Annotated in this window: 107 protein-coding genes and 1 pseudogene (2 of these 108 running past the window's edge); 59 read left to right on the forward strand and 49 right to left on the reverse strand. The window is 72.3% G+C overall.

Features of this window, described 5'->3' with window-relative positions:
* Positions 1–621: the 3' portion of a copper homeostasis protein CutC gene (locus ACZ607_RS22100; protein WP_469737038.1), read on the forward strand. The gene continues 69 nt to the left of window position 1, outside the view; the window shows 621 of its 690 coding nt (coding positions 70–690); its start codon lies beyond the left edge, outside the window; it ends in the stop codon at positions 619–621.
* A gap of 117 nt (positions 622–738) precedes the next feature.
* Positions 739–2,979, forward strand: coding sequence for an MMPL family transporter (locus ACZ607_RS22105; protein ID WP_469737040.1), 2,241 nt, complete (start codon positions 739–741; stop codon positions 2,977–2,979).
* A 34-nt stretch (positions 2,980–3,013) separates the two neighbouring features.
* On the opposite strand, the gene ACZ607_RS22110 is transcribed toward ACZ607_RS22105, so the two are convergent.
* Both ACZ607_RS22110 and ACZ607_RS22115 read right to left on the reverse strand, forming a co-directional pair.
* Entirely contained in the window at positions 3,014–4,003 is a 990-nt protein-coding gene (locus tag ACZ607_RS22110) for a lytic polysaccharide monooxygenase auxiliary activity family 9 protein (RefSeq protein WP_469737042.1), read from the reverse strand.
* 173 nt (positions 4,004–4,176) lie between these two features.
* The gene (locus ACZ607_RS22115) at positions 4,177–6,234 is read right to left on the reverse strand and encodes a HelD family protein (protein ID WP_469737044.1); all 2,058 of its coding nucleotides are present in this window, start codon (positions 6,232–6,234) and stop codon (positions 4,177–4,179) included.
* A gap of 432 nt (positions 6,235–6,666) precedes the next feature.
* Here ACZ607_RS22115 and ACZ607_RS22120 point away from each other — a divergent pair, with 432 nt between their 5' ends.
* Positions 6,667–6,858 (forward strand): hypothetical protein, encoded by a 192-nt coding sequence (locus ACZ607_RS22120; protein WP_469737046.1) that lies wholly within the window; start codon positions 6,667–6,669, stop codon positions 6,856–6,858.
* A 23-nt stretch (positions 6,859–6,881) separates the two neighbouring features.
* Here the strand turns inward: ACZ607_RS22120 and ACZ607_RS22125 are convergent, their stop codons facing one another.
* Entirely contained in the window at positions 6,882–8,522 is a 1,641-nt protein-coding gene (locus ACZ607_RS22125; RefSeq protein WP_469737048.1) for a DNA repair helicase XPB, read from the reverse strand.
* A gap of 108 nt (positions 8,523–8,630) precedes the next feature.
* Between ACZ607_RS22125 and ACZ607_RS22130 the strand changes: the two genes are divergently transcribed.
* Positions 8,631–10,184, forward strand: a complete 1,554-nt coding sequence (locus tag ACZ607_RS22130; protein WP_469737729.1) for a recombinase family protein — start codon at positions 8,631–8,633, stop codon at positions 10,182–10,184.
* Between the two features lie 858 nt (positions 10,185–11,042).
* The gene (locus tag ACZ607_RS22135) at positions 11,043–11,261 is read left to right on the forward strand and encodes an HNH endonuclease (RefSeq protein ID WP_469737730.1); all 219 of its coding nucleotides are present in this window, start codon (positions 11,043–11,045) and stop codon (positions 11,259–11,261) included.
* A gap of 402 nt (positions 11,262–11,663) precedes the next feature.
* Here ACZ607_RS22135 and ACZ607_RS22140 read toward each other — a convergent pair whose 3' ends face one another.
* On the reverse strand, positions 11,664–12,344 hold the full coding sequence (locus ACZ607_RS22140; RefSeq protein ID WP_469737050.1) for a hypothetical protein: 681 nt from the start codon (positions 12,342–12,344) through the stop codon (positions 11,664–11,666).
* 311 nt (positions 12,345–12,655) lie between these two features.
* On the opposite strand from ACZ607_RS22140, the gene ACZ607_RS22145 reads away from it, so the two are divergent.
* On the forward strand, positions 12,656–13,210 hold the full coding sequence (locus tag ACZ607_RS22145) for a recombinase family protein (protein WP_469737732.1): 555 nt from the start codon (positions 12,656–12,658) through the stop codon (positions 13,208–13,210).
* Between the two features lie 476 nt (positions 13,211–13,686).
* Here ACZ607_RS22145 and ACZ607_RS22150 read toward each other — a convergent pair whose 3' ends face one another.
* The 3 genes from ACZ607_RS22150 to ACZ607_RS22160 are packed head-to-tail and all read right to left on the reverse strand — an operon-like array spanning position 13,687 to position 15,291.
* Positions 13,687–14,535, reverse strand: coding sequence for a helix-turn-helix domain-containing protein (locus ACZ607_RS22150; protein ID WP_469737052.1), 849 nt, complete (start codon positions 14,533–14,535; stop codon positions 13,687–13,689).
* 14 nt (positions 14,536–14,549) lie between these two features.
* Positions 14,550–15,065, reverse strand: a complete 516-nt coding sequence (locus ACZ607_RS22155) for a DUF6879 family protein (protein WP_469737054.1) — start codon at positions 15,063–15,065, stop codon at positions 14,550–14,552.
* Entirely contained in the window at positions 15,037–15,291 is a 255-nt protein-coding gene (locus tag ACZ607_RS22160; RefSeq protein WP_469737056.1) for a hypothetical protein, read from the reverse strand. The genes ACZ607_RS22155 and ACZ607_RS22160 overlap by 29 nt, the downstream gene beginning before the upstream one ends.
* 179 nt (positions 15,292–15,470) lie before the next feature.
* On the opposite strand from ACZ607_RS22160, the gene ACZ607_RS22165 reads away from it, so the two are divergent.
* Positions 15,471–15,908 (forward strand): ATP-binding protein, encoded by a 438-nt coding sequence (locus tag ACZ607_RS22165; RefSeq protein ID WP_469737058.1) that lies wholly within the window; start codon positions 15,471–15,473, stop codon positions 15,906–15,908.
* Positions 15,905–16,096 carry a DUF7848 domain-containing protein gene (locus ACZ607_RS22170; RefSeq protein ID WP_469737060.1) on the forward strand — a complete coding sequence of 64 codons (192 nt, stop codon included), beginning with the start codon at positions 15,905–15,907 and terminating at the stop codon, positions 16,094–16,096. The genes ACZ607_RS22165 and ACZ607_RS22170 overlap by 4 nt, the downstream gene beginning before the upstream one ends.
* A 287-nt stretch (positions 16,097–16,383) precedes the next feature.
* Here ACZ607_RS22170 and ACZ607_RS22175 read toward each other — a convergent pair whose 3' ends face one another.
* Complete coding sequence (locus ACZ607_RS22175; RefSeq protein WP_469737062.1) at positions 16,384–17,406, reverse strand: endonuclease/exonuclease/phosphatase family protein; 1,023 nt, start codon at positions 17,404–17,406, stop codon at positions 16,384–16,386.
* A gap of 328 nt (positions 17,407–17,734) precedes the next feature.
* Between ACZ607_RS22175 and ACZ607_RS22180 the strand changes: the two genes are divergently transcribed.
* Genes ACZ607_RS22180 through ACZ607_RS22190 form a run of 3 tightly spaced genes read left to right on the forward strand, consistent with a single transcriptional unit; the run spans position 17,735 to position 20,999 of the window.
* On the forward strand, positions 17,735–19,951 hold the full coding sequence (locus ACZ607_RS22180; protein WP_469737064.1) for a glycoside hydrolase domain-containing protein: 2,217 nt from the start codon (positions 17,735–17,737) through the stop codon (positions 19,949–19,951).
* A 26-nt stretch (positions 19,952–19,977) separates the two neighbouring features.
* Entirely contained in the window at positions 19,978–20,283 is a 306-nt protein-coding gene (locus tag ACZ607_RS22185) for a hypothetical protein (RefSeq protein ID WP_469737066.1), read from the forward strand.
* Entirely contained in the window at positions 20,280–20,999 is a 720-nt protein-coding gene (locus ACZ607_RS22190) for a hypothetical protein (protein WP_469737068.1), read from the forward strand. The genes ACZ607_RS22185 and ACZ607_RS22190 overlap by 4 nt, the downstream gene beginning before the upstream one ends.
* Before the next feature lie 26 nt (positions 21,000–21,025).
* Here ACZ607_RS22190 and ACZ607_RS22195 read toward each other — a convergent pair whose 3' ends face one another.
* Positions 21,026–21,916: a helix-turn-helix transcriptional regulator gene (locus ACZ607_RS22195; RefSeq protein ID WP_469737070.1), complete on the reverse strand. Its 891-nt coding sequence runs from the start codon at positions 21,914–21,916 to the stop codon at positions 21,026–21,028.
* A gap of 102 nt (positions 21,917–22,018) precedes the next feature.
* Here ACZ607_RS22195 and ACZ607_RS22200 point away from each other — a divergent pair, with 102 nt between their 5' ends.
* The 5 genes from ACZ607_RS22200 to ACZ607_RS22220 all read left to right on the forward strand — a co-directional run bounded on the left by ACZ607_RS22200 (position 22,019) and on the right by ACZ607_RS22220 (position 28,162).
* A complete protein-coding gene (locus tag ACZ607_RS22200; protein ID WP_469737071.1) occupies positions 22,019–23,509 on the forward strand; it encodes an MFS transporter in 1,491 nt (496 codons plus the stop codon).
* Positions 23,510–23,533: 24 nt separating this feature from the next.
* Entirely contained in the window at positions 23,534–24,319 is a 786-nt protein-coding gene (locus tag ACZ607_RS22205) for a uracil-DNA glycosylase (RefSeq protein WP_469737073.1), read from the forward strand.
* Positions 24,320–24,386: 67 nt separating this feature from the next.
* Positions 24,387–25,634 carry a LacI family DNA-binding transcriptional regulator gene (locus ACZ607_RS22210; RefSeq protein WP_469737075.1) on the forward strand — a complete coding sequence of 416 codons (1,248 nt, stop codon included), beginning with the start codon at positions 24,387–24,389 and terminating at the stop codon, positions 25,632–25,634.
* Positions 25,635–25,760: 126 nt separating this feature from the next.
* Entirely contained in the window at positions 25,761–26,771 is a 1,011-nt protein-coding gene (locus ACZ607_RS22215) for a phosphotransferase family protein (RefSeq protein WP_469737076.1), read from the forward strand.
* Positions 26,768–28,162 (forward strand): MATE family efflux transporter, encoded by a 1,395-nt coding sequence (locus ACZ607_RS22220; RefSeq protein WP_469737078.1) that lies wholly within the window; start codon positions 26,768–26,770, stop codon positions 28,160–28,162. The genes ACZ607_RS22215 and ACZ607_RS22220 overlap by 4 nt, the downstream gene beginning before the upstream one ends.
* Before the next feature lies 1 nt (position 28,163).
* Here ACZ607_RS22220 and ACZ607_RS22225 read toward each other — a convergent pair whose 3' ends face one another.
* Complete coding sequence (locus tag ACZ607_RS22225) at positions 28,164–30,635, reverse strand: helicase-associated domain-containing protein (RefSeq protein ID WP_469737080.1); 2,472 nt, start codon at positions 30,633–30,635, stop codon at positions 28,164–28,166.
* A 63-nt stretch (positions 30,636–30,698) separates the two neighbouring features.
* Between ACZ607_RS22225 and ACZ607_RS22230 the strand changes: the two genes are divergently transcribed.
* The 3 genes from ACZ607_RS22230 to ACZ607_RS22240 all read left to right on the forward strand — a co-directional run bounded on the left by ACZ607_RS22230 (position 30,699) and on the right by ACZ607_RS22240 (position 33,148).
* Positions 30,699–31,925, forward strand: coding sequence for a hypothetical protein (locus tag ACZ607_RS22230; RefSeq protein ID WP_469737082.1), 1,227 nt, complete (start codon positions 30,699–30,701; stop codon positions 31,923–31,925).
* A gap of 83 nt (positions 31,926–32,008) precedes the next feature.
* Positions 32,009–32,590 carry a sugar O-acetyltransferase gene (locus ACZ607_RS22235; RefSeq protein WP_469737084.1) on the forward strand — a complete coding sequence of 194 codons (582 nt, stop codon included), beginning with the start codon at positions 32,009–32,011 and terminating at the stop codon, positions 32,588–32,590.
* A 12-nt stretch (positions 32,591–32,602) separates the two neighbouring features.
* Positions 32,603–33,148, forward strand: a complete 546-nt coding sequence (locus ACZ607_RS22240; protein WP_469737086.1) for a TetR/AcrR family transcriptional regulator — start codon at positions 32,603–32,605, stop codon at positions 33,146–33,148.
* 106 nt (positions 33,149–33,254) lie between these two features.
* On the opposite strand, the gene ACZ607_RS22245 is transcribed toward ACZ607_RS22240, so the two are convergent.
* The 5 genes from ACZ607_RS22245 to ACZ607_RS22265 form a co-directional block, all read right to left on the reverse strand.
* Positions 33,255–34,235 (reverse strand): ABC transporter substrate-binding protein, encoded by a 981-nt coding sequence (locus ACZ607_RS22245; protein WP_469737087.1) that lies wholly within the window; start codon positions 34,233–34,235, stop codon positions 33,255–33,257.
* 1 nt (position 34,236) lies between these two features.
* Positions 34,237–35,121 carry an ABC transporter ATP-binding protein gene (locus tag ACZ607_RS22250; protein WP_469737089.1) on the reverse strand — a complete coding sequence of 295 codons (885 nt, stop codon included), beginning with the start codon at positions 35,119–35,121 and terminating at the stop codon, positions 34,237–34,239.
* Positions 35,118–36,203 (reverse strand): FecCD family ABC transporter permease, encoded by a 1,086-nt coding sequence (locus tag ACZ607_RS22255; protein WP_469737091.1) that lies wholly within the window; start codon positions 36,201–36,203, stop codon positions 35,118–35,120. The genes ACZ607_RS22250 and ACZ607_RS22255 overlap by 4 nt, the downstream gene beginning before the upstream one ends.
* Entirely contained in the window at positions 36,200–37,210 is a 1,011-nt protein-coding gene (locus tag ACZ607_RS22260; protein ID WP_469737093.1) for a FecCD family ABC transporter permease, read from the reverse strand. Before ACZ607_RS22260 ends, ACZ607_RS22255 begins: the two co-directional genes overlap by 4 nt.
* A gap of 78 nt (positions 37,211–37,288) precedes the next feature.
* Positions 37,289–37,864, reverse strand: coding sequence for a hypothetical protein (locus tag ACZ607_RS22265; RefSeq protein WP_469737095.1), 576 nt, complete (start codon positions 37,862–37,864; stop codon positions 37,289–37,291).
* 57 nt (positions 37,865–37,921) lie between these two features.
* Between ACZ607_RS22265 and ACZ607_RS22270 the strand changes: the two genes are divergently transcribed.
* On the forward strand, positions 37,922–38,539 hold the full coding sequence (locus ACZ607_RS22270) for an HAD family hydrolase (protein ID WP_469737097.1): 618 nt from the start codon (positions 37,922–37,924) through the stop codon (positions 38,537–38,539).
* A 39-nt stretch (positions 38,540–38,578) separates the two neighbouring features.
* On the opposite strand, the gene ACZ607_RS22275 is transcribed toward ACZ607_RS22270, so the two are convergent.
* The gene (locus tag ACZ607_RS22275; protein ID WP_469737099.1) at positions 38,579–38,815 is read right to left on the reverse strand and encodes a hypothetical protein; all 237 of its coding nucleotides are present in this window, start codon (positions 38,813–38,815) and stop codon (positions 38,579–38,581) included.
* Positions 38,816–38,981: 166 nt separating this feature from the next.
* On the opposite strand from ACZ607_RS22275, the gene ACZ607_RS22280 reads away from it, so the two are divergent.
* Positions 38,982–39,365, forward strand: coding sequence for a cold-shock protein (locus tag ACZ607_RS22280; protein ID WP_014154805.1), 384 nt, complete (start codon positions 38,982–38,984; stop codon positions 39,363–39,365).
* A gap of 34 nt (positions 39,366–39,399) precedes the next feature.
* Here ACZ607_RS22280 and ACZ607_RS22285 read toward each other — a convergent pair whose 3' ends face one another.
* The 4 genes from ACZ607_RS22285 to ACZ607_RS22300 are packed head-to-tail and all read right to left on the reverse strand — an operon-like array spanning position 39,400 to position 42,980.
* Entirely contained in the window at positions 39,400–40,299 is a 900-nt protein-coding gene (locus ACZ607_RS22285) for a 1,4-dihydroxy-6-naphthoate synthase (RefSeq protein WP_469737101.1), read from the reverse strand.
* Entirely contained in the window at positions 40,271–40,984 is a 714-nt protein-coding gene (locus ACZ607_RS22290) for a futalosine hydrolase (RefSeq protein WP_469737103.1), read from the reverse strand. The genes ACZ607_RS22285 and ACZ607_RS22290 overlap by 29 nt, the downstream gene beginning before the upstream one ends.
* A 37-nt stretch (positions 40,985–41,021) precedes the next feature.
* Positions 41,022–41,504, reverse strand: a complete 483-nt coding sequence (locus tag ACZ607_RS22295) for a DUF2771 domain-containing protein (protein WP_403988286.1) — start codon at positions 41,502–41,504, stop codon at positions 41,022–41,024.
* A gap of 27 nt (positions 41,505–41,531) precedes the next feature.
* Positions 41,532–42,980, reverse strand: a complete 1,449-nt coding sequence (locus tag ACZ607_RS22300; protein WP_469737105.1) for an MFS transporter — start codon at positions 42,978–42,980, stop codon at positions 41,532–41,534.
* 443 nt (positions 42,981–43,423) lie between these two features.
* On the opposite strand from ACZ607_RS22300, the gene ACZ607_RS22305 reads away from it, so the two are divergent.
* Together ACZ607_RS22305 and ACZ607_RS22310 are read left to right on the forward strand one after the other, a co-directional pair.
* On the forward strand, positions 43,424–44,356 hold the full coding sequence (locus ACZ607_RS22305; RefSeq protein WP_469737107.1) for a DUF3027 domain-containing protein: 933 nt from the start codon (positions 43,424–43,426) through the stop codon (positions 44,354–44,356).
* Positions 44,357–44,506: 150 nt separating this feature from the next.
* Positions 44,507–47,683: a sacsin N-terminal ATP-binding-like domain-containing protein gene (locus ACZ607_RS22310; RefSeq protein WP_469737109.1), complete on the forward strand. Its 3,177-nt coding sequence runs from the start codon at positions 44,507–44,509 to the stop codon at positions 47,681–47,683.
* Positions 47,684–47,711: 28 nt separating this feature from the next.
* Here ACZ607_RS22310 and ACZ607_RS22315 read toward each other — a convergent pair whose 3' ends face one another.
* Positions 47,712–47,972 (reverse strand): hypothetical protein, encoded by a 261-nt coding sequence (locus ACZ607_RS22315; protein ID WP_469737111.1) that lies wholly within the window; start codon positions 47,970–47,972, stop codon positions 47,712–47,714.
* Positions 47,973–48,211: 239 nt separating this feature from the next.
* On the opposite strand from ACZ607_RS22315, the gene ACZ607_RS22320 reads away from it, so the two are divergent.
* Positions 48,212–49,075, forward strand: coding sequence for a calcium-binding protein (locus ACZ607_RS22320; protein WP_469737113.1), 864 nt, complete (start codon positions 48,212–48,214; stop codon positions 49,073–49,075).
* A 12-nt stretch (positions 49,076–49,087) separates the two neighbouring features.
* Here the strand turns inward: ACZ607_RS22320 and ACZ607_RS22325 are convergent, their stop codons facing one another.
* Together ACZ607_RS22325 and ACZ607_RS22330 are read right to left on the reverse strand one after the other, a co-directional pair.
* Positions 49,088–51,496 carry an HAD-IC family P-type ATPase gene (locus ACZ607_RS22325; RefSeq protein ID WP_469737115.1) on the reverse strand — a complete coding sequence of 803 codons (2,409 nt, stop codon included), beginning with the start codon at positions 51,494–51,496 and terminating at the stop codon, positions 49,088–49,090.
* 118 nt (positions 51,497–51,614) lie between these two features.
* Positions 51,615–51,902, reverse strand: a complete 288-nt coding sequence (locus ACZ607_RS22330; RefSeq protein WP_469737117.1) for a DUF2530 domain-containing protein — start codon at positions 51,900–51,902, stop codon at positions 51,615–51,617.
* Between the two features lie 175 nt (positions 51,903–52,077).
* Between ACZ607_RS22330 and ACZ607_RS22335 the strand changes: the two genes are divergently transcribed.
* Positions 52,078–53,529 (forward strand): NCS2 family permease, encoded by a 1,452-nt coding sequence (locus tag ACZ607_RS22335; RefSeq protein WP_469737119.1) that lies wholly within the window; start codon positions 52,078–52,080, stop codon positions 53,527–53,529.
* Positions 53,530–53,572: 43 nt separating this feature from the next.
* On the opposite strand, the gene ACZ607_RS22340 is transcribed toward ACZ607_RS22335, so the two are convergent.
* The gene (locus ACZ607_RS22340) at positions 53,573–53,788 is read right to left on the reverse strand and encodes a hypothetical protein (RefSeq protein WP_187327166.1); all 216 of its coding nucleotides are present in this window, start codon (positions 53,786–53,788) and stop codon (positions 53,573–53,575) included.
* A gap of 134 nt (positions 53,789–53,922) precedes the next feature.
* On the opposite strand from ACZ607_RS22340, the gene ACZ607_RS22345 reads away from it, so the two are divergent.
* The 3 genes from ACZ607_RS22345 (at position 53,923) to thpR (ending at position 56,535) form a co-directional block, all read left to right on the forward strand.
* A complete protein-coding gene (locus ACZ607_RS22345; protein WP_469737121.1) occupies positions 53,923–54,363 on the forward strand; it encodes a MarR family winged helix-turn-helix transcriptional regulator in 441 nt (146 codons plus the stop codon).
* A gap of 99 nt (positions 54,364–54,462) precedes the next feature.
* Positions 54,463–55,797, forward strand: coding sequence for an MFS transporter (locus ACZ607_RS22350; RefSeq protein ID WP_469737123.1), 1,335 nt, complete (start codon positions 54,463–54,465; stop codon positions 55,795–55,797).
* An 84-nt stretch (positions 55,798–55,881) separates the two neighbouring features.
* Positions 55,882–56,535 carry an RNA 2',3'-cyclic phosphodiesterase gene (gene thpR / locus ACZ607_RS22355; protein ID WP_469737125.1) on the forward strand — a complete coding sequence of 218 codons (654 nt, stop codon included), beginning with the start codon at positions 55,882–55,884 and terminating at the stop codon, positions 56,533–56,535.
* 71 nt (positions 56,536–56,606) lie between these two features.
* Here the strand turns inward: thpR and ACZ607_RS22360 are convergent, their stop codons facing one another.
* From ACZ607_RS22360 to ACZ607_RS22380, 5 genes are all read right to left on the reverse strand, one after another.
* Positions 56,607–57,602, reverse strand: coding sequence for an aldo/keto reductase (locus ACZ607_RS22360; protein WP_469737127.1), 996 nt, complete (start codon positions 57,600–57,602; stop codon positions 56,607–56,609).
* A gap of 46 nt (positions 57,603–57,648) precedes the next feature.
* Positions 57,649–58,623 carry a prolyl aminopeptidase gene (gene pip / locus ACZ607_RS22365; RefSeq protein ID WP_469737129.1) on the reverse strand — a complete coding sequence of 325 codons (975 nt, stop codon included), beginning with the start codon at positions 58,621–58,623 and terminating at the stop codon, positions 57,649–57,651.
* A 20-nt stretch (positions 58,624–58,643) separates the two neighbouring features.
* Positions 58,644–59,171: a hypothetical protein gene (locus tag ACZ607_RS22370; RefSeq protein ID WP_469737131.1), complete on the reverse strand. Its 528-nt coding sequence runs from the start codon at positions 59,169–59,171 to the stop codon at positions 58,644–58,646.
* 206 nt (positions 59,172–59,377) lie between these two features.
* A complete protein-coding gene (gene nadE / locus ACZ607_RS22375) occupies positions 59,378–60,208 on the reverse strand; it encodes an ammonia-dependent NAD(+) synthetase (protein WP_469737133.1) in 831 nt (276 codons plus the stop codon).
* Positions 60,205–60,693, reverse strand: a complete 489-nt coding sequence (locus ACZ607_RS22380; RefSeq protein WP_469737135.1) for a hypothetical protein — start codon at positions 60,691–60,693, stop codon at positions 60,205–60,207. The genes nadE and ACZ607_RS22380 overlap by 4 nt, the downstream gene beginning before the upstream one ends.
* A 93-nt stretch (positions 60,694–60,786) precedes the next feature.
* Here ACZ607_RS22380 and ACZ607_RS22385 point away from each other — a divergent pair, with 93 nt between their 5' ends.
* The gene (locus ACZ607_RS22385; protein ID WP_469737137.1) at positions 60,787–61,155 is read left to right on the forward strand and encodes a MerR family transcriptional regulator; all 369 of its coding nucleotides are present in this window, start codon (positions 60,787–60,789) and stop codon (positions 61,153–61,155) included.
* On the opposite strand, the gene ACZ607_RS22390 is transcribed toward ACZ607_RS22385, so the two are convergent.
* Positions 61,145–61,726, reverse strand: coding sequence for a hypothetical protein (locus ACZ607_RS22390; RefSeq protein WP_469737139.1), 582 nt, complete (start codon positions 61,724–61,726; stop codon positions 61,145–61,147). The genes ACZ607_RS22385 and ACZ607_RS22390 overlap by 11 nt on opposite strands.
* A 113-nt stretch (positions 61,727–61,839) precedes the next feature.
* Positions 61,840–62,733: an NADP-dependent oxidoreductase gene (locus ACZ607_RS22395; protein ID WP_469737141.1), complete on the reverse strand. Its 894-nt coding sequence runs from the start codon at positions 62,731–62,733 to the stop codon at positions 61,840–61,842.
* 138 nt (positions 62,734–62,871) lie between these two features.
* Here ACZ607_RS22395 and ACZ607_RS22400 point away from each other — a divergent pair, with 138 nt between their 5' ends.
* Positions 62,872–63,276, forward strand: a complete 405-nt coding sequence (locus tag ACZ607_RS22400; protein ID WP_469737142.1) for a winged helix-turn-helix transcriptional regulator — start codon at positions 62,872–62,874, stop codon at positions 63,274–63,276.
* Positions 63,273–63,767, forward strand: coding sequence for a hypothetical protein (locus ACZ607_RS22405; RefSeq protein ID WP_469737144.1), 495 nt, complete (start codon positions 63,273–63,275; stop codon positions 63,765–63,767). Before ACZ607_RS22400 ends, ACZ607_RS22405 begins: the two co-directional genes overlap by 4 nt.
* Positions 63,768–63,875: 108 nt before the next feature.
* Here ACZ607_RS22405 and ACZ607_RS22410 read toward each other — a convergent pair whose 3' ends face one another.
* Positions 63,876–64,154, reverse strand: coding sequence for a metal-sensitive transcriptional regulator (locus tag ACZ607_RS22410; RefSeq protein WP_469737146.1), 279 nt, complete (start codon positions 64,152–64,154; stop codon positions 63,876–63,878).
* Positions 64,155–64,348: 194 nt separating this feature from the next.
* On the opposite strand from ACZ607_RS22410, the gene ACZ607_RS22415 reads away from it, so the two are divergent.
* The 5 genes from ACZ607_RS22415 (at position 64,349) to ACZ607_RS22435 (ending at position 69,252) form a co-directional block, all read left to right on the forward strand.
* The gene (locus ACZ607_RS22415) at positions 64,349–65,158 is read left to right on the forward strand and encodes an ABC transporter ATP-binding protein (protein WP_469737148.1); all 810 of its coding nucleotides are present in this window, start codon (positions 64,349–64,351) and stop codon (positions 65,156–65,158) included.
* Positions 65,159–65,161: 3 nt separating this feature from the next.
* Entirely contained in the window at positions 65,162–66,502 is a 1,341-nt protein-coding gene (locus tag ACZ607_RS22420; RefSeq protein WP_469737150.1) for an FtsX-like permease family protein, read from the forward strand.
* 86 nt (positions 66,503–66,588) lie between these two features.
* Positions 66,589–67,446, forward strand: a complete 858-nt coding sequence (locus ACZ607_RS22425) for an oxidoreductase (RefSeq protein ID WP_469737152.1) — start codon at positions 66,589–66,591, stop codon at positions 67,444–67,446.
* Between the two features lie 52 nt (positions 67,447–67,498).
* Positions 67,499–68,383: a DUF4429 domain-containing protein gene (locus tag ACZ607_RS22430; protein ID WP_469737153.1), complete on the forward strand. Its 885-nt coding sequence runs from the start codon at positions 67,499–67,501 to the stop codon at positions 68,381–68,383.
* A 227-nt stretch (positions 68,384–68,610) separates the two neighbouring features.
* On the forward strand, positions 68,611–69,252 hold the full coding sequence (locus ACZ607_RS22435; protein ID WP_469737155.1) for a TetR/AcrR family transcriptional regulator: 642 nt from the start codon (positions 68,611–68,613) through the stop codon (positions 69,250–69,252).
* A gap of 14 nt (positions 69,253–69,266) precedes the next feature.
* On the opposite strand, the gene ACZ607_RS22440 is transcribed toward ACZ607_RS22435, so the two are convergent.
* Both ACZ607_RS22440 and ACZ607_RS22445 read right to left on the reverse strand, forming a co-directional pair.
* On the reverse strand, positions 69,267–70,226 hold the full coding sequence (locus ACZ607_RS22440) for an endonuclease/exonuclease/phosphatase family protein (RefSeq protein WP_469737157.1): 960 nt from the start codon (positions 70,224–70,226) through the stop codon (positions 69,267–69,269).
* A gap of 61 nt (positions 70,227–70,287) precedes the next feature.
* On the reverse strand, positions 70,288–71,046 hold the full coding sequence (locus ACZ607_RS22445) for a GDSL-type esterase/lipase family protein (protein WP_469737159.1): 759 nt from the start codon (positions 71,044–71,046) through the stop codon (positions 70,288–70,290).
* Here ACZ607_RS22445 and ACZ607_RS22450 point away from each other — a divergent pair.
* Positions 71,045–72,028 (forward strand): WD40 repeat domain-containing protein, encoded by a 984-nt coding sequence (locus ACZ607_RS22450; protein WP_469737160.1) that lies wholly within the window; start codon positions 71,045–71,047, stop codon positions 72,026–72,028. The two genes, ACZ607_RS22445 and ACZ607_RS22450, sit on opposite strands and share 2 nt — an antisense overlap.
* 56 nt (positions 72,029–72,084) lie before the next feature.
* Here ACZ607_RS22450 and ACZ607_RS22455 read toward each other — a convergent pair whose 3' ends face one another.
* Complete coding sequence (locus ACZ607_RS22455; protein WP_469737161.1) at positions 72,085–72,486, reverse strand: PPOX class F420-dependent oxidoreductase; 402 nt, start codon at positions 72,484–72,486, stop codon at positions 72,085–72,087.
* A gap of 87 nt (positions 72,487–72,573) precedes the next feature.
* On the opposite strand from ACZ607_RS22455, the gene ACZ607_RS22460 reads away from it, so the two are divergent.
* The gene (locus tag ACZ607_RS22460; RefSeq protein ID WP_469737162.1) at positions 72,574–73,116 is read left to right on the forward strand and encodes a GNAT family N-acetyltransferase; all 543 of its coding nucleotides are present in this window, start codon (positions 72,574–72,576) and stop codon (positions 73,114–73,116) included.
* A 180-nt stretch (positions 73,117–73,296) separates the two neighbouring features.
* Positions 73,297–75,048 carry a GAF domain-containing SpoIIE family protein phosphatase gene (locus ACZ607_RS22465; RefSeq protein ID WP_469737163.1) on the forward strand — a complete coding sequence of 584 codons (1,752 nt, stop codon included), beginning with the start codon at positions 73,297–73,299 and terminating at the stop codon, positions 75,046–75,048.
* Here the strand turns inward: ACZ607_RS22465 and ACZ607_RS22470 are convergent.
* Positions 75,033–75,548 carry a DinB family protein gene (locus ACZ607_RS22470; RefSeq protein WP_469737165.1) on the reverse strand — a complete coding sequence of 172 codons (516 nt, stop codon included), beginning with the start codon at positions 75,546–75,548 and terminating at the stop codon, positions 75,033–75,035. The genes ACZ607_RS22465 and ACZ607_RS22470 overlap by 16 nt on opposite strands.
* A gap of 48 nt (positions 75,549–75,596) precedes the next feature.
* Positions 75,597–76,160 (reverse strand): TetR/AcrR family transcriptional regulator, encoded by a 564-nt coding sequence (locus tag ACZ607_RS22475; RefSeq protein ID WP_469737167.1) that lies wholly within the window; start codon positions 76,158–76,160, stop codon positions 75,597–75,599.
* Positions 76,161–76,281: 121 nt separating this feature from the next.
* Between ACZ607_RS22475 and ACZ607_RS22480 the strand changes: the two genes are divergently transcribed.
* The gene (locus tag ACZ607_RS22480; RefSeq protein ID WP_469737169.1) at positions 76,282–77,292 is read left to right on the forward strand and encodes an NADP-dependent oxidoreductase; all 1,011 of its coding nucleotides are present in this window, start codon (positions 76,282–76,284) and stop codon (positions 77,290–77,292) included.
* 90 nt (positions 77,293–77,382) lie between these two features.
* Here ACZ607_RS22480 and serC read toward each other — a convergent pair whose 3' ends face one another.
* From serC to ACZ607_RS22515, 7 genes are all read right to left on the reverse strand, one after another.
* Complete coding sequence (gene serC / locus ACZ607_RS22485; protein WP_469737171.1) at positions 77,383–78,501, reverse strand: phosphoserine transaminase; 1,119 nt, start codon at positions 78,499–78,501, stop codon at positions 77,383–77,385.
* A gap of 118 nt (positions 78,502–78,619) precedes the next feature.
* Positions 78,620–79,828, reverse strand: a complete 1,209-nt coding sequence (locus ACZ607_RS22490; RefSeq protein WP_469737173.1) for a cytochrome P450 family protein — start codon at positions 79,826–79,828, stop codon at positions 78,620–78,622.
* A complete protein-coding gene (locus ACZ607_RS22495; RefSeq protein ID WP_469737175.1) occupies positions 79,825–81,060 on the reverse strand; it encodes a cytochrome P450 in 1,236 nt (411 codons plus the stop codon). The genes ACZ607_RS22490 and ACZ607_RS22495 overlap by 4 nt, the downstream gene beginning before the upstream one ends.
* Positions 81,057–81,713 carry a GTP-binding protein gene (locus ACZ607_RS22500; RefSeq protein WP_469737177.1) on the reverse strand — a complete coding sequence of 219 codons (657 nt, stop codon included), beginning with the start codon at positions 81,711–81,713 and terminating at the stop codon, positions 81,057–81,059. Before ACZ607_RS22500 ends, ACZ607_RS22495 begins: the two co-directional genes overlap by 4 nt.
* A complete protein-coding gene (locus ACZ607_RS22505) occupies positions 81,694–82,065 on the reverse strand; it encodes a DUF742 domain-containing protein (RefSeq protein ID WP_403988212.1) in 372 nt (123 codons plus the stop codon). Before ACZ607_RS22505 ends, ACZ607_RS22500 begins: the two co-directional genes overlap by 20 nt.
* Positions 82,062–82,487, reverse strand: a complete 426-nt coding sequence (locus ACZ607_RS22510) for a roadblock/LC7 domain-containing protein (RefSeq protein WP_469737179.1) — start codon at positions 82,485–82,487, stop codon at positions 82,062–82,064. Before ACZ607_RS22510 ends, ACZ607_RS22505 begins: the two co-directional genes overlap by 4 nt.
* A complete protein-coding gene (locus ACZ607_RS22515) occupies positions 82,484–83,986 on the reverse strand; it encodes a sensor histidine kinase (RefSeq protein WP_469737181.1) in 1,503 nt (500 codons plus the stop codon). Before ACZ607_RS22515 ends, ACZ607_RS22510 begins: the two co-directional genes overlap by 4 nt.
* A gap of 447 nt (positions 83,987–84,433) precedes the next feature.
* Here ACZ607_RS22515 and ACZ607_RS22520 point away from each other — a divergent pair, with 447 nt between their 5' ends.
* Both ACZ607_RS22520 and ACZ607_RS22525 read left to right on the forward strand, forming a co-directional pair.
* Complete coding sequence (locus tag ACZ607_RS22520) at positions 84,434–86,200, forward strand: LCP family protein (RefSeq protein WP_469737734.1); 1,767 nt, start codon at positions 84,434–84,436, stop codon at positions 86,198–86,200.
* A gap of 136 nt (positions 86,201–86,336) precedes the next feature.
* Entirely contained in the window at positions 86,337–89,108 is a 2,772-nt protein-coding gene (locus ACZ607_RS22525; protein ID WP_469737183.1) for an FAD-binding and (Fe-S)-binding domain-containing protein, read from the forward strand.
* Between the two features lie 63 nt (positions 89,109–89,171).
* Here ACZ607_RS22525 and ACZ607_RS22530 read toward each other — a convergent pair whose 3' ends face one another.
* A complete protein-coding gene (locus ACZ607_RS22530) occupies positions 89,172–90,338 on the reverse strand; it encodes a serine hydrolase domain-containing protein (RefSeq protein WP_469737185.1) in 1,167 nt (388 codons plus the stop codon).
* A 66-nt stretch (positions 90,339–90,404) separates the two neighbouring features.
* Positions 90,405–91,334, reverse strand: a complete 930-nt coding sequence (locus ACZ607_RS22535; RefSeq protein WP_469737187.1) for a LysR family transcriptional regulator — start codon at positions 91,332–91,334, stop codon at positions 90,405–90,407.
* Positions 91,335–91,475: 141 nt separating this feature from the next.
* Here ACZ607_RS22535 and ACZ607_RS22540 point away from each other — a divergent pair, with 141 nt between their 5' ends.
* The 13 genes and pseudogenes from ACZ607_RS22540 to ACZ607_RS22600 form a co-directional block, all read left to right on the forward strand.
* A complete protein-coding gene (locus tag ACZ607_RS22540; protein WP_469737189.1) occupies positions 91,476–92,435 on the forward strand; it encodes an EamA family transporter in 960 nt (319 codons plus the stop codon).
* 91 nt (positions 92,436–92,526) lie between these two features.
* Positions 92,527–93,045 (forward strand): DinB family protein, encoded by a 519-nt coding sequence (locus ACZ607_RS22545; protein WP_469737191.1) that lies wholly within the window; start codon positions 92,527–92,529, stop codon positions 93,043–93,045.
* A 48-nt stretch (positions 93,046–93,093) separates the two neighbouring features.
* Positions 93,094–93,261 carry a hypothetical protein gene (locus ACZ607_RS22550; RefSeq protein ID WP_469737192.1) on the forward strand — a complete coding sequence of 56 codons (168 nt, stop codon included), beginning with the start codon at positions 93,094–93,096 and terminating at the stop codon, positions 93,259–93,261.
* 48 nt (positions 93,262–93,309) lie between these two features.
* Entirely contained in the window at positions 93,310–93,675 is a 366-nt protein-coding gene (locus ACZ607_RS22555; protein WP_469737194.1) for a cupin domain-containing protein, read from the forward strand.
* A 119-nt stretch (positions 93,676–93,794) separates the two neighbouring features.
* Positions 93,795–94,601, forward strand: coding sequence for a TIGR03084 family metal-binding protein (locus tag ACZ607_RS22560; RefSeq protein ID WP_469737196.1), 807 nt, complete (start codon positions 93,795–93,797; stop codon positions 94,599–94,601).
* On the forward strand, positions 94,598–96,301 hold the full coding sequence (locus ACZ607_RS22565) for an acyclic terpene utilization AtuA family protein (RefSeq protein WP_469737198.1): 1,704 nt from the start codon (positions 94,598–94,600) through the stop codon (positions 96,299–96,301). Before ACZ607_RS22560 ends, ACZ607_RS22565 begins: the two co-directional genes overlap by 4 nt.
* Positions 96,298–97,893: an acyl-CoA carboxylase subunit beta gene (locus ACZ607_RS22570; protein WP_469737200.1), complete on the forward strand. Its 1,596-nt coding sequence runs from the start codon at positions 96,298–96,300 to the stop codon at positions 97,891–97,893. The genes ACZ607_RS22565 and ACZ607_RS22570 overlap by 4 nt, the downstream gene beginning before the upstream one ends.
* A gap of 8 nt (positions 97,894–97,901) precedes the next feature.
* Positions 97,902–99,905, forward strand: coding sequence for an acetyl/propionyl/methylcrotonyl-CoA carboxylase subunit alpha (locus tag ACZ607_RS22575; RefSeq protein ID WP_469737202.1), 2,004 nt, complete (start codon positions 97,902–97,904; stop codon positions 99,903–99,905).
* Positions 99,902–101,068 carry an acyl-CoA dehydrogenase family protein gene (locus tag ACZ607_RS22580; protein ID WP_469737204.1) on the forward strand — a complete coding sequence of 389 codons (1,167 nt, stop codon included), beginning with the start codon at positions 99,902–99,904 and terminating at the stop codon, positions 101,066–101,068. Before ACZ607_RS22575 ends, ACZ607_RS22580 begins: the two co-directional genes overlap by 4 nt.
* Before the next feature lie 82 nt (positions 101,069–101,150).
* Entirely contained in the window at positions 101,151–102,728 is a 1,578-nt protein-coding gene (locus tag ACZ607_RS22585) for a 4-coumarate--CoA ligase family protein (protein WP_469737206.1), read from the forward strand.
* A complete protein-coding gene (locus ACZ607_RS22590) occupies positions 102,725–103,465 on the forward strand; it encodes an enoyl-CoA hydratase family protein (protein WP_469737208.1) in 741 nt (246 codons plus the stop codon). Before ACZ607_RS22585 ends, ACZ607_RS22590 begins: the two co-directional genes overlap by 4 nt.
* Positions 103,453–104,124 (forward strand): TetR/AcrR family transcriptional regulator, encoded by a 672-nt coding sequence (locus ACZ607_RS22595; protein ID WP_469737210.1) that lies wholly within the window; start codon positions 103,453–103,455, stop codon positions 104,122–104,124. Before ACZ607_RS22590 ends, ACZ607_RS22595 begins: the two co-directional genes overlap by 13 nt.
* 9 nt (positions 104,125–104,133) lie before the next feature.
* Positions 104,134–104,720 (forward strand): annotated as a pseudogene (locus tag ACZ607_RS22600) (YdcF family protein); the annotation flags it as partial.
* Between the two features lie 129 nt (positions 104,721–104,849).
* Here ACZ607_RS22600 and ACZ607_RS22605 read toward each other — a convergent pair.
* The gene (locus ACZ607_RS22605; protein WP_469737212.1) at positions 104,850–105,959 is read right to left on the reverse strand and encodes a citrate synthase 2; all 1,110 of its coding nucleotides are present in this window, start codon (positions 105,957–105,959) and stop codon (positions 104,850–104,852) included.
* 257 nt (positions 105,960–106,216) lie between these two features.
* Here ACZ607_RS22605 and pdxH point away from each other — a divergent pair, with 257 nt between their 5' ends.
* Complete coding sequence (gene pdxH / locus ACZ607_RS22610) at positions 106,217–106,849, forward strand: pyridoxamine 5'-phosphate oxidase (RefSeq protein WP_469737214.1); 633 nt, start codon at positions 106,217–106,219, stop codon at positions 106,847–106,849.
* A 392-nt stretch (positions 106,850–107,241) separates the two neighbouring features.
* Positions 107,242–108,666, forward strand: a complete 1,425-nt coding sequence (locus ACZ607_RS22615) for a PAS domain-containing protein (RefSeq protein WP_469737215.1) — start codon at positions 107,242–107,244, stop codon at positions 108,664–108,666.
* 77 nt (positions 108,667–108,743) lie between these two features.
* On the opposite strand, the gene ACZ607_RS22620 is transcribed toward ACZ607_RS22615, so the two are convergent.
* On the reverse strand, positions 108,744–109,499 hold the full coding sequence (locus ACZ607_RS22620) for an SIS domain-containing protein (RefSeq protein WP_360361121.1): 756 nt from the start codon (positions 109,497–109,499) through the stop codon (positions 108,744–108,746).
* A gap of 221 nt (positions 109,500–109,720) precedes the next feature.
* Here ACZ607_RS22620 and ACZ607_RS22625 point away from each other — a divergent pair, with 221 nt between their 5' ends.
* Together ACZ607_RS22625 and ACZ607_RS22630 are read left to right on the forward strand one after the other, a co-directional pair.
* Positions 109,721–110,413: a metal-dependent transcriptional regulator gene (locus ACZ607_RS22625; RefSeq protein WP_469737217.1), complete on the forward strand. Its 693-nt coding sequence runs from the start codon at positions 109,721–109,723 to the stop codon at positions 110,411–110,413.
* Positions 110,414–111,088: 675 nt separating this feature from the next.
* Positions 111,089–111,982 (forward strand): alpha/beta fold hydrolase, encoded by an 894-nt coding sequence (locus ACZ607_RS22630; RefSeq protein WP_469737735.1) that lies wholly within the window; start codon positions 111,089–111,091, stop codon positions 111,980–111,982.
* A 17-nt stretch (positions 111,983–111,999) separates the two neighbouring features.
* Here ACZ607_RS22630 and ACZ607_RS22635 read toward each other — a convergent pair whose 3' ends face one another.
* Positions 112,000–112,749: the end of a transporter gene (locus ACZ607_RS22635; RefSeq protein ID WP_469737219.1), read on the reverse strand. It continues 900 nt past the right edge of the window; 750 of the gene's 1,650 nt are visible here — the last part of the coding sequence; its start codon lies beyond the right edge, outside the window; its stop codon occupies positions 112,000–112,002.

Raw genomic sequence — 112,749 nt, forward strand, 5'->3', positions numbered from 1 at the left:
GGTGCGGACCGCCTCGAACTGGTCACCGACATGGCGGCCGACGGCCTGACGCCCCCGCTCGCCACCTTCGAGGAGATCCGGGACGCCGTACGGATCCCGCTGCGGGTCATGATCAGGATCGCGGACGGATTCGCCGCCGGTGACATCGGTGTCCTCGTCGAGAAGACCCGCGCGCTGCGCGGCGCGGGGGCCGAGGAGTTCGTCCTGGGCTTCCTCGACGAGGACGGCCACGCCGACCTGGTGGCCGTCGAACGGATCGTCGCCGAGCTGAACGGCTGCCCGTGGACCTTCCACCGCGCCATCGACCGCGCCGTCGACCGCGACGTCCTGCGCAAGCACCTCGCCGACCTGCCCGGCCTCGACACCTACCTCACGGCCGGCTCGCCGGACGGCGTCGACGCGGGCATGGAGACCCTGCTCGACGAAGCGGCACGCGCGGAACTGCCCGGCTACGAACCGCGGATCATGGTGGGCGGCGGCCTGCGCCTGGACCACCTGCCGCGGCTGCGCGCCGCGGGCATCGAGGCCTTCCACATCGGAGGGGCGGCCCGGCCGAACGGCTGGAGCGGTCCCGTGGACGCCGCAGCGGTACGGGAATGGCGCACGGTGCTCGACAGCTGACGGCCCCGGACCCCGCCCCGGCGGGGTCACCCGTTCCCCCACTCCGGGGTGCCGTGGCGCCGGGACCGGCTTTGAATGCTGAGTGTCCCAGGTGCCCGGCCCAGAACCGGAGTTCCCATGCCACTGCACCAGTCCACCCGTGGCTCCGGCGCCAGGCCGGCCCGGGGTGGCGTCCTGCGCGTGACCGGTGAGTGGTGCGCCCGGCACTTCGTGACCGTCCTCGTCCTGTGGCTGGCCGCGCTCGTCGCCCTCCAGGTCGCCCAGCACGCGTTCGGCGGTGACTACTCGGACGACTTCTCCGTCCCGGGGACCCAGTCGCAGAAGGGCCTCGACGTCCTGGAGGCGCACGCCCCCTCGGCCGGCGGATACAGCAGTCAGGTGGTGGTGCACGACGCGGACGCGTCCCTCAGCGGTCTGAGCAGTCAGATGTCGACGACCGTCGGCAGCCTCCAGAAGCTCCCCGACGTGCTGTCCGTCCAGAACCCGCTGACCGCGCAGAGCAGCGGCGGCGGCCCCGACGTGGGGCCGCTCTCCAGCGACGGGAGGACGGCGTACATCACCGTCCACTTCAGCGCCCAGCCCTCCACCCTGGGGTCCGGCTACCTCCACGGGGTGGACTCCGCCGTCCAGCCGCTGCGGGCGGCGGGCGCGGAGGTCGAGTACGGCGGCTCGCTCGGCGAACTCGCCCGGCCCGAGGCGAACGACCGCACCAGCGAGGCCATCGGCTTCGGGGTGGCCGTCCTCGTGCTGCTGATCGGCTTCGGCAGTCTGGCGGCCGCCCTGCTGCCCCTGGTCACGGCCCTGGCCTGCGTCGTCTGCGGGCTGGCCCTGCTGGGACTCCTCGCCGCCGCGACGACCTTCGCCACCGTGTCACCGACCCTGGCCACGATGATCGGGCTCGGCGTCGGCATCGACTACGCCCTGTTCCTGGTCACCCGGCACCGCCAGAACCTCATGGACGGCCGGGACCCGGTGGCCGCCGCCGGCTCCGCCACCGCCACCAGCGGACGGGCCGTGCTGCTCTCCGGCTGCACCGTGATCATCGCCCTCTGCGGACTGTGGGTCTCCGGCATCGGCTTCATCGGCAAGCTGGGCGTGGCCGCGGCCGTCACCGTCGTCACGGCCGTGCTGGGCGCCCTCACCCTCGTACCGGCCGTGCTGGGGCTCATCGGGCGGTACATCGACCGGATCCACGTCCGTGCGCCGGTCGCCGAGACGGACGCCGGACCCGGGCAGGAGGCGCAGGGCCCCTGGCACCGCTACGCGCGACGGGTGGAGCGCCGCCCCTGGTGGTTCCTGGCCGGCGGGGTGGTCGCCCTGGCCGTCCTCTCCTTCCCGGCCTTCTTCATCCAGCTCGGCCACATCGGGGACGGCGCCGACCCGCGGTCCTTCACCGACCGGCGCGCGTACGACCTGATGTCCTCGGCGTTCGGGCCCGGATCGAACGGTCCGCTGACGCTCGTCATCGACCAGAGCGCGGTCCCGGGGAGCGACCGGTCCGCGCTGCTGACGCAGGCCCGGCAGTCCCTGACGAAGGTGCCGGACGCCTCCTCCATCACCCCGCTCACCGCCACCCCGGACGGGGACGTCCTCACGGCCACCGCGTACTCCGTCGCCGCGCCGCAGGACGGGAGGACGACGAGCCTGGTCAACCACCTGAAGGACGACGTGCTGCCCGCCGCGGTCTCCGGCACCGACGCCCACGGCTACGTCACCGGCACGACCGCCGCCCAGGTCGACTTCCTCGACATCGTCTCCAGCAGGCTGCCCCTGATCATCGCCGTCGTCGTCGGCCTCGCCCTGCTCGTGATCCTGGCCGTGTTCCGGGGCGTGCTCGTCGCCGTCAAGGCGGCCGTCCTCAACGTGCTGTCGATCGCCGCCTCGTACGGGGTCGTCGTGGCGGTCTTCCAGTGGGGCTGGGGCGGGCCCGCACTGGGCGTCTCCGGCGACGTGCCGATCGAGAGCTATGTGCCGATGATGATGTTCGCCATCGTCTTCGGCCTCAGCATGGACTACGAGATCTTCCTGCTGTCCCGGATCCACGAGGCGTGGCTGCGCACCCAGGACCCCAGGGCGAGCGTCGCGCACGCCCTGGAGATCACCGCACGGGTCATCACCTGCGCGGCGCTGATCATGGTCAGCGTCTTCGCGGCCTTCCTCATCAGCGACAACATCGTCGTCAAGATGCTCGGGCTCGGCCTCGCCGCGAGCGTGCTCATCGACGCCACCGTCGTCCGGCTGCTGCTGGTGCCCGCCGTGATGACCCTGCTCGGCCGCGCCGCCTGGTGGACCCCGCGGTGGCTGGACCGGATCCTTCCGCACCTCGACGCGGAGGGGGACGCCAGGCCCGGGGGATGAATCCCGGCCCCGGCGCCCCTCCGTTCAACCGCCGTCAGCCGTTCCGCCCGGCCTCGCGGCGACGGCGCCGGCTCTGCGCCACCGCACCCGCCGCGAACACCAGGGCGGCGCCCGTCAGGGAGACCGCCGTCGCGGCCGGCAGGTAGCCGGTCGAGGACTCCTCGGCGGAGGCCACCAGACCGGCCTCACCGGCCGCCGCCGCGTGCCCGGCGTGGTCCGCGTGCACCGGGTCCGCCTTGACCCCGGCCTCCTCCGCCTTCGCCGCCAGCTCGTCCGCCGAGAGCCCGCTGCCCTTCATACCGGTGACCTCGCCGTTGCCGCCGTCGAAGGCGACGTCGGAGCAGGAGTAGAAGTTCTCCTGGCTGTCCGAGCGGATCCAGTGGATGAACAGCATGTGCTTGCCGGTCCTGCCCTGCGGGAGCTGGAGATTCCAGTAGTAGTTGCCCCCGTCCGAGCCCGCGCCACCCGACTGCGGCGGGTTGTCCACGGTCTGGGTGAGCGTCAGGTCGTCCCACGCCAGCGGCTGGTCGGGCGTCCAGCCGTCCTTGGTGAGGTAGACGTCGAACTTCCCCGGGTGGGCTGCCCAGTTGCTGTACTTCACCTGGATCGTGGAGCCCGCCGTCAGATGCGTCGTCGGCCAGTCGCTGCGGGCCGCGTTGTACGAGGAGAAGTTGTACGGGCCGTTGTGGCCACCGCTGCACAGCTCGCCGTCCGGGATGTAACCCTTGGTCCGGCCACCGCCGTTGGAGTCCAGGACGCCGAACCAGTTGTACAGCGGGGTGGTGCCGGTCTGCGCGACCGCGGCGGCACAGGCCGGGTTGGACGGGGTCTGGTTCCCGCTCGCGATCATGTCCTTGTAGCACAGATAGCTGCGTGAGCCCGGCTCCATCGCGACGCCGTGGGCGGACGCGGGGGTGGGCAGGCCGGCCAGGGTGAGGCCCAGGAGGCCGGCGCCCAGGAGGCTCAGCACGCGGGGTGCGCGTCGCGTGGTCGTCCTGCTCCGGAGGATGGTTCGCATGGCCATGAGGTGGATCTCCTCTGGGGGGTGAAGGAGAGTGCGAAGGTGTGTGGGAGCGCTCCCAAAAACGTAGCGCGCGTCGGGAGGTCTGTAAACGCTCCGGGCGACGGGAACCGCAACTTCCCCCGGAATCAAGGGAGTCGGCTGTGATTCCGAGGGAGTCGCGGGGGCCCGCGGTCCTACGCGAGCTGCTCCGGAAGCTCCGCCGCGTGCAGCACGATCAGACCCGACACCGCACGGGTCAGGGCCACGTACAGACGGCGCAGACCCGTGCGCTCGTCGGGCTCGCCGTCGACCACGGCCGCCGGTTCGTCCAGCACCACGTAGTCGTACTCCAGACCCTTGGCCAGCGAGGCCGGGACCAGGGTCAGCCTCGACGCGGCGGTCGTCTCCTCGCCCGGGGAGAGGTACGCGTGGCCCGCCGCCCCGAGCGCCGCCGCCAGCGCCGGGATCCGGGCGTCGGCGGCGATCAGGCCGATCGAGCCCTCGTGGCGCAGCGACTCCTCGCACGCCGCGACCACCGCAGCGTCCAGGCCCTCCGCCGCCACCGCGCGCACCGCGAGGGAACCGGGCGCCTCACGAACCGACTCCACCGGGGTGAGACCGGGAGAGATCGCGGGGAGCAGCCGGGAGGCGTACGCGATCACCTCGCGCGGCACACGGAAACCGGCCGTGAGCTCCTCCACCAGCGCGTCCGCCTTGCCCAGATGGAACAGCGCCTGCTCCCAGCTGCCCGTCGACCACGGCGTCGTCCCCTGCGCGAGGTCGCCGAGGACCGTCGCCGAACCGGTCGAGCAGCGACGGCCCACCGCGCGGTACTGCATCGGCGACAGGTCCTGGGCCTCGTCGATGACGACATGGCCCAGCGAGTGCGTCCGGGCCACCAGGTCGGCCGCCTCGTCGATCAGGACCGCGTCCGCCGCCGTCCACCTCGCCGCCTTCACGCTGCGGGCGGGCTTCACCATCAGGATCTGCTTCTGCTCGTCGTCGCCGAGGATCCCCTCCGCGTGCGCGGCCAGGAAATCCGCGTCCGTCAGCAGCCGCAGCACCAGCTTCGCCGGGTCCACCGCCGGCCAGACCGCCTTCACGGCCGCCTTCACCGCGGGGTTACGGGCCACCGCGTTCTGCACCCGGTCGTCGGGGGCCTCGCCCGCCTCCTCCATCCGTACGAGAACGGCGTGGGCGATGCGCTGCGGAAGGGCCTCATGGGCGGCCCCGTACCGCATGTCACGGGCCAGGAGCTCGGTGGTCATCTCCTCGATCTCGTACGCCGGGACCCGCCAGCGGCGGGAGCCGCGCACCACCACGACCGGCTCCACCGGCGGCGTCACATGCGAACGGACGGCCCGGCGCAGGACCTGTGCCATCCGTGCGTCGCCCTTGATCACCGCGGCGGCGGACTCGTCCGTACCGCGCACCTCGACCCGCGCCGCCACCAGGTCCTCCACGGTGGCCTGCTGCACCTCCAGCTCGCCGAGCGCGGGCAGGACCTGCTCGATGTAGTGGAGGAACGACCGGTTCGGGCCGACGACGAGCGTCCCGGTGCGGGCCAGCCGCTCCCGGTGCGCGTACAGGAGGTACGCGACACGGTGCAGGCCGACGGCCGTCTTCCCGGTGCCCGGTCCGCCCTGGACGCAGACCGTGCCGCCCAGGTCGCTGCGGACGATCTCGTCCTGCTCCGGCTGGATCGTCGCCACGATGTCGCGCATGGGGCCCACGCGGGGCCGCTCGATCTCGGCCTGGAGGAGCTTGCTGGTCTGCTCGGTCTCCGCCGGGTCGGTGAGGTACTCGTCCTCGTACGCGGTCAGTTCGCCGCCGGTGTAGCCGAAGCGGCGGCGGTGGTCGACGTCCAGCGGGTTGTTCCTGGACGCCTGGTAGAAGGGCTGCGAGACCGGCGCGCGCCAGTCGATGACCATCGGGTCGCCGTGGGCGTCGTGGACGTGGCGGCGCCCGATGTAGAAGCGCTCTCCCTCGGTGCCCTCCGCCTTCTCGGCCCCGACCACGTGCAGATAGTCGAGGCGGCCGAAGAACAGCGGGGTGTGGGTGAGGTCGGCGAGCGCCTTGATGCGGTCGTCGATCTGCGACTGCAGGACCGCGGCGTTGACCCAGTTCGCGGTGACGTCGCGGATGTCGAGCGCCTGCACGTCCTCGCGCATGGCGCGCAGCGCGGCACGGGACGCGGCGAGGTGCGCCCGCTCCCTGACCAGTGGATTGCTTGACTCTTCGTGCGCGGGCACGGTGTTGCCTCCGGCTTTTCGACGCAGGACGGCGGACCGGGCTCACCGCCCGGCCCGCTCGGGGACGTTCACACACACAGATGCGCACGCGGGGTGGGCGCGTGCGGCTGTTGTCGGCCGGTTTCCGTCCGGTCGGCGGCGCTCCCCCGGCTGCCGGCCGCTCGGAGGGCTGGCCGGTACCACGGTGCGGGAGGCGGGCAGACCGGCGATTGTATAGACCGCCGCCGCCGGGGGCGAACGAATAAAACGCGGCGGCTCCGGGCCGGCAGATCGTCGTCACCGTCCGACCGGGAGCGGGGCGGCGGCGAGGAGGCATCCGTCCCGTAGGGGACCCGTAGGGGAGGGGTCCCCCTTTCGGCCGACCCGTGGGCGCGCACACTTAGGCCGGTCGGCCGATGTCAGGGCCCGGGCGGGCGGAGCACCATGGAATACATGAGCAGCGTTTACCTGAACCCCCGCAGGACCGGCCCCGCGCACGGCGCGACCGCGGCCACCGGTCACCCCCGCAGCCACCGCGTGGGAAACGCGGTACGCGCCGTGTCCGTCTTCGCGCGCACCGCGTTCGGGGTGGCCGTCCTCGGCGAGTACGCGGAGGAGGCGGGCGTCGTCCGCCGCCACCGCTGAACCCGCCGGGCCGCCCGCCCCTGTCAGCTCTCCGTCAGCAGCTCGTCCGCGTCGACGATCCGGTACGCGTACCCCTGCTCGGCCAGGAACCGCTGGCGGTGCGCCGCGAAGTCCTGGTCGATCGTGTCGCGCGCGACCACCGAGTAGAACCGCGCCTCGTGCCCGTCCGCCTTCGGCCGCAGCACCCGGCCCAGCCGCTGCGCCTCCTCCTGGCGTGAGCCGAACGTCCCCGACACCTGGATGGCGACCGTCGCCTCCGGGAGGTCGATCGAGAAGTTCGCGACCTTCGACACGACCAGCACGCTGATCTCGCCCTGGCGGAACGCCTCGAACAGCTTCTCGCGCTGCGCGTTGCTCGTCTCGCCCTTGATCACCGGGGCGCCCAGGTGCTCGCCGAGCTCGTCCAGCTGGTCGATGTACTGCCCGATGACGAGGGTCTGCTCGCCCTGGTGCTTGCGTACGAGCGCCTCGGTGACCTTCCGCTTCGTGTCGGTCGTCGCGCAGAACCGGTACTTCTCCTCGGCCTCGGCCGTCGCGTAGGCCAGGCGCTCCGAGTCCGTGAGGTTCACGCGGACCTCGACGCAGTCGGCGGGCGCGATGTAGCCCTGCGCCTCGATCTCCTTCCACGGGGCGTCGAACCGCTTGGGCCCGATGAGCGAGAACACGTCCGACTCACGGCCGTCCTCGCGCACCAGCGTCGCCGTGAGCCCGAGGCGTCGGCGGGCCTGGAGATCGGCGGTGAACTTGAAGACGGGCGCGGGCAGCAGGTGCACCTCGTCGTAGATCACGAGCCCCCAGTCCCGGGAGTCGAACAGCTCCAGGTGCGGGTAGATCCCCTTACGGCGGGTGGTCAGCACCTGGTACGTGGCGATGGTGACCGGCCGGATCTCCTTGCGCGTACCGCTGTACTCGCCGATCTCGTCCTCGGTCAGCGACGTCCGCTTCACCAGCTCGTGCTTCCACTGCCGGGCGGAGACGGTGTTGGTGACCAGGATCAGCGTGGTCGCCTTGGCCTCGGCCATGGCACCCGCCCCGACCAGCGTCTTGCCCGCGCCGCAGGGCAGGACGACGACGCCCGAGCCACCGTGCCAGAACCCCTCGACGGCCTGCTTCTGGTACGGGCGGAGCGCCCAGCCGTCCTGTGCGAGGTCGATCGGGTGCGCCTCGCCGTCGACGTAACCGGCGAGGTCCTCGGCCGGCCAGCCCAGCTTCAGCAGCGTCTGCTTGATCTGGCCGCGCTCGGAGGGGTGCACGGCCACGGTGTCCGGGTCGAGGCGCGCCCCGACCAGCGGCTGGACCTTCTTGGAGCGGAGGATCTCCTCCAGCACCGGCCGGTCGTTGGACGTCAGCACCAGCCCGTGGACGGGGTGCTTGGACAGGGTGAGGCGGCCGTACCGCGCCATCGTCTCGGCGATGTCGACGAGGAGCGCGTGCGGCACCGGGTAGCGCGAGTACTCCACGAGCGCGTCGACGACCTGCTCGGCGTCGTGTCCCGCGGCACGGGCGTTCCACAGGCCCAGCGGGGTCACCCGGTAGGTGTGGATGTGCTCGGGAGCACGCTCCAGCTCGGCGAAGGGTGCGATGGCACGACGGCAGGCCTCGGCCTGGTCGTGGTCGACCTCGAGGAGCAGTGTCTTGTCGCTCTGGACGATCAGGCAGGACACACATACCTCCGGAAGTAGGATCGTCCCGTGACAGACAGCACACCCGCCTTGGCTCGGGCGTTGCCCCGTGCCAGACGCTCAAAAGGCGTCTCGGCAAGTGCGCCGGGAATGCGCGCTGCCATCTACGTACGACTTTCACGCGAAACAGAAGAGTCTACCTCGCCAGAGCGCCAGCGGGCTGCCTGCGAGGCGTTGTGCCAGGCCAGAGGCTGGAACGTCGTTGCAGTAGAAGAAGACATCGACGTGTCCGGATATTCCCGTGGGCTGGACCGCCCGGGGCTGCAACGGGTCCTCTCCCGTCTCGCAGAGTTCGACGTGATCGTCTTCTTCAAGATCGACCGACTGGCCCGTTCCACGGTGGACTTCGCCGAGATCATGAAGGTCACGCAGAACGCGAGCGTGGCCCTGGCGTCGGCCAGTGAGCCGCTGGATCTCACGTCGTCCATGGGTCGCGCCATGGCGAAGGTGATCGCGGTCTTCGCGGAACTGGAGTCGGACACCATAGGCATGCGCGTCTCCAGCGCCCATGAGCACCTGCGCCGGGAAGGGCGCTACACGGGCGGCAGGGTGCCGTACGGCTACCGGGTGGTCCCGAACCCCGACGGGGCGGGGAAGGTCCTGGAGATCAACCCTGAGGAAGCCGAGACGATCCACGGGATCGTGGAACGCGTCCTCAACAAGGACTCCCTCCTCAAGATCGCATCGGACCTCACCGCGTCGGACAAGCCGTCTCCGGGCCACTCGTCCCGCCAGACCACGGGCAAGCGCAGCGATTCGAAGCAGTGGTACACGTCCTCGCTGCGCAGTCTGCTGACCAACCCCCAGTTGCTGGGGCAGGTGATCGAGGACGGCAAACCGATCCTGATGACGGACGGCCTCCCGCTGGTCAACCGCACGCCGATCCTCGACATGGACACCTGGCAGGCGTTGCAGGACGAGTTGAGCCGGCGGGCCAACCCCGGGGACCGGCGCAGGGAAGGCACGTCGCTGCTGCGAGGGATCGTCTACTGCGCGGTGTGCCGGAACCGGATGTACACGTACATCGCCAAGGGGCGGACCCGGTACCGCTGCATCGGCCGGTTGAAGGCGCGGCAGTCCGGTGTGGACAACGGCTGCTACGGCGTGAGCATCGCCGGTGAGGGCATGGAGAAGCACGTCACGGACAAGTTCCTCGCTGCGTTCGGCTCGTTCCCTGTCGTGCGCATGGTGGAGCACGTGGGCGAGGACTTCCGCCCGCAGATCCGGCAGGCCCGGGAAGCGCTGGACGAGTTGGAGAAGGACCGGTACGACCGTGGCCTGTTCAAGGGCGAGGAAGGCGCGCAGAGGTACGCGGCGCAGTACGCCAAGTTGGAACAGCGCCTTGACTCGCTGAACGAGAAGCAGCGCCACGCCAAGCCCGCAGGCTTCGAGGAGATCCCCACGGGCCAGACGCACGCGCAGCTCTGGAAGGGCGCCGACACGGCGGGGAAGCGGGACCTGTTGCTGAACGCGGGGGCGTACGTCGAAGTCGGCATGTCCCGGAAGGGCGGTCCGAAGCTCGACGCGTCCCGCCTGACGGTCCACTTCGGCGAGGACGGCGAGATCCGGCGTGCGGACGCCGACGGCAAGGATGTTGAAGCGGTCATCCAACAGGCGGTGGCGCGGGACCTGGAGCTGTTCTAGGCCCGCCTGAGCGCCTTTCGCGGCCCGTCGCTGGGGAAACCTGGTGGCGGGCCGTTCGTCGTTCCTGGCAGCGTGTGTGACCTGCGGGGATGGTGTCAGAGGCTGCGCGTAGGGTCGGGGCGTCCTCGCACTTCGGTAACGGTTTCGTCGGGGTGGTGGTGGGGTGATGTTGACGGGGGCGGGTCTGGCTTCTCCTGCTTTGCTTCTTTAGACCCCGTCCGGGCCCCCGCCTCAACCCTTGCGGTTGCTGGGCTGTAGGGGCTCGCCGGAAGGGTTCATGATCAACAAAAATGAAAGAGGGGGTACCTCTTGACTGCCTCCGAGGAGTCGCGCGCCACGTGTTCGGAGTGTCTCGGTCCGCGTCCACGCTCTGACCGTGGGACGTGTGGCGCAGCGTTGTGCAAGGAGTCGGCCCGGTTGCAGATTGCCGCCCGTAAGGCTCGGGAAGCGGTGCGCGCTGCCGTCGGCGCCCCTCGCTGCCATCGGTGCGATGAGCCGCACGGCCGGGCGTCATGGGCGTTGTACTGCCTGCGGTGCGCTTAGGAGGTGGACGCATCACGGCACGAGAAACGCCGTAAGCGGTCTGAACCCGCACGGCAAGAGGCCGCCCTCAAGCCGTGCCAGGGACCGAAGTGTTCCAACCCCTTGGGCCTCTCTGGCGGCGCTCCTCGCTCGTACTGCTCAAAGGAATGCAGCCGTGCCGCTGAGTACATCCGCAGGCGCGCCCGGACCAAGCCCGGACCCGTGGACTGCCGACGCTGCGGCAAGCCCACAGTTCACAAGTTCCGTGATGGCGTGTGCAGTTCATGCCAGAAGATTCAGCGCACTGCTGCCCGCCGGGTGACTGTTCAGCGCAAGGTGCGTGCGGCTCACGGGGATGCCGGCTGTCATCACTGCTCGGCTCCGCTGCCTGAGGGCGGTGTGATTGACCACGTGGTTCCGATATCGCGGGGAGGTCTGTCGACGGTGGCCAACCTGCGTGTGGTGTGCGTGCTGTGCAACTCGTCCAAAAAGGACAAGCTATTGGATGAGTGGACCCCGCCGCTCGCCGCTGAGGGTGAGAGCGTCCAGCGCTGACGTGGGAGTGTGACGATGTGACGCACAGAGGGTCTTTCTGGATATCGCTCAAGAAACATAAGGGAATAAGGGAAAAGGCTCTTGTGCGTCACATCGTCACGCGCACCGCCCGCTGACCCCACCCCCCCCCAGGCGGGTACCCCCACTTGCCCTCCACCCTGATCGTGTGGGAGCGAAAACTATTGCATGGCACATCTAAGTGTTCCGGCGGAAGCGTGAGCGCCGGGGAGGCGTCTCGGGTTCGCCGCAACGAGCGTCCCGTCTCAGTGGATCTTGCGGGTAGTCGAGCCTGTGACCAGTGGTGATGCCAAGGAGTCTCACTTGACGTTGCCTCTCGGCGACCTTCCGCATGGCTGTCTCAGTTGATGTTGCCAGTCGGCTTCCAAACACGACAACGGATTCTCACGCCAGATCTGTCATGGTCGGCTCGTCGTTCCGTAGCCATGCGATCGCTTCCTCTCGCTCCATGCGGGGTGCCCCCATGAACCACTCCTCACGTGGGTCCCACATTCTGGTCGCCGCCCAGTCGAGCATTCGCTGTACGGGCTCCGTATTGCCCGGGTTGGGCACCGCGAGGGAGCTGATGCCGGTTTCCCAGGTCGTCCCGAGCACGGCGACGGTGCTGTCCAAGGAGAGCATTGCGAACTCCGGGCGTCCGGCGCGTGAGCCGAGCAGGTGCTCGGGGTGGCCTTGCTCGCTCATCCCCAGGCGGATCGCGCAAGCGGCACCCATGATGTCCCAATCGTCGAGCAGGCGGACCCGGCGCCAGACGGAACACCGGTGTCGGGAGGCCGCCTTCCCGCTGTAGATATTGGCGGGCAGGGCGAGCAGGAACTCGCGCTCGGTGCCGAAGAGGCCGGAGGACACGGCCAGCTCGTACCAGGCCTGGTTGGCGTGCTCGATGAGGTTCGGGGTGGCGTAGTCAAAATAGGCGTCCCGCCGACCCGTCTCGGGGCCGCAGCTGATTGCCGCGCCCACCACGAACGCCGGCAGTGCAGTCTCCGGAGCCCCTCCCTCAAGCACCTTCAGGCCCGCCTTCCGCAGCGGCGCGTATACCTTACGCCGCATCTCCTGCTGGCCCAACTACTGCTCCTTGCCGCTCGACCGTTGATCGAGTGTATGGCCGGTTCGGCGGCGACCCACCCCAGGGCGAAGCCAAGACGTAACGGCAACGTCACGCGAGACAGGGCAACTGGCGCTGTTCGCCTGGAGCGTTGCTGAGTGTGATCGCCGTCAGGCCGTCTATCAAACGATGGTTTATGAGACGGCCTCCCCGGGGTCCCCGGGGGTCCGGGTTCGCGTTCAAAACCCGTCTCACAATCTCTCGGAAGCCCTTGATGTTATGAGACGGGTTTTGAGACGATCTGGTTGTAAATGCGAACACGGGTCACCTCATCGGTTACGCACGGGTCAGCACGGATGACCAAGAGGCGCAGTTGCAGCACGACGCGCTGACGGCAGCGGGTTGCACTCGGGTCTTCACGGACAAGGCGAGTGGAAAGAACACGGAAAGGCCGGAGCTTGTCGCCGCTCTGGACTGCGTGCGTCCCGGGGACACCCTGTGCGTGTGGAAGCTGGACCGCTTCGCTCGCTCGCTGATCGACCTGGTGAACATGGTGGACGCTCTTGCTGCCCGTGGGATCGGCTTCAAGGTCCTGACGGGTGCGCTCGCGTCCATCGACCCGAACACGCCTGATGGACGCCTGATGCTTCAGGTGGTGGATGCCATGGCGGAGTTCGAGCGCAGCCTGATCAAGGACCGGACCCGCGCCGGTCTCGAGGCTGCCAGAGCTCAGGGGCGTACGGGTGGCCGTCCGGCTGTGATGGATGCTGACAAGCTCGCTGCTGCCAAGGCTCGCAAGGCTCAGGGTGAGAGCGTCACGGCCATTGCCAAGGCGCTCAAGGTGTCCCGCGCGACCCTGTACCGGGCGCTGGGCGACAGCAAGTAGCCGGCCCCATCTTGAGAGATCGTCTGCCCCGCTGTGGGTGGGCGGTCCTCCTGCTGTGTGGGCGGGGCTGCACCTCGTGCTCGCCTGGGAGTCAGCAGGTGCGGTGGAGCGGTGGTTCTTTGGATTTTGGGATTCCACTAAGAAACATATGAGGGAAACCAGAATCTCTCTGCAACCACCGAACCACCACACCCCGAAGGTAGGGCGCAGCGAAAGTTCAGCGGACACACCCTCCGGCGATCCCGGCCCAAGCTTGGAACGCGCACGCTGGGTGTAAGCCCGTTTCCCTGCCCCCATGGGTCGCTGACCTGCGCGAATGCTTGTGTGGCGGGGTGAGAACGACCTAGTTAAGGGGTGGGGAGTGCCCTCTTGGTGGGTGGATACGGGACCGCAACGTGATGGCAGGCCGATCCAGGTACGGGTTCCAGAGTCGCTCGGGTCTCAGCCGGCGCATTACTGCGGCGCCGATGTGGCTGTTAGCCCAGGGACGCCAGAGCTGTCGCCACGAGGGAACGGGCCGCAGCTCCCCGGGCGGCGCCCTGCGAGAGCCCTTCGAATGCTCGGGCGTACAGCTCGACCTGGCTGGGCTGGGTGAGGGTGGAGGCCGCGTCAAGGGTGTCCGCGTGCACTCTGGCCCCGTCGAAGATCGTGAACGTCGGCATGGGCCACATGGTCCGGCGCTCCGAGAAGGGCACGATGCCGACGACGACGTTCGGAAGATCCATGACCCCCAGTAGGTGACCGAGCTGCGCCGCCATGGTTTCCGCGCTGCACTGCCGGTATCGCAACACCGACTCCTCCAGGACGAACGAGAACTGGTGCGCCCCGTTGGCGACTACCGCATTGCGCCTCATCCGTGCCTCCACTGCCTCGGTCACGTCGTCCGGGGTGCCCCGGAACTTCGCGATGGAGGAGAGCAGCGCGGCGGCGTACCCGGGTGTCTGGAGGAACCCCGGGATCACGTCGGAGACGTAGACGCGGAACACGCGGGTCTGCTGGTACAGGTCTCCTGTGGATTCCTGGAGGCGGCGGAGGCCGGTCCGTTGGAGGCGCCTCCATTGGACGTGTGCGTCTGCCGACTGCCGGTTTGCCGCGATCAGGTCGGGTGCCTGATCGCTGGCGTCACAGGCCCGGCACCAGGCCTTGATGTCCGCATCCGAGGGAGGCGTCTTGGCGTTCTCGATGCGTGATGACTTCGACTCGGACCAAGCGCACCTGACGGCCAGCTCCCGCCCGCTGATCCCCGCGTCCTTCCGGATGTCGCGCAGACGGCCCGCCAGGTCCTCGCGGGCCTTCTGGACGTTGGAAGAGGGGTGTGGGGGCAAGGAGCCGGCCTTCGTCAGATCTCGTACAGGTGGTGCGGGACGCCGCGCTCCCAGACCTCCTGGAAGGCGCTGGAGCACAGCTTCACGGCCTTCGGGTCGTCGGTGATCTCGTCCTCCACCACGGCACCGTCACCGGAGAAATGGTGCACTCGGAGCAACGTCCCGTCGAAGAGCCAGAAGTCGTTCCCCGGGAGGGGGATGTCCGTGGCTCGGCGCCGGGGGAGCCATCGGACTTCCTCACCTGCCGTGACGTTGGCATGGGTGACGTAGTGCTCCCACCGGATGTACTCCGAAACGGGCTCGGAGACGACGCGCGCTCTGCGGATCGCCACGCCCCGGGCCACGGTGTCCGAGATCAACTGGTCGTACGGGTGCCACCAGGAGGCCTGGTCGTCCCACTCGATCCGTTCGCCGCGCTGCCATGCCGCGAACCGGTCGGTCGGGGCGTAGGAGTCACGCAGTTCCAGGTGGACGGCGGACCGGCGGCACCGGCCAAGCAGCTCAGCGAAGCTGGGCACGCTCGACGGCATCACACGCCTCCCTGATCAGCGGAATCATCCGGGCGGGAATCCTGACGATGGCTTCGGTCTCGGGCACCGGGCCGTTCACGGGGCTGCTCGCCTCGCATTCCGCCTGAGTGTCCCGGCTCGGCTTCCAGCCCTGCAACAGGATCTCCTGGGCGTCGGTGTCGGCCCACACGGTGGGGCAGTGGTCCCGGTCGGTGTTCGGGTCGATTCCGACGAACTCTACGGCCATGGCGGGCTCCCTGGTCTAGGTGCTTGCTCGGGCTTGCCCGACCTTCTCTGAACTGCGCCTTGGGCGTCAATGCCGCATCAGGCCAAGCGAATTGGTGTGCAAGCTCATGCAAGTTCGTGGCACCTCGGACGGGCGGACTTCTAGCGTCGCCAACACGACGACCGTGAAGGGGAGGCGGCATGACCGTGACCACGCAGCAGGAGGCGGACTCGACCGGGCTACCCACCTTCGTCCGGCGGTTTACCGCTACTGCGAAAGGGGCCCGGCTGGCCAGACACTTCGCGACCGTCGAACTGGCCGACTCGGGGCGCCTTGAGCGAGACGAAGAAGTTGATGCCGTCGCCCTGGTCGTTGCGGAACTGGCGTCCAACGCAGTCCGGCACGGAAACGTCAGGGGGCGGCAGTTCGAAGTGCAGCTCATCTGTATGCCCGAGGTGGTGCGTGTGGCTGTGTCGGATGCTCGTGGAGATCGTCAGCCCTGCGCGCAGCCGGCCAGCGAGGGGGAGGGCGGTCATGGAATGCGGCTCGTGGCGTCGTTGTCCACTGCCTGGGGAGTGGACCGGCGTGACGTCGGCAAGACCGTGTGGGCCGATGTGCCGTGCGGTGGTGGCCGATGAGTGCGGTGCTGCGGTTCGTCCCGCATAGGATCGTGAGCCACCCGGAGGGCGAAATCACGGTCTCGGGTCAGTGCCTTGCCGCTGACTGTGGATGGTCTGCCCTTCCGTCCGCCGACGTGGCCGCCGTGGATGTGGCGTGCATGTCCCACACGGGCCGCACGGGTCATCCCACGTTCGCGAGGAAGTAGCCCTGGTCACGCGCGTTGAGTAACCCCGCGAGCGGCCCCGTCAGGCGACGGCGAGCATGACTGCCGGGCGGGGCTTTCCGCTGTTACCCCCGGCGTGCTAAGTATGTGCATCGGGCTTGATCGCATGGACGATGAGGGGTCCGGTCACGCGCGTCGGCCCTTTCCTGCGGGGGGTGGCCGCCCGGGTGCGAGCGGCCAAACGTCCAGTGTGCCGCATCGGGGGCCTGAGCGGGGTGCCGCGCTGCCCGCACCTCACCACCGAAGATCGCCGCGGCGCGCGGCCGGGGCTACCGCCGGTCCGCGGGCAGCAGCGCCAGCACCGCGACGACCGCCCGATGGTCCGTACCCGGCACGGTGTGCTCGCCGACGGAGACCCCCGCCAGGCCGGAGCCGTGCAGGACGTGATCCAGCTGGACCAGGGGCGGGACGAGGGCATGGCCGACGGGCCACGTGCGGGCCCACCCACGGCCGAGCTCGGCATGGGTGTCCGTGAGGCCGGCCGAGAGCAGCTTCCGCATGGGGCTGTGGTCGAGGGAGGCGTTGAAGTCGCCCAGGAACACGGTGTCCGGGCCGCTGCGCCGGGCCACGGAGGTCAGGGCGGCCATATCCCGTGACCAGCGCTCCGTGTCTCCGAGCGGGTAGTAGGTGTGGACGGCCACGAGCCGCACCCTGTGCCCGCCCACCGCGACCTCGGCGGTGGTCTGGGGCCAGGCGGTGTCGATCTCCGTCGTGCCGCCGTCGGACAGCGGGTGCCGTGAGTAGAGGGAGGAGTCGTACTCGGGGTGGAGTTCCCGGTAGGGCATCAGCGCACCCAGGCCCGCCTTGTCGAGGGCGTCCGCACCCGCCGACGGCATCTGCTCCACAGCGAGCACGTCGATCCGCTCGGTGCGGATCAACTCCACCAGTGCACGGGCGTCGGCGCGGCCGCCGTCGGCGTTGACGGTGGCGACGCGCAACTCGGCCGATCCCGCCGGCACGTGCTGACGCGCAGGTACGAAGCGTGGCGCCAGCAGCACCACGTGGGCGACCACCACGGTCGTGACCACGGCCAGGGCCCACCGCGACCGCAGAGCGGGAACAGCGGCCATCGTTCCCAGCACCAGCACACCGAGGACGGTCGAGTAGGGAAAGAGCACCATGGGCATCGCGAACAGCGTTCCCGCGTCGAGCCCCGCCAGCCGAACGACGAGCAGGGTGGCGGGTGCGACGGCCAGGAGGCCACAGCCCAGCAGCGCCCATGCTCCTCCGCGTCGGCGGGGTGACTGCCGCCGGGCCGAGTAACTCCGTTTGTCGGTACGCGTGTTCGTCATTCGTCCTCGCTCCGGAGTCGTGCCCGGCGAGATGATCGTGATCTTTCGGTCAGGGCCTGCAAGATACCTTCACACGCCCTTGAAAATTATGACCCTCTTGTATGTACTGAGGTCTCACCGGCACAACGGCGTCGAGGCGGCGGGCGTGTACTCGAAGGTCCGTCCCGCTCCCGACGACGGGGCCCGTTCATCGTGGCCAGGACGTCGGCCGAGCAGGCATGGGCACCTCCCCGGGACGAGCGCGCCACGACGCTGATCTCCACACACCCGGGGGCGGCCGCCCAGGTCGCGGACCAGGCCGCTCTCGCCCGGAAGACGAGAGGGCAACATGGCTGACGAGATGGTGCTTCGCGCCCAGAGGTTCATCAACACGACCTATGGAAACGGTGCGACCCTCGGTATTTCCAAGCTCGCGGAGGACGGGAAGACCGGCTGGCCGGTCATGTACGCCCTGACCCGAGCCCTGCAGTACGAGATGGGCATCACCGCGCTGTCGGACGCCTTCGGGCCGGCCACGCTGGCCGCCATCGCCTCCACGTACGGCAAGCTCGACGAGACGAACATCCCGTCGGCCAACTTCTGCCGGATCATCCAGTCCGCCCTGTACTGCAAGGGCTACGACGGCGGCGAAATCGACGGTACCTACAACGACCGCGTCAAGGCGTCAGTCGCCGAGCTGCACCGGAACATGGGCGTGGCCGTCACCTACCCGGGCAGCGCCCTGTGGCCGAAGACGGCCAAGGGCCTGTTCAACATGGACGCGTACACCACCGTCGGCGGCGGGTCGGACACCGTCCGGGCGATCCAGCAGTGGCTCAACGGCCAGTACGTCCTGCGCAAGGACTTCTACATCATCCCCTGTGACGGTTACCACTCCCGTGACGTCGCCAAGTCGATGCTGTTCGCCATCCAGTACGAACTGGGCATGGCGGACGGCGTGGCGAACGGTGTCTTCGGCCCGGGAACCCAGTCCGGTCTGAAGTCCCACACCGTCTCGACCACCGTCAACGCGACCGGCGTGTGGGCGCGGCTCTTCACCGCGGCCATGGTGCTGAACAAGAACGCCGTGGCGTTCGGGAGCTTCACCGAAGCGGTGCGCCAGGCCGTGACGGGTTTCCAGGAGTTCTCCCGTCTTCCCGTCACGGGGGCGGGCGACTTCTCCACCTGGGCGTCCCTGCTCGTCTCCTACGGGGACCAGTCCCGCAAGGGCACCGCCTGTGACGGCGTCACCCGGATCACTCCGGAGAAGGGCGCGGCGCTCAAGGCCGCCGGTTACGCGTACGTCGGCCGCTACCTCTACAACCCGTACCCCGACGGGGACCTCCCCGAGAAGCAGATCCAGACGGGCGAGTTGTACGACATCAAGGAAGCCGGGCTGCGCTGCTACCCGATCTATCAGACGTGGAGCCGCTCCGCCGACTACTTCAGCACCCCCCAGGGCACCAGAGACGCCGTCGAGGCCATCAACTGGGCCCGCTTCCACGGGTTCAAGGCCGGCACCGTCATCTACTTCGCGGTCGACTACGACGCGATGGACGGTGAGGTCACCTCGTACGTCATCCCGCACTTCCGCGCCGTCGCCCGGACCATCAACGAGAACTCCAAGTACCACGTGGGCATCTACGGTGCGCGCAACGTGTGCCAGCGTGTGGTCGACGCGGGCTACGCGTCCGTGTGCATGGTCTCCGACATGTCCAGCGGATTCTCCGGCAACCTCGGCTACCCGCTGCCCTCCAAGTGGTCCTTCGACCAGATATCCACCATCACCGTGGGTTCGGGCAGTGGTTCCATCGAGATCGACAACAACATCGCCTCGGGCCGCGACACCGGCCAGGGGGACTTCGACGCCCCCATCCCCTTCTACGGCATCGACACCGACCTCGACAAGGACGCCTACCGTGCCTCGATGCTGACCGACGTACAGACCTATCTGAAGTCGATCGGTGTCGCCGAGACCGGAGGGGACGGCTGGACGGACACGGACTGGGCGACCCTCGGGGGGATCTCCACCACCGAGGCCTACGACGCGGTCGTCGACACGGACGCGCTCTTCACCTCACTGGCCCGGACGCTGAAGATCCGCAAGGCCCTGATCCAGGCTCCGGTGATGTGGGAACTGCGCAAACTCAACCCCCTCGACTTCATCGCCGACGCGGCCGTCCAAGCCGGCCAGAAGGACGACTGCAGCACCGGCTGGGGACAGATCTTCGCCAAGACGGCGATCATGGCCCGCAACTACTGCATCGGCGAAGGCATCATCAGCGGAACGGGCATGGACTACGACGACAAGGACGACCTGAAGACCGTGTGGGACAAACTCCACAACGACCAGGAGTACAACATCCGTTCCGTCGCCTACACGCTGATCTTCAACTCGGAGCTGCTCGGCATTCCGCGCCCGGACCTCACCAGCGACGACCACATCGCCGAAGCCGTACTGGGCCGCTACAACGGGACGGGCCCGGACGCCGAGCAGTACGGAGCGGAACTGATGGGCCTGTACAGGGTTCTGGAGAACTACAACGCCCTGTCGCGTGCCGTGTGACACGGGCACGTGAGGAAGTCGGAGACATGGCCGGACGGTGGCCCGTGGCCCTGGTGGCGAATCTGCTTCTCGGCATCCCCGCAGTGATCCCGTTCTGGCTGCTGTGGTTTCTCGCAGCGAGCTGGGTGTCAGGTCCGCCGGCCGAGGAGAACGACGGAATGGCGCTCTGGCTGGTGATCGTCGTACCCGTCGTCGGCCTGTACGCCCTGCTCTGGTCGGCCGTCAATCGACCGCTCGCCCGCCGGAGTTCGCTCATGCCGCGCACCTACTGGCTGCTGGGCGTGCTGGGCACGCTCCTGCCGACCACGGCACTCATCATCATTTACCCGTGAAGGGACTCGAAGACGTGAAGTTCGAAGAATCTGGGTTCTCCAGGCGAACCGTGCTGATCCATGCGGGCGTCATCACCACCGCGGCGGCCGTAGCCTCACTGGCTCCGGGTGTGGCGACCGCCGCGACGGGCAAGGCGACGGCGAGCGAGCCGGCCGACCTGCCCACATCCGCCAACGGCTGGCCCTTGGTGGAGCAGGCGAACCATGTCTCCACGGTGTGGACCCGGCCCGTGCCCGGCACCGGACTGGACTTCGATGTCCGGATCGGGGACGCGGAGACCATTCTGCTCCATGTCATCCGACGTTTTCACTACGAGGTCGAGCAGCTCCGTGGTGCCGATCTGGCGGGCTGGCAGGTGATCGGCGGCGTGGACAGGAAGAGACCGGAGTCGAATCTTTCCTCCGGTACGGCCGTGCGTATCCGCCCCGGTGCCGCTGCCCGGGGAAGCTTCTTCCCGCTCCAGGAAATCGTGCTGCGCGACATCCTCGCCGACTGCGAGGGAGCGGTTCGTTGGGGCGGTGACGACTCCCAGGTCGACGAGTCGTTGTTCTACCTCGATCGCGGCCCCGATGATCCGCGGATCCGTCAACTGGCCGCCAGGCTCCGCAAGGGAGAAGTCACTCCGGGCCTCGGCGCCGGCAGTGCCGTGAACGTGATGGCACAGCCCCGGCAGGAGCGCGCCGACCGCCTCGCCAGGGAACAGCGCAAGGGCTGAACCGCACGCACGGACAGCCGACCGCCTCAGGCCTCGGCGGCCGAACCGTCGGCGGCGTCGCTCCGGGCTGTCCACGCCGGGGCGGCGCCGACCAGTGAGTCGAGGCGTTCCAGACGCTGGGCGGTGCCGTCGTCGGTGGGCGTCATGACGATGATCCGCTCGCCCCGTGCCCGGTCCAGCCACAGGCTCTGGAACTGGACGTCGAGGGCGCCGACGCGCGGTGACACGTAACGGCGCAGCTGGGTGCGGTCGCCCACGACCTCGTACGACTCCCAGTGCCGCACGAAGTCGGGCGACTCCTGGCGCAGACGGGTGATCAGCGCGTTCCACCGGGGGTCGTCGCGGTGCTCCGGCTGGCGGTTGCGGAGCTTCGCGGTGATCTCACGCAGGACGGTGTCCTCGTCGACCAGGCTGTTGCGCCAGCTCGGCTCGGTGAACATCAGCCAGGCACAGTTGCGTTCCTCCACCGGGTACGCGTCCAGGTCGGCGAACAGGTACCGGTAGGTGCGATTGGCCGCGACCAGGTCGTAGCAGTCGGTCTGCACGGCGGCCGGGTACGGGAGCAGCTTGGCCAGGACGGCGGTGTGCTCGGGGCGCAGGTCCATGGGCGGCCCCGGCTCCGGGGTCGTGCCGCGGCCCGCCAGCACCCTCAGGTGCCGGTGCTCGGCGGGGTCCAGGCGCAGGGCGCGCGCCACCGCGTCCAGCACCTGGTCGGACGCGTTCCTGGCGCGCCCCTGTTCGAGCCACGTGTACCAGGTGACCCCGACGCCGGCGAGCTGCGCGACCTCCTCGCGCCGCAGACCCGGTGTGCGGCGCCGCCCGCTCACGGGCAGGCCCACGTCACCGGGGGTGACGCGGGCGCGGCGGGCGCGCAGGAAGGCGCCGAGGGCGCTGCGGTCGGATGCCGAAGTGGTCACCACCCCAGTGTCATGCCTCGGTGCCGGTGGATCCAGGTAGTGCCGGTACCCCTATGAACAGGCTCCTGGTACCAGGATGGCCCGGGGCGCAGGGTCGTGGTCATGACCACGTACACCGATCCCGTCGCGTCCCCCGTGGCGCCGCACCCGGCGCGTTCCCTCACCGGCACCGGCCTCGCCGTCCTGCTCGTCGCCTACCTGCCCGTGAACATGACGTTCGGGTCGGTCAACCTGCTCGAACCCGCCATCACCGAGGACCTCGGCGTGACCGCGTCGGGCGGGCAGCTCGTGCTGTCCGCCTACACCACGGCGTTCGCCGCGACCCTCGTCGTCGCGGGGCGGCTCGGGGACCGGTTCGGACGGCGCCGGCTGCTCGCGGCCGGCGCCGGCGCGTTCGGCGTGGCCTCCGTCCTCGCCGCACTCGCGCCGAACCTGGTCACCCTCGTGGCGCTGCGCGCCGTACTGGGCATCGCCGCCGGCCTGTTCACCCCGCAGGTCCTGTCCACCATCCAGTCCACGGCGCCCGGGAAGCTGCGGGCGCTGGGCATCACCCTGTTCGCCGCCGTCAGCGGCATCGCGACCATCACCGGGCAGCTCCTCGCGGGCGCCGTCGCCCAGGCCGCGGGTGACCACTGGGGATGGCGGCTCGTCCAGGTGCTCACCGGAGCGGTGGGAGCGGCGGCGCTGCTCGCCCTGCGTACGGTGCCGGAGTCGCGCTCGACGGCTCCGCTCGCGCTCGACCTCCGCGGGGCCGCGCTCCTCGGGGCGGGCCTGCTGCTCGTCGTGGTGCCGCTGACGCTCGGTACCGGTGCGGGCGGCCTCGCCCCGGTGCTCGGGATGCTGGCCGCGGGCGGTGCGGTGCTCGCCGTCTTCGCCCGCTCGCAACGCGCCGCCGAACGCCGCGGCGCACTGCCCGTCGTACCGCCGAGCGTGCTGCGCACCCCCGCCGTCCGCCACGGCATGATCATGACGCTGCTCTTCTTCACCGGCTACGGCGCCTTCCTGTACGAGTTCTCGGCGCTCTCCCAGGGCACCTTCGGCGTGGACGCCTGGGGAGCCGTCGTGATGCTGCTCGGGTTCGGCGCGGCCTTCGTCGTCACCTCCCTCGCCCTCCCGGCCGTGGAACGCCGCACCGGACGCTGGACGATGACGGGTGCCGCCGTCGGGCAGGCGGCGGTGCTCCTGGGCCTCGCCGTCACCGTGAACGGCACCCACGGAGCGCCCCCTCCGGCGCTTCAGCCCCTCCTGGTCCTGCTCGGTGTCTCCCAGGCCCTGATGTACGGGCCGGTGCTCCGCACGGTCCTGTCCCGCACCCCGACCTGGGCGGCGGGTGTCGCCGGCGGGCTCTTCACCACGCTGCAGCAGCTCGGCCTCGGTCTGGGCGTGGCGCTCCTGGGCGGCGTCTTCCACGCCGCGGCCTCCGCGAGCACGGGCGGGCCCGGCGCCGGGCTGCCCCGTGGGTTCGCCGTCGCCGTGACCGTCCAGGCCGCCCTGGCCCTGACATTCGCCTTCCTGGCCACCCGTGTCGCACGCGCCGGGGCGGGCGGGCCGGAAGCGATCCGGACGCGCCCCGAGCCGGGATCCACCGCGTGAGGACCGAGCCCGTAGCGTGGAGGCATGGACGCAGCGGAGACGGCGGGGGCGGGCGGCCCCGGCTTTCCGGCCCGGCACGCGCCGCGGTGCTCCGGTCTCGGCGAGCTGGACGCCGTCGTCACGCGGTGCCGGGCCTGCCCCCGGCTGGTGGCCTGGCGGGAGGAGACCGCCGCGACCAAGCGCGCGGCGTTCCGGGACCAGGACTACTGGGCGCGGCCCGTGCCCGGCTTCGGACCGGCGGACGCGACCGTGGCGGTGGTCGGGCTCGCGCCCGCCGCGCACGGCGGGAACAGGACCGGCCGGATGTTCACCGGCGACGCGACCGGCGACTTCCTCTTCGCCGCGCTGCACACCCTGGGCCTCGCCTCGCAGCCGACGTCCCTCGACGCGGACGACGGGCTCACCCTGCGCGGCGTACGGCTCACCTCACCCGTGCACTGCGCGCCCCCGGCGAACAAGCCCACCCCGGGGGAGCGCGACACCTGCCGGCCCTGGCTGGCCGCCGAGCTGGACCTGCTGAGCCCGGGGCTGCGGGCGGTGGTGGTCCTCGGCGGGTTCGGCTGGCAGGCGGTGCTGCCGGTGCTGGCCGAGGCGGGCTGGCGGCTGCCGCGCCCGCGTCCGGCCTTCGGCCACGGGGCGCACGTGGTTCTGCCCGCCACGGAGCGGCGGCAGGAGCTGCATCTGCTGGGCAGCTACCACCCGAGCCGGCGCAACACGTTCACGGGGCGGCTCACCATGCCCATGCTCGTCCAGGTGCTGCGCGAGGCCGCCGCCGTCGCGGGCCTCCCCGTCCACCCGGCGGCCTCCTGACCCGACGAGGTGAGCCCCTTCGGAGCGGTCGGTACCGTCGTCGGGACCATGTGACGATCCGGACCGTGTGACGATCCCGACGTGTGACGAGACGATGACGAACGACATACCCGCCCGGTCGGCCGACGCCCGCCGGGAACCCCCCAGGGAATCCCGCGAGGAGAGAGAGCGGCGGGCCGCCGTACGGCGCCCGGAGGCCGCCGCGCCTGTGCTCAGGGCCGCCACCATGCGGGATGTGGCCGGGCGTGCCGGGGTCTCCGTGTCCACGGTCTCCCGGGTGGTCAACGCCAGCGGGTATGTGAAGGCCGATACGCGCGCGCTGGTCGACCGAGTGATCACGGAGCTGGGCTTCGTGCCGTCCGGGTCCGCCCGCGGCCTGGTGGCCCGGCGGACCGGACTGCTGGGGCTGTGTCTGCCCGATGTGGGCCCGGCGGGCGTCCAGCGGAAGCCGGGGCCGCTCGGGTCGCCCGTCGAGCTGGTCGACGATCCCGGTCACGCGCCGGGCGGGGCCTCCTGGGGAAGCATGTACTTCGGGGAGGTGCTGCGGGGCGCGGAGTACGCCGCCTGGGAGGCGGATCACGCGCTGGCCGTCGCGGTGGCCCGGCCGCCGCACGCGGAGGCGCGCGTCCGGGACCTGGCGGGGCGGGTCGACGGACTCGTGGTGATCGCCGGGACGCTGTCGGACGCGCTGCTGGAGCATGTGGCCCACCGGGTCCCGGTCGTCCTCGTCGCGGGCCCACGGCCGGCCGGCGGCTACGACCACGTGGGAGTCGACAACGCCGAGGGGATCCGGGTCCTGGTCGAGCACCTCGTGGGCGTGCACGGCCTGCGGGACCTCCGGTTCGTCGCCGGCCGGCCGGGCACATGGGACGACATCGACCGCTTCCGGGGGTTCCGTACGGCTTCGAAGGCACGGGGGCTGCCGGTACCCGTGGAGCCGGTGCTGCGCGGGGACTTCACCCGCGATGCCGCGCGACGGCTCGCCGAGCAGGTGGTGGCCGACCACCGGAAGGGGCGCGCCCGCCTTCCCGAGGCGCTGGTGTGCACCAACGACGAGACCGCGCTGGGCTTCCTCGACGTGTTCGGCGCCGAGGGCGTCGATGTGCCGGGCGACGTGGCGGTCACCGGATTCGACGGCATCGACGGGGCGCGGACCTGCTCGCCGCGGCTGACGACGGTCGAACAGCCGGTGGCCGACCTGGGGCGGCTCGCGATCGGCGTCCTGCGGGCGTGTCTGGCCGATCCGCGTCTGCCCCGCCAGGATCTGGTCGTGCCTTCCCGCGTCCTGCTGAGGGAGAGCTGCGGGCCCCACTGAGGTGGGACGGCCGTGTGGAAACGTTGTCCTACTACGGCGGCGCTCTTCCGGCCTACGGTGTGTGGCGCCGGGAAAGCGCCAGGTCAGGAAGGGCCGATCCCGGGACGTCCTAGCCGAGGAGGCCTTGTGGAAGCCGTGACCGAGAGCATCACCAAGAACCGGCAGCCCACGCGGACGCTGCGGGCGATGATCGAACGGGCCTACGGGAGCCGTCAGGTTCCCGACGGAGACGACTTCGCCGAGGAGATCACCCACGGCTGGTTCAACGTCGCCTACCGGATCCGGCTGCGGGACGGGCAGCAGGCCGTACTGAAGATCGCTCCCCCGGCGGGGGTCACGGTGCTGACCCGCGAGGTGGGAATGATGCGCAACGAACTGGCCGCGATGGCGCTGGTACGGGACCGCACCGACGTCCCGATTCCCCGGGTGGACCACGCGGACCTGTCCCGGGAACTGATAGACGCGGACTACTTCTTCATGGAGTTCGTCGACGCGGACAACTTCGGCATCGCCGTGGCGGAACGCCGTCTCCCGGGCGACGTCGTCACCGCCGCCGGCCGGGAACTGGGCGCGCTCAACCGGAAACTCAACTCGATCGTGGGGCCTCACTTCGGGCCACTGCGGGGCCCGGGGGCCGCGACCTGGCGCGAGGCGTTCACGCGGATGATCGAGGACACGCTCGACGACGGCCGGCGGGCGGGCGTCGACATCGGCCGGCCCTACGACGACATCCGTGACGTCCTCACCGCTCACTCGACGGCCCTCGACGAGGTGGAGGAGCCACGGTTCGTCGAGCTCGACCTGTGGACGAAGAACTCGATGATCAGGGACGGCCGGATCGTCGCGGTCCTCGACCATGAGCGTGCGGTCTGGGGGGATCCGCTCATGGAGGCCGGGTTCACCGGCATCGACCTCCCCGTGTTCGGCGACTCCTCCGACTTCATGAGCGGCTACGGCCTGGGCGAACTGTCCCCCTCGCAGCGCGTACGCCGCCGCCTCTACTCGCTGTACCTGGCCGTCATCATGATCGTGGAGACGAAGTACCGGGGCCATCAGGACATGACCACCTACGACTTCGGCCGTGCCCAGCTCGATCTGCTGATGTCGCAGTTCGGCCGGGGCCCCGCACGACGGTGACGCCCGCTCCCGACGGGCCGGCCCCTCGGCCCGCGCCTCTCCGAGGGGCCGAGAAGGCGCCGGAGTTCGACCATGCCGCCGCCCTCGGCACCCGGCCTGTCGGACGGCTGCTGTGGAGCGCCGGCACGCACACCACGCTGTCGGTCGCCACCTACGGCATCTACGCCCTGACCAACGCCTGGTTCGTCTCCCGGGGCGTCGGCCCCGACGCGCTGGTGGCCGTCAACATCGTGTCGCCCGTCCTGCTGATCCTCGGAGCGGTCTCCACGACGGTCGGCGTCGGCGGCGCCTCCTTGGTCTCCCGCAGCCTCGGCAGCGGGAACACGCGGCAGGCGGCGCGCGCGGCCGGCAACACCTTCGTCGTCTACTGGACGACGGCGGTGGTCATCACCGTCGTCGGCCTGCTCGCTCTCGACCCGCTCCTGGCGCTGCTGGGAGCCAGGGGCGGTGTCCGCGCCCATGCGCACGACTACGCGCTGATCATGCTGGCCGGCGCGATCACCTCGACCGGGTTCTCCGGTCTGGTCCGGGCCGAGGGCCGGCTGCGCTTCTCCACGATGCTGTGGATGCTTCCGGTCCTGTGCCAGATCACCCTCGACCCCCTGCTCATCTTCGGCCTCGGCTGGGGCGTACGCGGAGCCGCCGTGGGCACCGTCGCCGGGCAGGCGCTCTCCATGGCGATGAGTCTGTGGTTCTTCTTCCTCCAGCGCGACCGCCCCTACCGCATCACGCCGGCGGATCTGCGCCCGCACGGACCGACCCTGCGCGCACTGGTGGCCGTGGGAGCCCCTTCCTTCCTCACCGGGCTCGGCGCCACCCTCGTCACCTTCGTCGCCAACAACCGTCTGGCGGCCCTCGCGGACCCGGCGGCTCTGACCGCCTACGCCACCGCCGTCCGCGTCACGACGTTCGTCCTCATGCCGCAGACCGGTATCGCCCAGGGGATGCAGCCCCTCATCGGCTACAACGTCGGCCGCGGCCTGACCGAACGGGCGGGACGCACCCGCGTCCTCGCCCTCCGCGCGACCGTGCTCTACGGAGTGGTCGCCGGCCTCCTCCTGTTCGCCGCTGCCGACCCGCTCGCCGCGGCGTTCGCCGACGACCCCGGCACCCGCAGCACCACAGCGGCGGTGATGCGCGTCATCGCCCTCAGCTACCCCTTCACCGGGGTGCCGGCCCTGCTGTCCACCTACTTCCAGGCGCACGGACGGTCGCGGCCCTCGTTCGTGATCTCGGTCGGCTCGGTCCTCTGCGTCCAGGTACCGGTCCTGCTCGTCCTCAGCGCCTTCGGGACACCCTGGCTGTGGACGAGCTTCCCCACCGCGGCGCTTCTCTCGGCCACGGCGGCTCTCCTCGTCCTGCACCGGGCACAGTCACCGGAGCGCCGGTGACTCAGCTCGTCTGCTCGTCGGCCAGCTCCGCCACGCCCGTGATCCGGTGCAGCGGGTACGTCCTGACCTCGTCGGCGGTGTGGTCGTACGCCGTCACGAAGCCGCCCTCCACCTTGACCGGGGCGATCACCCGCTGGCTGGCCGCGCCGTCCGCGTTGACGTAGCCGATCCAGACGGCCGAGCCGGTCATCGCCGCCGCCTGCACCGTGGCCAGGGTCTCGGCGGCGGTCGTACGGGGGAGCGAGCCCGCCGTGGCGGAACCCGTCTCCGCGGCCTCCCTGTGCACGGCCCTCGCGGCCGTGTCGCCGGCCCGGATGGCCCGGACCGCCGCCGTCAGCAGCGTGGCGTCCGGGACCGGCGGGCCCTCGGGGACCGGCGTGGGCGGCGTACGGGGCGGAGTGCGGCGGGCGCCGGCGCGGGTGATCAGGACATCGCCCTCGGCGGACTCGGCGGCCGGGGCGTACCCCATCTCGCGCAGCCCTTCGAGGAGCGAGCCGGGGTCGGCCTGCGCGGCCAGGACGGTCGGCGCGAGGCGGCGCAGCCGCAGGGTGGCGGAACGCTTGTCGGCCAGGATCTCGTTGAGCACGGCCTCGTCGTCGCAGCGTACGTACGCCGAGGCGGCGCCGATCCGCAGATGGCCGTGGCGGCGCGCCACGTCGTCGATGAGGTAGCTGAGCGGCTGGGGTACCGGCGTACGGCTGTGGGTGGCCAGGAAGGCGTGCAGGTCCGTGGCGGCCTGTCCGGCGTCGAGCGCGCGGCGGACGGAGCCGGGGGTGAAGCGGTAGACCGTCGCGCCGCCCTTGGACTCGACGTCGGCGAGGACCGAGAGCATGTCGGCGAGCGGGCGTTCCAGCGGGCCGGGGGCGACCGCCGTCAGGTCGGCCTGGAGGAGCACGTGGTCGAGGGGCTCGGGGATCAGCGGGGCGAGGACGGCGGCCGCCGCGCCGGGACCCTCGTCGAGCAGGGCACGGGCCTGGGAGGAGAGCGCCCCGCGCCCGGTGATCCCCAGCAGCTCCGCGTCGTTGACCGTCCACAGGGCGATCCGGGAACGGAGGTCCGACGCGTCGCCCGGGGGCGTCGGCCCGCCCGGTGCCGAGGCGCGCAGCGGCCGTTCCCAGCGGAGCCGGGCGAGCAGCGTCTGCGGGTCGGGCGCGGTGCCCGGCGGGAGCGACGCGAACAGGGCGAGGACCCGGCGGCGCACCTCGGGGGCGGCCGAGCGGTCCAGGTCGGGTCCGAGCGTGGACAGCGCCCGGCCCTTGGCGTCCTGGCCGCCGATGAGGCCGGCGGTGCGGGTGGCGGCGAGCCAGGCGATGGCGAGGTGGACCCAGCGGTCCTGGGCGGGGAGGTCGAGCCACTCGTCGGAGGCGGGCGTCGGCGCGTACCGTTCGTCGGTCTCGCCGTCGGAGGCCAGCAGGCCCGCCGCGTAGGCGAGTTCGATCCAGAAGGCGGCGACGGGCTCCGTGACGTCGAGCGCGGCGGCGGCGCGCTTCAGCTCGCGGACGCTCAGGCCGCCGGCACGGAGTATGGCCGGGCCGCCGTCGTTCCAGAGCTTCAGCAGCTCCTCGACGGTCGACAGCGCCAGGAAGCCCTGGCCCGCCGCCGCTCTGTCCACAGCCTGGGGATCCCGCTCGGCCGCCGCCACCAGCTCCGGCGGCACGGGCTCGGGGACGCGATGGGCGCGGCCGGCCCGCAGGTGCAGCGCCGCCTCGCGCGGCAGGACGACCGTGCGCGTGGACACGGGCAGCAACAGCCCGCGGTCGCGCAGCCATTGCACGGGCGGGGCGGGATTCGGGGTGACCTCCCCGTACGGCGGGCCCCAGACCAGCCGGTCGAGCACGGAGAGCGCCTCGACCGGGGCGGTGTCCAGCAGTCCGGCCATCCTGCTGCGGTCGGTGAAGAGCCCGCTGAGGGCGGCGACGGCGGACACCGGGTCGTGGGTGGCGGGAAGCCCGGCGGCGGCGAGAATCTCCTGAAGCCTGCCGGGCGACATCCCGGCCGTGGCCTCGGAGACGGTCGGGCCGAGACCCGTGGGGGAGGGGTGCTGCGGGGAGGGGGCGAGCAGTTCACGCGCGGTGCGGACGAGATGCAGCCCGGTGTCCTCGCCCCAGACGAGGGCCTGTTCGCGCAGGGTCGTCAGGGCGGTGGGCAGCGCGGCGGTGATCGCCGCACCCGCGTCGTCGCGCCCGTCGCCGTCGTCCTGGCCGTCGCCGGTGAGCAGCGCGAGCAGCGTGTCGTACGGTGCCGGGTCCGGCGCCACCGCCAGCGCCTCCGCCGTTTGCAGGGCGAAGCGGTCGAGGTGCTCCAGCGCACGGACGACGGAGGCCCGTGTGCCGGCCCGCGTCGCCAGCTGGGTGATGTCGTTCGGCACGGGGCTGAGCAGGTCGGGGCGGGCACGCAGCAGCCCTGCCAGCGATTCGTCGCCCCGGGCGCGCAGGGCTTCGGCGAGCGTGCGCGGTGGTGTGGTCGTCCCCATCCGTCCCACGGTAGCCGCTGGAACGCTACCGTCGGGGCAGGGCGGTGGAGGGAGAAGGTCCGCGTGGGGATCGAGAGCGACCAGCTCGTCTACGACTATCTCAGCCGGGTCGGTGACCTGGCGCAGCAGCAACAGCTGTCCTCGGGCGCCCGGATGAGACTCGTCTCGACGCTGCGGGGCGAGATCGACCGGCAGCGCGGCACGGACGGATCGGACTCTCCCGCCGTGGTCCGGCGCATCCTCGGCCGGCTCGGCGCACCGGGTGAACTCGTGGCCGCGGCGGCCGAGTCCGGCGACGGGACGGTCCCTCTGCCGTCGCCCCGGGCGGACGCGGGCGCGGGAGCCACGGAATCGCGCGGGGTGCCACGGGCGCGGCGGAGCGTGCTCCGGAAAGCCGCTTCCCGCAAGGGCGCGTCGCCGGAGCCCGGGGAGCCCGGCGGGCCCGGGGAGTCGGGCGCCGGGCCCGGGGAGCCCGGCGGGTCCGGGGAGCCGGCGAAACCCGCACCCCGTACGGAATCCGTCGGCGCGGAGCCGGCCCCGGGGCGCCCTGCGGACGGTGGGCAGGTCCCGGACTGGCCGTCGGCCTCCGCGCCGCACATGGCGGGCCTGCGCGACGCCCCGTCCGAGGCCGAGCACGAGTGGTGGCGGATCGAGCCGGGCCCCTTCGGCGACGACGGGCAGGGCGGCCAGGGCGCGCCCGGGGCGATGGGGCCGGGCACGGCGGTCCCCGGATTCGTCGGCGGGCTGGAGAGCCCGGAGCTTTTCGGGCTGCCCAGCGCCCCGGGCCTCCGGAAGCCCCCGGGCCCGCGTGCCCCGGCCGATGAGGAGGAGCCGGGGCCGGCGACGGGCGAGGAGAAGGCCGCGCCGCCCGTGGTGGCCCGCCCGCGGTGGAAGCCGCGGCTGCGCCGTCGCCGGGTCCTCGCGGACGGCGAGGTGGTGGCCGTGCGGCCCCGCCTCTCGAACCCGGTGCTGCTGCTGGCCGCCGCGCTGCTGGTGGCCGGGGCCGTGTCCGGGCAGTGGCCGGCCCTCGCCGGCGGCTGGCTGCTGGCGTACAGCTCGCGCAAGTTCTCGCGCGCGGAGGCCAAGTGGGTCGCGATGGGCCTGCCGGGCGTGGTCGTGGCCGGGGCCTTCGTCTGGCTGTGGGGGCGGATGGACGGCCGCTGGGGCGAACCCCTCGCGGAGGGCGCGGTCGGCGACGCGATGTCGGACGTCTGGCCGGTGGTGGTGCGGGTGGCGGCGGTGGCGTCGGCGCTCCACCTGGTGTGGCGGTCGCGCAGGCTCACGGGATGAGGGGGCGGCGGGACGGGGCGTGCGTACGGAGGTGGGAACGTCGAGTGTACGTTCGTACACCTCGTGCGTGTACGATCGTACGCATGCCGACGGACTACTTCGCCAACGATCCGCGCACCAACCTGGAGCGCATGCTCGCGGGCGACCTCTACATCGCCGACGACCCGGAGATCGCCGAGCGCCAGCAGCGGGCGATGCGCCTCGCGGCCCGCTTCCAGGCCGCCCACACCGAGGACGCCGAAGCCGCCAGGGCCGTCCTGGCCGAGCTGCTGGACTCCGTGGGCGAAGGGGTCGACCTGCGCCCGCCGCTGTACGTCGACTACGGCAGCAACATCACGATCGGCGCCCGCACCTTCGTGAACTACCACCTCACCGCGCTGGACGTCGCACGCATCACGATCGGCGAGGACTGCCAGATCGGGCCCAACGTCCAGCTCCTCACGCCCACCCACCCCGTGGAGCCGGGGCCCCGCCGGGACAAGCTCGAAGCCGCGCTCCCCATCACCATCGGGGACAACGTCTGGCTCGGTGGCGGCGTCATCGTCTGCCCCGGGGTGAGCATCGGCGACAACTCCGTGATCGGCGCGGGAGCCGTCGTCACGAAGGACATCCCCGCCGACGTCGTCGCCGTGGGGAACCCCGCCCGCGTCGTCCGCGGCGTCTGAGCCGGCCGCCCCATGGCCACCGGACGCACGGATCCCCAGCGGCGCGAACGCATCCTCGCCGCCACGCTCGACCACATCGCCGAGGAGGGGGTCGCGGGCGTCTCCCACCGCAAGATCGCCGTACGCGCCGATGTCCCGCTGGGCTCGATGACGTATCACTTCAGCGGGATGGACGACCTGTTGCGCGAGGCGTTCACGCGCTTCGCCGACAGCTTCGTGGCCGTCTTCGAGCTGTACCTGGGCCGCGCGAACACGCCCGAAGAGGCCCGTGAGGCGGTCATCGACCTCATCCATGTGCTCTCCGAAGGCCCCCGCCGGGAGCTCGTCCTCACCCAGGAGCTCTACACGCTGGCCGCCCGGCGCGACGAGTACCGCGAGCTCACCCACGCGTGGATGAACCGCAGCCGCCGCCTGCTGGAGCAGCACTTCGACCCGGACACCGCGCGCACGCTGGACGCCCTGATCGAGGGGCTCGCCCTGCACCGGGCCCTCGACACCGAGCCGCAGGACCGCGAGCTGACGCGGTTGGCCGTGCTGCGGATGACGTCCGGCGCCTGAGCCGGCACACCTCCCCGGAACCGCCTGTGGGGCGCGGACCTGACACCGCGCCCCACAGGCTTCAGCCCCACGTCACTTCGCCGGGCCCGTCACTTCGCGGGGCCCGTCACTTCGTCAGGTCGGCCTGGAGCTCGTCGAGGATCCTGTCCGCCGCCGTGTAGCCGATGCCTTGGATCCAGAGCTCGTCCTCGACGGGGAACACCTTGCCGCTCCTGACCGCGGCCATGTTCTTCCACAGACCGCTGCCCACGGTCTGCGTCTCCTTGGACTTCTTCGCGTCCCCGTACGTCGAGTGGAAGACCACGTCCGCGTCCGCCTGGTCGATCTTCTCCGGGCTGACGTCGTACGAGAAGCCGTCCTGGGCCTTGTCCACGATCGCGGGCCGGCCGAGACCGACGTCGGCGAGGATCGTCGCGATGTAGTTCTTCCGGCCGTAGACGCGGATGTCCGCGCCCTCGACGAAGCGCACCATGTTGACCTCGGTGGCCGCCGCCTTCTCCTTGCCGCCGAGCGCCTCGGTGACCTCACCGACGTGCGTCCCGTAGTCGGCGATCACCTTCTCCGCCGCGGGGACCTTGCCGAGGGCGTTGGCGTGGACCTGGAAGTTCTCCTTCCAGGGGTAGCCCGTGTTCTCCGTCATGACGGTCGGCGCGATCGCGGAGAGCTCGTCGTACGTGTCGCCGTGACGGATCTTGCTGGTGAGGATCAGGTCGGGCTTCAGCCCCGCGATCGCCTCCAGGTTCGGCGTCATCATCTCGCCGACGTCCTTGATGCCGGAGACCTTCTCCTTCGGCAGGTAGCTCAGATAACCCGACTCCGTGCCGGTGTGGGTGGCGCCGACCGGCTTCACCCCGAGGGTCAGCGCGGAGTCCAGCTCGGCGGTGTCCAGGACGACGACCCGCTTCGGGGCGACGGGGACCTCGACGTTCCCCATGGCCGTGGCGACCGTGTGGGTCTTCGCGTCGGAGGCCGAGCCGCCGGAACCGGAGTCCGAGCCGGAGTCGGACGAGCCGCAGGAGGTGAGGGCCAGCGCGGTGGCCATGGCCAGCGAACCGGTGACGAGCAGACGAGCCGCGGGAGCTGTCATGTCAGAGAGCCTTTCCGGAGGAGGACGGGGAAGACGGGGCGGGCCGGTCCGGGGACCAGGGCGCGCCCGGTACGACGAGCGGTGAACCCGTGACCGGGTCCGGGACGATGACGGCTTCCAGGCCGAAGACCTCACGTACGAGTTCGGCGGTGACGACGTCCTCGGGGCGCCCCTCGGCGACGATGCGCCCCGCCTTCATGGCGACGAGGTGGTCGGCGTACCGGGCGGCCTGGTTGAGGTCGTGCAGGACGGTGACGACGGTCCGCCCCCGGCTGCCGTCCGCCGCCGGTGCGGCGAGCCGGCGCACCAGGTCGAGCACCTCGACCTGGTGCGCGATGTCGAGATACGTCGTCGGCTCGTCGAGCAGCAGCAGGTCGGTGTCCTGAGCGAGCGCCATCGCGATCCACACCCGCTGCCGCTGGCCCCCGGACAGCTCGTCCACCGGCCGGTCGCCGAGCGCCGTGACGTCCGTACGCTCCATGGCGTCCGTGACCGCGCGCTCGTCGTCGTCCGACCACTGCTGCCACCAGCGCTGATGCGGCTGGCGGCCCCGGGCGACCAGGTCGGAGACCGTGATCGCCTCGGGTGCCACCGGGGTCTGCGGGAGCAGCCCGACCGACCGGGCGATGGTGCGCGTGGGGATGCGCGCCAGCTCCGTACCGTCCAGGAGCACCGAACCGCCGGCCGGCTTCAGCAGCCGGCCCAGCGCGCGCAGGGTCGTCGACTTGCCGCAGGCGTTGGGGCCGACGATCACCGTCACGCGTCCGTCGGGCACGGCCAGGTCCAGCTCGTGCACGACGGTGCGGTCCTCGTAGGCGAGGGTCAGGGCGCGCGCGGCGAGCCTCGACGTCGTGGTGTCCGCGTCCGTGGGACAGGTCGTGGTCATGCGTTGCCTCCAGTGGGGCCGCCGTGGCCACGGATGATCAGCCAGATCAGGTACGGGGCGCCGACCGCCGCCGTCAGCACGCCCACCGGCAGCTCGGTGGGCGAGAAGAGCCTGCGGGCCAGCAGATCGGCGAGGACGACGATCACCGCGCCGAGCAGCGCCGAGCACAGCAGCGGGATCTGCGCCGTACGCGTCATCCGCCGGGCGATCTGCGGAGCGAGCAGCGCCACGAAGTCGACCGGCCCCGCCGTGCCCGTCGCCACGGACGCCAGGACCACCCCGAGGGCGACGAGCCCGAGCCGTACGCGCCCGAGGCGCACGCCCAGGGCCGTGGCGGTGTCGTCGTCCATCGACACGGTGCGCTGCGCGCGGGCCGCCCACAGCACGGCGGGCAGCAGGACCAGCAGGGCCCAGCCGATCGGGGCTGCCTGGTCCCAGCCGCGGCCGTTGAGTGAACCCGTCATCCAGATCTGCGCCTGCTGGGCGACCAGGTAGTCACCCTTCGTCAGGAACAGGGTCGTCACCGAGCGCAGCGCGATCGCGAAGCCGATCCCGATGAGGACGAACCGGGTCGCGTGGAGCCCGCCGCGCCACGCGACGACGTACACGAGCGCGGCGGCGGCGACGCCACCGATGACGGAGAGGTAGGGCAGGACGGTGTACGAGGTGAGGCCGAAGGTCATCGCGCCGACGGTGAGCGCGCTCGCGCCCTGGCTGACGCCGATGATGTCGGGGCTGGCGAGCGGGTTGCGGGCGACGGTCTGGATCAGCGCCCCGGCGATCCCGAAGGCCGCGCCGACGAGCAGCCCGACGACCATGCGGGGCAGCCGCAGGGTCCCCACGACCAGCTCGTCCGGCGAGGGCTGCCCGAGGACGACCTTCACGGCCTCCGCGGGCGCCACGAAGCTCTCGCCGGTGCAGAGGTAGGCGACACAGACCGCCGCCAGCAGGACGACGAGGCCCACCGCGACGAGCGCGGCCCGCCGGTGGAGCAGGAACCGGGCCCGCTTGCCGACCCGTACGACCCGGTAGCCGGCGGGGCGGACCGGGGTCCGTACGGGCACTGCCGTGTCCGCGCTCATGCGGGCACCGCCTTCCGGCGTACGAGGGTGACCAGGAACGGGACGCCGATCAGCGCCGTCATCACGCCCGCCGGGACCTCGCCGGGCGGGAAGAGGACCCGGCCGACGACATCGGAGACCAGGAGCATCACGGGACCGATCAGGGCCGCCATCGGCAGCACCCAGCGGTGGTCGCCGCCCACGATCGCGCGGGCGATGTGCGGCACCGCGAGGCCGACGAAGGCGATCGGGCCGGCCGCCGCGACGCCCGCGCCGGTGAGCACGGTGGCCCCGATGCCGCCGACGACGCGGACGGCCGCCACGTTCTGCCCCAGGCCCTTCGCGACGTCCTCGCCCAGCGCCAGCGCGTCGAGCCCGCGCGCGACGGACGCCACGAGGACGGCGCCGATCAGCAGGAACGGCCAGATCTGCTGGGCGACCTGGGCCTCCCGGCCGGCGATCGAGCCGACCTGCCAGAAGCGGAACTCGTCGAGCGCCGACGCCTTGGTGGTGAGCACCGCCATCGTCACCGACACCAGCAGCGCGTTGATCGCGGCGCCGCCCAGGGCGAGCTTCACCGGCGTCGCACCGCCCCGGCCGCGTGCGGCGACGGCGTACACCGCGACGGACGCGACGGCGGCCCCCGCGAACGCGAACCACACATAGCCGGTGAGGGTGTGGATCCCGGCGTAGGCGATGGCCAGGACGACCGCCACCGAGGCGCCCTGGCTGATCCCGAGGATCCCCGGGTCGGCGATGGGGTTACGGGTGATGCCCTGGAGCACCGTGCCCGCCAGGGCGAGCGCCGCACCGACCATCAGCCCGATCACGGTGCGCGGCACCCGCATCTGCCGGATCACCTCGGCGGCGTCCGAGTGCCCGCCGTGCAGCAGGGCGTCGAGGACGGCGGACGGCGCGATGGTCCGCGCCCCCACGGCGAGGCTGAGCAGGACGGCGAGCAGCAGGGCGACGACGGCGACGGCGATCGCCGTCGCGCGTCGGGACAGGCGTGGAGCGGCGGCTGCCATCGGAACCAATCGGGTGAGCGGGAGCGGGGTGTTGCGAGGTAAGGCTTGGCTAAGTCTATGGGTGCCCTGTGGGTCGGGTCAGGGCGCCTGCGGCCTCGGCCGTCGGGCCTGCTCCCTGCGCAGCTCCACCTCCTGGGCGGTCACGGGCGCCTGGATCCGGTACACGTCGCCGACCCGCAGGCCGCCCGGGGTGCCGTACTCGCCGCGGGAGGCGACGAACGCGACCGCCGTCCGCGAACCGGGCTGCCAGAACGTGCGGTAGTACGGCGCGTTCCCCGGGTACTCCGGGATCTCCACCAGCGGGACGCCGCGCCGCCGCAGGAGACGCTCCAGCTTCTCGAACCGGAGCCACGGTGCGAACCGGCCGTAGCGGGCGCGGAGCACCTCGCCCGGTACGGTGCGGTCGCGGCCGGCGAGCCGGTGCACCTGGAGGCTGACGTGGTGCCCCTCCCAGGCGTCCCGGGCCCGGGCGCGGTGGAAGTGGAACTCCGCCAGGCCGTAGTCGCGGAGCATGGCCTGCCGGCCGGAGGCACTCTCGGCGAAGTCCGGCCCGAGGACGGCGGCGACCCGGTCGGGGGTGTCCGTGGGGCGGAGGCCGAGCACGGTGCCGGTGGTGACGGTGTGGACGTAGAAGGCAAGGGAGTACGGGGTCAACTCTCGTTCCTCGGCCGCAGCGGACGGTCGCCATGAGTCTGCACGCACAATGGGGGCATGCCTGCACCCACCCTGACGGTCGGTTTCGACCTCGACATGACCCTCATCGACTCGCGGCCCGGCATCAAGGCCGCCTACGAGATACTGGCCGCCGAGACGGGTGTGTACATCGACACCGACCTGGTCGTCAGCCGTCTCGGTCCGCCGCTCCAGGACGAGATGCGGAACTGGTTCCCGGCGGACGCGATCGACGAGGCCTGCGACCGGTACCGCGCGCTCTACCCGGACACCGCGATCACCCCGTCGACCGCGCTCCCCGGCGCCCGGGAGGCCGTCGAGGCCGTCCAGGCGCTCGGCGGACGGGCGATGGTCGTCACCGCCAAGTACGAGCCGAACGCCAAGCTCCACCTCGCGCACCTGCGCATCGACGCGGACGTGCTGATCGGCGGGCTCTGGGCCGAGGGCAAGGCGGAAGCGCTCCTGGAGCACGGCGCGCGGATCTACGTCGGCGACCACACCGGGGACGTACGCGGGGCGCACGCGGCGAACGCCCTGTCGGTCGGTGTCACCACCGGCCCGTGCGACGCGGAGGAGCTGCGGGCGGCCGGCGCCGACGTGATCCTCCGGGACCTCACGGAGTTCCCCGCCTGGCTGCGGACCTTCACGGCGGCCTGACGCCCGACGGACGGGGCCGGTCGGTCACCTCGTGGTCGGCTACCTCGTGGCGGCGCGCTTCGGGGAGTTCTTCCACACCGACCGCACCACCCCCGCCGCGGCGATCAGGAAGCCCACGCCCATCAGCATGCACACCGCGTAGGCGACGGACGGGAACGGGTCGGTGCCCAGGAACAACGGGGCCACAGTGACCAGTGTGGCCAGTGCGCCGACGAAGAAGACGATCGCGCCGACCCGGACGAGCCGGTCGCCTGCGCCGGAAGGAGTAGTACTCACCCCGTCAGGGTAGTTCCCAGCTCGGCGGAACCGTTCGGCGACGTCTTGTGTCCGGCCCCCGGGCCATTAGCCTGGGGCATGGCGGGTCGGAAGACCCGCTGTACTGCTATCCGGAGCCGTTTCACGGCTCTCCCGCGCACCGACGAGTACGAGGACGAGGACAGACGTGCCCACGGGTAAGGTCAAATGGTTCAATTCGGAAAAGGGCTTCGGCTTTCTTTCGCGCGACGACGGCGCCGACGTCTTCGTCCACTCCTCCGTCCTCCCGGCCGGCGTCGAAGCGCTCAAGCCCGGTCAGCGCGTCGAGTTCGGAGTGGTCGCCGGCCAGCGCGGTGACCAGGCCCTCTCCGTGGTGATCCTCGACCCCACCCCGTCCGTCGCCGCCGCGCAGCGGCGCAGGCCGGACGAGCTGGCCTCGATCGTGCAGGACCTGACGACGGTCCTGGAGAACATCACGCCGCTGCTGGAGCGTGGCCGCTACCCCGACAAGGCGGCAGGCGCGAAGATCGCCGGCCTGCTCAGGGCGGTCGCCGACCAGCTCGACGTCTGACGGAGGGCCGGGCCCGGGGCCCGGCCCGTCCGCCTCAGCGTCCGGTGACGGAGAACGCGTCCGGGGCCAGCGGCGGCACGAGGCCCTCGGCCGCCGCCCGGGTCAGCAGCCCCCGGATCGCCGCGTAGCCGCTCTCGCCCAGGTCGGCGGTGAACTCGTTCACGTACAGCCCGATGTGCTGGTCCGCGACGGCCGGGTCCATCTCCTGGGCGTGCTCCAGGACGTACGGACGGGAGCGCTCCGGGTCGTCCCAGGCCATCCGCACCGACGTACGGATCGACTCCGACAGCCGGTTCAGCGTCTCCTCGCCCAGCGAGCGCTTGGCGATGATCGCGCCCAGCGGGATCGGCAGGCCGGTGGTCGACTCCCAGTGCTCGCCCATGTCGGCGAGGCTGTGCAGCCCGTAGTTCTGATACGTGAAGCGGGCCTCGTGGATCACGAGCCCGGCGTCCACCCGGCCGTCGCGCACCGCCGGCATGATCTCGTCGAACGGCATGACGACGATCTCGCCCACCCCGTCCGGCACGACCTCGGCCGCCCACAGCCGGAACAGCAGATAGGCGGTGGAGCGCTCGCTCGGCACGGCGACGGTCTTCCCCGTCAGGTCCGCGCCCGGCTCCTTCGTGAGGACGAGCGGCCCGCAGCCGCGCCCCAGCGCCCCGCCGCACGGCAGCAGCGCGTACTCGTCGAGCACCCACGGCAGGACGGCGTACGACACCTTCAGCACATCGAGCTCACCGCGCTCGGCCATGCCGTTGGTGAGGTCGATGTCGGCGAAGGTCACGTCGAGTGCGGGCGCGCCGGGGACCCTTCCGTGCGCCCAGGCGTCGAAGACGAAGGTGTCGTTCGGGCACGGCGAGAAGGCGATCCGCAGCGCGGGGAGCGAGGCGGCGCCGGTCGCGGTGTCAGTCACGGTGTCGGTCGATTCGGTCATGCCGGGTCCAACTTTCCACTACGGGTGCGGTCTTCCCGAACGCCTCGGTGAGCGCCGCCAGGGCGTCGCCGATGCGCCAGGCCGCGCGGTCGCGCGGCCCCACGGCGTTCGAGACGGCCCGGAGCTCCAGCGCCGGCACGCCGAACCGGTCGGCGGCCTCCGCGACGCCGAAGCCCTCCATGGCCTCGGCGACGGCTCCGGGATGTGCGGCCAGCAGTTCGGCGGTGCGCTCCGCCCTGCCGGTCACGGTGGAGACGGTGAGGACGGTGCCCGGCAGGGCGCCGGTGGCCTCCGCCACGTCCCGTACGAGGGCCTCGGGCGGCAGGAAGGTGTCCCTGCCGAAGCCGAGACCGGTGACGGGCACGAAGCCGTCCGGGGTCTCGGCGCCCAGATCGGCGGCGACCAGGCCGCTCGCCACCACGAGGGAGCCGACGGGCGCGGCGGGCGCGAAACCCCCGCCGATACCGGCCGAGACGACCGCCGCGTACGGGGCGGACGCGGCGGCCAGGGCGCAGGCGGTGGCGGCCGCCGCGGCGGCCGGACCCGCACCGCCCGCGAGGACGTCGAACGGCCCGGCCAGGTGCAGCTCGGCGCCCGGCACCTCACGTATCCGCGGCCCGTCCCCGAACGCACGCGTGACCGCGTCCCGTTCGGCCGGGACGGCGGTCACGACAAGCACCCGCACGGCGGAGGTCCTCGGGTTCAGGGGGTCGGTCGGGGGGTCAGGACGTCTTCGTGAGCTGGAAGTGCCAGACGCCCGTGAGCTTCTGACCCTTGGTCTCGACGATGCTGACCTGCGTCTTGTCCGCCGTGGTCTCGCCCGTCTGGCTGGCGAAGAAGGCGCTGCCGGGGATCGACCGGTAGGTCCTCTTGTACGGCTCCTGCTCGGCCTGCTGGCCGTTGATGAACAGGGTCCATCCGTGGTCCGCGATCTCGGGGTCGACGCCGAAGCGGACCTTGTCGTCCATCGCGACCTTGACGGACTTCTCCGCCTTCTTGTTCAGGCAGCCCTGGATCTCGGACTCCTTGAGCGCGTCGCCGTCGTTGTAGCAGGCGGCCTCGGTGCTCACCGAGTTGTCGCCGACCGTCACGGTGGCGAGCGGCGTCGGCTTGTCGCAGGCGGACAGGACAAGGAGTCCCGCGGACACGGCACCGAGAGCGACGCCGATTCGACGGCCCTTACCGGAGAAGAACGCAACGGTCATGGGCCGAAGGCTATCGGTCGGATCCGCTCATGCCACGCGGGGGTGCGGTGAGCCGCGCCGCGCGGCCCCCAGGAGGCCCCGTACGGAGGCCGCCGCGCCCAGCGCGAGGAGACCCGCGGCGACCGAGATGCCGAGTACTCCGTTGAGGGGGAGCGCGATGCCGATGGCGCCGCCCACCACCCAGGACATCTGGAGCAGCGTCTCGGACCGGGCGAAGGCCGACGTACGCACCTCCTCCGGCACATCGCGCTGGATCATCGCGTCCAGCGACAGCTTCGACAGGGCCTGGGTGAACCCGGCGACCCCGGTGAGGGCGGCGACCATCACCGTGCTGAAGAACACCGCGGTGAGCACGGCGACCCCCAGGGCGAGCCCCAGCACCGTTGCGACGATCACCTCGGGGCCGCGCGCCCTGAGCCAGGAGCCCACCGCCGTGCCACAGGCGTTCCCGGCGCCCGCCGCCACCCCGACGATGCCGAGGGAGACGGCGGCGCTCTGCCCCGCCAGCGGGTGCTCGCGCAGCAGGAACGCCAGGAAGAAGATGAGGAAGCCGGAGAGCGCGCGGTGCGCGGCGTTCGCCTGGAGGCCGTGCAGGACGGACGGCCCGACGGACCGCAGCCCCGGTGGCTTCTCCCGCCCGTTCCGCCTCCTCGCGGCCCATGTGCTGCCGGTCCTGCCGCCCCTGGCGCCCTTCGAGGTGCTGACGCGGACGGGCGGCGGAGCGGCCGGCTCCCCGTGCGGGACGACGAGCCGGGCCTTGCGCTCACCCTTCGCGGAGTCGACCTTGTGGGGCAGGGTGAAGGCGAGGACGGTCCCGCCGAGGAAGATCGCGCAGGCGCCGTAGAGCGGCCAGGGGGACCCGATGCTCTGGAGCCCCGCCCCGATCGGCGCCGCGACACCGGTGGCCAGCAGCCCGGCCAGGGTGACCCGCGAATTGGCCTTCACCAGGGAGAAGCGCGGCGGCAGGAGCCGGGGCACCACGGCGCTGCGCACCACCCCGTACGCCTTCGAGCAGACCAGGACGCCCAGGGCCGCCGGATAGAGCTCGAGGCCGCCCGTGGCCACCGCGCCGGACATCGTGATCGCGAGCACCGCCCGGGCGAACATCGCACCGGCCATCGCGGCGCGGCGGCCGTGCGGCAGCCGGTCCAGGAGCGGGCCGACCACCGGGGCGAGCAGCGTGAAGGGCGCCATGGTGACGGCGAGGTAGAGGGCGACGCGCCCGCGCGCCTCGTCCGTCGGTACGGAGAAGAAGACCGTGGAGGCCAGCGCCACGGTGATCATGACGTCCCCGGCGCCATTGACCGCGTGCAGCTCGATCAGCTTGCCGAGGCCGGACTCGCCCGCCCCATGCGCGTGGGTCGCCTTCCTGATGCCCCGCGCGGTGCCCGTGAACGGGGCCCGCAGGGCACGGGCCATCGCCCGGCCCGCCCTGCGGAGCGGACCGGATCCGTCGGACGACCTGGCGGCGGCCACGTGGTCATAGTGCCCCACCCCCCGCCGTCACGAACCCATGATCGGGCCGGGGCGCGGCGGCGTCCGCTCCGTCGGGTGAGTCGGCCCCGGCCGGGAAATGGCCGGTACGCGCCTCCCCGGGCCGGGGCGGTCGCGCGCCGCGTCCGGCCGCCGGCCACCGCCGGTCCACAAGGGTTCCGGTCCTGTTTGGGACGGGCAGGTGGGCGCGGAGCGGCGGAGAGGGTAGCGTGCACTCACGCGCCACCGGCGGTTGTTCTTGGCCGCGCGCCTCTCCGCGATCCCGCAGAATGGGTGGCAGAAGGCGCGCCCGAGGCAGGCACAACGGGTGTGGACGTCGACGCGGCCCCCAGGTCCGCTCCGCCCACAACTGTCATGGCCGAAATCGGACATCGATGGAGCTGCTGGCGCGCTCGTGAGACGGCGTATGGAGAGAAGCGAGACCTGTGAGTGCTGCGACGACGCGAAGCCGTACGGCCCGTACCCCCGCCCCTGACCGTCTGTGCGCCGAGGCGGTAGACCTCGCACGCGCGGCGGCGGAAGAGGCCGCCGCGCCAGGAGTGGTGGGTGAGCACGTGGCCCTGGTCTCCGAGGGGGACCGGGTCGTCACGCACTACTTCGAGTCCAAGGAGCCCGGCTACCGGGGCTGGCGCTGGGCGGTGACGGTCGCCAGGGCCTCCCGCGCCAAGAACGTCACCCTTGACGAAACGGTGCTGCTCCCCGGGTCCGACGCCCTCCTCGCCCCGGAGTGGGTGCCCTGGAGCGAGCGGCTGCGGCCCGGCGACATGGGCCCGGGCGACCTGCTGCCCACCGAGGCGGAGGACCCGCGCCTGGAGCCCGGCTGGACGGGCGAGGACGAGCCCCCGCCGAACTCCCCGGTCTCCGAGGTGTCCGAGGAGCTCGCCGCCCTCGCCGACTCCGAGGACGCGGAGCTGACGACGCGGCCCGGCACGAGCCGCGGCTCGATCGCCGCGGTCGCGGACGAGCTCGGCACCCGGCGTGCGCGGGTGCTGTCCCGGTACGGGCTGCGGCTCGCGGCGGACCGCTGGGACGAGGAGTTCGGCGCGCGGACGCCCATGGCGCAGGCCGCGCCCGCCTCCTGCGTCACCTGTGCGTTCCTGGTGCCGATGGCGGGCTCGCTGAAGCAGGCCTTCGGGGTCTGCGCGAACGAGTTCGCCCCGGCGGACGGCCGGGTGGTCTCCCTGGCGTACGGCTGCGGCGGGCACTCCGAGGCGGCGGTCATGCCGAAGCCTCCGAAGCCCGCCCCGCACGCGCTGGACACGATGCGGGTGGACGACTACTCCCTGCGTCCGGCCGAGGACTCCGGCTCGGTCCCGGACCGGCCGGACGGCTCCACGGACGACCTCGGCCACTCCTGACGCTCCTGCCCCCCCGGACGCCCGGGCTCGCGATGCCCGGGCATCGCGGGGCCCCGGCGGCCGGCTGGTCCTGGGGGCTTCACGGGCGCGGTACCTTCGGGCGCACACTGGGCGGCAGGGTCACCGGAAGAGCGGAGTACGAGCGTGAGCATGAATGCGACCGAGGGGGCCGATCCGTTCGGGACGGCGCGACTGCGGCGCGGCGTGCTCGACGCCTGGGGCGCGGGTCCCGCCCGCTTCCGTGAGGACGCCAACGCCGAGGAGGACCTCGCGCTGGGCGGCTACCGCGACCGGCTGGTCGTCGAGCTCGCCCAGAACGCCGCCGACGCCGCCGCCCGCGCCGGTGTCCCCGGCCGGCTCCGCCTCACCCTGCACGAGGCGGGTGACGGCCCCGCCGTCCTGGCCGCCGCCAACAACGGCGCCCCCCTCGACGCCACCGGTGTCGAGTCGCTGAGCACCCTGCGGGCGTCCGCCAAGCGTGAGGGCCACGAGACGTCCGTCGGCCGCTTCGGCGTGGGTTTCGCCGCCGTGCTGGCCGTCAGCGACGAGCCCGCCGTGATCGGCCGGCACGGCGGTGTCCGCTGGTCCCTCGCGGAGGCCCGTGACCTCGCGCGGCAGGCGGCCGTCGGCAGCCCCGGCCTCGGCGACGAGCTGCGCCGCCGCGACGGACACGTACCGCTGCTCAGGCTGCCGCTGCCCGCCGAGGGCACCGCGCCCGACGGGTACGACACCGTCGTCGTCCTGCCGCTCCGCGACGGCGTCGCCGAGGACCTCGTGGGCAGGCTGCTCGACGGGGTCGACGACGCGCTGCTCCTGACGCTGCCCGGCCTCGACGAGGTCGTCATCGAAACCCCCGACGGCGTACGGACGTTGCGGCGCTCGCAGCACGGCCCCTACACGCACGTCGACGACTCCGCGCACGGTGCGCACCGCTGGCGCACCGTCACCGCCCACGGCCCCGTCGAGCCCGCGCTGCTGGCCGACCGGCCCGTCGAGGAACGCCTGCGGCCGCACTGGTCGGTGACGTGGGCCGTGCCCGTCGGCGAGGACGGGGCGCCCCAGCACCCCCGTACGGCGCCCGTCGTGCACGCGCCCACCCCCACCGACGAGCCCCTCGGCGTCCCCGCGCTGCTCATCGCCTCGCTGCCGCTGGACACCACCCGCAGGCACCCCGCGCCGGGCCCGCTGACCGACTTCCTGGTGCAGCGCGCGGCCGACGCGTACGCCGAGCTGCTCGCCGGCTGGGAGCCCGTCTCCGTCGCCACGATCTCGCTGGTGCCGGCCGTGCTCGGCAAGGGACAGCTCGACGGCGCGCTGCGGGCCGCGATCCTGGAGCGGCTGCCCCGGATCGCGTTCCTGGAGCCCGCCGCGCCCCGGGACCCCGCCGAGGCGGCGGCCCAGTGGGACGACTGGGACGGTGCCGGGACTCCCGCCCCGGGGACGACCGCGCTGCGGCCCGTCGAGGCCGAGGTGGTCGAGGGCGTCGGCGACCGGACCGTACGGGTCCTCGCCGAGGTCCTTCCCTGTCTGCTGCCCGCCGGCCTGGAGCGCCGCGTCGAGCTGCGTACGCTCGGGGTCGCCCGGGTCCCGCTGACCGAGGCCATCGACCGGCTGGCCGGCCTGGAGCGCGACCCGGACTGGTGGCGGCGGCTGTACGACAGCCTGGCCGGCGTCGACCCGGACCGGCTCTCCGGACTGCCCGTGCCCCTCGCGGGCCCCGCCGACGAGCCGCCCCGCACCACCATCGGCCCCCGGCAGGTCCTCCTGCCGCTGCCGGACGCGCTGACCTCGCCGGTCCTGGACCGGCTGGCCAGGCTCGGGCTGAAGGTGGCCCACCCGGACGCCGCCCACCCCCTCCTGGAGAAGCTCGGCGCGCTGCCCGCCACCCCCCGGGCCGTCCTGACGACCCCGCAGGTCCGGGCCGCCGTCGCGGGTTCGCTGGACGCCGGCGAGATCTGGGACGAGGACGCGCTGGACGGGGACGAGCTCGCCGACACCGTCCTCACGCTCGTACGCGACGCGGACCTCGCGCCCGGCGACGAACCCTGGCTGGGCGCGCTCGCCCTGCCCGACGAGGACGGCGAGCCCGCGCCCGCCGGTGAACTCGTCCTGCCGGACAGCCCGTTCGCCCAGGTCATGCGCGAGGGCGAACTCGCCCTGTGCGACGCCGAGCTGGCCGGGCGCTGGGGCGAACAGCCGCTGACCGCCTGCGGGGTGCTGGCCACCTTCGCCCTCGTACGGGCCACCGACGTCGTCCTGGACCCGGACGAACTGGAGCCCCGCGACAGCGACTTCGCCGAGCCCGACGACGCCGGACTGCTCGACGCCGTCGACGTGTGGTGCGAGGACGTCCTGGACCAGCTCCCGGACACCCCCGTCCCGCCGGTCGCCACCGAGCTCGTCGCCGTACGCGACCTGGACCTCGTCGACGACGACGCCTGGCCGCAGGCGCTGGCGATGCTCGCCAGGCCGCCGCTGCGCGACGCCCTGACCCAGCCCGTGCGCGTCCTGCTCCCGGACGGCACCACGCAATCCGTGCGGCCCTACACCGCGTGGTGGCTGCGCGACCACCCCGTGCTCGACGGCCGCCGCCCGGCCGGTCTGCGCGCGGCGGGCGGCGACCCGCGCCTGGCCGGTCTGTACGACTCCGCCGACGCGACCGGCTTCGACGACGCGCAGGTGCTGCGCGCCCTCGGCGTGCGGACCTCGGTGGCCGCGCTCCTGGACGAGCCCGGCGGGGCGGCCGAACTGCTGGGCCGGCTCGCCGACGAGGAGCGTCCCGTCGGCCCCGTACAACTGCACTCGCTGTACACGGCGCTCGCCGAGCTGGACCCCGAACAGGTCACGCTGCCGGACGAGTTGCGGGCCGTCGTGGACGACGAGGTGCGGGTCGCCGACGCGGCGGACGTCGTGATCGCCGACGCGCCCGACCTGCTGCCGCTGACCGGCGGGCTCCCGCTGCTCCCGGTGGCCCCGGCGCGGGCGGCGGAGCTGGCGGACCTGCTCCAGGTGCGGCGGCTGGGCGAGACCGTCGAGGCCGTGGTCACGACGGAGGGCGAGGAGCACGAGGTGCCGGAGTCCGTGCGGATCCTGCTCGGCGCCGGGACCCCGGACAGCTACGTCGAGCACAGCGAGCTGCGGGCGGGCGGCGTCGAGCTGGACTGGCGCCGCACCCCGGACGGCGTGGTCCACGCGTCGACGGTGGAGGGTGTCGCGGCCGGCCTCGCCTGGGCGGCGGGCCAGTGGCCGCGCCGCTTCGAGGTGGCCGCGCTGCTGGAGGACCCGTCCCGCACGGAGGAGCTGGCCCGGGACCGCTGGTTCGACTGAGCGGCTGCCGGGACGGCGGCCCGCCGCGTCACAGCTCGTCGACGTACCGCTTCGCGACGACCAGTGAGGCGAGCGGGTGGTCCTCCCGGACGGCCTTGACCGCCGCGACGTCCCCCCGGGCGTCGCGTACGGAGCGGACCCTGTCCTCGTCGACCAGGCGGCGGAAGCCCTCGTAGCTCCCGTAGCGGTCCTGGAACGCGCGCTTGCGTCTGCGGGTGGCGCGTTCGCCGGCGATGCCCAGCGCTCCCGCGATCACGACCGCGACGGCTCCGATGATCAGGTCGGTCATCCGTGTCCCCCACTCTGTTCCGGAAGGCGCGACCGGGTGGCCGTGTGCCCGTACCACGCAGAGGTGTTGATACCCGCCCGGGTCGCCGAGCCCGTGTGATCTTCACAATAAACACACGACATGGGCACAACCATTCACAGGCGGCCGCAGTCTGATCGTGCGAGTCACCAGACTCACTGACCAGTTGGGACCTGCCGGGGACACCACCTCGACGGGTCCCCGGCTCCACAGGGGACCACATGCGTATTCGTGCCACCGTCGCCGCAGTTTCCGGCGCCCTGGCCCTGTCCGCTCTCGCCGTTCCGGCGGCTCAGGCGGCCGACAAGGACGTCCCGAGCCTGGAGCGGCCCACCGCCGCCGACGTCTTCGGCACCGGCGCCCGGGCCCCGCGCGCCGCGGCGCGCGCCGCCGTGACGACCCCGGTCATCTCCAAGGTCGTCATCAACGGCGGCAAGGACATCGTCGTCGGCACCACGGCCGCGAAGAAGATCACCGTCTCCGTCACCGCCTCCCACCCGTCCGGCATCGTCGACGGCTACATCGACCTGTGGCACGGCACGAACGTGGACTCCGGTCTCGACGGCGTGCTGCTGCCGAACGAGGACGCGGCGTCCTGCAAGAACGTCAACGCCACGACCGCCACCTGCACCATGACGATCACGGCCTACCCGGGCTACGACCTCTACAAGAACGCGCTGGCCGGCACCTGGAAGGTCACCGCGGGCGCGCTCGCCGGCGACCAGAGCGTCGCGTGGAACGACTACCAGTCCACGGCCCGCGTCCAGCGCCTCTCCAAGCTGACCGTCAACGCCGCCCCGGAGCCCGTCAAGAAGGGCAAGACCCTCACGGTCACCGGCAAGCTGTCGCGCGCCAACTGGGAGACCGGCACCTACAAGGGCTACACCGTGCAGCCCGTCAAGCTGCAGTTCCGCAAGAAGACCAGCAGCACCTACACCACCGTCAAGACCATCAAGTCGAACAGCACGGGCGCGCTGAAGACCACGGTCAAGGCCTCGGTGGACGGCTACTGGCGCTACAGCTACGCCGGCACCTCGACCACCCCGGCCGTCACGACCGCGGGTGACTTCGTCGACGTGAAGTAGCCCCGGCAGCTCTCACGAGCGGAAGCGGCGGCCGACCAGGCGCCAGGCCACCTCCAGGACGGCCGCCGCGACCACCGAGATGCCCACCGCGGTCCAGGGCATCGTGACCCCGACCAGCTTCAGCGCGAAGAAGTCCTGGAGCCAGGGCACCGCGAGCACCACGAGGAAGCACAGGCCCATCGCCGCCACCAGGCACACCCGCCACCAGGTGTACGGACGGGCGATGATCGCCAGGACCCACATGGAGACCAGGAACAGGGTGAGGGTCGCCGCGCTCGTCTCCGCGTCGAGCGCGCCCGGACCGGAGTAGGCGTGCCGGGCGATCAGATACGTGGCGAAGGTGGCCGCCGCCGCGATCACCCCGGACGGGATCGCGTACCGCATGACACGGCGTACGAAGTGCGGCTGGGCCCGCTCCTTGTTGGGGGCGAGCGCCAGGAAGAACGCCGGTACGCCGATGGTCAGCGTGGACAGCAGCGTGAGGTGGCGCGGCAGGAACGGGTACTCCACCTGGAAGCAGACCACCAGCACCGCCAGCAGCACCGAGTAGACGGTCTTCGTCAGGAACAGGGTGGCGACCCGGGTGATGTTGCCGATGACCCGCCGCCCCTCCGCGACGACCGACGGCAGGGTCGCGAAACTGTTGTCCAGCAGCACGATCTGGGCCACCGCGCGGGTCGCCTCGGAGCCCGAGCCCATCGAGACCCCGATGTCGGCGTCCTTGAGCGCGAGCACGTCGTTGACACCGTCCCCGGTCATCGCGACCGTGTGACCGCGTGACTGGAGGGCCGCGACCATCTCCCGCTTCTGCTGCGGGGTGACCCGGCCGAAGACCGCGTTCCGCTCGATCTCCGAGGCCATGGCGTCGGAGTCCCCGGGCAGCCGGCGGGCGTCCAGGGGGTGCTCGGCGCCCGGCATCCCCAGCTTCTGGGCCACCGCGCCGACCGAGACGGCGTTGTCGCCGGAGATGACCTTCGCGTCGACGTCCTGGTCGTCGAAGTACGCCAGGGTCTCCCCGGCGTCCGGCCGCAGCCGCTGCTCCAGGACGACCAGGGCGGCGGGTTCGGCAGCGGAGGCGGCGTCGGGGGCGTCCAGCTCGCCCGGCACCCGGGCGAGGAGCAGGACCCGCAGCCCCTGCTCGTTGAGGTGACCGGTCTCGGCGAGGGCCGGGTCGTCGGCGGCCAGCAGCACGTCGGGGGCGCCGAGGAGCCACGCGGACGCGCCGCCGCCGGACTCGGTGAAGGCGGCGCCGCTGTACTTGCGGGCCGAGGAGAACGGCAGGGTCCGGCCGACGTCCCAGCCCCCGCCGTCCGGGTAGGCGTCGATGATGGCCTGGAGGCTGGCGTTGGGCCGGGGGTCGGAGGCCCCGAAGGCACCCAGGACACGGTGCACGTACGCCTCGTCGGAGCCGTTCAGCGGGCGGACCTCGGTGACGTCCATGCCGCCCTCGGTGAGGGTGCCGGTCTTGTCCAGGCAGACGACGTCGACCCGGGCCAGCCCCTCGATGGCGGGCAGCTCCTGCACGAGGCACTGCTTGCGGCCGAGCCGGATCACGCCGATCGCGAAGGCGACCGAGGTGAGCAGGACCAGGCCCTCGGGAATCATCGGGACGATGCCGCCGACCGTGCGCGCCACCGACTCCTTGAAGGCGTTCTCCTTGACGACCAGCTGGCTGATGACGAGCCCGATCGCCGTCGGCACCATCATCCAGGTCACGTACTTGAGGATCGTGCTGATGCCGCTGCGGAGCTCGGACCGTACGAGGGTGAAGCGGGACGCCTCCTCGGCGAGCTGGGCGGCGTAGGCCTCACGGCCGACCCTGGTGGCGGTGAACGCCCCGCCTCCGGCGACGACGAAGCTGCCCGACATCACCGGATCACCGGGCCGCTTGACCACGGGGTCGGCCTCGCCGGTCAGCAGCGACTCGTCGATCTCCAGGCTGTCGGCCTCGGCGACCGTGCCGTCGACGACGACCTTGTCCCCGGGGCCCAGCTCCACCAGGTCGCCGAGGACGATCTCCGAGACGGAGACCTCGGCGGAGGTCCCGTCGCGCCGTACGGTCGGTTTCGCCTCGCCGATCACCGCCAGGCTGTCCAGGGTCTTCTTGGCGCGCCACTCCTGGACGATGCCGATCCCGGTGTTGGCGATGATCACGAAGCCGAAGAGGCTGTCCTGGATCGGCGCGACGAACAGCATGATCACCCAGAGCACGCCGATGATCAGGTTGAACCGGGTGAGGACGTTCGCTCGGACGATCTCGGTGACGGAGCGGGACGAGCGGACCGGTACGTCGTTGACCTCGCCGCGCGCGACCCGCTCGGCGACCTCGGCGGTGGTCAGCCCGCCCGGTGGCGCGGGCGCCGGCGAGGTCCGTACGGGGTCCGGCTGCTCACCGGAGGAATCGAGTGCCCGCTGCGTCATGATTCCGACCGTACGGGCGGAAGGGAGGGTTCACCCGCTGGGAGCAGCAAGTTCCGACCGGGGGAGGACCGGAATGGTCCCACGGTCGTACGCGCGGTGGATCAGGGGCGGCCCGGGATCAGTGGTGCGCGCCGTCGGGCGCGGACTCCTCGGCGGCGGCCCGCGCGGCGGCCCGCTTGAGCGCCGCGTCGCGCCCCCGGACGTACCAGATGCCGATCAGGCCGAGCCCGGCGCCGGCCAGGCAGACCCAGATCCACCAGGCGTGGCCCCGGTCGTCGAACCAGCCGTAGAAGGGGACCTGCACGAGGAAGAGGACGAACCAGAGGATCGTGCCGCCGGTGATGGTGGCGACGACGGGACCCTCCAGGGGCTCCGGTGCCTCGTGTTTCGGTGTCCACTTCTCCATGCGATCAGTCTACGGGCTGCGCTGCGGGCCAGTCGGCCCAAGGATCTACGCGCGGAGATAGCGATCTTCCCCTTATGTATTCATACTGAATCCGGTTGTGGATGACTCGAATTATTCGTGTGAACATCCAAATCTGACTACTTTCATCCCCCCGATGCACGACTGAAGGTCATACATGTCCTCCTCGGCCACCGCTCCGGTCGATCAGCCTCCGACGCCGCAGCAGCCGCACGGCGTCGTCGATCGTTACTTCAAGATCTCCGAGCGGGGGTCGACGGTCGCGCGCGAGGTCCGTGGTGGCTTCGCCACGTTCTTCGCGATGGCGTACATCATCGTGCTCAACCCGATCATCCTCGGCAGCGCGAAGGACATGTACGGGCACCAGCTCGACGGTGGCCAGCTCGTCACGGCCACCGTGCTCGCGGCCGCGTTCTCCACGCTCCTGATGGGTGTCATCGGCAACGTGCCGATCGCGCTCGCCGCCGGTCTCGGCGTCAACACCGTCGTCGCCCTCCAGCTCGCCCCCCGGATGAGCTGGCCCGACGCGATGGGCATGGTCGTCCTCGCGGGCATCGTCGTGATGCTCCTCGTCGCGACCGGGCTGCGCGAACGCGTCATGAACGCCGTGCCGCGCTCGCTCCGCAAGGGCATCGCGATGGGCATCGGCCTCTTCGTGCTCCTGGTCGGCCTGGTCGACTCCGGCTTCGTCTCCCGCATCCCGGACGCCGCGCACACCACCGTGCCGCTGCAGCTCGGCAACGACGGCCACCTCAACGGCTGGCCCGTCCTGGTCTTCATCCTGGGCACGCTGCTGACCCTCGCGCTGATCGTCCGCAAGGTGCCGGGCGCGATCCTGCTCTCCATCGTCGTCATGACGGTCCTGGCCCTGGTCATCGACGCGGTCGCCGACCTGCCGGCGGGTGCCTGGGGGCTGACCGTCCCCGAGTGGCCCGGCAATCCGGTGGCCTCACCGGACTTCGGCCTGATCGGCCAGGTCAGCCTGTTCGGCGGCTTCGGGAAGGTCGGCATCCTGACCGGCGTCCTCTTCGTCTTCACCGTCCTGCTGTCCTGCTTCTTCGACGCGATGGGCACCATCCTCGGCGTCGGCGACGAGGCCAAGCTGATGGACAAGGACGGCAACTTCCCGGGGATCAACCGGGTCCTGCTGGTCGACGGTGTCGCCGTCGCCGCGGGCGGTGTGAGCTCCTCCTCCGCCTCGACGTGCTTCGTCGAGTCCACGGCGGGTGTCGGCGAAGGCGCCCGTACCGGCCTGGCGAGCGTGGTGAGCGGGCTGCTCTTCTCGGTGGCGCTGCTCCTGACGCCGCTGGCGACGATGGTCCCCTCGCAGGCGGCCACCCCGGCGCTGATCGCGGTCGGGTTCCTGATCCTCGCGGGCAATGTGCGGGACGTCGACTGGAGCGACTACACGCTCGCCATCCCGGCCTTCATGGCCATGCTGATGATGCCGCTCACGTACTCGATCACCAACGGCATCGGCATCGGCTGCATCGCCTTCAGCGTGATGCGCCTGGCCGCGGGCCGCGGCCGGGAGGTCCCGGTGGCCATGTACGTGGTCTCCGCGGTCTTCGTCTTCTACTACGCGATGCCGGCGCTCGGCCTCACGTAGGCGCGCACGCGCACCGTCCTCACCCCTGCGGGGCGGACGCCCGTCAGGTGACCCGGTCGGCCGGGTCCGGATGACGGGTGTCCGCCCCGTAGAACTTCTCCGTCTCGTCGACGGCCGCGTGGAAGCGCTCGTCGAAATCGTCGCGTACGAGCGTCCGGACCACGTAGTCCTGGACGCTCATGCCGCGTCTGGCGGCGTGCTGGCGGAGCCGGTCGAGCAGCTCACCGTCTATGCGCAGGCTGAGCACTGTCGATCCCATGCCAAGCAGGGTCGCGGCACACGCGGCCTTTTCGCGGGTCTTTCCGCCTCATACTCACTCGTTCGGGTGATCAGTTTCTCGCGCGTGTACCACCGGCTGGTATTTAGCATGGCTAATGAGTTACGCTAATGACCATGCCTGACCTGATCCACGACGGTGACAGTGCCGCCGCCGTGAGCTCCCTTCGCTCCGCCGTGATGCTGCTGGGCCGTCGTCTGAAGCACCAGCGCGTCGACGAGTCGCTGAGCCCCACCGAGATGTCGGTGCTCGGCACGCTCGCCCGCTGCGGTTCCGCCACCCCCGGTGAGCTGGCCCGCAAGGAGCACGTGCAGCCGCCGTCGATGACCCGCATCGTCGCGCTGCTGGAAGCGAAGGGTCTGGTCAGACTGGAACCGCACCCCGATGACCGTCGGCAGAAGATGGTCAGCCGGACCGAGCAGGCGGAAGCCATGCTCGCCGAGAGCCGCGACAAGCGGAACGCCTGGCTGGCCAACCTCGCCGAGGGCCTGGACGAGGACGAGTGGGACAAGCTGCGGGCCGCCGCGCCCGTGCTGGAGAAGCTCGCCCACCTGTGACCCCGACGGGCGCCGTCGGACCCCGCGAGGGTCCCGCAGCGCCCGCGGTCACGTCCCCGTCAGTGAGCACGCCGTATACGCCCGAGGAGGCGACTTCTTTTGAGTACGGGATCCGGAGCAGACTCCGCCCCCGCACCGACTTCCACCCACGAGAGCAAGACCGGCGGGACCTTCTCGTCGCTGAAGATCCGCAACTACCGCCTGTTCGCCACGGGCGCCGTGATCTCCAACACCGGTACCTGGATGTCCCGCATCACGCAGGACTGGCTCGTCCTGAGCCTCACCGGGTCCGCCGCGGCCGTCGGTATCACCACGGCCCTCCAGTTCCTCCCGATGCTGCTCTTCGGCCTGTACGGCGGTGTCATCGCCGACCGGCTCCCGAAGCGGCGTCTCCTGCTCATCAGCCAGGCAGCGCTCGGCCTGTGCGGCGTCGCACTCGCCGTCCTGACCCTCTCCGGCGTCGTCGAGGTCTGGCACGTCTACCTGATCGCGTTCCTGCTCGGCATGGTGACCGTCGTCGACAACCCGGCGCGCCAGTCGTTCGTCTCCGAGATGGTCGGCCCCGCGCAGCTGCGCAACGCCGTCAGCCTGAACTCGGCGAACTTCCAGTCCGCCCGGCTCATCGGCCCCGCCGTCGCGGGTGTCCTGATCACGACGGTCGGCAGCGGCTGGGCGTTCATGTTCAACGGGCTGTCCTTCATCGCGCCGCTCGTCGGCCTGATGATGATGCGTACGAGCGAGCTCCACGCGTCCGTCACCGTCAAGCGCGCCAAGGGCCAGCTCCGTGACGGCCTGCGCTACGTCTCCGGCCGGCCCGAGCTGATCTGGCCGATCGTCCTGGTCGGTTTCGTCGGCACCTTCGGGTTCAACTTCCCGATCTTCCTGACGGCCTTCGCCGACGAGGTCTTCCACGGCGGCGCGGGGATGTACTCGTTCTTCAACATCCTGATGGCGGCCGGCTCCCTCGCCGGGGCCCTCCTCGCCGCCCGGCGCCGCTCCTCGCGGCTGCGGATGCTGGTGGCCGCGGGCACCCTGTTCGGTCTGCTGGAGGTCGCCGCGTCCGTGTCGCCGTCCGTCTGGCTGTTCTCGCTGCTGCTGCTGCCGATCGGGATGATCGGACTGACGACCAACATCAGCGCCAACACGAGCGTCCAGATGGCCGCGGACCCCGCGATGCGGGGCCGGGTGATGAGCCTCTACATGATGGTCTTCGCCGGAGGCACCCCGGTGGGCGCCCCGATCGTCGGCTGGATCAGCGACACCTACGGTGCCCGGATCGGCATGGCGGCCGGAGGCGCGATCTCGATGGTCGCCGCGGTCGGCGTCGGCTTCATGCTGACCCGCGTCGGTGGCCTGCGCCTGAAGGTCGACCTGAGACCGGGCCGCCCGCACGTACGAATAGTTCCGCGCGAGCAGCTGGCCACGGCGGCCTGAGCCGACCCACGAGCGCTGCCCCTCCCCCGCGGGGGAGGGGCAGCGCTCTTCTGCCGGGCGCCGGAACGCTGGGACACTCGCCGCATGAGCAGCAGCCGCAGCCTCAGACTCTTCGCCGCCGTCCTGCCCCCGGAGCCCGTCGCCGACGAACTGGCCAGGGCCCTCGCCCCCCTGCACGCCATTCCCGGGGCCGTGGACCTCCGCTGGACCGCCCGGGCCGGCTGGCACTTCACGCTGGCCTTCCTCGGGGAGGTCGACGAGGCGCTGCTCCCGGAGCTGTACGTGCGGATGGAGCGGGCCGCACACCGCACCGCGCCCTTCCCGCTCCGGATCCACGGCGGCGGCCGGTTCGGCGGACGGGCGCTGTGGGCGGGGGCGGCGGGCGGCCTCGACACCCTGCGGCTGCTGGCGGCGCGGGCCCACGCCGCCGCGCGCAAGGCCGGTGTCCCGATGGAGGAGGAGCACCGCCGCCACGCCCCGCACCTCACCCTCGCCCGCAGCCGGGGCCACGCCGACCTGACCCCGTACACGGCGGCGCTGGAGGGGTTCGACAGCCGGGAGTGGGAGGTGGCCGAGTTCGGTCTCGTACGTAGCGGACCGCCGGCGGGCGGGGTGCCCGGGGAGCAGCCACGCTACGAAGTGGTGCGGGCCTGGCCGCGGACGGTGAGCGGGGCGGTTACGCTCGTCGGGTGGACCCGAAGACCAGAAACCGCATCATGGCCGCCGTACTCGTGCTGATGTTCATCGTCGTCGCGGCGGCGTCCGCCCTCGGGGGCTGAGCCCGCCGAGGACGCACGCACGCACGTCGGCTACCAGGCGAAGTTCTCCGGCGACGGGCCCGGGCCGGGGAAGATCTCGTCGAGGGCGGTCAGCACCTCGGACGACAGCTCCAGCTCCACCGCGCGCAGCGCCGAGTCGAGCTGCTCCCGGGTGCGCGGGCCGGAGATCGGTCCGGTGATGCCGGGCCGGGTGAGCAGCCATGCCAGGCCGACCTCGCCGGGCTCCAGGCCGTGCTTCTCCAGCAGGTCCTCGTACGCCTGGATCTGCGCCCGCTGCTTCGGGTCGGCGAGCGCCTCGCCGGAGCGGCCCGAGGTGGACCGGGCGCTGCCGCCCTCACGCTCCTTGCGGATCGCGCCGCTGAGCAGCCCGCCGTGCAGCGGCGACCACGGGATGACCCCGAGGCCGTACTCCTGGGCGGCCGGGATGACCTCCATCTCGGCGCCGCGCTGCATCAGGTTGTAGATGCACTGCTCGCTGACCAGGCCGTAGCTGCCCCGCTGGCGGGCCCGCTCGTTGGCCTGGGCGATCTTGTAGCCCGAGAAGTTGGACGAGCCCGCGTAGAGGATCTTGCCCTGCTGGATCAGTACGTCGATGGCCTGCCAGATCTCGTCGATCGGGGTGTCCCGGTCGACGTGGTGGAACTGGTACAGGTCGATGTGGTCCGTCTGGAGCCGCTTGAGGCTGGCGTCGACGGCGCGGCGGATGTTCACGGCGGACAGCTTGTCGTGGTTGGGCCACGCCTCGCCGTCGGCGGCCATGTTCCCGTAGACCTTGGTGGCGAGGACGACCTTGTCGCGGCGGTCGCCGCCCTGCGCGAACCAGGTGCCGAGGATCTCCTCGGTGCGGCCCTTGTTCTCACCCCAGCCGTAGACGTTCGCGGTGTCGAAGAAATTGACGCCGGCCTCCAGGGCGGCGTCCATGAGCGCGTGGCTGTCGCTCTCGTTGGTCTGGGGGCCGAAGTTCATCGTCCCCAGCACGAGGCGGCTGACCTTGAGTCCGGTGCGTCCGAGCTGCGTGTACTTCATGGACCCCAAGCCAACTCCTTCGAGCGCGCTCGAAGCAAGGTCCGCTTCAGGCGCGCCGGGCGAAACGGTCCAGCGCGGCCAGGACCTCACGGGTCGTCGCGGGGCCGCCGAGGTGGCCCGTGGCCTCGATGACCGTCAGCTCGGCGTCCGGCCAGGCCTTCGCCAGCTCCCAGGCCGTGGTCAGCGGGGAGCCCAGGTCGAAGCGGCCGTGCACCAGGACGCCGGGAATGCCCGCGAGGCGGCCGGCGTCGCGGATCAGCTGCCCCTCCTCCAGCCATGCGGCGTGCGAGAAGTAGTGCGCGCAGATACGGACCAGGGCGGGCCGGTCGCGGTCCGGGCGCCCGGCGTACGGCGCCGGGCCGGTGTGCGCCTCCATGGAGAGCACCGCGTCCTCCCAGGCGCACCAGTCGGCCGTGGCCCTCGCCCGTACCTCCGGGTCGGGGCTCTCCGTACGGCGTGCGTACGCCGTGAGGAGGTCCTGCGGCCCCTCGGCCTCCGGGACACCCGCCCGGAAACGGTCCCACGCCTCCGGGAAGATCTGCCCCGCTCCCCGGTACAGCCAGTCGATCTCGCTGCGCCGGGTCGTCGTCACCGCCGCGATCACGATCTCCGAGACGCGCTCCGGGTGCTGTTCGGCGTAGGCCAGGATCAGGGTGGAGCCCCACGAGCCGCCGTACAGCAGCCATCCGTCGATGCCGAGGTGGACGCGCAGGCGCTCCATGTCGGCGATCAGGTGCGCCGTCGTGTTGTGCCGCAGGTCGGTGGCGGGGTCGCTCGCGTGCGGGGTGGAGCGGCCGCAGTTGCGCTGGTCGAAGAGGACGACGCGGTAGCGGTCCGGGTCGAAGTACTGCCGGGGCCGCGCGGTGCTCCCCGAGCCGGGGCCGCCGTGGACGACGAGGGCGGGCTTGCCGGCCGGGTTGCCGCAGACCTCCCAGTACACGAGGTTGCCGTCACCGACGTCCAGCATCCCCTGGTCGTACGGTTCGACCGGCGGGTACGTGTCGTCGGGGTCACGGGGCATGGCGGCGGTCCCTCCTCGGGTCACCCCGTGACGGTGAACGGGGTGTCGGCCTGATTGTCGGTGTCCACATCATCGAGGCTGTACACGCGGAACACGGGTGTCTCCAGTCCGGTGCCCGTATCCCTGGGGACATGGACCTCGGCGGCGAAGCTCCCGTCGGGGCCGGCGGTGACATCGCGCAGATCCTTCTCGGCGTAGTCGCTGCCCCGGAAGACGATGCGGATCTGCTCGTCCGGGGCGAATCCGGTGGCCTTGAGCGTCACCACCGTTCCCTCCGGGGCCCGGTCGGGGACGGCGACCAGGCGCGGCCTGCCGTGCGGGGTCGCGGTCGCCGGATCGGCCGGCAGGGTCTGGAGCGGCGGGTCAGACGGGGTCGACGGGGCCGACGGGGTCGGGGACGGATCGGCGGAGGCGGAGGCCGTCGTCGACGTCCCCGACGGGCCGGCCGCCGACGCCGCGGGCGGGGACGGGTCCCCGCCGGACACCGCCACGGCGGCGATGACCGCGGCGATGATCGTCGCCGCCGCCGTGATCACGGCGGCGGTCACATGCCGGCCCTCACCCCGCGGGACCGGAGGGTGAGGGGGCGGCGGGGGGAACGGTGGCCCCGGGGGCATCGGCGGGTTGGGGCTGGACACGCGAATCCCCCTGCTGGCTCGTGAAGATCGTGGAGCCCGTCAGGATACCGGCCGGGGCGTGACGGGTGCCGCTCAATTCGCCTCGCCGGAGGCGGAATTGAGCGGACCCGCGAGCCCTACGGGGCGAGGGGCAGCCGGCGCTTGTGGTCGGTGAGGCGGTAGCGGGTGACGATCGTGTCGAAGGCATCCTCGTCCACCGGCTTGCCCTCCAGGAAGTCGTCGATGGTGTCGTAGGTGACCCCGAGCGCCTGCTCGTCGGCCTTGCCCGGGTCGAGCGTCTCCAGGTCGGCCGTCGGCACCTTCCCGACCAGCTCGGCGGGGGCGCCGAGCGCCTCCGCCACCGCGCGCACCCGGCGCTTGGTCAGCCCGGTCAGCGGGACCACGTCGGCGGCGCCGTCCCCGAACTTGGTGAAGAAGCCGGACACCGCCTCGGCCGCGTGGTCCGTGCCGACGACGAGACCGCCGTGCGCCCCGGCCACCGCGTACTGGGCGATCATGCGCTGGCGGGCCTTGACGTTGCCCACCACGAAGTCCTGGTGGTGGGGGTCGCGGAAGGCCACGTCGCCCTCCAGCAGGGACACCTGGGTGGCGTCGGTCGCGGGCTTGATGTCCACGGTCAGCACCTGGTCGGCCTTGATGAAGGAGAGCGCGAGCTGGGCGTCGTGCTCGTCGGCCTGGACCCCGTAGGGGAGCCGCATCGCGTAGAACCGGGCCTCGTGGCCCGCCGCGCGGGCCCGCTCGACCGCGAGCTGGCTCAGCCGTCCGGCGGTGGTCGAGTCCACGCCGCCGCTGATGCCGAGCACCAGGGAGCGCAGGCCCGTGGAGGTCAGCCGCTCGGCGAGGAAGGCCACGCGGCGCTCGATCTCCTGGTGGGGGTCGAAGGTCTCCGCGACCTCCAGCTCCCGGGCGATCTCCTGCTGCAGGGCGATATTCGCCGGCTCGCTCACGTCTGCTCCTCGGTCCGGTCCACGGTGTGCTGTCGCGCCCACCCTACCCAGGGGCCCTCTCCCGCAGGTCGGGTGCGCCGCCGGAGCCAGGGCGCCAGCTGCACGAGGCCGAAGGCCACCTCGGGGCCGAGGAACAGCCACAGCAGCCGCGGGCCGCCCTGGGTGAGCGCGTACGTCTGCCACAGGGCGAACAGGACCCGCGCGACCCCGTCGTACAGGCCGTGCGCCGGCCGGGGGGCGACGAGGCGCAGGACGGCCCAGACGACCACGACCGAGCCCATCAGGTTCGCGTACAGCGTCTGCATCGGGTCCCGGGCGGGCAGGGGGCCGAGCCCGAGGGCGTCGCCCACGGACGAGAGCGCTCCGTGCAGCAGGCCGTACGTCCACGGGGTGGCGAAGCCTGCCGTGACGACGAGGTCGTACCAGGCGCTCGTGCGTACGACGCGCGCACTGCGGGCTGAGAAGCGGGCGGGGGGACGGCGCATCAGGGGCTCCCTGCGGTCTCGGAAAGGCGACCGCCCGACGCTAAACAGTGGAGTACGGTCCAAGGTCAAGCCCGGCATCCGAGGGGGAGCGCCATGCTGATCGGGGAACTGGCCGCGCACACGGGCCTGTCGAGGGACGCCATCCGGTTCTACGAGAGGAACGGGCTCGTCACCGGTGGCCGACTGCCTAGCGGCTACCGCGACTTCCCCCCGGAGACGGTGCCGTGGCTGCTCTACGTCCGTACCGCGCAGGCGCTCGGCTTCTCCCTGGCGGAGATCGCCCGGCACGGCGACGAGCTGCGGGACGCACCCGACCAGGCCGAGGCCCTGTCCGCGCTGCTCGCGGAGAAGATCCGGGTGATCGACGCGCGCATGGCCGAACTCGCCTCCCTGCGCGCCGAACTCGACTCCCGCGTGGGCACCGGGTGCCCGCTGCGTGCCGCCGGTGCCGTCAGCCCCTGACGGCCACGTGGTACGCCGACGCCCACAGCGTCACCGCGGAGGCCAGGCCCACCACGGCGCGCACGCTCGTGTCGGACAGGCCCGCCGCGATGAGCACGAGGCCGAGGACCGCGGCGGCGCACAGCAGCACCGCCGTCCCCTTGTACTGCCACTGGTCGTAGAGGCGCGCCAGCGGGAAGAAGTGCAGGCCGACCACCAGCGCGATGCCCGGCGGGATCAACGCGGGGTGGCCCGAGGCGTTGGACGCCGCGATCACCCCGAAGACCGCCGCGAGTTCGACGACATTGACGATGCCGACCGAACGCGCCCAGTTCGCCGGCAGATCGACCAGGCGGGGCGAAGGGGCCGCGCCCTTGCGGTAGGCGAGGAGGAGCGCCGCCACGGTGACCGGTACGGCGATGATCTCGACGGCCAGGGCGGCTCCGGAGGACGCCAGCCCGGACGCCCCGGCGAGGGCCCAGACGAGGGCGAACACCGACAGGACGACGGTGCCCCGGCGGCGCAGGGACCGGGTGAGCGCGACGCACTCGGCATCCGTCACCGGGGGAGTCGAGGGCGTCGGCTGGATCATCCGGCGAGAGTACAGCGGTGTGGGGGGCCGGTCGGCGGTTTCGGGCCGGAGCGGAAGACCCTCCACTTACGGAGTCCTCCCGTCCGGCTCTCCCCGCCCTGACCTGCCCGTACTCAGGGGACCAGGACCAGCCGTCCCCGTACGCCGCCCTCCGCGAGACGGGTGTGGGCGTCCGCGGCCCGCTCCAGCGGGTAGGTGCGGGACACCCGGGGCGTCAGGACGCCCTCGTCGACCAGCTTCACCAGCTCGGCGAGCCGGTCGCCGTCGGCGGCCACCTCGACCACCTGGACCCGGACGCCCCGCACGCTCGGCGGGCCCGCGTTCGGGATGACGCCCACGTACTCCCCGCCGTCCCGCACGTACGCCAGCGCGTCCGCGCCCTGCACCGCCGCGTCCAGCACCGCGTCGAACGGGCCCGCCGCCGCGCCGCGTTCCACGAAACGGTCCGCGCCGAAGGACCGCACGAGCTCCTCGTCGGCCGCACCGGCCACCCCGGCGACGGTGATCCCGGCCCGGTGGGCCAGCTGCACCGCGTACCCGCCGACCGCGCCCGCCGCGCCCGTGACCAGCAGCGTGGCCCCGGGGGCCAGGTCCAGCAGGTCGAGCGCCTGCGCGGCGGTCAGGGTGTTCAGCGGCACCGTCGCCGCGTGGACCGCGTCCACCGAGGAGGGGGCCGACGCGACCGCCGTGCCGTCCACCACCACGTACTCCGCCTGCGCCTTCACCGGAGCCGGCCCGTACGCCAGCGCGACCACCTCGGCCCCGGTGGCGAACGGCGCACCCGCCCCCGCCGCGTCCACCGTCCCCGCGACGTCCCAGCCGAGGCCGAGCACCCCGCCCTCGGGCAGCGGGACGAGGAAGCCCGCGCGGTACGCCGCGTCCACGGGATTGACGGCGGCCGCCGCCACCTTGATCCGCACCTGGCCCGGGCCCGGCTCGGGCACCGCGGTCCGTACGAGCTCCACCGTCTCGGGACCGCCGAACGACTTGACCACCACTGCACGCATATCGATAACTCCCGTGATCCTGGGGCGAACACCGCGGGTTTCTCCCGCCCCACAAACCTAGGAAGAGTTACTCTCTTTCGGTAAGTACGTACTTCGAGGTGCGTAGGCCACCCGTAGGTAGGACCGGAGGCGGAGGCAATGGCGACCCGTACCGCGGCCCAGCGCCGCGAGGAAGCCCGAACGGCGTACGACGCCTTCCTGAAGGAGTGCCCGACGAACCAGCTGCTCGGCCGCCTCGGCGACAAGTGGGTCAGCCTGATCGTCAGCGCCCTGCGCGAAGGCCCCATGCGCTACAGCGACCTGGGGCGCAGGATCGCCGGGGTGAGCCAGAAGATGCTGACCCAGTCGCTGCGTTCCCTGGAGCGCGACGGCCTCGTCACGCGCACGGTCACACCGTCGGTGCCGGTCCGTGTGGACTACGAGCTGACGGACCTCGGGCACAGCCTCAGCGACCTCCTGTTCGCCATGAAGAACTGGGCGGAGACCCACTTCGACCAGGTCCACGAGGCCCGCGAGCGCTACGACAAGGAGGCCGCCGCATGAACGCCACCCCGCGGGTGCTGGCCGTGCTGGACGAGCTGCTCGCCTCCGCCGCCCCCGGCGAGCGCGGCGCCCTCTGGCATCTGGCCGAACAGGGGAGGGAGTTGGACGCCAACGTCGTCCGTCTCCCGCCGGGCGCCGGAGTGGGCGAGCACCAGGAGGACGTCCTGGACGTGCTGCTCGTCGTCCTCGCGGGCGGTGGCAGCCTGCGTACGGGCGGCGGCGACACCCTGGACCTCGCCCCGACGACGGTCACCTGGCTGCCCCGGACCTCGCGGCGGGCGCTGGAGGCGGGGCCCGACGGGCTGACGTACCTCACGGTCCACCGCCGCCGCCCCGGCCTCACCGTCAGGCCGGCGGTACGCACGTCGGCGTACGAGGGCGGGGAGCCACCCTGCATGCTCGACCTGGTGTGCCCGGAGTGCGGGCGGCTCTCGGCGGACCGGGCGCCGAAGTTCTGCAGCGCGTGCGGGGAGCCGTTCCCGGAGCGGTGACGCGGGTGCCGGCACGCGCGGTGGTCCGGGTGCCGGGCGGGGACGCGGGTGCGGGCGGTGTGCCCGGGCGCGGCGCGCGCCGGGTGGTCCGGCGGGCGGCCCGGTGCCTCATGCCAGCGAGAGGAACATCTTCTCCAGGCGGGCGCGCATCAGGTCGCGGTCGGCGGGCGTTTGCCCCTCGTCGGCCAGACACTGTTCGAGCCCCGTCGCGATGATGGAGAACCCCGCCCGGTCCAGGGCCCGGGAGGCGGCGGACAGCTGGGTCATCACCTCCTCGCAGTCCCTGCCCTCCTCGATCATCCTGATGACCCCGGCGATCTGGCCCTGGGCCCGGCGAAGCCGGTTGAGGACGGACTTCAGCTCGTCGGCCGCGATGTCGAGTCGCATGGTTCCTCCCGTGGTCGGGGCATACCCGTACGTATATACCCAGGGGGGTATCGTACCGGGGCGTCCCGCCCCGCTCGGGGTGCACCCAGCGCCACCCCTCGGCCGGGGCGTACGCCCAATGTGCCCGCCCGCTCCGGTCCGTAGCGTCGTCGACAGGACGCGCGGTGCGTCCGACGAGCAGAGGGTGATGGGGGATGACCATGTTCGATCGCAAGCGGAAGCCCGGGAGCCGGGGAGCCGAGGCCCTGCGGCTGGTCTCGGTGAGCAAGGTGTACGGGACCGGGGACGGCGCCGTGACCGCCCTGGACGGGGTGACCCTGAGCCTGCCGAGGGCCAGCTTCACCGCCGTCATGGGCCCCTCCGGTTCCGGGAAGTCCACGCTCCTCCAGTGCGCGGCGGGCCTGGACCGCCCCGACCGGGGGCAGATCGTCGTGGACGGCGAGGAGATGGGCCGGGGCGGCGAGGCGGCGCTCACGAGGTTCCGGCGGGAGCGGATCGGCTTCGTCTTCCAGCAGTACAACCTGCTGCCCACCCTGACCGTCGAGGAGAACACCGCGCTGCCGCTCCGGCTCGCCGGCCGCAGGGCCGACCGGGAGAGCATCCGCGCCGTCCTCACCCAGGTCGGGCTCGGCGAACGGCTCGGCCACCTCCCCGACCAGCTCTCCGGCGGGCAGCGCCAGCGGGTGGCGATCGCCCGCGCCCTGGTCACCCGGCCCGGCGTGCTCTTCGCCGACGAACCGACCGGCGCCCTGGACACCCGCAGCGCACGCGAGGTGCTGGGCCTGCTGAGGGAGACGGTCCGCCTGCACGGCAGCACCGTCGTGCTGGTCACCCACGACCCGGTGGCCGCCTCCTACGCCGACTCGGTCCTCTTCCTCGCGGACGGACGGCTGGCAGGACACCTCACCGCCCCCACCGCCGAGGCCGTCGCCGAACGCATGACGCACCTCGGTGACCGCGTGGCCGCACGGCACGCGGACAACAGCCCCCTGATGGAGGTGTGAGCGATGCTGTTCCTGGCCATGCGCTCGGTCCGCAAGCGCCCGGGGCAATTCCTGGCGACCCTGCTCTCGGCGTTCCTCGGTGCCGTGATCATCATGACGTTCGGCTCCCTGCACGACACGGCGGCGGCGCCCGGCGTCGACGAGGTCAGCGCGGAGTCCATGACCCTGTCCGCGAGCGTCGTCGGCGGATACGGCTCCCTGCTCGTCTTCTTCGCCATCGCCTCCACCCTCACCGTCGCCGTACGCCGGCGCGCCGAGGAGATCCATCTGCTGCGCTGCACCGGGGCCACCCCCGCCCAGATCACGCGCATGGTCGTGGGGGAGGCGGCCGTCGTGGCGCTGGCCGGGGCGGCGCTCGCCGTCGGGCCCGCCGTGCTCGGCGGCCGGCTGCTGCTCGACCTGTTCCAGGACAGCGGCCAGGTCGCCGCGACGGTCGACCCCGCCTTCGGCGCGATGGCCCTCGGCTCGGGCTTCGGCGTCGCGCTCCTGGCCTCCGTGGGCGCCGCGTTCCTCGCCGTACGCCGCGCCACCAGGGCCGCCGCCGGGGTCCGGGGCCCGGCGCGGCGCAGGGGCCGCACCTGGGCGGGCCGCGCCGCACTCGTGGCCGGCGCCGGCGGCGTCCTGACCACGTACGCCGTCGATCCGGACGAGGAGATGCTGATGGCGTTCCCCGCCTACGGCGCCATCCTGCTCTCCGTCGGCCTCGCCGTCCTCGCCCCCGCCCTCCTCGGCCGGATCCTGGAGCTGCTGCGGGGCCCCCTCGACGCGCTCGGCGGCGCCGGCGGGTACCTGAGCGCCCGCAATCTGCGCCGGCGCGGCGCGGAGTCGGCCGGGGTGCTCATGCCGATGATCATCTTCACGGGCATGGCCACCGCGACGCTCTACATCCAGGGCGTCGAGAGCGACCGGGTCACCCGGTCCGGCCTGGAGAAGACCGTCGAGGACACGAACCTGGAGACCCTCAACCTGGTCGTCGTCGGCATCATCGTCGTCTTCTCCTGCATCATGCTCGTCAACAGCCTGTACGCGGCCACCTCCTACCGCCGCCGCGAGTTCGGCCAGCAGCGCCTCGCCGGAGCGACCCCCGGCCAGGTCCTGGGCGTGGTCGGCCTGGAAGCGGTCGTCCTCACGCTGACGGGCCTGGTCCTGGGCACCGCCGCGGGGATCGCGGGGATCATCCCCTTCACGATGGTCCGCACCGACCAGGTCCTGCCCGACCAGGGCCCCGGCACCTGGCTGGCCATCCTGGCCATCGCCACCACGGCCACCCTCGGCACCAGCCTCGGAACCGCCCGCAGGACCCTCCGCACCCCCGCGATCGACGCGGTCACGGTGGCGGCGTGACGGAGCGCCCCAGGGCGTGTTCCGGGGCCCCGCCCGCCCTCCGGGCGGACGGCGCTACTTTCGGAACACGCCCTAGGGTGGTGGCCATGAACTCACAAAGCTGGGCGCTCGCGGGCGAGTTGGACGTGGCCAGGATCGGTTACGGCGCGATGAAGCTGACCGGGTGGCCGAGGGGGGAGGCGCCCGGCCGGGACACGGCCCTGGCCGTCCTGCGCCGGGCCGTGGAGCTCGGGGTGAACCACATCGACACCTCGCACTACTACGCGCGCGACGGGGTCGCGGCCAACGAGCTGATCCGCGAGGCGCTGCACCCGTACCCGGACGACCTGGTGATCGTGACCAAGGTGGGCGCGCTGGTCGAGGGAGCCGACATCGCCCTGCCGGCGGCGGAGAAGACCGGCCTCACGCCGGACAACCTGCGCCGTGGCGTCGAGGCGAACCTGCGCTCGCTCGGGGTGGACCGCCTGGACGTGGTGAACCTGCGGATGGGCGACCTCGAACGCGGCGACACCCCACTGGCCGGGCCGCTGGAGGCCCTGCTCGCGCTGCGCGAGGAGGGCCTGATCCGCCACCTGGGCATCTCCAACGTCACGGCCGGGGAGCTCGCCGAGGCGCGCGGGATCGCGCCGATCGCCTGCGTCCAGAACCTCTACAACCTGGCCCGGCGCGACGACGACCCCCTGGTCGACGCCTGCGCGGAGGCCGGCATCGCCTACGTCCCCTTCTTCCCGGTCGGCGGTTTCCAGCCGGTCACCGCCCGCCACCTGGACGCCGTCGCCGCCCGGCACGGCGCGACCGTGCCGCAGGTGGCCCTGGCCTGGCTGCTCGCCCGGTCGCCGAACATCCTGCTCATCCCCGGCACCAGCTCCCTGGACCACCTGGAGGAGAACATCGCGGCGGGCGACCTGAAGCTGACCCCCGAGGACCTCGCCGAGCTCGGCTGACCGCCTCCGTACGCGGGGGTGTCGCGCGGGTGTGCCTGGCAGAATCCGCCGTATGGCCGACATCATCTCGCGCGACGGAACGTGGAGCTTCGACGGGGACACGGTGCGCATCGTCCCGGGCGGCAAGGCGCATCCGGTGCGGCAGGACCTCGGCGAACTCGCCGTCCCGCTGCGGGCGGTGGCGGGCGTCTCGTACGAACCGGACCGTAAGGGCGGCCGGTTGAGGCTGCGGCTGCGCACCGGCGCCTGCCCCGTCCTGCGGGCGGCGGACGGACGGCTGAGGGACGCCGCCGATCCGTACCAGCTGGTGGTGGAGAAGGACCGCACGGGCGTGGCGGAGTACGTCGTCGACGAGATACGCCACGCCCTCCTGGTCGAGCAGGTGCCCGAGGGCCCGGCGGACCACTTCCTGCTGCCGGGCCCGTCGGTGCCGGTGTCGGGCGGCGGCGGGGACGGCACCGCGTCCTTCGACGGGGAGACGGTCCGCCTCACCTGGAACTGGAAGGCCGAGGAGTCGAAGACCGCCGGCGGCGCGGTCACCCTGCCGCTGGCCGAGGTGACCGGGGTGCGCTGGATGCCCGCGATCGGTCTGGAGAACGGCTCGCTGCGCTTCGACCGGGGAGGCGCGGTCTCGTCGAGCCCGGCCAAGTTCGACCCGTACTCCCTGGAGTTGTGGGGGCTGTCGAAGCGGGAGTACACCGCCGTCCTGGTCGCCGCCGCCGTCCTCGTACGGATGCCGGCGCCCGCCGAGCCCGCCGCACCGGCCGTCGCGCTCGAAGCGGCCCCGGCGCACGCCCCCGCACCGTCCGCCCCGCCCGCCGACGATCACGACGTGCTGCTGCGGAGGCTCCGTGAACTCGGCGAGCTGCACCGGGGCGGCGTCCTCACCGACGAGGAGTTCGCCACCGCCAAGCAGGCCGTGCTGAAGCGGCTCTGACCGGGGGAGGGGGCGGCCCCCGGAGACGTACACCTCCGGTACATCCGTGCGAGCGCTCACCGGTCCTGGCGGACTGTGCGCGTGGCGGCGCGGCGTGGGGGTGTACGGCGGGACGTACCGGGACAATGGCGCACGCGCCATCCAGAGGCGCCCGAGCCCTCCCCGGCCCTCATGACCCGCTCGACGGCGGACGTGGGCACGGGCAGGCGGCAGATCAAGGAGGACCCGTGGTGGATGTCCCGGTGGACCAACTGACCGGTGCGGTCGACGGTGTGCGTACGCGGGCCCGTGGGCAGCTCCTCGACGCCGGCCTGGAGCTGTTCGGGGTGTACGGCTACGCCCAGACGTCGGAGTACGCCCTGTGCGCGGCGGCCGGGGTGTCGGAGGAGGTGTTCCGGGAGGAATTCGGCTCCCGGGAAGGCCTGTTGACGGCCCTCCACAACCAGATCACCACGGCCGGCCTGCGGGCCTCCGAAGTGGCCCTGCTCTCCGAGGGGATGGACGACTGCCCGCTGGAGCAGCGCTTCCGCCGGCTCTTCGACGCGTACGTGTCGGCGGTGACCCGGGATCTGCGCGAGGCGCGGGTGACGTTCGTCGAGGTACTGGGCGTGAGCCCGGCGGTGGACGCGCACTGCAAGCGGTGGCGCGACCTGTGGACGGACTTCCTGACGGGTGAGGCCGAACGGGCGGCGGTCCGCGGCGAGGTGGAGGAACGGGACCACCGGGTGGTCGTGATGGTGATGGTGGGTACGGTCCACGAGCTCATGGCCCACCACGCCCGCCGCCCGCGCCGGGCCCGGCCCGACGAGGTGTCGGAGGAGCTGACGAAGCTGGGGCTCGCCATGCTCGGGGTGGAGATGGCGGGCTGAGGGGCGGGCCGTGCTCAGAGTCGTATGTCCGCCGCTATCGGCAGATGGTCGCTACCGGTGGCCGGCAGCGTCCGGACGCGGCTGACGTCCGCCGAGCGGGCCAGGACCTGGTCGATCCGGGCCACCGGCAGCTTCGCGGGCCAGCTGAACGCGAAGCCGGGGCCCGGGGAGCCCATCAGCGAGCTGACGGGCTCCAGACCGCGGTCGTCCAGCGTGCTGTTGAGGTCCCCGAGGAGGATCACCCGGTCCAGGGGCTCGGCGGCGACGGCCTTCCCCAGCAGCGCGGCGCTCTCGTCCCGCCGCCCCGAGGTGAGCCCGGTCGCCGGACCGATCCGCACCGAGGGCAGATGGGCGACGTACACGGCGACTTCACCCTTCGGCGTACGGGCGGCCGCGCGCAGCCCCCGGTCCCAGCCCGCCCCGACGTCCTTCGGCCTGATGTCCACCAGCCGTACGCCGGTGAGCGGGTACTTCGACCAGAGGCCGACCGTGCCCCGCGTCGCGTGGTGGGGGTAGTCCGCGGCCAGGGCCGCCTCGAAGGCGGGCAAGGCGGGGGCCGTGAGCTCCTCCAGGGCGATGAGCCCGGCTCCCGTGGCGGCCAACGCCCGTGCGGTGGCGGCCGGTTCTGGGTTCACATCGCTGACGTTGTGCTGGACCACGGTGAACGTGGTGTCCGGCGCCCGGTCCCCGGTGAACAGCAGGCCGCCGAACAGGGCGGACCAGGTGACTGCGGGCAGCAGCAGCGCCGCCGTCGCCAGGAGCGAGCGGCGCAGGAGCGCCGGGACCAGCAGGACGGGGACGGCCAGGCCGAGCCAGGGGAGGAAGGTCTCCAGCAGACTGCCCACCCGGCCCGGGGTGTTGGGGACCAGACCGGGGAAGAGCAGCAGGACGGCCGTCAGGAGCCCGAGCAGCGCCGTCACGCGGCCCCGCCGCCAGCTCCGGCCAGGCCTCCGTCCGGCCTTCTTCCTCGTCACAGGGGACCTTCCGTCGTGGGTGTCCGGCGTCGGCGCAGGTGATCCGTCGTGGAGGCCCGGATCAGGCCGCCGCCAGCGCTCCCGCGTAGGGGCCGCCCACGCCCCAGGCCTGGTGCATCGCGTCGGCGAAGGCCCCGGCCAGCTTGTGCTCGCCGGTGGGGCCGGGGTGGGTGCCGTCGTAGGTGTCCGTGTGGATGTCGTACCCCGTGGGGTGCGAGGCCAGCAGGACCGGGGACGCGGCGGAGTCCAGGTCGGCGACGGCCTTGGCGAGCAGGGTGTTGAAGCGGTCGCACTCGGCGGCGAAGGGGGCGTCGGACTCCGCCCGGACGTTGGGGATGACCGGCAGCAGCACCAGCTTGATCCGGGGGTTCGCGGCGCGGGCCGCGGTGATGAACGCCCGTGCGTTCGCGGCGGTCTGCGTGCTGTCCGTGTAGAAGCCGAGGTCTATCAGGCCGAGCGAGACCAGCAGGACGTCGGCGCGCGCCGACGCGACCGCGTCCGCGACGACCGGGGCCATGTGGAGCCAGCCCTCGCCCCAGCCGGCCAGGTGCCGGCGCGCGGGCGCGGGGAAGGACGCGTCGCCGTACGCGTGGGAGAGCGGGGCGTTCGCCTCGGTGTCGTACAGCTCGGTACGCGGACCCGTGATGGCGTAACCGCCGTCGCCCAGGGTCGCTTCGAGGTGCTGCCACATGCGGTAGCGCCAGGTGAAGTCGCCGGAACGCCCGATGGTCATGGAGTCGCCGACGAAGAGAAAACGCATGGCGACATCATGGCTGATCACTGCTCCGGCCTGCGACGTGACGGTGGACACTTGTGCCATGAGACCGCTGCTGACCGCCGCCGCTGCCGCCCTGCTGTTCCTGACGGGGACGGTCCCCGCCGTCGCGGACGACGGGGGCAAGGCGGACCGGACCTTCACGATCGAGGACCCCCGGATCACCGAGTCCAGCGGGCTCGCCGCCAGCAGGCTCCACCCGGGGGTCTACTGGACGCACAACGACAGCGACGACGGGCCGTACGTCTACGCCGTCGACTCCCGGACCGGGAGGACCGTGGCGACGATCACCATGAAGGGCGTGGGGGAGCCCCGGGACGTGGAGGCCATCTCGCTCGGACCCGACGGGAACCTCTACGTCGGCGACATCGGCGACAACCTCGACGGCACCTGGGACCACGTCTGGATCTACCGCTTCCCCGAGCCGAAGGAGCTCGCCGACGCCACGGTCCGGGCCACGCAGTTCGACGTGACGTACGCCGACGGGGCACGCAACGCCGAGGCGCTCATGGTCCACCCCACGACGGGGCGGGTGTACATCGCCTCCAAGCGGGAGGGCGGCGGCGGGCTCTACGAGGGCCCGGAGAAGCTGACGGCCGGCGGGGCCAACGTGTTCCGGCGCGTCGGCGAGGTGCCGTGGGTGACCGACGGGGCGTTCTCGCCGGACGGCAAGGAGCTGGTGCTGCGCTCGTACTTCAGCGCCCGGCGCTACGCCTTCGCGAACGGCAGGCTCGGCGAGGACCACGCGGTGAGCGCGCCGCTCCAGGGGCAGTCCGAATCGGTGACGTACACGGCGGACGGCTCGGCGATGATGTTCGGCTCCGAAGGGAAGAACAGCGAGGTGGCGCGCGTGGAGGTCGAGGGCGGCGGCAGCAGGACGCCCGCCCCGAACGGCGGGGGCGGCGGGACGTCGTCCGGGGGCGACGGGGACGACGGCGGCCCGACGAAGGGCACCGCCACGGGCGGCGCCGTGGCCGTCGTCGTCATCGTGCTGGCCCTGATCGCGGCCAAGCGCCGCCGGGGGTGACGCACGCCGTCCCCCGGCCGGCCCGCCCGGACGTCGTCGGTGATCGGCCGGCCCGCTCAGGTGTCGTCGGTGATCGGCCGCAGCTCGTAGTGGAGGGTGCGGTCGCGCTTCAGCCGGTGGACGAGGGGGACGGCCACCCCGTGGAGCGCCGGGTACTTCCGGGAGAGCGTCCGGGCGGCGTGCGTGTTCTCCTTCGAGTCCTGCGGCAGGAGCCGCGCCCACGCCTTCATCGGCGGTCCCGTGGGCGCGCCCCGCACGGTGCACGGCGCGATCTCCACCACCGGGTGGTTACGCATCCGGTCGACCTTCCAGGCCGAGGAGAACGTACGGATGTAGGCGTGATCGCCCTCGACCGCGATACTGACCGGGGTGTGGGCCGATGATCCGTCCGGCCTGCGGCTGCTGAGCAGGACGGTGTACTGCTTCACATAAGGCTCTAGTTCATGGATCGTCTCCATATGTCCCATGGTGCATGAAAAGAGGGCAATACGGGCCCCCGGGGCGGGGCTGTGAAGCCTTGCCCGGCCCCGCGTAGGCTCCGTCCCATGCAGGCCCCCGAGCCCTTCCTCACCCTCCGTCTCGACGCGCTGCCGCTCGACGTCGCCCACGCGGAGGAGATGGCCGCGGTCCTCCTCGACCCCGCGCTGCACGCCTGGACCGGCGGTGCGCCGGAGGACGCGGACGCCCTGCGGGCCCGCTACGAGCGCCAGTGCGCCGGTTCGCCCGACCCCGCCGAGCTCTGGTGGAACTGGGTGCTCCGGGTGCGTACCGACGGGCGCCTGGCCGGTTACGTCCAGGCCACCGTGCGCGGGGAGCGGGCCGAGGTGGCCTGGGTGGTCGGCACCCGGTGGCAGGGCCGTGGATACGCCAAGGAGGCGGCGGACGGCCTGGTCCGCCATCTGCTGGACCGGGCCGCCGTCCGTACCGTCGTCGCCCACATCCACCCGGACCACGCCGCGTCCGCCGCCGTGGCCTCGGCCGCGGGGCTGCGCCCGGGGGACGAGCGGCAGGACGGCGAGGTGCGATGGCGGCGGGACGTGGTGCCGGGGGCCGCGCGGGGCGGGGTCGCGGACACCGGGCGCGACTGAGCGGCCGAGCGCGGCGCCGCGCAGCTTCCGGTCGGGGCACCACCTCGGGCCCTTCCGGGACCCGCGCCGTCTCCGGGTGCGCCCGCTCCGGTCACGACATGACCGGAATTGTCTTATACGGTCGTAGGACGTGGTGTGTGGGCACCGCGGCTCCTGCCGAGCGACCGACGGAGGCCCCGGGTGGGCGAACTGGGCAGGCTGGAAGCCCTGCGGCTCGCGGGGCTCACGGCGGCGGCCGACCCGGGTATGGACCGGTTCGCGAGACTGGTCGCCCGGTTCCTCCGCGTGCCCGTCTCGCTGGTCTCGCTGCTGGAGACCGACCGGCAGGTCTTCCCCGGCATGGTCGGACTCAGCGAGCCCTGGGCGGCCCGGCGCGAGACCCCGCTGAGCCACTCGTTCTGCCAGCACGTCGTCCTCGACCGCCGGCCGCTGATCCTGGAGGACACCCGGGCCCACCCGCTCACCTGCGCCAGCCTGGCCATCCCCGACCTCCAGGTGATCGCGTACGCCGGCATGCCGCTGACCGACGCCGACGGGCACGTCCTGGGGTCGCTCTGCGCCATCGACCACACGCCCCGGAAGTGGACCGCCGACGAGTTGCAGGACCTGGGGGACCTCACCGCCGCCTGCTCGGTGGAACTCCGGCTCCGGATCGCCACCGAGCGGATCCGGGAGGACCGCGACTACGCCGAACTGCTGCTGCGCGCCTCGGTGGAGCTGGCCCACTCCCACGACCTGGCGGACCTCACCCGGCGGCTGCGCGGCATGTTCGTGGGCCCCGCCGAGCCCTCGTTCGTGGGCCTGATGCTGGCGGACGGCCAGGGGCTCTGGCGGGTGATCGACCCCGAGGACGTACGGCCGGTGGAGACCGCCATCTCCCGGCTCGACCTGGACGCCGGCTTCCCCAGCACCCAGGCCGTCCGCGAACAGCGCACCGTCTTCGTCCCGGACCGCGAGGCGCTCGTGGCCGGCTTCAGCCCCGAGGCCGTCGCCGGGTACGACGCGCTGCGGCTCCGCTCCGTGCTGTGCGTGCCGCTGGCCCGGGGCCGGGGCGCGCTGATGTGGTGCTGGCCCGACCCCCATGTCCTCTCGGTGACGGAGGAGGCCGCTCTCACGGCGGTCGCCGGGTACGTCAGCCAGGCCGTGGACCGCACCCTGTTCGTCGAGACCCGGCTCAGCACCGCCGAACAGCTCCAGGCGGCGATGCTGACCGACCTTCCCGCCGTGCCGGGCCTGGACATGTCCGCCCTGTACCTGCCGGCCACCGACCAGGACATGGTGGGCGGCGACTGGTACGACGCCTATCTGCTGCCGCGGCTCCCGGACGCCCCGCAGCGCGGGCTGATGCTGTCCATCGGCGACATCATCGGGCACGACGTGCAGGCCGCGGCCGTGATGGGCCAGGTCCGCAGCATGCTCCGGCAGGCCACCCTCGGCCACCCCTCGCACTCACCCGCCGGCGCGCTGGACGCGGTCGACAGCGCCTTCGACGTCCTGCCCCTCGGCCCGGGCGCCACGGCCGTCCACGCCCGCCTCGACCCGGACGGCGGCGGGTGGCGTCTGACCTGGTCCAACGCCGGGCACCCGCCGCCCCTGCTGCGTACCCCCGACGGCCGCGTTTCGGTCCTGGACGCGCACGACCTGCTCCTGCTCGGCGCCGCCGACGGCCTCGGCCGCCACGACCGCACCCGCGAACTTCCCCTGGGCAGCGTGCTCCTGCTGTACACCGACGGGCTGGTCGAACGCCGGGACAACGACCTGGAGGCGAGCATCGGACAGACGGCGGCCGCCCTCTCCGCGTACGGCGACCAGCCCCTGCCGCAGCTGCTGGAGGCGCTCTCCCACGGACTGGTGGACGCCCCGCAGCGGGACGACGTGGCCGTGCTCGTCGTCCGCCTCAGCGGCGGCCCCGGGGCTCAGGGGGCCGGGTAGGAACCGACCGATCCGTCGATGAGCTCGCGGACGATGTCCATGTGACCGGCGTGCCGCAGGACGTCCTCGATCATGTGGATGAGCACCCAGCGCATCGAGACGGTCTTCCCGTTCCAGGAGGTCCCGGTGGTGTCCAGGTCCGTCTCCGCTATGGACAGGTCGGCGGCGGCGCGGGCGCGCGCGTAGAACGCGAGGATCTGCTCGGTGGTCTCGTCCGGGGCGACCGTCATGTCGTCGGCCGACGTGTCGAACCAGAAGTCCTCGGTCTCCCGCCCGAACGTGGCGCAGAACCAGCCGTACTCGACGGTGGCCAGGTGCTTGACCAGGCCCAGCAGATTCGTCCCCGTCGGGGTCATGGGGCGGCGCAGCTGCTCGTCGTCCAGCCCTTCGAGCTTCCACAGCACCACGTCACGGTGCCGGTCGAGACTCGCGTGCAGGGATTCCTTCTCGCCGCCGGTGAACGGCACGGTCGTCGGCAGCTTCCTCGGCGTGGTCGTCATGCCGGGAAGCTAGCAGCCGGCACCGACAGCGGAACTGCTGGAAGCCGGTCAGGCGTCGCCGCCCGCCGTACCGGTCAGGAGCGCGCTCGCGACGACGTCGAAGAGGTGGTCCGCGCGGGGCGCGAGTGCGGGCTGGTCGCCGAGCCAGGCCAGCGCCGCCACCAGGGCGAACACATCGGCGCCGTCGACGTCGGTCCGCGCCGTGCCCGCCTCCTGGGCGCGGACGAGGAGCCGTGCGCCGGCCGCGCGCAGGGCGACGCACGACGCGTGCAGCGCGGACTCGGTGTCGTTGATGGCGGCCGCCATCAGCACGGTCACGCCCCGGTACTCCGTCGTCCACGCGACGCAGTCCCGCAGCCACGACACCAGGGCCTCGTCGGGCGCGTCCGACGTCTCGAGCGCGGCCGCCCGGGCCGTCATCTCGTCGAAGCTCGTACGGAGCAGGGCGTCGAGCAGCGCCTCACGTGTCGGGAAGTGGCGCAGCAGCGTCGCGAGTCCGACGTCCGCCCGGCGTGCGATGTCGCGCAGCGACACCTCGGCGCCGTGCTCGGCGAGGGCGGTGCCCGCCACGGCGAGCAGGTGGTCGCGGTTCTTCCTGGCGTCGGCGCGCATCTCTTCCCCTTGACTTTCCTTGACTATCTGGATCAGTGATCCGTATATTCGGATCAGTGGTTCGTTTATGTGGATCGCTGATCCGGATGAGTCTATCCCGCAGTGCGGGCAGGAGAGAACGATGCCGACAGACACGATGAGGGCGATCCGGCTGCACGAGCACGGCGGCCCCGAGGTCCTGCGTCAGGACGAGGTGCCGATTCCCGTGCCGGGGCCGGGCGAGGTACTCGTCCGCGTGCACGCGGCCGGCCTCAATCCCCCCGACTGGTACCTCCGCGACGGGATGAGCAACCTCCCTCCGGAGACCAGGCCGAAGTTCAGCCTGCCCGTGATCCCGGGGACGGACGTGTCGGGCGTGGTTGAGGCCGTCGCCCCGGACGTGGACGGGTTCGCCGTCGGCGACGAGGTCTTCGGGCTCCTGCGGTTTCCCGGCTTCGAGGGCGCCGGGTACGCCGAGTACGTGGCCGCGCGGGCGTCGGACCTCGCGCACAAGCCCACCGGTATCGATCATGTGCACGCGGCGGCGGCGCCCATGGCCGGGCTGACGGCGTGGCAGTTCCTGATCGAGCTCGGACACGACCACCCCTCGCCCTTCCAGGCGGCGCGGCACCGCCCGGTGCCCCTCGGCCCCGGCACGAGGGTCCTCGTCAACGGCGCCGCGGGCGGGGTGGGGCACTTCGCCGTACAGCTGGCGAAGTGGAAGGGCGCGCAGGTCGTCGCGGTGGCGTCGGGCGGGCACGAACGGTTCCTGCGGGACCTCGGCGCCGACGAGTTCATCGACTACACCACGAGCCGGCCCGAGGAGCTCGTGCACGGCGCCGACCTCGTCCTCGACGCCGTCGGCGGCCGCCGCAGCAGCCGATTCCTGCGCACGCTCAAGCGCGGCGGCTCCCTGTTCCCCGTGTTCTTCGGCGAGTTCGACGAGGAGGAGACCGCGAAGCTGGGTGTCACCGTCACGGGCACCCAGGTCCGCTCGAACGGTGCTCAGCTGGCCGAGCTGGGCCGCCTGCTCGACACGGGCGCGGTCCGCGTCGCGATCGACAGCACGTTCCTGCTCGCGGACGTCCGGGCCGCGCACGAGCGGGCCGCCGAGGGGCACATCCGGGGCAAGATCGTGCTGACGGTCGCCTGAGGCCCCTCCCGGCTCCCGGAACGAACGGGGCGCCCGGCGACGGACGGCCCCGCACACCGGGGTGTGCGGGGCCGTCCGGGACGGGGACCGTCAGAGCTTGTCGATCACGTAGTCGATGCAGGCGGTGAGCGCCTGGACGTCCGCCGGGTCGATCGCCGGGAACATCGCCACGCGCAGCTGGTTGCGGCCCAGCTTGCGGTACGGCTCCGTGTCGACGATGCCGTTGGCGCGGAGCACCTTGGCGACGGCCGCCGCGTCGATGCCGTCCTCGAAGTCGATCGTGCCGATGACCTGCGAGCGCTTCGCCGGGTCGGTGACGAACGGGGTGGCGTACTTGGACTCCTCGGCCCAGCCGTACAGGTGCTGCGAGGACGCGGCCGTGCGGCCGGTCGTGAAGTCCAGGCCGCCCTGGGTGTTCATCCACTTCAGCTGCTCGTTCAGCAGGAAGAGGGTGGCCAGCGCCGGGGTGTTGTACGTCTGGTTCTTCAGGGAGTTGTCGATCGCCGTGGGCAGCGAGAAGAACTCCGGGACGTGCCGTCCGGAGGCGTGGACGCGCGCGGCGCGGTCCAGGGCCGCCGGGGAGAACACGCCGATCCACAGGCCGCCGTCGGAGGCGAAGGACTTCTGCGGGGCGAAGTAGTAGACGTCCGTCTCGGTGATGTCGACCGGCAGGCCGCCCGCGCCGGAGGTGGCGTCCACCAGGACGAGGGAGCCCTCGTCGGCGCCCGCGACCCGCTTGACGGGGGCGGCGACACCGGTGGAGGTCTCGTTGTGGGTGAAGGCGTAGACGTCGACGCCGGCCTCGGCCTTCGGGTCCGGGTGGGTGCCCGGGTCCGAGGCGATGACGGTCGGGTCGGCCAGCCACGGGGCGAGCTTGGCGGCCTTCGCGAACTTCGACGAGAACTCGCCGAAGTTCAGGTGCTGGGACTTCGACTCGATCAGCCCGTGCGTCGCGACGTCCCAGAAGGCGGTGGAACCGCCGTTGCCCAGGATGACCTCGTATCCCTCGGGGAGGGAGAAGAGGCTGCGTACGCCGTCACGTACCTCGCCGACCAGGTTCTTCACGGGAGCCTGGCGGTGGGACGTACCGAGAAGGGAGGTGCCGGTCGCGGCCAGCGCGTCGACCGCCTCCGTCCGCACCTTGGAGGGCCCGGCGCCGAAACGGCCGTCGGCGGGCTTGAGGTCTGCGGGAATCTGGATGTCAGCCACGGTCCGGAGCGTAGTCCCTCCCGGAAGCGGTCGAGGACCGTGTCCGTCCGGTGAGACACGACGCTCCGGACCGGTGAGACGTACGCTCCGGACCGTGGGCGACGGGTTCGGCGCGCGGTCAGCCCAGGTCGACCGGGAGCTCGTACAGGTCGTTCTGCGTGACGATCGGCTTGTTCCGCAGCTCGGAGGCCGGTACCGCGAGGTCCAGGTCGGGGAAGCGCTCGTACAGCGCGGGCAGGGCGACGCCCGCCTCCAGCCGGGACAGCGCGGCGCCCGGGCAGACGTGCGGGCCGTGGCCGAAGGCGATGTGGCGGTTGGGGGAGCGGGTGATGTCGAACTCGCCCGCCGTCTCCCCGTACTGCTTCTCGTCACGGCCCAGCGCGCCGAACGAGACGATGAGGGCCTCGCCCTTCGGCAGGACCTTGTCGCCGACCTCGATGTCCTCGGTCGCGAAACGGATCAGGACGTGCGAGGTGGGGGTGTTCCAGCGCAGCGTCTCCTCGATCACGTTCTCCCAGGGCACCTCGCCGCTCAGCACGCGCTTGCGCTGCTCGGGGTGGGTCTGGAGCGCCTCGACGACGTTGACGACGAGGCTGATCGTGGTCTCGTGACCGGCCGCGATGATCAGCTGCAGCGTGTTGACGATCTCCTCGTTGGTGAGGTGGTCGCCCTCCTCGGAGGCCGCGATCAGGGCGCTCGTCAGGTCGTCGCCCGGCGTGGCCCGCTTGTCGTCGACGATCTTCGTGAACAGGGTGCCGAGGTCCGCCATCATCTGCGGGACCTCCTCCGGCGGGGTCTGCGTCGAGAAGAACTTCTCGAACAGCTCCTTCAGCCGGGGGTGGTCGGCCGCGTCCACGCCCATCAGCTCGCTGATGACGTTCATCGGCAGCGGGTACGCGAACTCCGCCTTCAGATCGACCGGCTGCCCCTGGGGCAGCGCCGCCAGCCGGTCCAGCGACGCGTTCGTCAGCGCCTCGATGCCGGCCCGCAGCCGCTCCACCCGCTTCACCGTCAGCGCCTGCGCGACCAGGCTGCGCAGCCTGCGGTGCTCGGACCCGTCGACCGTCAGCATGGAGCGGCCCGGGTTGGCGAGCCCGATCAGCGGCCAGTCCATCGGGATCTCGCCGCGCTGCCAGGCGTTCCACACGCCGATGTCCTTGACCACGCGGCTGTCGGTGAGCAGCTGACGCGCCTCCGCGTGGTGCGTCACCGCGTAGCAGTGCACCCCGCCGGGGAGCTCCACCTCGGCCAGCGGGCCGGCGGCGCGCAGCGCGGCGCTCTCCCCGTCGAGGTCGGCGACAAGGGGATCGAGGGCGATCCGGGTCATTTCTGGCCTCCAAGGGCGGGAGTGGGCGTGAAGTGCACCGGCAGCTCCGTCAGCCCCCGCAGCCACGGGGACGGGCGCCGGGTCAGCTTGTCCTCGGGGACGGCGAGGTCCACGTCCGGGAGCCGGTCCAGGAGCACCTCGATCCCCGTACGGGCGATGACCTCCGCGGTCTCCTGCGCCGGGAACGGGCAGCGGTGCTCGCCGTGCCCGAAGGAGAGGAACGCGTTGTTCCCGCCGGTCAGGGCGGAGCCGTCGGTGCGTACCTGCGGGTCGCCGTTGGCGGCGGCGATGCCGAGGAGCAGCAGGTCGCCCGCGCGGATGTGGCGTCCGCCGAGGTGGGTGTCGCGGGACGCCCAGCGGCCGGCGACGTTCTGGGTGGGCGTGTCCTCCCAGAGCACCTCGTTCATGGCCTCGGCGACGCTGTGGCGGCCGCCGGACAGCGACGCGGCGAAGCGGTCGTCGGTGAGCATCAGCCGCAGCGAGTTGCCCATCCAGTCGGCGGTCGGCTGGTGGCCCGCCGCCATCATCACCATGAGGTCCTGCGCGACCTCCTCGTCGGTGAAGCCGCCCGGGTCCTCCAGCATCCGGGTCGCGACGTCGTCACCGGGTTCGGCGTGCTTGTCCACGAGGAGCTGGAACATGGCCCCGCCCAGGTGCTGCTGACCCGCCAGGGCCCGCTCACGGCCGTCGATCATGTCGTTGAGCGCGCCGACGAGCGGCCCCCCGACCTCGTCGCTGAAGCCGTAGATCTTCGCGAGGACACGGGCCGGGAGCAGCATCGCGTACTCGGCGATGATGTCGGTGCGGCCGGTGGAGCAGAAGCCGTCGATGAGGTCGTCGGCGAACTCCTCGGCGTACCGCTTGAGCGCGAACGGGTCGACGCTCTCCAGCGCGTTGCTGATCATGGCCGCGCGGACGGTGTGCCGTTCACCGACCGTGTAGAGGATCGACGGCTGCTTGCGCCCGATCATCGGCAGCAGCGGCCAGTCGTCCGGGATGTGGTCCCACTGGTTCCACAGGTCCGAGTCCCGGCTGAAGAGCACCGGGTCGTTGGTGACCTGGTGGAGTTCGCGGTAGCCGAGGATCAGCCAGGCGGGTATGTCGCCGTCGAGCACCACGGGGGCCACGGAGCCCTGGTCGCGGCGCATGTCCCGGTACAGCTGCACGGGGTCCGTCTGGAACCGCGGGCCGGACAGGGGTACGGAACCGTGGGGTACGGGGCACTGGGTCACGGGGTGCGCTCCGGGGTCATCGCCGTGGCGCCCTGACCGCCCGTGAGCGCCGCTTCGGCGTCCTTCTCCCGGGCGACGGAGAGCGCGTAGAGGTGCTCGACCAGCGTGATCAGGACGTACTTGCTGGAGGAGCGGTCCCGGGCGTCGCACTCGACGAGCGGGACGTCGGGGGAGAGGTCGAGGGCCTCGCGGATCTGCTGCTCGGTGTGGAGCGGGCCGCCGAAGTCGTTGCAGGCGACGATGAACGGCGTGCCGTGGTGCTCCAGCCGGTCGATCGCGTACCAGGAGTCGGCGAGCCGCCGGGTGTCGACGAGGACGACGGCGCCCAGGGTGCCGGAGAAGAGGCGGTCCCACAGGAACCAGAAGCGTTCCTGTCCGGGCGCGCCGAAGAGGTAGAGGACCGACCGCGCGTCGAGCGTGATGCGGCCGAAGTCGAAGGCGACCGTGGTGGACGTCTTGGAGTGCACGCCGTCCAGGTCGTCGACCGCCTCGCCCGCACGGGTCATGGTCTCCTCCGTGTTGAGCGGACGGATCTCGCTCACGGATCGGACCATGGTGGTCTTGCCGACCCCGAAGCCGCCGACGACGACGATCTTCAGTCCGTTGTCGGCCGTCGCCTGCAGGGCGGCACGGTCAGAGGTTGCGGAGTCCAACGAGCACCTGTTCCAGGGTGTCGGTGTCGGGGAGCCGGTCCTCGACACGTGCAGTACGGGGGTGGCGGGCGCTGATCCGGCCGGTGTCGAGCAGGTCGCACAGCATGATGCGCACGATGCTGACCGGCAGATTCAGGGTGGCCGAGATCTCGACGACCGCGGTGGGGCTGTGGCACATCCGCAGGATCGCGACGTGCTCCGACTGCATCCCGGGGTTCGGTTCGCACTCGGCGACGACGAGCGTCACCAGGTCGAACGCGGCCGAGTCGGACCGGCTGCGGCCACCCGTCAGGGTGTACAGCCGGTCCGGGTCGTCGTCGCGTCCGGGCCGGGGGCGCGGGACGGGTGTCATGCGTCCGCGGTTTCCGTGGCCGCCGCATCGCGCGGCGGGGCGACGAGGTGCTCGCCGAGCTGCTCGACGAGCTCGCTCATGTTGTGGCCGACGAGGCCGACGTCGGAGTCCTCCGCCGCCACGACCGCCAGATGGGCGCCCGCGCCCGCCTCGACGATGAACAGCACCCCGCCGTAGAACTCGGTCATCGCGGACCGTACGCCGCCGGTGCCGTCGCCGAACTCGATGGACGCGCCGTGCGACAGGCTCTGGATGCCGGCGGAGATCGCGGCCAGCTGGTCCGCCTGGTCGACGGAGAGTTCGGGGGTGCGGCACAGCTTGAGGCCGTCCCGGGACAGGACGAGGGCGTGCCGGGCGCCGGGCGTGCGGTCGAGCAGCCCCTCCAGCAGCCAGTTCAGCTTCTCGTCGGTGGTCGCGCTCATCGGGTGTTGCCTTCCGGGTGCGGGGAGTTGGCTCGTACCGCCTGGCTGAAGGTGCTGAAGCGGGCAGCCTGCACCTTCGGGTCGGTGGTACGGGGCCGGGGGGCTTCGGCTCCGCCGGGGGTGGCGGTACGGGCTTCGGCGGCGGCCAGGGTGCGGCCGCGGCGGCGCTTGGGCAGTCCGCTCTCACCGACCTGCGGAACGGCGCCGGTGGACTCGGAAGCCGACTCGGACGCCGACTCGGACGCCGGCTCGGACGAGGGCTCGGGCCGTCCGGGCGCGGCCGCCCGGGGCCGGCTCTCCGTGTCCGGGGTGGCGTGGTCCGGCTCGGGCTCGGGGTGCCGGACGGGCTCGGTGAGAGGCGCGGGCGCGGGCACGGACGTACGGGAGATGAGCTCCTGCGGCAGCATCATCAGCGCTCCCGTGCCGCCGCGCGCCGACGGCCGGAAGGAGACGGTGAGACCGTGCTTCCTGGCCAGCCGGCCGACGACGGCGAGACCGAGCCTGGTGCCGGAGAGACCCGTGAGGTCCTGGTTCACGGCGGACACGGCGCGCTCGGCGCGGCGCAGCTGCACATCGCTCATCACCAGGCCGCTGTCCTCGACGGTGACGACGATGCCGGCCGGCACCTCCTCGACGTACACGTGCACCTCGGCGGTGGGCGGCGAGAAGTTGGCAGCGTTGTCGAGGAGTTCGGCCAGGGCGTGCATGATGCCCTCGGCGGCGTGGCCCGCGATGGCGACGTCGCTGGTCGAGTGGAGCCGGATGCGCTGGTAGCCGCCGATACGGCCCATGGCGCCGCGCAGGATCGACTCCATCACGATCGGCTTGGCCCAGCGGCGCCCGGAACGCGCCCCGGTCAGCACGGCGATGGAGTCGGCGAGGCGGCCCGCCTGGGCGGTGCGGTGGTCCAGGTGCAGCAGATCACCGAGCACGTCCTCCGCGGTGTGCCGGTGCTCCATCTCGCGCAGGTCGGCCAGCATGCTCGTGGCCAGGGCCTGCATCCGGCCCGCCGCGTTGGCGCAGGCGGCGATCGCGGCGGAACGCTCGGTCTCACTGCGCCGGGCGCGGGCGGTGAGCCGCGCGGTCTCGGCCGTGAGCCGCTCGTACTGCTCGGCGGCCTCGGCGGTGACCCGCTGGACCCGCTCGTCGGCCTCGGCGGTGGCCCGGGCCGCCTCGGTGGACGCGGCCGACCTGATCCGGGCGGTCTCCGCGGTGAAGCGCTGCGCCTCGGCGGCGGAGGTCGAGACGAGTCGGGAGGTCTCGGCGGTGAAGCGCGTCGCGTCGGCGGCCCGGAGGGCGCGCAGATGACGGGCGGTGGCGAGCGTGTGGACGGCGAAGGCCACCGCGACGGAGAGCAGCACGGCGGCGGCGCCCGTCCCCCAGGCGAGCGGGGCCCGCACCGAGGCGGGAGCGGCGGTGACGCCCCACAGGCACAGAGCACCGGTAACGGCTGCCGAGATCAGCAGGGCGAGTGCGGTCGGCCGGAGTGAAGGGCGCAATCGGAGTCCTCGGGGCGGACGGTGCGGCGGGAGGGGCAGGTGCGGCGGAGGAACAATCGGGACACATCGGTGCGGTGCCGGTGAAAGAACCACAACTGGAGCTGATTGTTCCTGATCAAGTCACGGCAACTATAGGAGAATTGGCGACTTGTTTGGGGATTCCTTGTGGCCACTTCTGTATGAAATCTGGCTTGAAACGGTTCCTTTCGTGTGCTGGGACGCGTGTGCGGGGGAGTGAGTGGCGTGTCGGGTGGGTAACTAGCGGCGAATGTGGAGGTATGTCCCCTGTGGGGGGCTTGATTTGTCACGATCGTCGCTCGTGGGCCGGTGGCCAGCTAGTGTGAGCGCTCCGGTGAACCCGGCCTCCCAGGTCGGCACTGCCGTAAGACACACCGCGCGCCTTGAAGGGGGAGGCGCCGCGTGGCCCCGACGGAGGACGCAGCAACCGTGGACGCGCAAGGCCGTGGGCGGGACGAGGGCATCGACCCCGCAGACCAGTGGGTACTCAACCCCGACACCGGTGATTACGAACTGCGACTGACCCCTTCCTCAGGGCGATCGTCCGCACAGGCCGGTACGTCCGAGGCCAGAACCCCCGGCCCGCGCCGCAGGCCGAAGCCGGAGGCGGCACCGGCCGGTGACCGGGCCTCGGTGCCCAGCCAGCGCGGCGGCCGCCGGGCCGCAGGCGGCGGCGGACGCGGAGGCAGGGAAGAGGCACGGAAGCAGGGCGGCCGGGCGGCCGCACCCACCACCGGGCGCCGCAAGGCGAAGCCCGGCAAGTCCCGCAGGAAGAAGGCCCTGGTGTGGACCGGCGGCGTGCTCGCCTTCCTGCTGGTGGGCACCGGCACGGCGGGGTACCTCGTCTACCAGCACTTCAACGGGAACATCACGGCCGTCTCCACCGACGGGGCGGGCACCGGCGGCTTCAGCAAGGACCGCGCGATCAACGTCCTGGTGATCGGGACCGACAAGCGGACCGGCGAGGGCAACGAGGGTTACGGGGACGCGGGCAGTGTCGGCCACGCCGACACCAACATCCTCTTCCACGTCTCCAAGGACCGTACGAACGCGACCGCGCTGAGCATCCCGCGTGACCTGATAACGGACATCCCGAACTGTCCGACGACCCTGGAGAGCGGGGAGAAGAAGGACATCCCCGCGACCACCGGCGACCGCTTCAACACCAGCCTCGGCCAGTCCGACCGCACCCCCAGCTGCACCATGCGGACCGTCACCGAGCTCACCGGCCTGGAGGTCGACCACTTCATGGTGGCCGACTTCAACGCGGTCAAGTCCCTGACGACGGCGGTGGGCGGTGTGGACGTCTGCCTCGCCAAGGACATCGACGACAAGGACTCCCACCTCAAGCTGTCCCAGGGGGAGCACACCCTCCAGGGCGAGGAGGCCCTGGCGTTCCTGCGCACCCGGCACTCCGTCGGCTTCGGCAGCGACCTGAGCCGCATCGAGATCCAGCAGCAGTTCCTGAGCTCGTTGATGCGCAAGCTGAAGTCGAACGACACCCTGACCAGCCCCACCAAGATGTGGACGCTCGCCGAGGCGGCCACCAAGGCGCTCACCGTCGACGACAAGATCGCCGACATAAACCAGCTCCGCAAGCTGGGCATGGAGCTGGCGTCGGTCGACCCGAAGAACATCACGTTCACCACGGTCCCGGTGCTGGACAACCCGAACGACAAGGCGACCGTCATCCTCGACAAGTCCAAGGCGCCGCAGGTCTTCTCGATGATGCGCGAGGACGTCTCCTTCACCGCGGTGGAGAAGCAGGAGAAGGCCGAGGCGAAGGCCAAGAACGACGCCAAGCTGAAGGGCGAGATGGCCGACGCGGCGGACGTACGGGTCGACGTCTTCAACGGCGGAGCACCCGCCGGCTCCGCGCAGAGCGCCCTGGACTGGCTGCAGAACGAGGAAGGCGTGCTGAAGTCCACGAACAAGGCGAACGCGCCCGAGAACGTGAAGAAGACCCAGCTCGTCTACGCCCCCAACCAGGCGGACCAGGCCCGGCGGCTGGCCGACATGATGGGCCTGTCGGCCTCGGCCCTCAAGCCGACGACGACGGACGCGGGCGCGATGGACCCGATGGTGCTGACCCTGGGCCCGGACTTCACGGAGGCGGGCAGCCCGCTCTCGGCCCCGAGCAAGGCCCCGGAGAACATCCAACGCGTGGAAGCGGACAAGGCAGTCTGCGCGAAGTAACCCCGGCCAATTCCAGCCCGCCCGGCCACCCCTGGCTCACCCGGCCCATTCCAGCCCGTCCGGCGCTTGAGGACAGAACCCTGGCGCGGGGCCCGGGCGCGCTGCTCCCCGCCCCCAGGACCGGCATGCTGGCCCCATGCCCGCCACCGACCTCACCCGAGCCCTGGCCCAGGCCATCCACGGCGACGTGGAGTCCGACGCGACCGCCCGCGCCCTGACGACCATGGACGCGTCCAACTACCGCCGCGTCCCCCAGGCCGTCGTCGCCCCCCGCGACACCGCGGACGTCGCCGAGACCCTCCGCGTCTGCCGCGAGCACGCCACCCCCGTCGTCCCCCGCGGCGGCGGCACCTCCATCGCCGGCCAGGCCACCGGCACCGGGGTCGTCCTGGACCTCACCCGCCACATGCGGCGCATCATCGACCTGGACCCCGCCGCCCGCACCGCCGTCGTCCAGCCCGGCGTCGTCCTGGACGACCTGCGGGCCGCCGCCGCCCCGTACGGCCTCACGTTCGGACCCGATCCGTCCACCCACAGCCGCTGCACCCTCGGCGGGATGATCGGCAACAACTCCTGCGGCTCGCACTCCGTCGCCTGGGGCACCACCGCCGACAACGTCCACAGCCTCCGCGTCGTCCGCTACGGCGGCGGCGAGGCCCTGCACCTCGGCCGGGGCCTGCCCGACGCCCCGCCCGGCCTCCACGGATTCGCCGCCGACCACCTCGCCCTCCTGCGCACCGGCTTCCCCGAACTCCCGCGCCGTATCTCCGGCTACGCCCTCGACGCGCTGCTCCCCGAGCACGGCCCCGACCCCGCCCGTGCCCTCTGCGGCAGCGAGGGCACCCTCGCCGTGGTCACCGAGGCGACCGTCCGCCTCGTCGCGACCCCCGGCGCCCGCGCGCTCGCCGTCCTCGGGTACGCCGACGAGGCGGCCGCCGCCGAAGCCGCCCCCGGCCTCCTCCCGTACGGCCCGCTCACCGTCGAGGGCATGGCCGCCGACCTCGTACGCGAACCGGCCGGCCTGCCGCGCGGCGCGGCCTGGCTGTTCGTCGAGACCGGCGGCGACACCCCCGCCGAGGCCCGGGACCACGCGACCCGCGTCCTGCGTGCCGCCGACGCCCTCGACTCCACCGTCGTCACCGACCCCGCCGCGATGCGGACCCTGTGGCGCATCCGCGAGGACGCCGCCGGCACCGCCACCCGGATGCCGGACGGCACGGAGGCCTGGCCCGGCTGGGAGGACTGCGCCGTACCGCCCGCCCGCCTCGGCCCGTACCTCCGCGACTTCCGCGCCCTGCTCGCCGCGCACGGCCTGAACGGCACCCCGTACGGGCACTTCGGCGACGGCTGCATCCACGTACGCGTCGACTTCGACCTGCTCACCCCGGAGGGCGTCGCCCGCTTCCGCCGCTTCTCCGAGGAGCAGGCCGGTCTCGTCGTCGCCCACGGCGGATCGCTGAGCGGCGAACACGGCGACGGCCAGGCGAGGGCGGAGCTGCTGCCCCGGATGTACGGGGACGAGATGGTGCGGCTGTTCGAGCGGTTCAAGGACCTCTGGGACCCCGACGGCGGCCTGAACCCCGGCATCCTCACCCGCCCCGCACGGCTCGACGAGAACCTCCGCTTCGCCGTGCTCCCCCGGCGCCCCGTGGACGTCGCCTTCGGCTACCCGCACGACGGCGGCGACTTCTCCGCCGCCGTACGCCGCTGCGTCGGCGTCGCCAAGTGCCGTACGGAGAAGGCGGGTCCGGACGTGATGTGCCCCTCCTTCCGGGCGACCGGCGAGGAGGCCCACTCCACCCGGGGCCGCGCCCGGCTGCTCCACGAGATGCTCGCGGGCGAGGTGATCACGGACGGCTGGCGGTCCACGGAGGTGTGCGACGCCCTCGACCTGTGCCTCTCCTGCAAGGGCTGCCGCACCGACTGCCCGGTCGGCGTCGACATGGCCACGTACAAGGCGGAGTTCCTCCACCACCACTACCGGGGCCGGCCGCGCCCGGCCGCGCACTACGCGATGGGCGGCCTCCCGAGGTGGCTGCGGCTGGCCGCGCCCTTCGCGGGCCTGCTGAACGCCCTGGCCCGGACGCGGCCGCTCGCCGCCCTCGCCAAACGGCTCGGCGGGATCGACCCTCGGCGGACGCTTCCCGTCCTGGCGCGGCGGACGTTCCGCGCCTGGGCGCGCGGCCGCCGGGCCCCGGGCGCCGGGCCGGACGTCGTCCTGTGGCCGGACACCTTCACCGACCACCTCGCACCGGAGGTCGGCCGCGCGGCGGTCCGGGTCCTGGAGGCGGCCGGCCGTACCCCGGTGCTGCCCCGCCGGGGCGTCTGCTGCGGCCTCACCTATGTGTCCACCGGCCGGCTCGACGCGGCCCGCGCCGTCATGCGCCGCACCCTCGGCCTGCTGGACCAGGCCCCCGGCACCCCCGTCGTCGTCCTGGAACCGAGCTGCGCCGCCGCCCTCCGCACGGACCTGCCCGAGCTCCTCCCCGACGACCCGCGCGCCGCCCGGCTCGCCGCGTCCGTGCGCACCCTGGCCCAGTACCTGGAGGAGTACGCCCCCGACTGGACCCCGCCCCGGCTGGACCGCCGGGTCGCCGGCCAGACCCACTGCCACCAGCACGCGGTGCTCGGCGACGCGGCCGAGCGCCGGCTCCGCGAGAAGGCCGGGCTGACCGGCGAACTGAGCGGCGGCTGCTGCGGGCTGGCGGGCAACTTCGGCTTCGAGAAGGGCCACTGGGACGTCTCGGTGGCCTGCGCCGAGGACCAGCTGCTGCCCTCCGTGCGGGCCGCGGAACCCGGCACGGAGCTGCTGGCCGACGGCTTCTCCTGCCGCACCCAGCTGGAGCAGCTGGACGGCCGCCGGGCCCGCCACCTCGCCGAGGTGCTGGCGGAGGGGCTCGACGGCTGACCACCCGACGGCTGCCGGCGCCCCGGCGTCAGAGCTTGGCGACGGCTACCGGCCGCCCCGGCGTCAGAGCTTCGCGACGGCCTCGCTCACCGCCGCCGACAGCCGCTCGTTCTCCGGGGACGCCCCGCCGGGGAGGGCGAAGCGCCGCCGGGTGTAGCCGTAGGCCACGCCGTTGACGGGGTCGGCGTACGCCTGCGAACCCGCCGCCCCCGAATGCCCGAACGCGCCCTCGCCCAGGGCCGGGTAGTGGCCCTGCTGTGCCTCGAAGCCGAGGGCGAACGGGTCGGCGACGGCGGTCACCACGTCGGTCCCCTTCCACCGCACCCGGCCCACCTCGGCCACCGTCTCCGGCGTGAGCAGCGCCGCACGGCCGTCCAGCCCGGAGACGGCCGCCGCGTACATCCCGGCGAGGCCCCGCGCCGAGCCCACCCCGCCGGCCGAGGCCTGGCCGAGCGCGCGTACGACCCGGGTGTTGGCGAAGGCGACGAGGTCGAGCGGCGGGTCCTCGGCGAAGCCGAAGGCGAGCGCCATCAGGCTGTCCAGGTCGATCGGGTTCGCCGCGGCCTCGGCCGCCTGCTCGGGGGTGGCCACCCCGGGCCGGATGTCCACATAGCGCGGTTCGAGCTCCTCGGGCAGCCCCAGGTAGAGGTCGAGCCCGTACGGGGCGCGCACCCGCTCCTCGAAGATCTCCTGGATCGACCGCCCGGTGGCCCGCCGTACGACCTCGCCGGTCAGGGCGCCGATCATCAGCGCGTGGTAGCCGGCCTCCGTGCCCGGTGTCCAGTACGGACGCTGGCCCGCCAGCCGCCCGGCGACAATACGGTCGTCGGCCAGCTCCTCGACGGTGAACCCGCCGTCCGCCCAGATCAGTCCGGCACGGTGCGACATCAGCTCCCGTACGGTCAGCTCGCCCTTGCCCTCGGCGGCGAACTCCGGCCAGTAGGACGCGACCGTACGCTCCAGGTCGATGACGCCGTCCTGGACGAGCAGCGCGACGACGAGGTGCGCGGCGCCCTTGGTCGAGGAGTACACGGCGGGCAGCGAGTCCCCGGCGATGCCCTCCCCGGCCCACAGGTCCACGACGAGGCGGCCGTGGTGGTACACGGCGAGCTGGCTCCCCGGCTCGGTGTGGTCCGCGGCGAGCACGGCGGCGAACTCCTCCCGTACGCCCTCGAAGCCCGCGGCCACCGTGCCCCGCACGGTGATGGTGGTGTCAACGGTTTCCGTCATGGAACGCCCCCTGGAGTGATCGGCCCGACCGGTTACAGGAACCCCCAACTCCCTTACGTCAGGCCTTCATTCCCGGTCCGCGCCGGAATTTCGCGGCCGTGTCCGCTGTTCGCGCGCGACGATCTCCCGGGCCAGCGCCGCCAGTCGGGGCAGCGCGGGATGACCGGGCCCGTCGCGGCGGGCGAGCAGGACGGGCAGCGCGGGGGCGTCGTCCAGCGGCACGTAGGCGACCCCCGCGTGCGGGTGCATCTGGGCGGTGGAGGCCCCCGAGACCCCGGTGCCCCGGCCGGCCGCGATGGCGGTGAGCCAGTCGTCGGTGTTGGCGACGGTGACGGTGGCGGCAGGCCGGGTGTGCGGGGGCCACAGGGCGAGCGTGGTGGCGCCCGAGACGGTGTTCAGGACGACCGCGTCCCCGGCCAGATCGGCCAGCGACAGCGAGGCGCGCGCGGCGAGCGGGCCGTCGGCGGCGACGGCCGCCACCCGGGCCTCGGTGAACAGCACCTCGGTGACGAGCCCCGGGGCGTCCACGGGCCCGCGCAGCAGCGCCGCGTCCACCTCCCCGCGCGTCAGACCGGCGGTGCGGTCGTCGATCCGCAGCAGTTCGAGCGGGGTCCCCGGGTGCCGCTGCTGCCAGGTCCGCAGCAGCGGCGTGGTGTACGGGCCGAACGCCGACCAGGCGTGCCCCACCCGCAGGGGCCGCGCGTGCAGCCGCCCCGGGTCGAGGGCCTCGTCGAAGGCACCGACCGCCGCGGCCGCCCTGTCGCGGAACGCGACACCTTCGGGGGTCAGGGCGAGGTGGTGCGTGGAGCGGTCGACGAGCCGGACGCCGAGGTGCCGCTCCAGGGCGGCGAGCGTACGGGAGACGACGGGCTGGGTGACCCGGAGCCGGGCGGCGGCGCGGGTGACGCTGCCCGCGTCGGCGACGGCGAGGAAGGCCCGCAGATGCCGGACCTCGATGGCGCGCCCACCGCCGTCCGGGCCCTGTCCAGTGCTCATGTCTGCGGAGCATAACGGGAGCGCAATCGGCATTTCACGGGAGGCGCGCGGGTCCCTACCGTAAGGAGGTGACCGGGGCTGCCCCGGTGTCGTACTGTAAACCTTCTGGTGCATTGTATTGAACTCGATGGAAGGTTCCCGGTGAATGACCCGCGTGCTGCCGCAGAGTCGGCAGCTGCCGTTGCCGTACCCGAGGCGGTGTCCGCGCTCGACGAGCCCGGACACGGCCGGCCCGGGCGCCCCGGCGCCCGGAGAGCGGCACTCGGCCCGGTCGCGCTGGTCGTGGCGGGCGGGCTCTCCGTACAGTTCGGCGCGGCGGTCGCCGTCCTGCTGATGCCGAAGGCGGGAGCGCTCGGCGTCGTCACCCTGCGTCTCGCCGCCGCCGCGCTCGTCCTGCTGGTCGTGTGCCGGCCGAAGCTGCGGGGGCACTCACGCGCCGACTGGGGCACCGTGCTCGTCTTCGGCGTCGCCATGGGCGGCATGAACACGCTCTTCTACCAGGCCGTCGACCGCATCCCGCTGGGCGCCGCCGTCACCCTGGAGGTGCTCGGCCCGCTGGTCCTGTCCGTCGTCGCCTCCCGCCGTCTGGTCAACCTCCTCTGGGCGGTCCTGGCGCTCGGCGGCGTGGTCCTGCTCAGCGGCGGGGGCTTCGACCGCCTCGACCCGGTCGGCGCCGTGTACGCCCTGGGCGCGGGTGCCATGTGGGCGGCGTACATCGTCTTCAGCGCCCGCACCGGGCGCCGCTTCCCGCAGGCCGACGGACTGGCTCTGGCCATGGTCGTCGCGGCGGTCCTCTCGCTGCCCCTCGGCATCATGGAGTCCGGCTCGAAGCTCCTGGTCCCCACCACCCTGGGCCTCGGCGCGGCCGTGGCGCTGCTGAGCTCGGTCCTTCCGTACACCCTCGAACTCATGGCGCTGCGGCGGCTGCCCGCGCCCACCTTCGCGATCCTGATGAGCCTCGAACCGGCCATCGCGGCCACGGCGGGTTTTCTCCTGCTCGACCAGGCCCTCTCCACGACCGACGCGCTGGCCATCGCGCTCGTCATCGGCGCGAGCATGGGCGCCGTACGCAGTCAGACACGGAGATCCCGGAAGGGCTGAGCCCGCCGCTTCCAGGGTCTGTTCCATTCCGCCTGCGCGGTCGCGCCTCCGCTCCTAGGGTGGTCGCTACGGCCGATCCGGAGGAACGCCCATGTCTGAACGTGACGACCTGCTCGCGCTCGTGACCGATCAGCGCACCAATTTTCTCTACACCGTCGCGGAACTCGACGACGCCGGGGCCCGCGCCCGGACGACGGTCAGTGAGCTGACCCTCGGCGGACTCCTGAAGCACCTCGGGGGCGTGCAGCGCAGTTGGCTCGACGTCGTCGAGGGCACCGCCCCCGCCAAGGTCGACTGGTCGGACCTCGACCCCGACAACAACCGGATGACCGAGTCCGAGACGGTGGCCGGGCTGCTGGAGGCCTTCCACGCGGCGGCGGAGGCATTCGACCGTACGGTGCGCGAGGAGGCCGACCTCGACCGCGAGGTCACGCTGCCCGCCTACCCCTGGTCGCCGCCCGAGCCGGTCGTCTGGACCGTCCGCCACGTGCTGTGGCACATCTTCCGCGAGATCGCCCACCACAGCGGCCACGCCGACATCGTCCGCGAGGCGCTGGACGGCGCCAGCACCACGGCGAAGATGGCCGAGGCGGCGTCGAAGGGACAGTAGGCGGGGCGCGAGGCACGATGGAAGGGAGCGGAGGAAGGAGGCCCGCGCATGGAATCCGCCAAGAGCACCGACGAGTACGACGGGCTGTACGCGCACACCCCCTCGCAGGCCGAGGGCGACCGCGACGAGCCGTCCGTGCGCGGCGCGGCCTCCGAGACGCACCCGGACGTCCCCCGCACCCAGCCGTCCCAGGCCGAGGGTGACCGCACGGAGTAGACCGGGCGGGCGGGCCACGGCACCGGCCCTGCTGTTACGTTCCCGGCCATGAGCGACGACGGTGTGTACGTGGGCCGTGCGGCGGCCGACGCGGCGCTGGACCGGGGATGGCTGCTCGGCCATTTCAAGGACCCGGGCGACCCGCGCCACAGCGAGGCCCTGGAGATCAAGTGGGGCGTCCACCCGCAGGGTGACCGGCGTGCGGAGTGGGTCAGGGGTGAGGAGCGCACGGCGCTGCTCGTGCTGATCAGCGGCCGGTTCCGGATGCGGTTCCCGGAGCGCGACGTGCTGCTGGAGCGCCAGGGCGACTACGTCGTCTGGGGACGGGGCGTCGACCACTCCTGGCACGCGGACGAGGAATCCGTGGTGCTGACCGTGCGCTGGCCCTCCGTGCCTGGCCACCGGGCCGGCTGAACCCGCCTCTCCGACGGAGACGGAGCGGTCCGCTCATAAAATCATGCAAGCGTGCTTGCTTGTTTCCTGGCCCGCTGGCATGCTCCGGGGCACACCGCCCACCCCGAGGGGAGCGCACCGTGCCCGACGCATCGGCCGTGACCGCAGCCGTGCTCGACGACATGCGTGAGGAGAGCGACGAACTCGACCTGCTGGTCGCCGGGTTGAGCGCCCACGAGTGGACCGCGCCGACCCCCGCCGAAGGGTGGACCGTCGCCCACCAGATCGCCCACCTCAACTGGACCGACGAGGTGGCCCTGACCGCCGCCACCGAGCCCGACGCCTTCGCCGCCGAAGTCGAGAAGGCGCTCGCCGCCCCCGAGACCTTCGTCGACGAGGCCGCCGAGGAGGCCGTCACCGCCCTGACCCCCGAAGCGCTCCTCGTGGAGTGGCGCGAGGGCCGCGCCCGGCTCCAGAAGGCACTGCGCGCGGCACCCGCCGGCACGAAACTGCCCTGGTACGGCCCGCCGATGAGCGTCGCCTCGATGGCGACCGCCCGCCTCATGGAGACCTGGGCCCACGGCCAGGACATCGCCGACGCGCTCGGCGTCACCAGGAAGCCGACCGCCCGGCTGCGGCACGTCGCCAGGATCGGCGTACGGGCCCGGGACTACGCCTACCTCGTACGCGGGATGCGGCCACCCGCCGAGCAGTTCCGCATCGAACTGCGGGCCGAGGACGGCGGACTGACCGTGTACGGGCCCGAGGACGCCGCCCAGCGGGTCACCGGGCCGCTCCTCGACTTCTGCCTGCTCGTCACCCAGCGCGCCCACCGCGACGACCTCGCCGTCGAGGCCGTCGGCCCGGACGCCGGGCAGTGGCTGGACATCGCGCAGGCCTTCGCCGGACCCGCCGGGCCCGGGCGACCCCGGAAGGCGGAGAGGTGACCCGGCCGCTGCGCGTCGGCAACGCGTCCGGCTTCTACGGCGACCGCTTCGACGCCCTGCGCGAGATGCTCACCGGTGGCCCGCTCGACGTCCTCACCGGGGACTACCTCGCCGAACTCACCATGCTGATCCTCGGCCGCAGCCGTCTCAAGGACCCGAAGCGCGGATACGCCTCCACGTTCCTGCACCAGTTGGAGGAGAGCCTCGGCCTCGCCCACGAGCGCGGCGTGAAGATCGTCACCAACGCCGGCGGGCTCAACCCGGCCGGACTCGCCGACGCCGTACGGGAATTGGCGGACCGCACCGGCATACCCGTACGCGTCGCGCACGTCGAGGGCGACAGCCAGCCCGTGCCCGACGGGTACCTCACCGCCAACGCCTACCTCGGCGGCGGGGGCATCGCCGCCTGTCTGCGCGCCGGGGCCGACATCGTGGTGACCGGACGGGTCACCGACGCCGCCCTCGTCACCGGGCCCGCAGCCGCCCACTTCGGCTGGGCCCCCGACGCCCACGACGCCCTCGCCGGGGCCGTCGTCGCCGGGCACGTCCTGGAGTGCGGCACCCAGGCCACCGGCGGGAACTACGCCTTCTTCGGCGACCACGACGTCCGCCGCCCCGGCTTCCCGCTCGCCGAGATCCACGAGGACGGCAGCAGCGTCATCACCAAGCACGACGGCACGGGCGGCGTCGTCGACACCGGTACCGTCACCGCCCAACTGCTCTACGAGACCGGCGGCGCCCGCTACGCCGGACCCGATGTCACCGCCCGGCTCGACACCGTACGGCTCACGCAGGACGGGCCCGGCCGGGTGCGGATCAGCGGCGTACGCGGCGAGGCACCGCCGCCCACCCTCAAGGTCGGCCTCAACCGGCTCGGGGGGTGGCGCAACGAGGTCGTCTTCGTGCTGACCGGGCTCGACGTCGAGGCCAAGGCGCGGCTCGTCCAGGACCAGTTCGCCGACGCCCTGGACCGCGCCGGATCGAAACCCGCCGAGGTGCGGTGGGAGCTCGCCCGCACCGACCGGGCCGATGCCGGCACCGAGGAGACCGCGAGCGCCCTGCTCCGGCTCGTCGTACGCGACCCGGACGCCGGGGCCGTCGGCCGGGCCGTGTCCGGGGCGGCCGTCGAGCTGGCACTCGGCAGCTACCCGGGCTTCCATGTGACCGCCCCACCCGGGAAGGGCGCGCCGTACGGGGTGTTCGAGGCCGCGTACGTACCCGCCGGCGAGGTCGAGCACATCGCCGTGCTGCCCGACGGGACCCGCGAGACCGTACCGCCGGCCGGCGCGTACCGGGAGCTCGACGAGGTGGAGGAACCCGCCCTCCCCGAACCGCTGCCCGCCGGGCCCACCCGTACCGCCCCCCTCGGGCGGATCGCGGGCGCCCGCAGCGGCGACAAGGGCGGGGACGCCAACGTCGGGGTGTGGGTCCGCACGGACGACGCCTGGCGATGGCTGGCCCACGAGCTGACCGTCACACGGTTCCAGGAGCTGCTCCCGGAGACCGCCGGGCTCACCGTCGTACGCCATGTCCTGCCCCGGCTGCGCGCGTTGAACTTCACCGTCCACGGCCTCCTCGGCGAAGGCGTCGCCGCGCAGGCCCGCTTCGATCCGCAGGCCAAGGCGGTGGGGGAGTGGCTGCGCTCCCGGCACCTCCCCGTGCCCGTACGGCTGCTGGACCGACCGGAGGTGCACACATGACCGTCCTGCCCACCGCCCTGGACACCACGGGGCCCGACTACACGGCGAACCGCGAGTCGATGCTCGCGAAACTCACCGAGCTGGACACCGAGCACGCCAAGGCCCTGGCGGGCGGCGGCGAGAAGTACACGGCGCGCCACCGGAAGCGCGGCAAGCTGCTCGCCCGCGAGCGGATCGAGCTGCTCGTCGACCCGGACACCCCGTTCCTGGAGCTGTCCCCGCTCGCCGCCTGGGGCAGCGACCATACGGTGGGCGCCTCCCTCGTGACCGGCATCGGGATCGTCGAGGGCGTCGAGTGCCTGATCACCGCCAACGATCCGACCGTGCGCGGCGGCGCCTCCAACCCCTGGACCCTGAAGAAGGCCCTCCGCGCCAACGAGATCGCCTTCGCCAACCGGCTGCCCTGCATCTCCCTCGTGGAGTCCGGAGGCGCGGACCTGCCCTCGCAGAAGGAGATCTTCATCCCCGGGGGCGCCCTCTTCCGCGACCTCACCCGGCTCTCCGCCGCCGGGATCCCCACCGTGGCCGTCGTGTTCGGGAACTCCACCGCCGGCGGGGCGTACGTCCCCGGGATGTCCGACCACACCGTGATGATCAAGGAGCGGTCCAAGGTCTTCCTCGGCGGCCCGCCGCTGGTCAAGATGGCCACCGGCGAGGAGAGCGACGACGAGTCGCTCGGCGGCGCCGAGATGCACGCCCGCACCTCCGGCCTCGCCGACCACTACGCCGTCGACGAGCACGACGCCCTGCGCCAGGCCCGCCGGATCGTCGCCCGGCTCAACTGGCGCAAGGCACACCCCGATCCGGGGCCCGCCGAACCGCCGAAGTACGACGAGGACGAGCTGATCGGGATCGTGCCCGGCGACCTCAAGGTCCCCTTCGACCCGCGCGAGGTCATCGCCCGGCTCGTCGACGGCTCGGACTTCGACGCCTTCAAGCCGCTCTACGGGACGAGCCTGGTCACCGGCTGGGCGCGCCTCCACGGCTACCCCGTCGGCATCCTCGCCAACGCGCAGGGCGTGCTCTTCAGCGAGGAGTCGCAGAAGGCCGCCCAGTTCATCCAGCTCGCCAACCAGCGCGACATCCCGCTGCTCTTCCTCCACAACACCACCGGCTACATGGTCGGCAAGGAGTACGAGCAGGGCGGCATCATCAAGCACGGCGCGATGATGATCAACGCGGTCTCCAACTCCCGGGTGCCCCACCTCTCCGTACTGATGGGCGCCTCCTACGGCGCCGGGCACTACGGCATGTGCGGCAGGGCCTACGACCCCCGCTTCCTCTTCGCCTGGCCCAGCAGCAAGTCCGCCGTCATGGGCCCCCAGCAGCTCGCCGGCGTCCTCTCGATCGTCGCCCGCGCCTCCTCCGCCGCGAAGGGCCTGCCCTACGACGACGAGGCCGACGCCGGGCTGCGCGCCATGGTGGAGCAGCAGATCGAGTCCGAGTCGCTGCCGATGTTCCTCTCGGGGCGGCTGTACGACGACGGGGTCATCGACCCCCGCGACACCAGGACCGTCCTCGGGATGTGCCTGTCCGCGATCCACACGGCACCGGTCGAAGGCGCACGCGGCTTCGGCGTCTTCCGGATGTGAGGTAGAGGATGATCACCGCACTGCTCGTCGCCAACCGGGGCGAGATCGCCTGCCGGATCTTCCGCACCTGCCGGGAGCTGGGCATCTCCACCGTCGCGGTGTACTCCGACGCGGACGCCGACGCCCTGCACGTACGGGAGGCCGACACCGCCGTACGCCTGCCGGGATCCGCACCGGCCGACACCTATCTGCGCGGTGACCTCGTCGTCGCCGCCGCGCTCGCGGCGGGCGCCGACGCCGTGCACCCCGGGTACGGCTTCCTCTCGGAGAACGCCGGGTTCGCCCGGGCCGTGGAGGACGCCGGTCTGCTCTGGGTGGGGCCGCCGGTCAAGGCCATCGAGCTGATGGCCTCCAAGACCCGGGCCAAGGAGCTGATGGCCGCCGCCGACGTGCCCCTGCTCGCCCCCGTCGACCCGGGAGGCGCCACCACCGCCGATCTGCCGCTGCTGCTGAAGGCGGCGGCGGGCGGCGGCGGGCGCGGGATGCGGATCGTCCGGGAACTCTCCGCGCTGCCGGCGGAGCTGACGGCCGCCTCCGCCGAGGCCGCGTCCGCCTTCGGGGACGGAGAGGTCTTCGCCGAGCCGTACGTCGAACGGGGCCGGCACGTCGAGGTCCAGATCATGGCGGACGGGCAGGGCACGGTGTGGGCGCTCTCCACCCGCGACTGCTCCCTCCAGCGCCGCCACCAGAAGGTGATCGAGGAGGCCCCGGCCCCCGGCCTGGACGACACGCTCCGCCGGACCCTGCACGACGCGGCCGTCGCCGCCGCACAGGCGGTGGGCTACCGGGGCGCGGGGACCGTCGAGTTCCTCGTATCGGCCGGAGGGCGCCCGTACTTCCTGGAGATGAACACCCGGCTCCAGGTCGAACACCCGGTCACGGAAGCCGTGTTCGGCCTCGACCTCGTCGCCCTGCAACTGCGGATCGCGGAAGGCGGAGCCCTGCCGGCCTCCGCGCCCCCGGAGCCGTCCGGGCACGCCGTCGAGGCCCGGCTGTACGCCGAGGACCCGGCGCGTGACTGGCAGCCGCAGACCGGAGCACTGCTCTCGCTCGACGTACCGGAGGCGCCCGGCCTGCGCGTCGACACCGGATACACGGGCGGCGACACGATCGGCGTCCACTACGACCCGATGCTCGCCAAGGTCATCGCCCACGCCCCCACCCGCGCCGAGGCCGTCCGCCTCCTCGCCCGCACCCTGGAACGCGCCCGCATCCACGGCCCGGTCACCAACCGGGAGCTGCTCGTACGCTCCCTGCGCCACCCGGACTTCGTCGCGGCCCGCCTCGACACCGGCTTCTACGACCGGCACCTGGCCGCCCTGACGGAGGCCGGCGCCCCGGGCGGCCCCGGTGAGGACGCCGCCCGCCTCGCCGCCACCGCCGCCGCGCTCGCCGCGGCCTCGGCCGCGCACGGCGCGTCGGGCCCCGCCCGCTCCGGCGCCTGGCGCAACCTCGCCTCGCAGCCGCAGACCAGGCGCTACCGGAGCGAGCCCGACGGCACCGAGCACGAGATCGCCTACCGCACGGGCCGCGACGGCATCCCGGCCCCTGCGTCCGGCGAGCGGGTCATCGCCGCCGCTCCCGGCGCCGTCACCCTCGAAACCGGGGGCGTCACCCGGCACTTCACCGTCACCGCCCACCGCGACCGGGTCCACGTCGACACGACCGCGGGCGCGTACACCTTCACCCCCCTGCCCCGCTTCACCGACCCCGCCGAACGCACCGAACCCGGCTCCCTGCTCGCCCCCATGCCCGGCACCGTCGTCCGCCTCGCCGAGGGGCTCGCGCCGGGCACGGCCGTCGAGGCCGGACAGCCGCTCATCTGGCTGGAGGCGATGAAGATGGAACACCGCATCCTCGCCCCCGCCTCCGGCACCCTCACCGCGCTGCACGCCGCACCCGGACTCCAGGTCGAGGTCGGCGCGCTGCTCGCCGTCGTACAGGACGCCGCCGCGCACGCATCCGACGCGTCCGCGCACGCACCCGCGCACCAGGAGGAGACGACCCCATGAGCACCGTCCTCGAAACCGCAGAGCACCAGGCACTCCGCGCCGCCGTCGCCGCCCTCGGCAAGCGCTTCGGCCGCAGGTACGCCACCGACCTGTTCCGCGACGGCGAGCACCCCCGGGAACTGTGGGAAGAGGCCGGCAAGCTCGGCTACCTCGGCGTCAACCTCCCCGAGGAGTACGGCGGCGGGGGCGGCGGCATGGCCGAACTCTCCATCGTCCTGGAGGAGCTCGGCGCCGCCGGCAGCCCGCTCCTCATGATGGTCGTCTCCCCGGCGATCTGCGGCACCGTCATCGCCCGCTTCGGCACCGAGGAGCAGAAGCGGGCCTGGCTCCCCGGCCTCTCCGACGGCTCCCTGACCATGTCCTTCGGCATCACCGAGCCCGACGCCGGCTCCAACTCCCACCGCATCACCACCACCGCCCGCCGCGACGGCGGGGACTGGATACTCAACGGCCGCAAGGTCTTCATCTCCGGCGTCGACATCTCCGACGCCACGCTGATCGTCGGCCGCACCGAGGACGCGAGGTCCGGCAGCCTCAAGCCCTGCCTCTTCATCGTCCCCCGCGACACCCCGGGCTTCTCCCGCACGCAGATCGACATGGAACTCCAGGCCGCCGAGAAGCAGTTCGAGCTGGTCCTCGACGACGTACGGCTGCCCGCCGGCGCACTCGTCGGGGAGGAGGCCGACACCGGGCTGCTCCAGCTCTTCGCCGGGCTGAACCCCGAGCGCATCATGGGCGCCGCCTTCTCCATCGGCATGGGCCGCTACGCGCTCGGACAGGCCGTGGACTACGCGAAGACCCGCACCGTCTGGAAGGGCGCCCCCATCGGCGCCCACCAGGCCATCGCCCACCCGCTCGCCCAGGCCCACATCGAGCTGGAGCTCTCGCGGCTGATGATGCAGAAAGCGGCCCGGCTCTACGACGACGGCGACGACATCGGCTCCGGCGAGGCCGCGAACATGGCCAAGTACGCCGCGGCCGAGGCCTGTGTCAGGGCCGTCGACCAGGCCGTCCACACCCTCGGCGGCAACGGCCTCACCCGCGAGTACGGGCTCGCCTCCCTGATCACCGCCGCGCGTGTCTCCCGTATCGCCCCCGTCAGCCGGGAAATGATCCTGAACTACGTCTCCCACCAGACCCTGGGCCTGCCGAAGTCGTACTGACGGATCCCGGCCGCTCCCGGGTCTCCCCATCCGCCCCCGCAGGGGCGATTCTGGCTCTCCACCCGCGTCGAAGGGGACCGCAATGGTGTTCCACAGCGAGTACGCAGACGTCCCGCCCCTCGAAACACCCATCCACGAAGCGGTCCTCGGGAACGCCGCGGACTTCGGTGACACACCCGCGCTGATCGACGGCACCAACGGGATGACCGTCACCTACGGCCAGCTCGACACCTTCCACCGGCGCATCGCCGCCCACCTCGCCGCGAACGGCCTGCGCAAGGGCGACGTCCTCGCCCTGCACAGCCCCAACACGATCGCCTACCCGCCCGTCTTCTACGGGGCGACCCGGGCCGGCGCCACCGTCACCACCATCCACCCGCTCGCCACCCCCGAGGAGTTCGCCACACAGCTGGCGGACGCCGGTGCCCGCTGGATCGTGACCGTCTCCCTCCTCCTCGACGTCGCCCGCAGGGCCGCCGAACTGGCCGGCGGCGTCCAGGAGATCTACGTCTGCGACCAGGCCGAGGGCCACACCTCCGTACTCGACATGCTGGGCACCGACGCCCCCGAACCCGACATCACCTTCGACCCCGCCGAGGACATCGCCGTCCTCCCGTACTCCTCCGGGACGACCGGCACCCCCAAGGGCGTGATGCTCACCCACCGCTCCATCGCCACCAACCTGGAACAGCTGCGGCCCCTCGTCCCCCTCGGCGGGAACGAACGCATCCTCGCGGTCCTGCCCTTCTTCCACATCTACGGGCTGACCGCCCTCATGAACGGGCCGCTGCGCTACGGCGCCACGGTCGTCGTCCTGCCCCGCTTCGACCTCGCGCAGTTCCTCGAAACGATCCAGACCCACCGCATCACCGGCCTGTACGTCGCCCCGCCCATCGTCCTGGCCCTCGCCAAGCACCCGCTCGTCGGCGCGTACGACCTCTCCTCGATCGACTACATCGTCAGCGCCGCCGCACCCCTGGACGCCGAACTCGCCGTCGCCTGCTCGGAACGGCTCGGCGTCCCCGCCGTACGGCAGGCCTACGGCATGACGGAACTCTCGCCCGGCACCCATGTCGTCCCCCTCGACGCGGAGAACCCGCCGCCCGGCGCCGTCGGAAAGCTGCTGCCCGGCACCGAGATGCGGATCGTCTCGCTCACCGACCCCGGGATCGACGTCGGCGACGGCACCGACGGCGAGATCCTCATCCGCGGCCCCCAGGTGATGAAGGGCTACCTCGGCCGCCCCGACGCCTCGGCCGCCATGATCGACGAGGACGGCTGGCTGCACACCGGCGACGTCGGCCGCGTCGACGCGGAGGGCTGGCTGTACGTCGTCGACCGGGTCAAGGAACTCATCAAGTACAAGGGCTACCAGGTCGCACCCGCCGACCTGGAGGCCCTCCTCCTCACCCATCCCTCGATCGCCGACGCCGCCGTCATCGGCGTCCACGACGCCGACGGCAACGAGGTCCCCAAGGCCTACCTGGTCCGCGGGCCCGGCGGCGGCGACCTCACGGAGGACGACGTCATCGCGTACGTCGCCGAGCGCGTGTCCCCGTACAAGAAGGTCAGACAGGCCGCGTTCATCGAGGCCGTGCCCCGCGCGGTGTCCGGCAAGATCCTGCGGCGCGAGCTGCGCGACCGGGAGAAGCAGCGATGACCCTGGCAGCCACCCTCCACGAGCGCGGAATCACCACGCTCACCCTCGACTCCCCGGCCAACCGCAACGCGCTCTCCGCCCGCCTCGTGGGCGAACTCACCGAGGCCCTCGCCCACTGCGCGGCCGACGCCGCCGTACGGGCCGTCGTCCTCACCCACACCGGCACCACGTTCTGCGCGGGCGCCGACCTGACCGCACCACCCGAACCCGCCGCGTTCGTCGGCCTGATGCGCGCGATCGTCGCCCTGCCCAAACCCGTCGTCGCCCGGGTCACCGGGCACGTACGGGCCGGCGGCCTCGGGCTCCTCGGCGCGTGCGACGTCTCGGCGGCCGGGCCGGACGCCACCTTCGCCCTCACCGAATCCCGCCTGGGCCTCGCCCCGGCCGTCATCTCCCTGCCCCTGCTGCCCCGCATCGACCCGCGCGCCGCCACCCGCTACTACCTCACCGGGGAACGCTTCGACGCGGCCGAAGCCGCCCGGATCGGCCTCATCACGCTCGCCGCCGGACCCGAGGAGGTGGACAAGGCACTCGAACCGGTACTCGACGGACTCCGCAGAGCCTCGCCCCAGGGGCTGAAAGCCTCCAAGGAGCTGGTCACGGCTACTGTGCTGAAGAGTTTCGACAGTCACGCCGAAGACCTCATCGCCCGCTCGGCAGCGCTCTTCGCCTCCGACGACGCACGGGAGGGGATGACGGCCTTCCTGGAACGACGGGATCCCCCATGGGTGCTGTGACACCCCCCAGAACCCCCGCCGCGAACCCTCCCGCCGCGAAGTCCTCCGCCAAGTCCCCCAAGCAGGACCGCAGCCGCGCCACCCGGCAACGGCTGCTCGAAGCCGCGGTCGCCTGCCTCGCCGAACACGGCTGGGCGGGCTCCACGGTCTCCGTCGTCGCCGAACGCGCGGGGGTCTCACGCGGCGCGGCCCAGCACCACTTCCCCACCCGCGAGGACCTCTTCACCGGCGCCGTCGAGTACGTCGCCGAGGAACGCTCCGCCGCCCTGCGCGCCCTGCCCGTCCAGGGCCGCACGGCGGTGGTCGCCGCCCTCGTGGACCTCTACACGGGCCCGCTGTTCCGGGCCGCGCTCCAACTCTGGGTCGCCGCCTCCAACGAGGCCCAGCTGAGGCCCCGGGTCACCGAACTCGAAGCCCGCGTGGGCCGCGAGACCCACCGCATCGCCGTGGAACTCCTCGGCGCGGACGAATCCCGCCCCGGCGTACGCGAGACGGTCCAGGGCCTCCTCGACATGGCCCGCGGCCTCGGCCTCGCCAACCTGCTGACGGACGACGGCGCGCGCCGCGAGAGGGTGGTCACCCAGTGGGCCGCCCTGCTGGACGGGGAGCTGGGCCGAGGACCACGCGTCGGGGGGACACGCCCTGGTCCCGCCCCCTAAAGTCGCCGCATGCGACGACTTACGGGACTCGCGACGGCCGGGATCGCGGCTCTGGCCTGGGGCGAGTGGCTGCACCGGCGCTGGTCCCGCACTCTCGTGGGGGACGGCGCCGGGGTTTCGGAGGCCGTGGTGGTCCTGGGATACCGGAATCCGCAGACCACGGCGAACGCGATCAACCGGTGGCGCGTCCGCGCCGGGATCCGCTCCGTCACGGGTGACGGCGCTCAGGACACCCGCGTGGTCTTCAGCGGCGGCGCGGTCGGCGGCGACGCCGCGAGGCCCGGCTGATGGTCGACTACGCGACGTCGGTGCTCGGGTTCGACGGCACCGTACTCGTCGAGGACCGGAGCGGGACGACGTGGGAGAACATCACGAACGTGATCCCACTCGTCGAGGACGTGGACCGCATCAAGATCGTCTCCCAGCCGGCTCACGCGCTCAAGGCCCGCGCGTACCTTCGGCGGCAGCGCCCCGACCTCGCGGCACGGCTGGTGCGCGCGGACGACTACCGCCCCGGCGAGTGGATCCTCGTCAAACCGCTGCTGGCTCTGTACGGGCTACGGACACTCCGCGTCCTCACGGCCGAGGAACGGAGGGCCCGCCGCGGACGTCCGGCGGTGTCGAGGGCCGGTTCGCCGACGGCTCCCGCAACGGGCCGGGGCGAGGCGCACGTTCCGTAGCGCCTCGCCCCCGTGTACGTGAAACGGCCGACCGGGCGTTCGCGCTCAGTTCCCCAGGTCCGCCAGCTGGTCGTAGCCCTCGATCGAGCGGGGGTCGCGGGTGCCGGGGCCGACGTACGTCGCCGAGGGGCGCACCAGGCGGCCCGTCCGCTTCTGCTCCAGGATGTGCGCCGACCAGCCCGCCGTGCGGGCGCAGCTGAACATCGACGTGAACATGTGCGCCGGGACCTCCGCGAAGTCCAGCACGATCGCCGCCCAGAACTCGACGTTCGTCGCCAGCACCCGGTCCGGGCGGCGGGCGTGGAGCTCTTCCAGGGCCGCCTTCTCCAGGGCCTCCGCCACCTCGAAGCGCGGTGCGGCCAGCTCACGGGCCGTACGGCGCAGGACGCGGGCCCGGGGGTCCTCGGCGCGGTAGACGCGGTGGCCGAAGCCCATCAGCCGCTCACCCTTGTCCAGCGCCTGCTTCACGTACGCCCGGGCGTCGCCCGTCCGCTCGATCTCCTCGATCATGCCGAGCACCCGGGACGGGGCCCCGCCGTGCAGCGGGCCCGACATCGCGCCGACCGCCCCGGACAGCGCCGCCGAGACGTCCGCGCCGGTCGAGGCGATGACACGGGCGGTGAACGTCGAGGCGTTCATCCCGTGCTCGGCGGCCGACGTCCAGTAGGCGTCGACGGCCTTGACGTGCTTCGGGTCCGGCTCACCGCGCCAGCGGATCATGAACCGCTCCACCACGGACTCCGCCTTGTCGATCTCGCTCTGCGGGACCATCGGCAGCCCCTGGCCACGGGCCGACTGGGCGACGTACGACAGGGCCATCACGGCGGCGCGGGCGAGGTCGTCGCGCGCCTGCTGGGCATCGATGTCGAGCAGCGGTTTCAGGCCCCACACCGGGGCCAGCATGGCCAGCGCGGACTGCACGTCGACCCGGATGTCGCCGGAGTGCACGGGGATCGGGAACGGCTCGGCCGGCGGCAGACCGGGGTTGAACGCCCCGTCCACCAGCAGACCCCAGACGTTGCCGAACGACACATGACCGACGAGGTCCTCGATGTCGACGCCTCGGTAGCGGAGCGAGCCGCCTTCCTTGTCGGGTTCGGCGATCTCCGTCTCGAACGCGACGACTCCTTCAAGTCCGGGTACGAAGTCGGACATCGGGCGGCTCCCTCGACTCGGCGGCTGCGACACGGCCACGGAGGCCGTTCCACGATACTGGCGGGTTACCACGACGCGGGGAAGGGTGACGTCCGGCACAGCCCGCGCGGCTCGCGGACCGGGGATCGAGCCCCTCCCTGGGGGATTCCGGCCCGCTGCGGCAGGATGGCCCCGTGCCCACAGCAGATGCCACTCCGTCCTCCGCTTCCGCCTCCTCTCGCGTCCCGTCATCCGATTGCACCACCGATCCGGCCGCGATGCGCGAGCAGTACCGCTCCGAGGACTTCAGCGAGAAGGACCTCGCCGCGGACCCCATGGACCAGTTCGCCCACTGGTTCCGCCAGGTCGCCGGGGGCGGCGCGCTGCACGAGCCGAACGCGATGGTGGTCTCCACGGTCGGCCCCGGAGGCCGCCCGTCGTCCCGGACCGTCCTGCTCAAGCACTACGACGACCGCGGCTTCGTCTTCTTCACCAACTACGGATCCCGCAAGGGACGCGAGCTCACGGCGAACCCGTACGTCTCGCTGCTCTTCCCCTGGCACCCGCTCGCCCGCCAGGTCATCGTCACCGGCACCGCGGCCCGCGTCGGGCGCGAGGAGACCGTCGCGTACTTCCGCACCCGCCCCCACGGCTCCCAGCTGGGCGCCTGGGCCAGCGACCAGTCGACGGTGGTCGGTTCCCGCCAGGAGCTGGTCGACCGCTACGAGGAGCTCGCCGCCCGCTACCCGGAGGGCGAGAAGGTCCCCGCACCGCCGCAGTGGGGCGGCTTCCGCGTCGTACCGGACGCGATCGAGTTCTGGCAGGGCCGCGAGAACCGCCTGCACGACCGGCTCCGCTACGTCCGCGAGACCCCGGCCGCGGACTGGCACGTGGAGCGCCTCTGCCCGTGAGCGGCCCGCCCCGCTCCCGCCCCGTACACGCAGAAACCCGCAGGCTCTGGTCCCTCCTTGCGGAGGAGCCGGCCGGACTTACCGGCGAGCCTGCGGGTCGGTGACTGCTTGGGATTGGCCGGCGTCCGGCCTGCACTGCAAAGAGCGCGACGACGGGCGTCAGCCCGCAGCCACCTCACGAGTCCGAGAAGAAATCACTTCCGGAACACCTCCTTTCTTCGCTGCCCACAGCCTAGGAACGCCCCCCGGCACGACACAAGCGAATTAACGGATCCCTCGGTGGACACCGGATTTCCTGGAAGTGGCTGTGTGGTGGCTCACGTTCGAGTTCAATGGTCTGACGTGCGGCAATGCGGAAAGCGAAGCGGAATACGCCCTGCGGGAGGTACGGAGTGAGTGCTTCCAGGAGCACCGGGACCACCGACGCACTCGGACCCGACGAGGACCCGGGGAACGACCCCGGCAACGACCCCGGGGGCGATCCCGGGAGGGAGCCGTCGGCGGCCGCGATCCCGGGGTCCCGGCTTCTCGCCGCGCTGCTCGACGGCATGGACGCCGCGCTCTGCGCGTTCGACGCCCAGGGCACCATCACCCACTGGAACCGTGAGGCCGAGCGGATCCTCGGCTGGACCGCCGCCGAGGCCGTCGGACGGCGGGGATTCGCGGGGTGGGCCGTGCGGCGCGCGGACGCCGGGGACGTGCAGGGGCGGCTGCTGGCCGTGATGGAGGCGCCGGGGCGGCAGGTCCACGAGTTCGCGCTGCTGCGCAAGGACGGCGGGCGTGTCCTCGTGCGGACCCAGTCGTCGGGGGTGCGCGGTGAGGACGGGAAGCCCGCCGGGGTGTACTGCGCGTTCAGCGAGGTGCACGCGCAGATCGACCTGGAGCGGTCCATCGCGCTCAGCGAGGCCCTGTTCGAGGACGCGTCCTGGGGTGTCGTCGCCGTCGACGTCGACCTGCGCCCGACCGTGGTCAACGCGTACGCCGCGCGGGCGCTGGGCGGCGGGCGCACCACGCTGCTGGGGCGCCCGCTGGGCGAGCTGATCGTCCGGGGCGTCGAGGACCTGGAGGGCGCGCTCCAGCATGTGCTGGCCGAGGGCGCGCCGTCCGCGCCGGCCGAGCTGTGGGTGACCCTGCGGACCGCCGAGGGCGAGCGACGGCGCTGCTGGCGCAGCGGGTTCCTGCGGCTGGCCTCGCCGCTGGCGGAGGAACCCGTGCCGCTGGGGGTGGGATGGCTGTTCCGGGACGTCACGGCGGCGAAGCTCGCCGAGCAGGACGCGAACCGGGTGCGGTTCCGCTCCAACCAGCTGCACCGGGCGGCCCGCCAGGCGTCGGAGTGCGAGGACCCCATGGAGGCGGCGACGACGTCGCTGGACTACGCCCTGGCGGGGTTCGCCGACCATGTGGTGGTCGACCTGCTGGAGGACCAGGCGGTGGGGGAGAAGCTCGTACGGGCCGCGTCCACGCCGTCCGACGCCCCGGGGCCGTGCCTGCCGGTCTCCGGCGGCTCGCTCCCCGTGCGGTACACGCCGGGGCATCCGGCCCTCCAGGCCGTGGAGCGTACGGGCTCCGTCCGTGCCGTGGCGCCGGCGGGTGCGGGGGAGGCGTGGGCGGTGGAGCACCAGTGGCCGGGCGACTCGGTGCACGCGCTGTGCGCGGTGCTGCGGAGCCGGGGACGGACGCTGGGCGTGGTGACGTTCCTGCGGGCGGCGAGCCGGGGCGCGTTCGAACGGCCCGACGTGATGTACGCGGAGAGTGTGGCGGTCCGGGTCGCCTCGGCGGTCGATCTGGCCCGGCTGACGGCGGAGCCGGGGGCCTGAGGGGGGCGGGGCACAGCGCCTCGGCGCCGGGCCGTGCGACGCAGGGCCGTGCGGGGCGCCGGCCGGCCCCGGGTCGCTCAGTGCCGGTAGAAGATGCGGTCGCCGTACTCCCGCATCACGCGCCCGTTCCACTCGTGGCCGCCGTCGACGTTGCCCGAGCGCAGCAGCGGCGGCTCGATCCCCCGGGCGACGAGCTCCTCCGCCGCGGTGGCCATCATGGCCTGCATCAGGGCGCTGGTGACGACGGTCGACGCGGGTGCGAACGGCGCCTCGACGCCCTCCGCGCTCAGCTCCGCGTCACCGATCGCGATCTTGCTGTCGAGCACGATGTCGCAGTGGTCCCGGAGGAATCCGCCCGAGACGTGCCGGGACCTGGTGCCCGTCGTGTACGCGACCGAGGTGACGCCGACGACCGTCAGCCCGAGCGCCCGGGCGTTCTGCGCCATCTCCACGGGCAGTGCGTTGCGCCCGGACAGGGAGATGATCACCAGGAGGTCGCCGGCCCGGGCGGGGCTGGAGTCGAGCACGGCGCTCGCCAGGCCGTCCACCCGCTCCAGCGCGGAGCCGAGTGTGGCCGGCATGACGTCGACGCCGACGGTGCCCGGTACGGCGAGCAGGTTCATCAGGGCCAGTCCGCCCGCGCGGTAGACGACGTCCTGGGCGGCGAGCGAGGAGTGCCCGGCACCGAACGCGAAGAGCCGGCCGCCCGCGGCGACGGTGTCGGCGATGGCGGCCCCCGCGGCGGCGATCGATCCGGACTCCTCGTCGCGCACCCGCTCCAGCAGGCCGATCGCTGCGTCGAAGAACTGACCGGCGAGCTTGCTGTCGCTCATCGAGGAGGCCTTTCCTGCGGGGGTGTGGGGCGGGGCGGGGGTCCGTGCGGTGCCCGTGTCGCGGATCACGTTGCGGTCTGGACCAGTGGGCTGTCAATAGCGCTCGGGGCGGGCCGTGGGGACGGACTCCCGACGGCGGGGCACGGTTGTCGGTGCCATGCGTCAGAATTGGTGCAGGGCCATCGCACGACGACTTCATGTCACAGCATCGAGGGGCACGTATGTCCGGACTGATCGATACAACGGAGATGTATCTCCGCACCATCCTCGAGCTCGAAGAGGAAGGCGTGGTCCCCATGCGCGCCCGCATCGCCGAACGGCTGGACCAGAGCGGTCCGACGGTCAGCCAGACGGTGGCGCGTATGGAGCGGGACGGGCTGGTCCAGGTCGCGGGCGACCGCCATCTGGAGCTGACCGAGGAGGGGCGCCGGCTGGCGACGCGGGTGATGCGCAAGCACCGCCTCGCCGAGTGTCTGCTCGTCGACGTCATCGGCCTGGAGTGGGAGCAGGTCCACGCCGAGGCCTGCCGCTGGGAACACGTGATGAGCGAGGCCGTGGAGCGCCGGGTTCTGGAGCTGCTGCGGCACCCGACGGAGTCTCCGTACGGGAATCCGATCCCGGGACTGGAGGAGCTGGGCGAGAAGTCCGAGGCCGATCCGTTCCTGGACGAGAGCATGGTGAGCCTGGCCGAGCTGGACCCGGGCTCGGAGGGCAAGACCGTGGTGGTGCGCCGGATCGGGGAGCCGATCCAGACCGACGCACAGCTGATGTATTCGCTGCGGCGGGCGGGCGTGCAGCCCGGTTCGGTCGTCAGCGTGACGGAATCGGCGGGCGGGGTGCTGGTCGGTTCCAGCGGTGAGGCGGCCGAGCTGGACGCCGAGGTCGCCTCGCACGTCTTCGTCGCAAAGCGCTGAGCAGCGCGTTCATGCGCACCGGTGACCTGCCCGCACGTGCAGGCGCCGGTGCGGATGCACGTGCAGATGTGGGCGGGTAAGCCCGCTTTCCGTTTTCCGTCCGGAATCGCAGCGCCCGGGCGAAACGCGTGCCAGGCTGTGGCCAGGCATATGACCTGAGGGTGCCGGCAGAGGCTGCCGCGCGGTCGGGGAGGGAGCAGGGAATGCGCCCGTCGCACTGGCACGTGCACCATGAGGTGGCTGCCGGGCTTTCCGGTGCCCCTGTTCGAATCGCCCCGGAGGGCCTCGGCCCCGCTCCGGTGGCCCGCCGGGCTGTTCCGGCGACCCGTCGGCCCGCTCCGGTGACCGGCCGCCGAGCCCTCTCCATGACCCGCCCTGAGCGCGGACCCATTCGTTCCGCGACGGCGGAAGGCCCCGCCGCCCGAGGGCGCCGGGGCCGGTCCTCCCCTGTGCTGACCTGGAGCCCCGAGCTCTCGAGGTCAGTCCCCGCGGACCCCTGTCCCCGAGTGGTCCGCTTCCCGGTGAAGGTCTCCCCTGAGGGGCCGTCGCCAATCCTGAACCGCTGTCACTCAAACGTGGGATGTTGCGAGCCGGAAGCGAGTTTTCGAATAAAGGTTCGATAGTCTGGCGGGCACGCACACGGTGATCGAGGACGAGAAGGGGGTGCCAGAACCTATGGTGCGGCGCATCGATGTGACCGGATCGGACGGTGTACGCCTCGCGGCCTGGGAGTTCGCCGATCCGCCCAAAGGGCGCGCGGAGGCCGGGCACGCCCCCGGGGTGTTAATGCTCCACGGGCTGATGGGCCGGGCCACGCACTGGGCCTCCACCGCCCGCTGGCTCTCCGAGCGGCACCGGCCGGTCGGTCTCGATCAGCGCGGCCACGGGCGCAGCGACAAGCCGGCCGACGGGTCGTACACCCGTGACGCCTACGTCGCGGACGCCGAGGCCGCGATCGAACAGCTCGACCTCGGCCCGGTCACCCTGATCGGGCACTCGATGGGCGCGCTCACCGCCTGGCAGCTCGCCGCGAAGCGCCCCGACCTCGTCAAGGCCCTGGTCATCTGCGACATGCGGGCGTCCGCGCTGGGAGCGGCCTCGCAGCGCGAGTGGCAGGACTGGTTCAACTCCTGGCCGCTCCCCTTCGCGACGCTCGCCGACGTACGGAAGTGGTTCGGCGAGGACGACCCCTGGGTGGAGCGGCCCAACCCCTCGCGCGGTGAGTTCTTCGCGGAGGTGATGGCCGAGAGCTCCGACGGCTGGCGGCCCGTCTTCTCCCAGGAGCAGATGCTGACGTCCCGGGCCACCTGGGTGTACGACGCCCACTGGGAGGAGCTGGCGCAGGTGCGCTGCCCCACCCTCGTGCTGCGCGGGATCGACGGCGAGCTGGGCAGGGCCGAGGCCCAGGAGATGGTCCGCGTCCTGCCGCGCGGGCAGTACGCGGAGGTGGAGGACGCCGGCCATCTCGTCCACTACGACCGGCCGGAGGACTGGCGCAGGGCGGTGGAGCCCTTCCTGGAGCGCCTCGGCGACGGGTTCCGGGACGACAGGGAAGCCGTCAGTCCCTGAGCGCCCGGCGGCCGCCCTCAGCCCTTGCTCACCGCCGCCAGGATCTCCGGGAGCCGGCCCGCCGCGCGCGGTGCCGCCAGCCGTACGCCCAGCCACCCGATGAACGCCCCGTACACCGCGCCCACCGGCAGCAGCAGCCACAACTGGTCCTGGTGGTCCGCCACATGCAGCCAGATCGTCAGGGCGATCACGGGACCGCTGAGCACCGCGGCCGCGATCATCCCGCCGAAGATGGAGATCCAGGCGAGCCCGGCCTGGCCCGGCACGACGTTCTTGAACGCGCCGTCCTGCGGGATGGAGTACGGGAACTGCGCCGAGGCCAGAGCGCCCGTCGCCAGCATCGCGCCCAGCAGGGCGAACGACAGCCCCATGGCCCCCGGCAGCGCCGTCCAGTTCCCGAGCACCGCGGCCGTCACCACCGTCACCAGGACCGTGTACGGGAGGGTGATCAGCAGCAGCGCCAGGGCCCGCGCCCGGAGTTCGAGATAGGCGTCCCTGGTCGAGGAGACCGACAGCGCCACCATCCAGAAGGCGGAGGTGTCCTGCCCGAACTGGTTGTACATCTGCATGCCGAGCATCCCCGCGGCGAAGCACGCGAAGTAGACCGACCCGGACCCCTGCACCGCGTTGAGCACCGGCACGATCATGCCGATCGCCAGCGCCGTCACCCAGGACGCCTTGGTCTTCGGATCGCGTACGACATAGCGCAGGCTCCGCTGCATCACCGGGGCCGTGCGCCCCTCGGGGAGCAGTGAGAAGAGCCCGGA

The organism is Streptomyces sp. NPDC104381 (assembly GCF_055583745.1).

Bases quoted from the DNA above. Each gene is read 5' to 3' on its own strand.
- ACZ607_RS22590 (WP_469737208.1), top strand. From the start codon at position 102,725: ATGACCCTGGCAGCCACCCTCCACGAGCGCGGAATCACCACGCTCACC.
- ACZ607_RS22385 (WP_469737137.1), top strand. From the start codon at position 60,787: ATGCTGATCGGGGAACTGGCCGCGCACACGGGCCTGTCGAGGGACGCC.
- ACZ607_RS22180 (WP_469737064.1), top strand. From the start codon at position 17,735: ATGGCTGACGAGATGGTGCTTCGCGCCCAGAGGTTCATCAACACGACC.
- ACZ607_RS22410 (WP_469737146.1), bottom strand. From the start codon at position 64,154: ATGCGACTCGACATCGCGGCCGACGAGCTGAAGTCCGTCCTCAACCGG.
- ACZ607_RS22470 (WP_469737165.1), bottom strand. From the start codon at position 75,548: ATGACGACCACGCCGAGGAAGCTGCCGACGACCGTGCCGTTCACCGGC.
- ACZ607_RS22490 (WP_469737173.1), bottom strand. From the start codon at position 79,828: ATGACCCGGATCGCCCTCGATCCCCTTGTCGCCGACCTCGACGGGGAG.
- ACZ607_RS22575 (WP_469737202.1), top strand. From the start codon at position 97,902: ATGATCACCGCACTGCTCGTCGCCAACCGGGGCGAGATCGCCTGCCGG.
- ACZ607_RS22555 (WP_469737194.1), top strand. From the start codon at position 93,310: ATGAGCGACGACGGTGTGTACGTGGGCCGTGCGGCGGCCGACGCGGCG.
- ACZ607_RS22630 (WP_469737735.1), top strand. From the start codon at position 111,089: ATGGTGCGGCGCATCGATGTGACCGGATCGGACGGTGTACGCCTCGCG.
- ACZ607_RS22155 (WP_469737054.1), bottom strand. From the start codon at position 15,065: ATGCCGTCGAGCGTGCCCAGCTTCGCTGAGCTGCTTGGCCGGTGCCGC.
- ACZ607_RS22170 (WP_469737060.1), top strand. From the start codon at position 15,905: ATGAGTGCGGTGCTGCGGTTCGTCCCGCATAGGATCGTGAGCCACCCG.
- ACZ607_RS22175 (WP_469737062.1), bottom strand. From the start codon at position 17,406: ATGACGAACACGCGTACCGACAAACGGAGTTACTCGGCCCGGCGGCAG.
- ACZ607_RS22580 (WP_469737204.1), top strand. From the start codon at position 99,902: ATGAGCACCGTCCTCGAAACCGCAGAGCACCAGGCACTCCGCGCCGCC.
- ACZ607_RS22480 (WP_469737169.1), top strand. From the start codon at position 76,282: ATGCCGACAGACACGATGAGGGCGATCCGGCTGCACGAGCACGGCGGC.
- ACZ607_RS22325 (WP_469737115.1), bottom strand. From the start codon at position 51,496: ATGACGCAGCGGGCACTCGATTCCTCCGGTGAGCAGCCGGACCCCGTA.
- ACZ607_RS22270 (WP_469737097.1), top strand. From the start codon at position 37,922: ATGCCTGCACCCACCCTGACGGTCGGTTTCGACCTCGACATGACCCTC.
- ACZ607_RS22160 (WP_469737056.1), bottom strand. From the start codon at position 15,291: ATGGCCGTAGAGTTCGTCGGAATCGACCCGAACACCGACCGGGACCAC.
- ACZ607_RS22165 (WP_469737058.1), top strand. From the start codon at position 15,471: ATGACCGTGACCACGCAGCAGGAGGCGGACTCGACCGGGCTACCCACC.
- ACZ607_RS22360 (WP_469737127.1), bottom strand. From the start codon at position 57,602: ATGAAGTACACGCAGCTCGGACGCACCGGACTCAAGGTCAGCCGCCTC.
- ACZ607_RS22475 (WP_469737167.1), bottom strand. From the start codon at position 76,160: ATGCGCGCCGACGCCAGGAAGAACCGCGACCACCTGCTCGCCGTGGCG.
- ACZ607_RS22425 (WP_469737152.1), top strand. From the start codon at position 66,589: ATGAACTCACAAAGCTGGGCGCTCGCGGGCGAGTTGGACGTGGCCAGG.
- ACZ607_RS22345 (WP_469737121.1), top strand. From the start codon at position 53,923: ATGCCTGACCTGATCCACGACGGTGACAGTGCCGCCGCCGTGAGCTCC.
- ACZ607_RS22545 (WP_469737191.1), top strand. From the start codon at position 92,527: ATGTCTGAACGTGACGACCTGCTCGCGCTCGTGACCGATCAGCGCACC.
- ACZ607_RS22340 (WP_187327166.1), bottom strand. From the start codon at position 53,788: ATGGGATCGACAGTGCTCAGCCTGCGCATAGACGGTGAGCTGCTCGAC.
- ACZ607_RS22405 (WP_469737144.1), top strand. From the start codon at position 63,273: ATGAACGCCACCCCGCGGGTGCTGGCCGTGCTGGACGAGCTGCTCGCC.
- ACZ607_RS22320 (WP_469737113.1), top strand. From the start codon at position 48,212: ATGCGTATTCGTGCCACCGTCGCCGCAGTTTCCGGCGCCCTGGCCCTG.
- ACZ607_RS22330 (WP_469737117.1), bottom strand. From the start codon at position 51,902: ATGGAGAAGTGGACACCGAAACACGAGGCACCGGAGCCCCTGGAGGGT.
- ACZ607_RS22595 (WP_469737210.1), top strand. From the start codon at position 103,453: ATGGGTGCTGTGACACCCCCCAGAACCCCCGCCGCGAACCCTCCCGCC.
- ACZ607_RS22130 (WP_469737729.1), top strand. From the start codon at position 8,631: ATGCGCGCTGCCATCTACGTACGACTTTCACGCGAAACAGAAGAGTCT.
- ACZ607_RS22400 (WP_469737142.1), top strand. From the start codon at position 62,872: ATGGCGACCCGTACCGCGGCCCAGCGCCGCGAGGAAGCCCGAACGGCG.
- ACZ607_RS22185 (WP_469737066.1), top strand. From the start codon at position 19,978: ATGGCCGGACGGTGGCCCGTGGCCCTGGTGGCGAATCTGCTTCTCGGC.
- ACZ607_RS22285 (WP_469737101.1), bottom strand. From the start codon at position 40,299: ATGACCGAATCGACCGACACCGTGACTGACACCGCGACCGGCGCCGCC.
- ACZ607_RS22535 (WP_469737187.1), bottom strand. From the start codon at position 91,334: ATGAGCACTGGACAGGGCCCGGACGGCGGTGGGCGCGCCATCGAGGTC.
- ACZ607_RS22530 (WP_469737185.1), bottom strand. From the start codon at position 90,338: ATGACGGAAACCGTTGACACCACCATCACCGTGCGGGGCACGGTGGCC.
- thpR (WP_469737125.1), top strand. From the start codon at position 55,882: ATGAGCAGCAGCCGCAGCCTCAGACTCTTCGCCGCCGTCCTGCCCCCG.
- ACZ607_RS22390 (WP_469737139.1), bottom strand. From the start codon at position 61,726: ATGATCCAGCCGACGCCCTCGACTCCCCCGGTGACGGATGCCGAGTGC.
- ACZ607_RS22505 (WP_403988212.1), bottom strand. From the start codon at position 82,065: ATGACACCCGTCCCGCGCCCCCGGCCCGGACGCGACGACGACCCGGAC.
- ACZ607_RS22620 (WP_360361121.1), bottom strand. From the start codon at position 109,499: ATGAGCGACAGCAAGCTCGCCGGTCAGTTCTTCGACGCAGCGATCGGC.
- ACZ607_RS22585 (WP_469737206.1), top strand. From the start codon at position 101,151: ATGGTGTTCCACAGCGAGTACGCAGACGTCCCGCCCCTCGAAACACCC.
- ACZ607_RS22570 (WP_469737200.1), top strand. From the start codon at position 96,298: ATGACCGTCCTGCCCACCGCCCTGGACACCACGGGGCCCGACTACACG.
- ACZ607_RS22255 (WP_469737091.1), bottom strand. From the start codon at position 36,203: ATGAGCGCGGACACGGCAGTGCCCGTACGGACCCCGGTCCGCCCCGCC.
- ACZ607_RS22335 (WP_469737119.1), top strand. From the start codon at position 52,078: ATGTCCTCCTCGGCCACCGCTCCGGTCGATCAGCCTCCGACGCCGCAG.
- ACZ607_RS22205 (WP_469737073.1), top strand. From the start codon at position 23,534: ATGGACGCAGCGGAGACGGCGGGGGCGGGCGGCCCCGGCTTTCCGGCC.
- ACZ607_RS22240 (WP_469737086.1), top strand. From the start codon at position 32,603: ATGGCCACCGGACGCACGGATCCCCAGCGGCGCGAACGCATCCTCGCC.
- ACZ607_RS22455 (WP_469737161.1), bottom strand. From the start codon at position 72,486: ATGGAGACGATCCATGAACTAGAGCCTTATGTGAAGCAGTACACCGTC.
- ACZ607_RS22550 (WP_469737192.1), top strand. From the start codon at position 93,094: ATGGAATCCGCCAAGAGCACCGACGAGTACGACGGGCTGTACGCGCAC.
- ACZ607_RS22260 (WP_469737093.1), bottom strand. From the start codon at position 37,210: ATGGCAGCCGCCGCTCCACGCCTGTCCCGACGCGCGACGGCGATCGCC.
- ACZ607_RS22450 (WP_469737160.1), top strand. From the start codon at position 71,045: ATGAGACCGCTGCTGACCGCCGCCGCTGCCGCCCTGCTGTTCCTGACG.
- ACZ607_RS22295 (WP_403988286.1), bottom strand. From the start codon at position 41,504: ATGACCGTTGCGTTCTTCTCCGGTAAGGGCCGTCGAATCGGCGTCGCT.
- ACZ607_RS22510 (WP_469737179.1), bottom strand. From the start codon at position 82,487: ATGAGCGCGACCACCGACGAGAAGCTGAACTGGCTGCTGGAGGGGCTG.
- ACZ607_RS22460 (WP_469737162.1), top strand. From the start codon at position 72,574: ATGCAGGCCCCCGAGCCCTTCCTCACCCTCCGTCTCGACGCGCTGCCG.
- ACZ607_RS22430 (WP_469737153.1), top strand. From the start codon at position 67,499: ATGGCCGACATCATCTCGCGCGACGGAACGTGGAGCTTCGACGGGGAC.
- ACZ607_RS22525 (WP_469737183.1), top strand. From the start codon at position 86,337: ATGCCCGCCACCGACCTCACCCGAGCCCTGGCCCAGGCCATCCACGGC.
- ACZ607_RS22310 (WP_469737109.1), top strand. From the start codon at position 44,507: ATGAATGCGACCGAGGGGGCCGATCCGTTCGGGACGGCGCGACTGCGG.
- ACZ607_RS22105 (WP_469737040.1), top strand. From the start codon at position 739: ATGCCACTGCACCAGTCCACCCGTGGCTCCGGCGCCAGGCCGGCCCGG.
- ACZ607_RS22395 (WP_469737141.1), bottom strand. From the start codon at position 62,733: ATGCGTGCAGTGGTGGTCAAGTCGTTCGGCGGTCCCGAGACGGTGGAG.
- ACZ607_RS22250 (WP_469737089.1), bottom strand. From the start codon at position 35,121: ATGACCACGACCTGTCCCACGGACGCGGACACCACGACGTCGAGGCTC.
- ACZ607_RS22235 (WP_469737084.1), top strand. From the start codon at position 32,009: ATGCCGACGGACTACTTCGCCAACGATCCGCGCACCAACCTGGAGCGC.
- ACZ607_RS22625 (WP_469737217.1), top strand. From the start codon at position 109,721: ATGTCCGGACTGATCGATACAACGGAGATGTATCTCCGCACCATCCTC.
- ACZ607_RS22415 (WP_469737148.1), top strand. From the start codon at position 64,349: ATGACCATGTTCGATCGCAAGCGGAAGCCCGGGAGCCGGGGAGCCGAG.
- ACZ607_RS22245 (WP_469737087.1), bottom strand. From the start codon at position 34,235: ATGACAGCTCCCGCGGCTCGTCTGCTCGTCACCGGTTCGCTGGCCATG.
- ACZ607_RS22420 (WP_469737150.1), top strand. From the start codon at position 65,162: ATGCTGTTCCTGGCCATGCGCTCGGTCCGCAAGCGCCCGGGGCAATTC.
- ACZ607_RS22445 (WP_469737159.1), bottom strand. From the start codon at position 71,046: ATGGCACAAGTGTCCACCGTCACGTCGCAGGCCGGAGCAGTGATCAGC.
- pip (WP_469737129.1), bottom strand. From the start codon at position 58,623: ATGCCCCGTGACCCCGACGACACGTACCCGCCGGTCGAACCGTACGAC.
- ACZ607_RS22200 (WP_469737071.1), top strand. From the start codon at position 22,019: ATGACCACGTACACCGATCCCGTCGCGTCCCCCGTGGCGCCGCACCCG.
- ACZ607_RS22120 (WP_469737046.1), top strand. From the start codon at position 6,667: ATGAGCAGCGTTTACCTGAACCCCCGCAGGACCGGCCCCGCGCACGGC.
- ACZ607_RS22605 (WP_469737212.1), bottom strand. From the start codon at position 105,959: ATGTCCGACTTCGTACCCGGACTTGAAGGAGTCGTCGCGTTCGAGACG.
- ACZ607_RS22315 (WP_469737111.1), bottom strand. From the start codon at position 47,972: ATGACCGACCTGATCATCGGAGCCGTCGCGGTCGTGATCGCGGGAGCG.
- pdxH (WP_469737214.1), top strand. From the start codon at position 106,217: ATGCGCGAGCAGTACCGCTCCGAGGACTTCAGCGAGAAGGACCTCGCC.
- ACZ607_RS22380 (WP_469737135.1), bottom strand. From the start codon at position 60,693: ATGCGCCGTCCCCCCGCCCGCTTCTCAGCCCGCAGTGCGCGCGTCGTA.
- ACZ607_RS22225 (WP_469737080.1), bottom strand. From the start codon at position 30,635: ATGGGGACGACCACACCACCGCGCACGCTCGCCGAAGCCCTGCGCGCC.
- ACZ607_RS22110 (WP_469737042.1), bottom strand. From the start codon at position 4,003: ATGGCCATGCGAACCATCCTCCGGAGCAGGACGACCACGCGACGCGCA.